This is a genomic window from Streptomyces sp. GQFP (assembly GCF_021545335.1).
Classification (GTDB): domain Bacteria; phylum Actinomycetota; class Actinomycetes; order Streptomycetales; family Streptomycetaceae; genus Streptomyces.
This window is the reverse complement of sequence record NZ_CP089312.1, coordinates 5949516-6064858: the sequence shown is the minus strand read 5'-3', so window position 1 is coordinate 6064858 and position 115343 is coordinate 5949516. Positions and strand designations below refer to the sequence as shown.

Annotated in this window: 93 protein-coding genes, 1 tRNA gene and 3 pseudogenes (1 of these 97 only partly in view); 42 read left to right on the top strand and 55 right to left on the bottom strand. The window is 68.0% G+C overall.

The window, feature by feature from the left end:
* From LUX31_RS27170 to mscL, 5 genes are all read left to right on the top strand, one after another.
* Window positions 1-848 carry the 3' portion of an MFS transporter gene (locus LUX31_RS27170; RefSeq protein ID WP_235477911.1) on the top strand. The gene continues 430 nt to the left of window position 1, outside the view, so only the last 848 of its 1278 coding nucleotides appear in the window; the start codon falls outside the window, past its left edge; the stop codon is at window positions 846-848.
* A gap of 69 nt (window positions 849-917) precedes the next feature.
* Window positions 918-1253, top strand: a complete 336-nt coding sequence (locus LUX31_RS27165; RefSeq protein ID WP_235477910.1) for an FmdB family zinc ribbon protein — start codon at window positions 918-920, stop codon at window positions 1251-1253.
* 87 nt (window positions 1254-1340) lie between these two features.
* Window positions 1341-2201: an S-methyl-5'-thioadenosine phosphorylase gene (locus LUX31_RS27160; RefSeq protein WP_235477908.1), complete on the top strand. Its 861-nt coding sequence runs from the start codon at window positions 1341-1343 to the stop codon at window positions 2199-2201.
* 142 nt (window positions 2202-2343) lie between these two features.
* Window positions 2344-2910, top strand: a complete 567-nt coding sequence (locus LUX31_RS27155; RefSeq protein WP_235477906.1) for a hypothetical protein — start codon at window positions 2344-2346, stop codon at window positions 2908-2910.
* Between the two features lie 138 nt (window positions 2911-3048).
* A complete protein-coding gene (mscL, locus tag LUX31_RS27150) occupies window positions 3049-3519 on the top strand; it encodes a large conductance mechanosensitive channel protein MscL (protein ID WP_235477904.1) in 471 nt (156 codons plus the stop codon).
* 40 nt (window positions 3520-3559) lie between these two features.
* Here the strand turns inward: mscL and LUX31_RS27145 are convergent, their stop codons facing one another.
* Both LUX31_RS27145 and LUX31_RS27140 read right to left on the bottom strand, forming a co-directional pair.
* Window positions 3560-3745 (bottom strand): hypothetical protein, encoded by a 186-nt coding sequence (locus tag LUX31_RS27145; protein ID WP_235477903.1) that lies wholly within the window; start codon window positions 3743-3745, stop codon window positions 3560-3562.
* Window positions 3746-3910: 165 nt separating this feature from the next.
* Entirely contained in the window at window positions 3911-5614 is a 1704-nt protein-coding gene (locus LUX31_RS27140) for a recombinase family protein (RefSeq protein WP_235477902.1), read from the bottom strand.
* A 180-nt stretch (window positions 5615-5794) separates the two neighbouring features.
* Between LUX31_RS27140 and LUX31_RS27135 the strand changes: the two genes are divergently transcribed.
* Complete coding sequence (locus tag LUX31_RS27135; RefSeq protein WP_235477900.1) at window positions 5795-6883, top strand: P1 family peptidase; 1089 nt, start codon at window positions 5795-5797, stop codon at window positions 6881-6883.
* Between the two features lie 151 nt (window positions 6884-7034).
* On the opposite strand, the gene LUX31_RS27130 is transcribed toward LUX31_RS27135, so the two are convergent.
* Complete coding sequence (locus tag LUX31_RS27130) at window positions 7035-7904, bottom strand: AraC family transcriptional regulator (RefSeq protein ID WP_235477898.1); 870 nt, start codon at window positions 7902-7904, stop codon at window positions 7035-7037.
* A 545-nt stretch (window positions 7905-8449) separates the two neighbouring features.
* On the opposite strand from LUX31_RS27130, the gene LUX31_RS27125 reads away from it, so the two are divergent.
* Window positions 8450-9196 (top strand): DUF6227 family protein, encoded by a 747-nt coding sequence (locus LUX31_RS27125; protein WP_235477896.1) that lies wholly within the window; start codon window positions 8450-8452, stop codon window positions 9194-9196.
* A gap of 144 nt (window positions 9197-9340) precedes the next feature.
* On the opposite strand, the gene LUX31_RS27120 is transcribed toward LUX31_RS27125, so the two are convergent.
* The 5 genes from LUX31_RS27120 to LUX31_RS27100 form a co-directional block, all read right to left on the bottom strand.
* On the bottom strand, window positions 9341-11371 hold the full coding sequence (locus LUX31_RS27120) for a PTS fructose transporter subunit IIABC (protein WP_235477894.1): 2031 nt from the start codon (window positions 11369-11371) through the stop codon (window positions 9341-9343).
* Window positions 11368-11928, bottom strand: a complete 561-nt coding sequence (locus LUX31_RS27115) for a hypothetical protein (protein ID WP_235477893.1) — start codon at window positions 11926-11928, stop codon at window positions 11368-11370. Before LUX31_RS27115 ends, LUX31_RS27120 begins: the two co-directional genes overlap by 4 nt.
* Window positions 11925-12872, bottom strand: coding sequence for a 1-phosphofructokinase (gene pfkB / locus LUX31_RS27110; RefSeq protein WP_235477892.1), 948 nt, complete (start codon window positions 12870-12872; stop codon window positions 11925-11927). Before pfkB ends, LUX31_RS27115 begins: the two co-directional genes overlap by 4 nt.
* Window positions 12869-13630, bottom strand: coding sequence for a DeoR/GlpR family DNA-binding transcription regulator (locus tag LUX31_RS27105; protein ID WP_235477891.1), 762 nt, complete (start codon window positions 13628-13630; stop codon window positions 12869-12871). The genes pfkB and LUX31_RS27105 overlap by 4 nt, the downstream gene beginning before the upstream one ends.
* Before the next feature lie 228 nt (window positions 13631-13858).
* Window positions 13859-15379, bottom strand: a complete 1521-nt coding sequence (locus LUX31_RS27100; protein ID WP_235477889.1) for an MFS transporter — start codon at window positions 15377-15379, stop codon at window positions 13859-13861.
* A gap of 62 nt (window positions 15380-15441) precedes the next feature.
* On the opposite strand from LUX31_RS27100, the gene LUX31_RS27095 reads away from it, so the two are divergent.
* The gene (locus LUX31_RS27095; RefSeq protein ID WP_235477888.1) at window positions 15442-16407 is read left to right on the top strand and encodes a helix-turn-helix transcriptional regulator; all 966 of its coding nucleotides are present in this window, start codon (window positions 15442-15444) and stop codon (window positions 16405-16407) included.
* 615 nt (window positions 16408-17022) lie between these two features.
* On the opposite strand, the gene LUX31_RS27090 is transcribed toward LUX31_RS27095, so the two are convergent.
* Both LUX31_RS27090 and LUX31_RS27085 read right to left on the bottom strand, forming a co-directional pair.
* A complete protein-coding gene (locus tag LUX31_RS27090; protein ID WP_443046004.1) occupies window positions 17023-17688 on the bottom strand; it encodes a TetR/AcrR family transcriptional regulator in 666 nt (221 codons plus the stop codon).
* A gap of 472 nt (window positions 17689-18160) precedes the next feature.
* The gene (locus LUX31_RS27085) at window positions 18161-19186 is read right to left on the bottom strand and encodes a sigma-70 family RNA polymerase sigma factor (protein WP_235477887.1); all 1026 of its coding nucleotides are present in this window, start codon (window positions 19184-19186) and stop codon (window positions 18161-18163) included.
* A 189-nt stretch (window positions 19187-19375) separates the two neighbouring features.
* On the opposite strand from LUX31_RS27085, the gene LUX31_RS27080 reads away from it, so the two are divergent.
* Window positions 19376-19894 carry a GNAT family N-acetyltransferase gene (locus LUX31_RS27080; protein ID WP_235477886.1) on the top strand — a complete coding sequence of 173 codons (519 nt, stop codon included), beginning with the start codon at window positions 19376-19378 and terminating at the stop codon, window positions 19892-19894.
* A gap of 67 nt (window positions 19895-19961) precedes the next feature.
* Here LUX31_RS27080 and LUX31_RS27075 read toward each other — a convergent pair whose 3' ends face one another.
* Window positions 19962-20753: a dioxygenase family protein gene (locus tag LUX31_RS27075; RefSeq protein WP_235477884.1), complete on the bottom strand. Its 792-nt coding sequence runs from the start codon at window positions 20751-20753 to the stop codon at window positions 19962-19964.
* 133 nt (window positions 20754-20886) lie between these two features.
* Between LUX31_RS27075 and LUX31_RS27070 the strand changes: the two genes are divergently transcribed.
* Window positions 20887-21396 carry a MarR family winged helix-turn-helix transcriptional regulator gene (locus LUX31_RS27070; RefSeq protein WP_235477881.1) on the top strand — a complete coding sequence of 170 codons (510 nt, stop codon included), beginning with the start codon at window positions 20887-20889 and terminating at the stop codon, window positions 21394-21396.
* A 102-nt stretch (window positions 21397-21498) separates the two neighbouring features.
* On the opposite strand, the gene LUX31_RS27065 is transcribed toward LUX31_RS27070, so the two are convergent.
* The gene (locus tag LUX31_RS27065) at window positions 21499-23031 is read right to left on the bottom strand and encodes an MFS transporter (protein ID WP_235477879.1); all 1533 of its coding nucleotides are present in this window, start codon (window positions 23029-23031) and stop codon (window positions 21499-21501) included.
* Window positions 23032-23147: 116 nt separating this feature from the next.
* Window positions 23148-23789: a TetR/AcrR family transcriptional regulator gene (locus tag LUX31_RS27060; protein WP_235480069.1), complete on the bottom strand. Its 642-nt coding sequence runs from the start codon at window positions 23787-23789 to the stop codon at window positions 23148-23150.
* Window positions 23790-24083: 294 nt separating this feature from the next.
* On the opposite strand from LUX31_RS27060, the gene LUX31_RS27055 reads away from it, so the two are divergent.
* The 4 genes from LUX31_RS27055 (at window position 24084) to LUX31_RS27040 (ending at window position 29578) form a co-directional block, all read left to right on the top strand.
* A complete protein-coding gene (locus LUX31_RS27055) occupies window positions 24084-25385 on the top strand; it encodes a M6 family metalloprotease domain-containing protein (RefSeq protein WP_235477878.1) in 1302 nt (433 codons plus the stop codon).
* A 114-nt stretch (window positions 25386-25499) separates the two neighbouring features.
* A complete protein-coding gene (locus tag LUX31_RS27050; protein WP_235477877.1) occupies window positions 25500-27134 on the top strand; it encodes an IclR family transcriptional regulator domain-containing protein in 1635 nt (544 codons plus the stop codon).
* Between the two features lie 260 nt (window positions 27135-27394).
* Window positions 27395-28666, top strand: a complete 1272-nt coding sequence (locus LUX31_RS27045) for an enolase C-terminal domain-like protein (RefSeq protein ID WP_235480068.1) — start codon at window positions 27395-27397, stop codon at window positions 28664-28666.
* A gap of 117 nt (window positions 28667-28783) precedes the next feature.
* The gene (locus LUX31_RS27040) at window positions 28784-29578 is read left to right on the top strand and encodes an SGNH/GDSL hydrolase family protein (protein WP_235477876.1); all 795 of its coding nucleotides are present in this window, start codon (window positions 28784-28786) and stop codon (window positions 29576-29578) included.
* A gap of 10 nt (window positions 29579-29588) precedes the next feature.
* Here LUX31_RS27040 and LUX31_RS27035 read toward each other — a convergent pair whose 3' ends face one another.
* Window positions 29589-29981: a nuclear transport factor 2 family protein gene (locus tag LUX31_RS27035; RefSeq protein WP_235477875.1), complete on the bottom strand. Its 393-nt coding sequence runs from the start codon at window positions 29979-29981 to the stop codon at window positions 29589-29591.
* A 90-nt stretch (window positions 29982-30071) separates the two neighbouring features.
* Between LUX31_RS27035 and LUX31_RS27030 the strand changes: the two genes are divergently transcribed.
* Window positions 30072-30644, top strand: a complete 573-nt coding sequence (locus LUX31_RS27030; RefSeq protein ID WP_235477873.1) for a PadR family transcriptional regulator — start codon at window positions 30072-30074, stop codon at window positions 30642-30644.
* Window positions 30645-30677: 33 nt separating this feature from the next.
* Here LUX31_RS27030 and LUX31_RS27025 read toward each other — a convergent pair whose 3' ends face one another.
* On the bottom strand, window positions 30678-31496 hold the full coding sequence (locus LUX31_RS27025; RefSeq protein WP_235477872.1) for a hypothetical protein: 819 nt from the start codon (window positions 31494-31496) through the stop codon (window positions 30678-30680).
* Window positions 31497-31504: 8 nt separating this feature from the next.
* A complete protein-coding gene (locus tag LUX31_RS27020) occupies window positions 31505-31843 on the bottom strand; it encodes a cupin domain-containing protein (protein ID WP_235477871.1) in 339 nt (112 codons plus the stop codon).
* A gap of 499 nt (window positions 31844-32342) precedes the next feature.
* On the opposite strand from LUX31_RS27020, the gene LUX31_RS27015 reads away from it, so the two are divergent.
* Window positions 32343-32418: transfer RNA gene (locus tag LUX31_RS27015), tRNA-Arg, on the top strand.
* Window positions 32419-33109: 691 nt separating this feature from the next.
* Here LUX31_RS27015 and LUX31_RS37980 read toward each other — a convergent pair.
* The 11 genes and pseudogenes from LUX31_RS37980 to LUX31_RS26960 form a co-directional block, all read right to left on the bottom strand.
* A pseudogene (locus LUX31_RS37980) lies at window positions 33110-34096 on the bottom strand (recombinase family protein); the annotation flags it as partial.
* Between the two features lie 597 nt (window positions 34097-34693).
* Window positions 34694-35092: a helix-turn-helix domain-containing protein gene (locus LUX31_RS27005; protein ID WP_235477869.1), complete on the bottom strand. Its 399-nt coding sequence runs from the start codon at window positions 35090-35092 to the stop codon at window positions 34694-34696.
* Between the two features lie 198 nt (window positions 35093-35290).
* On the bottom strand, window positions 35291-36118 hold the full coding sequence (locus LUX31_RS27000; RefSeq protein ID WP_235477867.1) for a replication-relaxation family protein: 828 nt from the start codon (window positions 36116-36118) through the stop codon (window positions 35291-35293).
* A 175-nt stretch (window positions 36119-36293) separates the two neighbouring features.
* Complete coding sequence (locus tag LUX31_RS26995) at window positions 36294-38483, bottom strand: type IV secretory system conjugative DNA transfer family protein (protein WP_235480067.1); 2190 nt, start codon at window positions 38481-38483, stop codon at window positions 36294-36296.
* 365 nt (window positions 38484-38848) lie between these two features.
* Window positions 38849-39061: a hypothetical protein gene (locus tag LUX31_RS26990; RefSeq protein WP_235477866.1), complete on the bottom strand. Its 213-nt coding sequence runs from the start codon at window positions 39059-39061 to the stop codon at window positions 38849-38851.
* On the bottom strand, window positions 39058-39657 hold the full coding sequence (locus tag LUX31_RS26985) for an MT-A70 family methyltransferase (RefSeq protein ID WP_235477864.1): 600 nt from the start codon (window positions 39655-39657) through the stop codon (window positions 39058-39060). The genes LUX31_RS26990 and LUX31_RS26985 overlap by 4 nt, the downstream gene beginning before the upstream one ends.
* 217 nt (window positions 39658-39874) lie before the next feature.
* The gene (locus LUX31_RS26980) at window positions 39875-40582 is read right to left on the bottom strand and encodes a hypothetical protein (RefSeq protein ID WP_235477862.1); all 708 of its coding nucleotides are present in this window, start codon (window positions 40580-40582) and stop codon (window positions 39875-39877) included.
* On the bottom strand, window positions 40579-41655 hold the full coding sequence (locus tag LUX31_RS26975; protein ID WP_235477861.1) for a hypothetical protein: 1077 nt from the start codon (window positions 41653-41655) through the stop codon (window positions 40579-40581). The genes LUX31_RS26980 and LUX31_RS26975 overlap by 4 nt, the downstream gene beginning before the upstream one ends.
* A gap of 5 nt (window positions 41656-41660) precedes the next feature.
* The gene (locus LUX31_RS26970) at window positions 41661-42497 is read right to left on the bottom strand and encodes a hypothetical protein (RefSeq protein WP_235477860.1); all 837 of its coding nucleotides are present in this window, start codon (window positions 42495-42497) and stop codon (window positions 41661-41663) included.
* A 94-nt stretch (window positions 42498-42591) separates the two neighbouring features.
* A complete protein-coding gene (locus LUX31_RS26965; protein ID WP_235477858.1) occupies window positions 42592-42813 on the bottom strand; it encodes a hypothetical protein in 222 nt (73 codons plus the stop codon).
* A 512-nt stretch (window positions 42814-43325) separates the two neighbouring features.
* Window positions 43326-43733, bottom strand: a complete 408-nt coding sequence (locus tag LUX31_RS26960) for a hypothetical protein (protein ID WP_235477857.1) — start codon at window positions 43731-43733, stop codon at window positions 43326-43328.
* Between the two features lie 93 nt (window positions 43734-43826).
* Here LUX31_RS26960 and LUX31_RS26955 point away from each other — a divergent pair, with 93 nt between their 5' ends.
* Both LUX31_RS26955 and LUX31_RS26950 read left to right on the top strand, forming a co-directional pair.
* On the top strand, window positions 43827-45467 hold the full coding sequence (locus tag LUX31_RS26955; RefSeq protein WP_235477856.1) for a hypothetical protein: 1641 nt from the start codon (window positions 43827-43829) through the stop codon (window positions 45465-45467).
* 406 nt (window positions 45468-45873) lie between these two features.
* Window positions 45874-46173 (top strand): hypothetical protein, encoded by a 300-nt coding sequence (locus tag LUX31_RS26950; protein WP_235477855.1) that lies wholly within the window; start codon window positions 45874-45876, stop codon window positions 46171-46173.
* 136 nt (window positions 46174-46309) lie between these two features.
* Here LUX31_RS26950 and LUX31_RS26945 read toward each other — a convergent pair whose 3' ends face one another.
* Window positions 46310-46651 (bottom strand): ribbon-helix-helix domain-containing protein, encoded by a 342-nt coding sequence (locus LUX31_RS26945; RefSeq protein ID WP_235477854.1) that lies wholly within the window; start codon window positions 46649-46651, stop codon window positions 46310-46312.
* A gap of 495 nt (window positions 46652-47146) precedes the next feature.
* Between LUX31_RS26945 and LUX31_RS26940 the strand changes: the two genes are divergently transcribed.
* On the top strand, window positions 47147-48037 hold the full coding sequence (locus LUX31_RS26940; RefSeq protein WP_235477853.1) for a hypothetical protein: 891 nt from the start codon (window positions 47147-47149) through the stop codon (window positions 48035-48037).
* Between the two features lie 75 nt (window positions 48038-48112).
* Complete coding sequence (locus LUX31_RS26935) at window positions 48113-48412, top strand: hypothetical protein (protein ID WP_235477852.1); 300 nt, start codon at window positions 48113-48115, stop codon at window positions 48410-48412.
* A 271-nt stretch (window positions 48413-48683) separates the two neighbouring features.
* Here LUX31_RS26935 and LUX31_RS26930 read toward each other — a convergent pair whose 3' ends face one another.
* The 3 genes from LUX31_RS26930 to LUX31_RS26920 are packed head-to-tail and all read right to left on the bottom strand — an operon-like array spanning window position 48684 to window position 49935.
* The gene (locus tag LUX31_RS26930) at window positions 48684-49292 is read right to left on the bottom strand and encodes an ATP-binding protein (protein ID WP_235477850.1); all 609 of its coding nucleotides are present in this window, start codon (window positions 49290-49292) and stop codon (window positions 48684-48686) included.
* Complete coding sequence (locus LUX31_RS26925) at window positions 49289-49615, bottom strand: recombinase family protein (RefSeq protein ID WP_235477849.1); 327 nt, start codon at window positions 49613-49615, stop codon at window positions 49289-49291. Before LUX31_RS26925 ends, LUX31_RS26930 begins: the two co-directional genes overlap by 4 nt.
* On the bottom strand, window positions 49612-49935 hold the full coding sequence (locus tag LUX31_RS26920; protein ID WP_235477847.1) for a recombinase family protein: 324 nt from the start codon (window positions 49933-49935) through the stop codon (window positions 49612-49614). The genes LUX31_RS26925 and LUX31_RS26920 overlap by 4 nt, the downstream gene beginning before the upstream one ends.
* A gap of 220 nt (window positions 49936-50155) precedes the next feature.
* Here LUX31_RS26920 and LUX31_RS26915 point away from each other — a divergent pair, with 220 nt between their 5' ends.
* The 4 genes from LUX31_RS26915 (at window position 50156) to LUX31_RS26900 (ending at window position 57095) form a co-directional block, all read left to right on the top strand.
* Window positions 50156-51322, top strand: a complete 1167-nt coding sequence (locus tag LUX31_RS26915; protein ID WP_235477846.1) for a helix-turn-helix domain-containing protein — start codon at window positions 50156-50158, stop codon at window positions 51320-51322.
* 18 nt (window positions 51323-51340) lie between these two features.
* Complete coding sequence (locus tag LUX31_RS26910) at window positions 51341-52069, top strand: 5-formyltetrahydrofolate cyclo-ligase (RefSeq protein ID WP_235477845.1); 729 nt, start codon at window positions 51341-51343, stop codon at window positions 52067-52069.
* 194 nt (window positions 52070-52263) lie between these two features.
* Window positions 52264-54165, top strand: a complete 1902-nt coding sequence (locus LUX31_RS26905; RefSeq protein ID WP_235477843.1) for a DNA methyltransferase — start codon at window positions 52264-52266, stop codon at window positions 54163-54165.
* Window positions 54162-57095, top strand: coding sequence for a DEAD/DEAH box helicase family protein (locus LUX31_RS26900; RefSeq protein ID WP_235477840.1), 2934 nt, complete (start codon window positions 54162-54164; stop codon window positions 57093-57095). Before LUX31_RS26905 ends, LUX31_RS26900 begins: the two co-directional genes overlap by 4 nt.
* Before the next feature lie 152 nt (window positions 57096-57247).
* On the opposite strand, the gene LUX31_RS26895 is transcribed toward LUX31_RS26900, so the two are convergent.
* The 7 genes and pseudogenes from LUX31_RS26895 to LUX31_RS26865 all read right to left on the bottom strand — a co-directional run bounded on the left by LUX31_RS26895 (window position 57248) and on the right by LUX31_RS26865 (window position 64643).
* The gene (locus tag LUX31_RS26895) at window positions 57248-57694 is read right to left on the bottom strand and encodes a helix-turn-helix domain-containing protein (protein WP_235477837.1); all 447 of its coding nucleotides are present in this window, start codon (window positions 57692-57694) and stop codon (window positions 57248-57250) included.
* A gap of 83 nt (window positions 57695-57777) precedes the next feature.
* Complete coding sequence (locus LUX31_RS26890; RefSeq protein WP_235477836.1) at window positions 57778-59385, bottom strand: oxidoreductase; 1608 nt, start codon at window positions 59383-59385, stop codon at window positions 57778-57780.
* A 44-nt stretch (window positions 59386-59429) separates the two neighbouring features.
* Entirely contained in the window at window positions 59430-60674 is a 1245-nt protein-coding gene (locus LUX31_RS26885) for a Clp protease N-terminal domain-containing protein (protein ID WP_235477834.1), read from the bottom strand.
* Between the two features lie 110 nt (window positions 60675-60784).
* On the bottom strand, window positions 60785-62446 hold the full coding sequence (locus LUX31_RS26880; protein ID WP_235477833.1) for a cellulase family glycosylhydrolase: 1662 nt from the start codon (window positions 62444-62446) through the stop codon (window positions 60785-60787).
* Window positions 62447-62548: 102 nt separating this feature from the next.
* Window positions 62549-62680: pseudogene (locus tag LUX31_RS26875) on the bottom strand (AraC family transcriptional regulator); the annotation flags it as partial.
* 61 nt (window positions 62681-62741) lie between these two features.
* A pseudogene (locus LUX31_RS26870) lies at window positions 62742-64165 on the bottom strand (ATP-binding protein).
* Window positions 64166-64268: 103 nt separating this feature from the next.
* On the bottom strand, window positions 64269-64643 hold the full coding sequence (locus LUX31_RS26865; protein WP_235477831.1) for a cupin domain-containing protein: 375 nt from the start codon (window positions 64641-64643) through the stop codon (window positions 64269-64271).
* Window positions 64644-64722: 79 nt separating this feature from the next.
* Here LUX31_RS26865 and LUX31_RS26860 point away from each other — a divergent pair, with 79 nt between their 5' ends.
* The gene (locus LUX31_RS26860) at window positions 64723-65163 is read left to right on the top strand and encodes a MarR family winged helix-turn-helix transcriptional regulator (RefSeq protein WP_235477830.1); all 441 of its coding nucleotides are present in this window, start codon (window positions 64723-64725) and stop codon (window positions 65161-65163) included.
* A gap of 124 nt (window positions 65164-65287) precedes the next feature.
* Here the strand turns inward: LUX31_RS26860 and LUX31_RS26855 are convergent, their stop codons facing one another.
* The 4 genes from LUX31_RS26855 to LUX31_RS26840 form a co-directional block, all read right to left on the bottom strand.
* Complete coding sequence (locus LUX31_RS26855; protein WP_235477828.1) at window positions 65288-65605, bottom strand: VOC family protein; 318 nt, start codon at window positions 65603-65605, stop codon at window positions 65288-65290.
* Window positions 65606-65818: 213 nt separating this feature from the next.
* Window positions 65819-66244: a TIGR03668 family PPOX class F420-dependent oxidoreductase gene (locus LUX31_RS26850; RefSeq protein WP_235477827.1), complete on the bottom strand. Its 426-nt coding sequence runs from the start codon at window positions 66242-66244 to the stop codon at window positions 65819-65821.
* A 92-nt stretch (window positions 66245-66336) separates the two neighbouring features.
* Entirely contained in the window at window positions 66337-66486 is a 150-nt protein-coding gene (locus LUX31_RS26845) for a hypothetical protein (protein WP_235477825.1), read from the bottom strand.
* Window positions 66487-66664: 178 nt separating this feature from the next.
* Complete coding sequence (locus tag LUX31_RS26840) at window positions 66665-66928, bottom strand: hypothetical protein (RefSeq protein WP_235477824.1); 264 nt, start codon at window positions 66926-66928, stop codon at window positions 66665-66667.
* 63 nt (window positions 66929-66991) lie between these two features.
* Here LUX31_RS26840 and LUX31_RS26835 point away from each other — a divergent pair, with 63 nt between their 5' ends.
* The 5 genes from LUX31_RS26835 to LUX31_RS37720 all read left to right on the top strand — a co-directional run bounded on the left by LUX31_RS26835 (window position 66992) and on the right by LUX31_RS37720 (window position 70950).
* A complete protein-coding gene (locus LUX31_RS26835) occupies window positions 66992-67444 on the top strand; it encodes a DNA-processing protein DprA (RefSeq protein ID WP_235477822.1) in 453 nt (150 codons plus the stop codon).
* 25 nt (window positions 67445-67469) lie between these two features.
* Window positions 67470-68855: a hypothetical protein gene (locus tag LUX31_RS26830; protein ID WP_235477820.1), complete on the top strand. Its 1386-nt coding sequence runs from the start codon at window positions 67470-67472 to the stop codon at window positions 68853-68855.
* 142 nt (window positions 68856-68997) lie between these two features.
* The gene (locus tag LUX31_RS26825; protein ID WP_235477819.1) at window positions 68998-69579 is read left to right on the top strand and encodes an HD domain-containing protein; all 582 of its coding nucleotides are present in this window, start codon (window positions 68998-69000) and stop codon (window positions 69577-69579) included.
* 375 nt (window positions 69580-69954) lie between these two features.
* Window positions 69955-70302 (top strand): hypothetical protein, encoded by a 348-nt coding sequence (locus LUX31_RS37725; RefSeq protein WP_328285697.1) that lies wholly within the window; start codon window positions 69955-69957, stop codon window positions 70300-70302.
* A 69-nt stretch (window positions 70303-70371) separates the two neighbouring features.
* Window positions 70372-70950 carry a hypothetical protein gene (locus LUX31_RS37720; protein ID WP_328285696.1) on the top strand — a complete coding sequence of 193 codons (579 nt, stop codon included), beginning with the start codon at window positions 70372-70374 and terminating at the stop codon, window positions 70948-70950.
* Between the two features lie 33 nt (window positions 70951-70983).
* Here the strand turns inward: LUX31_RS37720 and LUX31_RS26815 are convergent, their stop codons facing one another.
* On the bottom strand, window positions 70984-71391 hold the full coding sequence (locus LUX31_RS26815) for an SMI1/KNR4 family protein (protein WP_235477817.1): 408 nt from the start codon (window positions 71389-71391) through the stop codon (window positions 70984-70986).
* Complete coding sequence (locus LUX31_RS26810) at window positions 71388-79526, bottom strand: ricin-type beta-trefoil lectin domain protein (RefSeq protein ID WP_235477816.1); 8139 nt, start codon at window positions 79524-79526, stop codon at window positions 71388-71390. Before LUX31_RS26810 ends, LUX31_RS26815 begins: the two co-directional genes overlap by 4 nt.
* A gap of 466 nt (window positions 79527-79992) precedes the next feature.
* On the opposite strand from LUX31_RS26810, the gene LUX31_RS26805 reads away from it, so the two are divergent.
* Window positions 79993-83574 (top strand): FG-GAP-like repeat-containing protein, encoded by a 3582-nt coding sequence (locus LUX31_RS26805; protein WP_235477814.1) that lies wholly within the window; start codon window positions 79993-79995, stop codon window positions 83572-83574.
* 69 nt (window positions 83575-83643) lie between these two features.
* Here the strand turns inward: LUX31_RS26805 and LUX31_RS26800 are convergent, their stop codons facing one another.
* From LUX31_RS26800 to LUX31_RS26790, 3 genes are all read right to left on the bottom strand, one after another.
* A complete protein-coding gene (locus LUX31_RS26800) occupies window positions 83644-85113 on the bottom strand; it encodes a hypothetical protein (RefSeq protein ID WP_235477813.1) in 1470 nt (489 codons plus the stop codon).
* Between the two features lie 169 nt (window positions 85114-85282).
* Window positions 85283-87157: an ABC transporter ATP-binding protein gene (locus LUX31_RS26795; RefSeq protein ID WP_235480066.1), complete on the bottom strand. Its 1875-nt coding sequence runs from the start codon at window positions 87155-87157 to the stop codon at window positions 85283-85285.
* 133 nt (window positions 87158-87290) lie between these two features.
* Window positions 87291-88580: an MFS transporter gene (locus tag LUX31_RS26790; protein WP_235477812.1), complete on the bottom strand. Its 1290-nt coding sequence runs from the start codon at window positions 88578-88580 to the stop codon at window positions 87291-87293.
* Window positions 88581-88661: 81 nt separating this feature from the next.
* Here LUX31_RS26790 and LUX31_RS26785 point away from each other — a divergent pair, with 81 nt between their 5' ends.
* From LUX31_RS26785 to LUX31_RS26775, 3 genes are all read left to right on the top strand, one after another.
* Window positions 88662-89660 carry an ArsR/SmtB family transcription factor gene (locus LUX31_RS26785; protein ID WP_235477811.1) on the top strand — a complete coding sequence of 333 codons (999 nt, stop codon included), beginning with the start codon at window positions 88662-88664 and terminating at the stop codon, window positions 89658-89660.
* Between the two features lie 9 nt (window positions 89661-89669).
* Window positions 89670-90173 (top strand): glutathione peroxidase, encoded by a 504-nt coding sequence (locus tag LUX31_RS26780; protein ID WP_235477810.1) that lies wholly within the window; start codon window positions 89670-89672, stop codon window positions 90171-90173.
* Between the two features lie 415 nt (window positions 90174-90588).
* Complete coding sequence (locus LUX31_RS26775; RefSeq protein WP_443046075.1) at window positions 90589-92391, top strand: hypothetical protein; 1803 nt, start codon at window positions 90589-90591, stop codon at window positions 92389-92391.
* A gap of 279 nt (window positions 92392-92670) precedes the next feature.
* On the opposite strand, the gene LUX31_RS26770 is transcribed toward LUX31_RS26775, so the two are convergent.
* Complete coding sequence (locus LUX31_RS26770) at window positions 92671-95652, bottom strand: D-alanyl-D-alanine carboxypeptidase (protein ID WP_235477809.1); 2982 nt, start codon at window positions 95650-95652, stop codon at window positions 92671-92673.
* Window positions 95653-95873: 221 nt separating this feature from the next.
* Between LUX31_RS26770 and LUX31_RS26765 the strand changes: the two genes are divergently transcribed.
* From LUX31_RS26765 to LUX31_RS26755, 3 genes are all read left to right on the top strand, one after another.
* On the top strand, window positions 95874-96635 hold the full coding sequence (locus LUX31_RS26765; protein ID WP_235477808.1) for a GOLPH3/VPS74 family protein: 762 nt from the start codon (window positions 95874-95876) through the stop codon (window positions 96633-96635).
* Between the two features lie 508 nt (window positions 96636-97143).
* Window positions 97144-98001: a helix-turn-helix domain-containing protein gene (locus tag LUX31_RS26760; RefSeq protein WP_235477805.1), complete on the top strand. Its 858-nt coding sequence runs from the start codon at window positions 97144-97146 to the stop codon at window positions 97999-98001.
* 225 nt (window positions 98002-98226) lie between these two features.
* Window positions 98227-98415, top strand: a complete 189-nt coding sequence (locus LUX31_RS26755) for a DUF397 domain-containing protein (protein WP_235477802.1) — start codon at window positions 98227-98229, stop codon at window positions 98413-98415.
* A 173-nt stretch (window positions 98416-98588) separates the two neighbouring features.
* Here the strand turns inward: LUX31_RS26755 and LUX31_RS26750 are convergent, their stop codons facing one another.
* On the bottom strand, window positions 98589-99461 hold the full coding sequence (locus tag LUX31_RS26750) for a hypothetical protein (RefSeq protein ID WP_235477800.1): 873 nt from the start codon (window positions 99459-99461) through the stop codon (window positions 98589-98591).
* Between the two features lie 100 nt (window positions 99462-99561).
* On the opposite strand from LUX31_RS26750, the gene LUX31_RS26745 reads away from it, so the two are divergent.
* Together LUX31_RS26745 and LUX31_RS26740 are read left to right on the top strand one after the other, a co-directional pair.
* Window positions 99562-100347: an SDR family oxidoreductase gene (locus tag LUX31_RS26745; RefSeq protein ID WP_235477798.1), complete on the top strand. Its 786-nt coding sequence runs from the start codon at window positions 99562-99564 to the stop codon at window positions 100345-100347.
* A 185-nt stretch (window positions 100348-100532) separates the two neighbouring features.
* Complete coding sequence (locus LUX31_RS26740; protein WP_235477796.1) at window positions 100533-102116, top strand: sodium:solute symporter family protein; 1584 nt, start codon at window positions 100533-100535, stop codon at window positions 102114-102116.
* 399 nt (window positions 102117-102515) lie between these two features.
* Here LUX31_RS26740 and LUX31_RS26735 read toward each other — a convergent pair whose 3' ends face one another.
* Window positions 102516-103499 carry a helix-turn-helix domain-containing protein gene (locus tag LUX31_RS26735; protein WP_235477795.1) on the bottom strand — a complete coding sequence of 328 codons (984 nt, stop codon included), beginning with the start codon at window positions 103497-103499 and terminating at the stop codon, window positions 102516-102518.
* A 201-nt stretch (window positions 103500-103700) separates the two neighbouring features.
* Window positions 103701-104684 carry a trimeric intracellular cation channel family protein gene (locus LUX31_RS26730; protein ID WP_235477785.1) on the bottom strand — a complete coding sequence of 328 codons (984 nt, stop codon included), beginning with the start codon at window positions 104682-104684 and terminating at the stop codon, window positions 103701-103703.
* Window positions 104685-105297: 613 nt separating this feature from the next.
* On the opposite strand from LUX31_RS26730, the gene LUX31_RS26725 reads away from it, so the two are divergent.
* Complete coding sequence (locus LUX31_RS26725) at window positions 105298-106224, top strand: FG-GAP repeat domain-containing protein (protein ID WP_235477784.1); 927 nt, start codon at window positions 105298-105300, stop codon at window positions 106222-106224.
* Between the two features lie 267 nt (window positions 106225-106491).
* Here LUX31_RS26725 and LUX31_RS26720 read toward each other — a convergent pair whose 3' ends face one another.
* Both LUX31_RS26720 and LUX31_RS26715 read right to left on the bottom strand, forming a co-directional pair.
* Window positions 106492-107625, bottom strand: a complete 1134-nt coding sequence (locus LUX31_RS26720; protein WP_235477783.1) for an ADP-ribosylglycohydrolase family protein — start codon at window positions 107623-107625, stop codon at window positions 106492-106494.
* A gap of 183 nt (window positions 107626-107808) precedes the next feature.
* Complete coding sequence (locus LUX31_RS26715; RefSeq protein ID WP_235477782.1) at window positions 107809-111285, bottom strand: tetratricopeptide repeat protein; 3477 nt, start codon at window positions 111283-111285, stop codon at window positions 107809-107811.
* Between the two features lie 160 nt (window positions 111286-111445).
* On the opposite strand from LUX31_RS26715, the gene LUX31_RS26710 reads away from it, so the two are divergent.
* On the top strand, window positions 111446-112000 hold the full coding sequence (locus LUX31_RS26710) for a DUF2165 domain-containing protein (protein WP_235477781.1): 555 nt from the start codon (window positions 111446-111448) through the stop codon (window positions 111998-112000).
* A 13-nt stretch (window positions 112001-112013) separates the two neighbouring features.
* On the opposite strand, the gene LUX31_RS26705 is transcribed toward LUX31_RS26710, so the two are convergent.
* Both LUX31_RS26705 and LUX31_RS26700 read right to left on the bottom strand, forming a co-directional pair.
* Window positions 112014-112583 (bottom strand): hypothetical protein, encoded by a 570-nt coding sequence (locus tag LUX31_RS26705; RefSeq protein ID WP_235477778.1) that lies wholly within the window; start codon window positions 112581-112583, stop codon window positions 112014-112016.
* 140 nt (window positions 112584-112723) lie between these two features.
* A complete protein-coding gene (locus LUX31_RS26700; protein ID WP_235477776.1) occupies window positions 112724-113566 on the bottom strand; it encodes a calcium-binding protein in 843 nt (280 codons plus the stop codon).
* A 264-nt stretch (window positions 113567-113830) separates the two neighbouring features.
* Between LUX31_RS26700 and LUX31_RS26695 the strand changes: the two genes are divergently transcribed.
* Complete coding sequence (locus LUX31_RS26695) at window positions 113831-115219, top strand: glycoside hydrolase family 43 protein (protein ID WP_235477774.1); 1389 nt, start codon at window positions 113831-113833, stop codon at window positions 115217-115219.
* The last annotated feature ends 124 nt before the right edge of the window (window positions 115220-115343 follow it).

Here is a 115343-nt window from a genome sequence, read left to right as displayed (position 1 = left end):
CGGCGGCCTTCGAGTCCGTCACCGACGAGCTGACCTTCGTCTTCGGCCCGCTGCTCGCGACCGCCCTGTGCACCGCAGTCGACCCGGCGGCCGGCCTGGTCACCGAGGCCGCGCTGACCCTCCTCGGCGGCCTGCTGTTCGCGGCGCAGAAGAGCACGCAGCCGTCGGTGACGACGGCCGGTTCACTGAATGGGCGGCACGCGCGCGTGGAGCGCGTTTCCGCACTGAGCGTCCCCGGGGTACGCGTTTTGATCGTCGCGTTCCTCGGCATCGGCGCCGTCTTCGGCGGCATGCAGGTCTCGCTCGCCGCGTTCAGCGAGTCCACCGGCAACCCCGGCCTGAACGGCGTCCTGTACGGGGTCTTCGCCGCCGGCAACATGCTCTCCGGCCTGGTCTGCGGAGCCGTCGCCTGGCGCATGGCCCCGCAGCGGCGCCTGGTCGCCGGGTACGCGGCCCTCGCGGTCACCGCCTCCGGCCTATGGGCGGCCGACTCCGTCCTGACCCTCGCCGGGCTGGGCCTCCTGGTCGGCATGTGCATCGCGCCCGCGCTGATCACCGGCTACACCCTGGTCGACGCTCTGGTCCCGGCCGGCGCCCGCACCGAGGCGTTCACCTGGCTGACCGGCGCGGTCGCCCTCGGCCAGGCGGCGGCCGTCACCGCCGCGGGCCAGCTGGAGGACCGCCTCTGGGCCGGCGCCGGGTTCCTCGTGCCGATGGGCGGCACGCTGCTGGCCCTGGCGACCCTGGTGGCCCTGCGTTCACGGCTCGCACCACGGGTGACGATCCGCCCGGCGAGCCTGACCGTCGCACGTGGCGTCGGTCACCGCACGCCGGTGACAGTGGACTGATCGGCGGGAATACGTCACTATGGACGATCGTTAGCACTCATCGAGTGAGAGTGCCAGGAGGAAGACACAGTGCCGACCTACCAGTACCAGTGCACCGAGTGCGGCGAGGGCCTTGAAGCGGTGCAGAAGTTCACCGACGACGCCCTGACCGAGTGCCCCAGCTGCAACGGCCGCCTCAAGAAGGTGTTCTCCGCGGTCGGCATCGTCTTCAAGGGCTCCGGCTTCTACCGCAACGACAGCCGCGGCTCCTCGTCGAGCAGCGCGCCCGCGTCGAAGCCGTCGACGGCCGCTTCTTCGTCGTCGTCCTCGGACTCGTCGTCGAGTTCGTCGGGCTCCTCGTCGTCCGGCTCGTCCTCGTCGTCGAACTCGTCCAGCTCCTCGTCGAGCACCAGCTCGGCCGCGTAAAGCACCACCTCTTGGCCCACGGGACCCTGTCGCCGCCTTACGGCGACGGGGTCTTCGGTGTTTCCGCGCGCGGCTAGGGTGCGGGGCATGGTGAATCAGGCGAATCCCGGGAGCGCCACGAGCGCCGAGATCGGCGTGATCGGTGGCTCCGGCTTCTACTCCTTCCTCGACGACGTGACCGAGATACATGTGGACACGCCGTACGGATCCCCCAGTGACTCCCTGTTCCTCGGCGAGCTCGCCGGCCGCCGGGTCGCCTTCCTGCCCCGGCACGGGCGCGGGCACCATCTGCCACCGCACCGCATCAACTACCGCGCCAACCTTTGGGCGTTGCGCTCGGTCGGCGTGCGCCAGGTGCTCGCGCCGTGCGCGGTGGGCGGCCTGCGGCCCGAGTACGGTCCGGGCACACTGCTCGTACCGGACCAGCTGGTCGACCGTACGAAGTCCCGGGTGGGGACCTTCTTCGACGGCCTGCCGCTGCCCGGCGGGGCCGTTCCCAACGTCGTGCACGTGTCCCTCGCCGACCCCTACTGCCCGGTCGGCCGCAAAGTGGCCTTGGAGGCGGCGCGTGGGCGCGACTGGGAGCCGGTGGACGGCGGCACGCTGACCGTGATCGAGGGACCGCGGTTCTCCACGCGTGCCGAATCGCTCTGGTACCGGGCGCAGGGCTGGTCGGTGGTGGGCATGACGGGCCATCCCGAGGCGGGGCTCGCCCGTGAACTGGAGCTGTGCTACACGTCGTTGACCCTCGTCACCGACCTCGACGCGGGCGCGGAGACCGGTGAGGGCGTCTCGCACGAGGAGGTGCTCCAGGTGTTCGCGGCGAACGTGGACCGGATGCGGGGCGTGCTGTCCGACGCGGTGGCGGCGCTGCCGGCGGGTGAGACACGGGACTGCCTGTGCACGAAGGCGCTGGGCGGGATGGATCCGGGGTTCGAGCTGCCGTAACGGGGTCGGCGGGAGCGGAACTTCCCATTCGGGTGAGCGAGTTGTCCACAACCGGTGAGTAACACACAGGCCTGAGCGGGGTTCGCGGAAAAGCCTCATCGTGGGGGCGCAAGCAGCTCCCTCGTCACAGGTGGTGGTCCCCATGTCATCCGTACGTCCCATGTCTCCCGTACGTCCCGTGCACTCCGTTCCGCTTGTCCCCCCGCCCTGCGAGGTGCCGCACTTCGCCCCCGTGCGGGTGCGCGGCGGGCGGGGTCGACTGCGGCGCCTGGTACGGAATCGGAGGCGGGCGCTGGCCCTCGGGCTCGCCGTCACGGCCGCCGCGATCGTGGCGGCGGGTCCACGTGGGGCGTCGGGGCCGGCGCCCGATGTCGGACGGGTCCGGGGTCATCCCGTGGCGGATCCCGTACGGGAGCGGCGCGTGGTCGAGATGGTGACGGCGCCGGTGCGGATCGCCGACGCGGCAACGGTCCGGCTGCTGCGGCCCGGTGACCGGGTCGACGTCATCGCGGCCGAGGAGTTGCCGACGGGCACCGACGCCCGGGTGGTCGCGCACCGGGCCCGCGTGACGAAGGTGCCGCCGGCCATGACACCCGAGGACAGCGTGGCCGAGGGCGGGGCCCTGGTCGTGCTCTCGGTGCCGCGCACCACGGCGTCCCGGCTGGCCGGCGCGGGTGCGACGGCACGGTTGGCGGTGACGGTGTGGTGAACGGTTGGGTGATCGTCTCGAACCGTCTGGCGTCAAGTCCCTCGTTGGAGTCGGCCAATTGGACATGGCCGCCACAGGTTGACGTAGGTTGCGGAACTGTTTGTTCCCCCATTTGCGTGTACGAGGAGAGGCCCCGCGGTGAGCGAGAAGAAGCAACCGAGCGTCTGGGACGGCTTCAAAGCCTTCCTGACGCGCGGCAACGTCGTCGATCTGGCGGTCGCGGTAGTCATCGGCACCGCGTTCACCAACATCGTGAACTCGGTGGTGAAGGGCGTCATCAACCCGATGGTGGGGGCGTTCGGGACGAAGAACCTCGACAACTACAGCTCCTGCATCAAGGACCCCTGCACCGGCACCGGCGACACCGCGACCGGCGTCAAGATCATGTGGGGCTCGGTCCTGGGCGCCACGCTCACCTTCGTGATCACCGCGGCCGTCGTCTACTTCCTGATGGTCCTGCCGATGTCGAAGTACCTGGCCCGGGTGGCCGCGCGCCAGAAGGCGAAGGAGGGCGCGCAGGAGGTCGTCGAGCTGAGCGAGCTGGAGGTCCTCAAGGAGATCCGCGACGCCCTCGTGGCCCAGCGGGGCTCCGGGCACGACGAGCGGTAGGCAGCGCGCTCGGCCTCGTTCGGAGGTCGCTCGGCCCGGTTCAGATGTGGTGGGGCGGCTTCTCGTCGAGGAAGCGCTTCAGGTCGGCCGCGCTGTCGCCGCCGCCGTCAGCCGGGCGCTCGCCCCACCCACGGTCCGTGTCGTCCGACGACTGCTGGTCCAGCGGGTCGTCGAAGATCAGCGCGGGCTTCGGGGCGCGCGGTTCGGGGGCGGCGGGGCTGCTCATGAGTCCAGGGTACGTCCCGGGGACAGCCGTCGCCCTGTCGTCCCGCGGGCTCACACTGCCTTCAGGTTGTGGGCCACCAAGCTGGTTCCGGCCAGGGCCGTCTGCTCTGTGTCGGGCAGGGCGTGTCGTGCAGTACGAAGGGCCCCGGCCACAGTGCGGCGGGACTTACGCGGCTGCCTCGGGCACACGCCCCGTCCTGCTGGGCTCCACCGCCTCAAACTCCTCGCCCAGACGCAGCGCGTCGGTCTTCTTGTCTCGCCAGTCAGGCACAAGACGGTCCAGGATCGGTGTTTTGTCTCCCCGTCCCTTGGGGGGCTTCACGGTGACGCTCTTCAGTGCCGCCTGGACGAGGGCCCGGCGCCCAACAATTCCACTGCCCTCCCAGACGGCGGCCATTGCTTCGGGGGCCACAAGAGCCGACAGGTCAGCATCCCTCGAGAGTTCCGCAAGTTCGGCCTTGAGGCTTGCGATCTGAGTCTCCAACTCCTCTCGGAGAGCATCGAACTGTTCCTCATCCATTCCCCCGCCGATGAAGAATTCCTTGTTCAGTTTCATCACCCGGCCTACCGCATTGTCGAGCGCTGCCCCTACGGAGCGCTTGCGTGCCTCCTTCTCAGGATCCTGGTAGGACAGCCAACGTCGGGCGATCTCATGGATCGCGAATGAGTCCGGAGAAAGATTCAAGATGCGGTTCATCCAAAGTTCCTCCATCGCCTCGTCCACCCGCTCACGCATGGTCGCGATCCCCTGGCAGACGGACTTTCCCTGATTCACACGGGCAAGGCAGCGATAGTTACGCCCGCCGTTCCCCATGGGACCGTTGCAGTGTGGACAGCGCAGGACGCCTGTCATGATGGTGGCTGCCTTGCGGACGCCGCGCGTTCTGTCGCCAATCGTCGTACCGGGGCGTGAACGGCCCGAGATAATGGCCCTGATCTTCTCCCACTCCTCGAAGGTGACGACTCCCTTACCGGCACGGACAGGGTGACCGTCTGCCCCCAGGAGGGGATCTCCACCTCGGTGCCACTTGTCGAGGGGCATCCCGAACTCGTCGGTCTGCCGATCACGGTTCGGGATGAGACCGGCCCAACTCGGCGACTGTGCAAGATTGATGACTGTCTGAGCCCGCCATTTCTTGCCATGACGCGTGGGAACGCCCCGCTCGTTGAGATCATTGGCGATCTCGGCCGGTGTCACCATGTCCAAAAGCCGCTCAGCGATCAGCGTGCGCGCGTATCTGTACTCCGCCGGGTTGTGTTCAAGCTTCCCCGATCCCTTGGGACAGCAGAGCCCGTACGGCGTCACACCTCCCGGCCAACGCCCCTCCGCCTTGTGCGCGTCTCCTCCGGTCTTCGTCCGTAGCGAAATGTCTTTGACCTCTTCGCGGGCTCGCTCCGAGAGAACTCCGAAGACAGTCCGTCCGTCCCTCGAAGAGTCCAGCCCTTCAATGACGCTCACCAAACGCGCGGCGCGATTGCCGAAGCCATCGAGCAGCAAGCCGACTTGGCCCATGCCCCGACGTGAAAGACGGTCGGTCTTCCATACGTACAGCGTCTTCGAGTGACCGTCCAAGACTGCCTGGTTCGCATTCTCGAACTCCTCACGCCGGACATGCGCCTTGCTCGCGCTCCGCTGCTCGAACCACACATGCCGGATCGCCTTCCCCTCGATGGCTGCGAGGCGGCACACGTCCCGCACATGAGCCCGGACTGTCGTCAGGGTGTCCCGCTTCTTCGAGCGCCTGATGTATGCCTCCGCCAGGTCTTCCGGGGCTCCAGTCGGCACGTCCCACAGACCGAGTTGCCGAAGCTCGTCATCCTCGAAGCCCAGTGCGCGCAGGGTCGACAGGTCGTCACGTTCCATGGTCATCCGTTCGTCCACCGGGACCGCTTCACGCTGCCCCCATAGGAAATTGAACTCCCATAGTTGGTTTCGGCGCAGGTGAATAGCGGTGTTGCTCCGTTACTCCGCAGTGAACCTGGATGAACTTCACCTGGTTCGCCTCGGCGTACGACAACGAAGTGGCTGCGTGAAGCAAGACTGGGCGTCATGACAGTTGACGCTCTGACAGATGTGGCCGGCCTGCGAGTGGGGCACGCGACGCGTATCGGCGACGGATGGCTCACCGGCACGACGGTCGTGCTCGCACCGGAGGGTGGAGCCGTGGCGGCCGTGGACGTACGGGGCGGCGGACCCGGCACCAAGGAGACCGACGCCCTGGACCCGCGCAACGTCGTACGCACTGTCGAGGCGGTGGTGCTGACGGGCGGCAGCGCGTACGGGCTGGACTCGGCGTCGGGAGTGATGGCCTGGCTGGAGGAGCGGGAGCGCGGGGTACGGGTCGGGCCCGATGCCGGGCACGTGGTGCCGGTGGTGCCGGCCGCCTGCGTCTTCGACCTGGGCCGGGGTGGCGACTTCCGGGCCCGGCCGGACGCGGCCACCGGTCGGGCAGCCGTCGAGGCGGCCGCCGCGAGCGAGCTGGGCGCGCCCGTGCCGGAGGGGTGCGTGGGCGCCGGTACGGGGGCGGTGGTCGGGCATCTCAAGGGCGGTGTCGGCACCGCGAGCACCGTACTCGGGTCGGGGATCACGGTGGCGGCACTGGTGGTGGCCAACGCGGCGGGGTACTCGGTGGATCCGGAAACGGGGGTGCTGTACGGGGAGTTGTTCGAGGGGCGGCGGGTCGAGTATCCGTCGGCCGACGTGCACGAGGCGGCGCGGCGGCGACTGGCCGAAGCCGCGGCCCAGTCCCCCCTCCCTCCGCTGAACACCACCCTCGCGGTGGTCGCGACCGACGCGGCGCTGTCAAAGGCCCAGGCCCAGAAGGTGGCCGGCACGGCACACGACGGCATCGCACGTGCCGTACGTCCGGTGCATCTGCTCACCGACGGGGACACGGTGTTCACGTTGGCGACAGGGGCCCGCCCACTGTCCGAGGACAACCCCCTCGCACTGAACGAGATCCTGGAGGCGAGCGCGGACCTGGTGACCCGGGCGATCGTACGGGCGGTACGGGCGGCGGAGCCGGTGACGGGGGCGGGCGGGGCTTGGCCGTCGTATGGGGAGTTGTACGGGGGTCACGGGGGTCACGGGGGTCACGGGGGTCACGGGGGTCACGGGGGTCACGGGGGTCACGGATAACGGGAGGGCCATGGGGGGAGGGTGGTTGTCCCGTTTCTGCCACTGGCCGATTGTGACTGAGCGCTTGAGTTGGCGGATTCCGTCAGCTCAAGCGCTCAACCGCGTTCGATGGTCGATGGTCGATGGTCGATGGTCGATGGTCGATGGTGCGTCACGCTGGTTCGACGGGAAGCCACAGCTCGCAGGTCGCGGTGCTGAAATCGTCCGCGCGCTCGAGGACCGCGACGACCGAGGGCCCCGACCGCAGCCGCCACGGGTTGGAGGGGAACCACTCGGTCGCGGTCGCCGCCCAGGTCGTCTGCAGGGCCTGCGGATGCGGTCCGCCGGTACGGAAGACTGCCCACATTCCAGGTGGTACCTCGATGGCGTCGAGCCCGTCCGGGACCGGCGTGTCCCGGCTGAGGGCGACTCCGTGCAGGTAGGTCAGTTCACTGCCCTCACTGCCGTCGGGATCGAGGTCATCGGTGACCTGCAGCAGACCCTTCGGTTCGGTGTCGCTGAGGGCCTTCAGCCGCAGATGCTCCTCCAGCGGTAGCGCAGCGATGTGCTCCTGGATGTGCGGGTTGACGCCCTGATGAATAAGCGGAACCCGGGTTGCGTGTCCGGCCAGCCGGAATGCAGGGCGGTCGACGAGGCGGGTGTCCATGGGGATACTCCCTTCAACAGTCAGGCGGAACCTGAGCTGCGGTTGTGTGCGCAAGGGGCCTCCATTACGGCGCACGTCACTGGGGCTGGCACCGTGGACCGCCCGGAACGCGCGTCCGAACGCCTCGCTGGAGCCGTATCCGTGCCGGACGGCGATACACAGCAGATCCCCCTTGCCCCGGACGACGTCGGCGGCGGCAACTGTCATGCGGCGCCGCCGCACGTACTCCGACAGCGGCATACCGGCCAACGACGAGAACATCCGACGCAGGTGGTACTCGGTGGTGCCGAGCGCCCCGGCGAACCTGTCGACGTCGAGTTCCTCGACGAGGTGCTCCTCGACAAGATCGACAAGTTGGTTGAGTGCCGAGATCATTAGGAAGCCTCCCTTTCGACTCCAACCCTGGCAGCAGGCACCCCGGCAACACCCGACCGCTGCGATCCGATCCGGTCAGGCGCCTGGACTGACGCGGTTCGCCGCTTCCGACCTGGCGATCTCGGGCTCAGGCTCAACCTGGGCCGTTACCGGCGCCGGCAGGCCCGCTCGGCCACCCGTCGTCTCGCCCGGCCAACGCGTACGACATCCCGGATGTGCCGCACGCGATGCGGTTGGCGACGTCGGGGACGTCGTCATCGTGAAGAACTCCGCCGACAAGCAGGTCGCGCCGGACAACGGTCTCAGCGGCTGGGATCTGCCGTGGAGCGAGTGGACGGCTGGGGCTGCTTCCTGACAGTGCCTGAAGTACCGCCCGATCAGGGCGTGTTGATGGACCATTGACGGTTTTCGGGGCCGCGCGGGAACTTTTCGTGCGGTCCGGGCGTCTCCTAGGCGTATGTTTTCTCGGTTCCCGGACATGATGTCCGACCGAGGGGCTACGGTATGCACCCACAAGGTGACATGCAGCAACGCCGGGAGAAGCCTTGAGCGTTCCGTACGAGACGGCAGCGTACGAACCACCCGAGTCGCCCGAGTCTCCGGAGGAGCACCTCGAGCGGCTCCTCGGTCGTGCCCTGAACTCCTTCGAGCTGCCCGACGAGGCGATACGGCGGCTCGACTGCGCGCTGGCGCACGACAGTTCGCTGCACTCGGCGCACCACAGCGCGGGGCTGCACCGCGAGACGTACCGTCACACCTGGCTGCTCGCCGACGGTTCGGCGCTCACCCTCTGGGAGCTGGTGCACAACACGGCGCCGGGGGCGGGTCCGCAGCACGAGGTGTATGTGGACGAGGAGGAACTGCGCGCCGCCACGGCCCGGCTCCCGCTGCCCGCCGACGGCCCGGATTTCGAGCTGCCGGTGACGGTTCAGCTCACACCGGTCGTCCAGCCTCGGCATGTGTACGTTCCCGACGACTCGGCGGACCACGCGCGCCGTTTACTGCGCCGGGCGGAGAACACGGACCGACCGGGAACAGAGACGGCCGAGTTGCTGCGTACGGCGTTCGCGCACCAGATCACCCAGGCGTTCGGGCGCCCGTGCCGCGCGGGCCGGTCCGGGATCGGCTTCTCGCTCTACGAGCACGCCTTCCTGCTGCCGGGCGGTGAGGAGATCTCCCTGTGGGAGGTCGAGCACACGGCGACGCCCGACGGCCGGCACATGTGCGAGGTGTATCCGACGGAGGACGGGGCGCGGGACGCGATGGAGCGGCGGGCGGCCCGGGCGTCGTAAACCGCCGTAACCCCGCACGCCATTCCTGATTCCTACTGACGGCAGAGCAGACGCCACGGTCCCGGACAGGGAACTCCTGTCCGGGACCGTGGCGTTTCCGGTGGTACTCGCGGGTGCGCCCAGCACGCCCGCCCATCGTTCTGCCTACGCCGCCACCGGCTCCTTCTTCGCCTGCGTCGCCGCCGCCGTGCCTTCCGGCGACTCGGCCGCCGTGGCGCCCGCTGCCGGCTTGCGCATGCTCTTGAGGACGATGACCAGGGCCGTCGTGACGCAGGTGCCGGCCGCGATGGCGATCAGGTAGAGGAACGGGCTGCCGATCAGCGGGACCACGAAGATGCCGCCGTGCGGGGCGCGGAGCGTGGCGCCGAAGGCCATCGACAGGGCGCCGGTGACCGCGCCGCCCGCCATCGAGGCCGGGATGACGCGCAGCGGGTCGGCCGCCGCGAACGGGATGGCGCCCTCGGAGATGAAGGAGGCGCCCAGGACCCAGGCGGCCTTGCCGTTCTCCTGCTCGGCCGGGGTGAAGAGCTTCTTGCGGACGACGGTGGCCAGCGCCATGCCCAGCGGCGGGACCATGCCGGCGGCCATCACCGCGGCCATGACCTTCATCGCGGAGTCGCTGGGGTCCGCGACGGCGATGCCGGCCGTGGCGAAGGCGTACGCGACCTTGTTGACCGGGCCGCCGAGGTCGAAGCACATCATCAGGCCGAGCAGTACGCCGAGCAGGATGGCGTTGGTGCCGGAGAGGCCGGCCAGCCAGTCCGTCATGCCCTTCTGGGCCTCGGCGATGGGCTTGCCGACGACGACGAACATCAGGAAGCCGACGACCAGCGAGGAGATCAGCGGGATCACCACGACGGGCATGATGCCGCGCAGCACCGGTGGGATCTTGATCTTCTGGATCGCGAGGACGATGCCACCGGCCAGCAGACCGGCGACCAGACCGCCGAGGAAGCCGGCCGCGATGTTCGAGGCGATCATGCCGCCGACGAAGCCGGGGACGAGACCTGGGCGGTCGGCCATGCCGTAGGCGATGTAACCGGCCAGGACGGGGATCAGGAACCCGAAGGCCACCCCGCCGATCTGGAACAGCAGGGCGCCCCAGCTGTCGACCTGGGTCCAGGAGAAGTGCTCCATGACCGAGGGCGCCTTGTTGATCTCCCAGCCGCCGATCGCGAAGCCGAGGGCGAGCAGCAGACCGCCCGCGGCGACGAACGGGACCATGTAACTGACGCCGGTCATCAGCCACTTGCGCAGCTTGGTGCCGTAGTTGTCGCCGGACTCGCCGGCCCGCTCGACGGGCGTACCGCTGGTGGCGGGTGCGCTGCTCTCGCCGCGCTCGGCCTTGCCGCGTACGTCGGCGATGAGCTGGGCGGGCTTGTTGATGCCGGCCTTGACGCCGACGTCGACGGTGGGCTTCCCGGCGAAGCGTTCCTTCTCCCGTACGGGCACGTCGTGGGCGAAGATCACGCCGTCCGCGGCGGCGATGACGGCGGGGTCGAGCCGGGTGAACCCGGCCGAGCCCTGCGGCTCGACGACGAGTTCGACGCCTGCCTCGCGGCCCGCGTTCTCCAGCGCCTCGGCGGCCATGTACGTGTGGGCGATACCGGTCGGACAGGAGGTGACGGCGACGATCCGGAACGGACGCGCGCCCCCGTCGCCGTCGGTGGTGCCCGCGGCGGCTTCGGCGGAGGCCGCCGCCGAAGCCGCCGCGGAGTCATCGGTGGCCGGAGCCTCGTCGCCACGGATCAGCGCGGCGGCCGTCTCCGCGTCGCCGACCGCCCGCAGCGCCGCCGTGAACTCGTCGTTCATCAGCTGGCGGGCGAGCGACGACAGGATCGTCAGATGGGCGTCGTCGGCGCCGGCCGGGGCCGCGATCAGGAAGATCAGGTCGGCGGGGCCGTCGGCCGCGCCGAAGTCGATCCCGGCGGCGCTGCGCCCGAAGGCGAGCGTCGGCTCGGTCACGTGTTCGCTGCGGCAGTGCGGGATGCCGATGCCGCCGTCGAGGCCGGTCGGCATCTGCGCCTCACGGGCGGCCACGTCGGCGAGGAAACCGTCAAGGTCGGTCACCCGCCCCTTCGCCACCATGCGCTCGGCGAGGGCACGGGCCGCCGCATCCTTGGTCTGGGCGGACAGGTCGAGGTCGACCAGGTCCGCGGTGATCATCTCGCTCATCGCGGGCTCCTTCGCACGCGTATCGCCCGGGAAGTGGAGTGGGCGGGGCTGGGGACGGGGTTCATACGGGTACTGCGGTGGGGGCTCATGGGGAGGGGGGTGGCTGCGGCGGGGCCGGGGAAACCCCGCCGCGTCAGGGCCGGTTCAGGGGGACGGGCGCAGCGGGCGGGCGCCGTCACGAGACGGGCTCCCCCGGTACGAGGGTCCAGGGACACCTCGCCCGTCATCGCCACGGCGGACGGGTCGAGGTCGGCGGCGGACGACTGCGGCAGGGCCGGCGGGCCAAGGCGGGCGCTCATGACACCGGCCCCCAGGCCGAGGTCAGCAGGCGTCGGCATCCCGCTGCCCGGCAACCGCACGGCAGCAGCACCGTGCGCGGCGGCGGACGGCCACGGCAGGGACGGGCCAAGGCGGGCGCTAATGACACCGGCCCCCAGGCCAAGGTCGGCAGGCATCGGCATCCCGCTGCCCAGCAACCGCACGGCAGCAGCACCGTGCGCGACGGCGGACGGCCGCGGCAGGGCCGGGCCAAGGCGGGCGCTCAGGTGGGTGTTCATGACACCGGCTCCCTCAGCGCCCGGTCCACCGGTATCTCGCTCGTCACCGTCACCGCGGACGGGTCGAGGTCGGACGGAGTCGGCATCACGCTGCCGGGGAGTTGGACTGCGGCGGCGCCGTGGGCTACGGCGGAGGCCAGGGCCTCGGGGCCGCTGCCGCCGGCGATCAGGAAGCCGGCCAAGGAGGAGTCGCCGGCGCCTACGTTGCTGCGTACGGTGTCCACCCGGGCGGTGGCGAACCAGATGCCCGAGCCGTTGACCAGCAACTGGCCGTCGGCGCCGAGGCTGGCCAGGACTGCGCCCGCGCCCAGTTCGCGCAGTTCCTCCGCCGCCTTCACCGCGTCGCCGATCGTGGCCAACGGGCGGCCTACCGCCTCCGCGAGCTCCTCCGCGTTCGGCTTGACCACGTCCGGGCGTTCGCGCAGGGCCGCCAGGAGGGCCGGGCCCGAGGTGTCCAGGGCGATTCGGGCGCCTGCGGCGTGCGTACGGGCGACTATGTCGGCGTACCAGGACGGGGCCAGGCCGCGCGGGAGGCTGCCGCAGCAGGCTATCCAGTCGGCGTCGGCCGACTGCACGCGTACCGTCTCCAGGAGCAACTCCTGTTCGGCGGCGGAGAGTTCGGGGCCGGGTGCGTTGATCTTCGTCAGGACGCCGTCCGATTCGGCGAGGGCGATGTTCGAGCGGGTCGCCCCCGCGATCGGTACCGGTGCCACCTCTATGCCCTGGGCGTCCAAGAGGTCTGCTACCAGCGCTCCGGGTGCGCCGCCCAGTGGCAGCACCGCCACCGTGCGCCGGCCTGCGGCGGCCACCGCACGCGAGACGTTGACGCCCTTGCCGCCCGGGTCCATGCGTTCGCCGGTGGCGCGGATGACCTCGCCGCGGTCGAGGGACGGGACCTCGTACGTACGGTCGAGGGACGGGTTGGGAGTGACGGTGAGGATCATGCGCGCACTACCTCCGTGCCGCCGCGCTCGATCGCGGTGGCGTCCTCGGGGTCAAGGCCGCTGTCCGTGATCAGCAGGTCCACGTCGCCCAGGACCCCGAAGCGGGCGAAGTGCTCCTCGCCATGCTTCGTCGAGTCGGCGAGCAGCACCACTCGGCGGGCGGCTTCCACAGCGGCCCGCTTCACGGCGGCCTCGGCGAGGTCGGGCGTGGTCAGCCCGTGCTCGGCGGAGAACCCGTTGGCGGCCACGAACAGGACGTCGGCGCGGATCTCGCCGTACGCCCGCAGCGCCCAGGCGTCGACGGCAGCGCGCGTACGGTGCCGGACGCGTCCCCCGACGAGGTGCAGCTGGATGCCGGGGTGGTCGGCGAGGCGGGCCGCGATCGGGAGGCTGTGGGTGACGACGGTGAGCGTCGCCTCCAGCGGGATGGCGGCGGCGAGGCGTGCGACGGTCGAGCCGGCGTCGAGGATCAGGGTGCCCTCGGTGGGCAGCTCGGCGAGGGCGGCCTTGGCGATGCGGTCCTTCTCGTCGGCGTAGGTCGACTCGCGCTCGGTGAGGTCGGGCTCGAAGTCGAGGCGACCGGCCGGTATGGCGCCACCGTGCACACGCCGTACGAGGCCCGCGCGGTCCAGCGCCTTCAGGTCCCGGCGGATGGTCTCCGCGGTGACCTGGAACTGCTCGGCGAGGGACAGCACGTCCACCCGCCCGCCGTCACGGGCGAGCCGCAGGATCTCCTGCTGCCGCTCCGGTGCGTACATGTCCGTTCGCCTCCGACTCATGCCCGAACTTGTTGTTTCGGCTGCTTTCATCCCGGAGGCTACGCCCGGATTTCCGGAAAGTAAACAAGTTCGGGCGCGATACGGACACAATCAGGCTTCTGTATGGATGCGGCACGGATACGCGCACGGGAAAGGGCCCGACACCTGAGGCCCGACACCTGAGGCCTGATGCCTGAGGTGCCGGGCCCTGCTCCACCGCGCCCCTGCTCAGCGGACGAGGACCTTCTCCTGCTCGTCCTCCACCGCCTCTTCCGGCCCGCCGGCCACCGCGGCCGCCCGCCCCGGCAGCGCGAACATCACCACGAAGATCAGGCCCATCAACGCGGCCACCCACCCCAGCGCGTGCTGGAACGCGTCCACGAACGCCGGACCCACCTCGGCCGGCGCCAGCCGGTCCCCCATCGCGCCGAAGAACACCACCGACACCAGCCCGAGTCCCAGCGCGTTGCCCATCTGCTGCACGGTGTTGATCAGCCCGGACGCCGACCCGGCGTGCTCCCTCGGCACCTCCGACAGCACCGCGTCCGTCAGCGGGGCGACGATCAGGCCCATGCCGGCGCCCATGACCACCAGGGGCAACGCCATCTGCCAGGAGGCGATCGCCATGCCGTACCTGCCCGACTCCCAGATGTAGAGCAGCACACCCAGGCCCATCACCAGCGCGCCCGCCTGGAGCACCTTGCGGCCGAAGCGCGGGGTCAGTTTCTGGACGGACATGCCGGCCGCAACCGACACCGCGATCGAGAAGGGCACGCCGGTCAGCCCGGCCTTCAGCGGGCTCCAGCCCAGCCCCGACTGCATGTACAGCGTCCAGACCAGGAAGAAGATGCCGAGCCCGACACCGAAGACGGTCTGTACGGCGATGCCCGCGGCGAAGCTCTTCACCTTGAACAGGGACAGCTCGACCAGCGGGGAGCCGTCGATCCGGGTCTTCCGCTTCTCGTACGCCACCAGCGCGCCGAACACGACGAGCGCGCCCGCCATCGACACGTACCCCCACAGCGGCCAGCCCAGCTCGCGCCCGCGGGTCAGCGGGTAGAGCAGCATCAGCAGGCCCAGGGTCACCAGGGCGACGCCGACCAGGTCCAGCTTGAGGGCGCGCGGGGCCTTGGACTCGGTGATGTAGCAGTGGCCGAGGATCAGGCCCGCGATGCCCACCGGCAGGTTGATCAGGAAGATGGGGCGCCATTCGAGGCCGAACAGGTTCCACTCGGTCAGCAGCGCGCCCAGCAGCGGGCCGGACACCGCGCCCAGGCCGACGATCGCGCCGAAGAGGCCGAAAACCTTGCCGCGTTCGTGCGCCGGGAAGGTCGCGTGGACGATCGACAGGACCTGCGGCACCATCAGCGCGGCCATCGCGCCCTGGAGGATGCGGGAGGCGACCAGCATCTCGGGGTTGGCGGCGAAGCCGCAGAGGGCGGAGGCCAGGGTGAAGCCGCCGATGCCGACGAGGAACAGCCGCTTGCGGCCGTGGATGTCGCCCAGGCGTCCGCCGGTGACGAGGCCCGCGGCGAAGGCGAGCGCGTATCCGGCCGTTATCCACTGGATCTGGCTGAAGGAGGCGCCGGCCTCGCGCTGGATCGACGGGATCGCGATGTTGACGATCGTGACGTCGACGAGGTCCATGAAGGCCGCGGTCATCACGATGGCGAGGGCGAACCAGCGCCGCCGGTCGGGCACGACAGCGGGCTCAGCCGTTGATGCCCCGGATATCTCGGTGGAGTTCATGACTGCACGCTAGGACCCCACTAGGTCAGATCCTGTCCTAGTGGTACGGCATCCTCGTACCCATGACGACGGACACCCCGGCCCGGCTCCTTCAGCTCCTCTCGCTCCTCCAGACGCCCCGCGAGTGGCCCGGCGGCGAGCTGGCCGACCGGCTCGGGGTGTCCCGGCGCACCGTGCGGCGGGACATCGACCGGCTGCGGGAACTCGGCTATCCCGTGCAGGCGAGCAAGGGGGCCGACGGCGGGTACCGGCTGGTCGCGGGCAAGGCGCTGCCGCCGCTGGTGCTCGACGACGAGGAGGCGGTGGCCATCGCGGTCGGGCTGCGGGCGGGCGCCGGGCACGCGGTCGAGGGGCTGGACGAGGCCTCCGTACGGGCGCTGGCCAAGCTGGAGCAGGTCCTGCCGTCCCGGCTGCGCCGCCGCGTGTCCACCCTCCAGGCCGCGACCACCCCGCTGACCAGCGGGGACGGTGCGGTCATCGCGCCCGAGACGCTGACCGTGATGGCCTCGGCGGTGGCGGGGCAGGAGCGGCTGCGGTTCGCCTATCGCGCCAAAGACGGTACGGCGACGAAGCGGCTGACCGAGCCGTACCGGCTGGTGTCGACCGGCCGCCGCTGGTATCTCGTCGCCTACGACCTCGACCGCGCCGACTGGCGCACCTTCCGTGTCGACCGGGTCTCCGACCCCTTCGCCACGGGCGCCCGTTTCACCCCGCGCGAGCTGCCGACGGGCGACGCGGCGGAGTATCTGCGCCGGTCGATCCACGTCCGACGGGAGGAGTACGAGTTCGAGGCGACGTTCGCCGCCCCGGCCGCGTTTGTCGCCGCCCGCGTCCCGGGCTGGCTCGGCACCCCCGAGCCCCTCGACGAGCACAACTGCCGCATCCGCTCCTCGACCGGCGACGCGGTGGAGTGGCTGGCGGTACGGCTCGCGTCGGTCGACTGCGCCTTCACGGTCCAGGAACCGCCCGAACTGGTCGAGCGGGTACGGGAGTTGGGGGCCCGCCTGACTCAGGCGGCGGGGAGCTGACTCCGGCAGCCCGCCGGGGCCGACACCGGCACCTCAGGAACCCGCACCTCAGAAGCCGCCGCCACTCCACGGACGCGAACCCGAACTGGTCGACCGCGCATGGGAGTCCAGGCACCCCCGACCCGGGCGGCGGCGGGCACGACCGCCCGCGCCTCAGAAACCGACCCCGCTCCACGAACCGGACCGGCCGACAGACACGGAAGCCGAGCCGCGCCCAACCTGGGTGGCCGGGGATGCCCCGACCGCCGGCCCGCCAAGACCCGCGCCTCAGAAACCGACCCCGCTCCACGAACCCGAACCGGCCGACAGACACGGAAGCCGAGCCGCGCCCAACCTGGGCGGCCGGGGATGCCCCGACCGCCGGCCCGCCAAGACCCGCGCCACAGAAACCGACCCCGCTCCACGAACCCGAACCGGCCGACAGACACGGAAGCCGAGCCGCGCCCAACCTGCGTGGCCGGGGACGCCCCGACCGCCGGCCCGCCAAGACCCGCGCCACAGAAGCCAGCGCCGCTCCACGAACCCGAACCGCCCGACCAGACACGGGAGTCGAGGCACGCCCGACCCGAGACCCGACCGGCGGCTCTCAAAATCCCGCCCCTCAAGGCCCGCGCCTCAGGAACTCGCGCCGCTCCACGGGAAGTCCCGCAGCGTCCCCAAGTTCCGCACCGCCAGTGCCGCCGGGCCGGTCGGGCCGTCGGGTGGGGTGTCCCCGGCCGCCCAGGTCTCGAAGGCGACGCGTACGGCCGCGCTGGCGACGGCCGCCGTGAAGCGGGCCTCGGGTGAGTCGGCCGGGCCCGCGCCCCGGGAGGCCAGCGCCTCCGCGAGTGCACGCTCCGAGGTCCGGCACCGCTCCGCCCACACCCGCAGCAGGGCGGGGCTCTCCTCCGCCAGCCGGAGCAGGGTGCGGGCCCAGTCCAGGGCGCCCGGCGGGACCCCGGCGCCCGGTGTCAGCACATGCCGGGCCGCGTGTTCCAGGGCCTGTGGGACGGACAGTGCGGCCGGTGCCTCGCGCACCGAGTCCGCCCAGTGCTCAGCGCCCGCGCCGAACAGAGGCCCGACGGCCTCTTCCTTGGTGGCGAAGTACCGGTAGAACGTGCGCGGCGCGACCCCGGCCGCCTGGGCGATGTCCTCGGCGCGGGTGGCCCGCAGCCCGTCGGTCACGAAGAGCTTCGCCGCCACTCGGGCGATCTCCATCCGCGTCGCGTACTTGCGCCGCTCGGTGAGCGAACCGGAGAAGCCGGAGGAACCGGAGGAACCGGAGAAATCGGGGTGGGACACGGACGCCAGGTTATGCCGCTGTGGCACAATCTGCCATCCGGCGGGCCACCCCGGGGTTCAGGTACGGGGTGCCCCGCCCTTAAGCGAGGCGGGCGAACAGACGAGCCTGCGAGCGGAAGCAGAAGTGAGCCGGGCTCCGGTACCTGGGGGGGTTAGGTACCGGAGCCCGGCTTGGGATGGTCCCGACGCGGGGGGGGGTTGCGTCGGAACCTAGCTCAGGGGGTCCAGGGGCGTTGCCGCCCGGACCCGGAAGTCCTGGGCCCTGAGGTCTTGTGCCCCGGACCCGCTGGTTTGAAGCAGCGTGACACCGCTATCTTTGCGCGGCCCCCCGCCACCCCGCGCACGCGACCCCCAACAGTCGTACGCCGAGGGCGCGCGCCGCACCCAAGTGCGCCCCTTGCGGGGCGCCCCGCTAGGGGCGCGGGGAACTGCGCGACCAGCCCCCACCGGCCCGCAGCCGAACGAACCGCACTTACGCCGCCGCGTCGAACCCGGTGTCCCGAGCCAACTTCTTCAGCTCCAGCAACGCATGCTTCTCGATCTGCCGAATCCGCTCACGGGTCAACCCGTGCTCCTTGCCGACCTCCGTCAGCGTCCGCTCGCGCCCGTCGTCGATGCCGTACCGCATCTTGATGATGGACGCCGTGCGCTGGTCGAGGCGGCCGATCAGGTCGTCCAGTTCCTCGCTGCGCAGCAGCGTCAGCACGGACTGCTCCGGCGACACCGCCGACGTGTCCTCCAGGAGGTCGCCGAACTGTGTCTCGCCCTCGTCGTCCACGGACATGTTCAGCGAGACCGGGTCGCGCGCCCAGTCCAGGACATCGATCACGCGCTCCGGCGTCGAGTCCAGTTCGGCGGCGATCTCCGCCGGCTCCGGGTCCCGCCCGTTCTTGCGGTTGAACTCGCGCTGCACGCGGCGGATCCGGCCCAGCTCCTCGACCAGATGGACGGGGAGGCGGATCGTGCGCGACTGGTCGGCTATGGAGCGGGTGATGGCCTGACGGATCCACCAGGTGGCGTACGTCGAGAACTTGAAGCCCTTGCGGTAGTCGAACTTCTCGACCGCGCGCACCAGGCCGGCGTTGCCCTCCTGGATCAGGTCGAGAAGGGGCAGGCCGCTGCGGGGGTAGCGGCGCGCCACGGCGACGACCAGCCGGAGGTTGGACCGGATGAAGACGTCCTTGGCCCGCTCGGCCTCGGCGACCAGCGCCTCCAGCTCCTCGACGGTGGGGTCCGCCTTGGCCGACCCGCCCGCGGACGCGGAAAATGTCTCAGCGCCGTCGAGGATCTGGCGTGCGAACACACCGGCCTCGATGGTCTGCGACAGTTCGACCTCTTTCGCGGCGTCGAGCAGCGGGGTCCGCGCTATCTCGTCCAAGTACATGCCGACCAGGTCGCGGTCGGCGATCTCGCCGCCATGGGCGCGAACACTGCGTGCGCCGCCGACGGATCCGCCGGTGGCGGACGACGTACGACGGGCGACGGCACGGGTTGCCATGCGTGCTCCCTTGCGATGGTAGGTCAGCGGGTGGTCCTGGATGTTCCTGTTTGTCTCTGAACGCTCAGCACACTCCTCGCGTGCCCGGCATCCGAAGGAAACAACGACTGGAATCAGGACAGAATTCCCACCGCGCCCTCCTATTTTTCTGATCTTGCAGTACCCTGTGCCGCGCGCAAAGGAGGCGTGATGTCGTCGGAACATGCAGAGGTGCAGGTCAGGCCGGGAGTCGAGGCTGATCTCGCAGCTCTCACCGACCTCTACAACCACTACGTGCGCGAGACACCCACCACGTTCGACACCAAGGTCTTCACACCGGAAGAGCGCCGCCCTTGGCTGCTCTCCTACCCTGAAGACGGCCCGCATCGCCTGATGGTTGCCACCGAGGTGGACTCACAGCGGATTCTGGGGTATGCCACATCCGGCCCTTACCGGGCGAAGCCGGCGTACGGCACCACTGTGGAGGTCACCGTCTATCTCGCACCGGACGCGGGCGGGCGCGGTGTGGGCACCCTGCTCTACAAGGCCCTCTTCGCGGCCCTCGCCGGAGAGGACGTGCACCGCGCGCTGGCCGGGATCGTGCCGCCGAACGAGGCGTCCGTGCGGCTGCACGAGCGCTTCGGGTTCCGGTACGTCGGGACGTACCGCGAGGTGGGCCGCAAGTTCGGCCGGTACTGGGACGTGGCCTGGTACGAGAAGGAACTCTGAGGTCGGGGGCATGGTCCTTCCGGCCCCCGGGCACCTGCCCGAAGGGGCCGAATACCGGCCTACGAGGTCAGCCGAACTGCACCGACCGCTTGGCCATCCCCATCCAGAAGCCGTCGATGACCGACTTCTGGGAGTCCAGCTCGCCGGCCACGTCGGCCGCGCCCATCGTCACGAAGAGCGGGGCGAAGTGCTCGGTGCGCGGGTGGGCGTACTTGCCGGCGGGAGCCTTGTTCAGGAAGTCCAGCAGGCCGTCCACGTCCCGCGCTTCCAGCGCCCGGCGGCCCCAGTCGTCGAACTCGCTCGACCAGGTCGGCACGCCGGGCCCCGTGTGCCGCAGGGCGGCCAGGTTGTGGGTGAAGAAGCCGGAGCCGACGATCAGCACGCCCTCGTCGCGCAGCGGCGCGAGCTTGCGGCCGATGTCCATCAGCTTCACCGGGTCGAGCGTAGGCATGGAGATCTGGAGGACAGGGATGTCCGCCTCGGGGAACATCTCCACCAGGGGGACGTACGCGCCGTGGTCGAGACCACGGTCCGGGACGTCCTGGACGGGGATGCCGGGGGCCCGCAGCAGCTTCCGTACGGACTCGGCGAGTTCGGGGGCGCCCGGGGCGGCGTACTCGACCTGGTAGTAGTGCTCCGGGAAGCCCCAGAAGTCGTAGACGAGGGGGATCGTTTCGATGGCGCCGATGGCGAGCGGGGCCTCTTCCCAGTGGGCGGAGACCATCAGGATCGCCCTGGGGCGCGGCAGGTCGGCCGACCAGGCGGCGAGCTGGCCGGGCCAGATCGCGTCGTCCGCCAACGGGGGCGCGCCGTGACTGAGGTAGAGCGCGGGCATGCGCTCCTGGATGGCGGCGGACATGACTGCTGCTCCCTTCGGTTACCCGAGACAGGCTCTCCTTCAAGTCTGCATCTTGAAGTCTCAAGCTTCTCGCATACTGAACATACATCACTTTGGTTTAAAATTCAAGGACGGGGAACGTAGAGTGGAGTACATGAACACGGCATCTACATCCGACGAGGAGCCCCGCTGGCTCACGGACGAGGAACAGCGCACCTGGCGCGCGTACATGCACGCCGTCACGCTGCTGGAGGACCACCTCGACCGTCAGCTCCAGCGCGACGCGGGTATGCCGCACGTCTACTACGGTCTGCTCGTCGGTCTCGGCGAGGCCGCTGACGGGCGGCTGCGCATGACCGAGCTGGCCATGAAGGCCAAGATCACCCGCTCCCGGCTCTCGCACGCCATCGCCCGGCTGGAGAAGAACGGCTGGGTGCGGCGCGAGGACTGCCCCTCGGACAAGCGCGGCCAGTTCGCGGTCCTGACCGACCAGGGCCAGGAGGTGCTCCGGCGCACCGCGCCGGGCCATGTGACCGCCGTACGCCAGGCACTGTTCGACCGGATCAGCGACGAGCAGCGCAAGACGCTCCACGAGGTCATGGAGATCGTCGCCCAGGGCCTTCAGCCGAAGGACGCGGGCGCGGATCTGCCCTGGCTCCGCTGAGCGGAACCAGGGCAGATCCTGGAGTCGTACGTCACGAGGCGTCCCCACCCCGCGTGACGTACGGAGCGGCCCGAAGGGGTACGAGGGGGACGGCCGCCGGGGTCAGTGGGCGACCACCGGGACCTTCAGCTCCTCCTCCGCGCCCTCGCCGCTGACCGAACCCATGTCCGGGCGGCCGGCGTTGATGAAGGTGAAGGCGATACCCGCGGCGGCGACCAGGATGCCGACGGCGAACCAGATGGCGCTGGTGTAGCCCTCGACCATGCCCTTCAGCTGGACCAGCTGCTGCTGGGAGCGGGAGGACGCGCCGCCGATGTGGTCGGCGACGTACGTCGTCGTCGCCGAGGCGGCGATGGTGTTCAGCAGGGCCGTACCGATGGCGCCGCCAACCTGCTGCGAGGTGTTGACCATCGCGGAGGCGACACCGGAGTCACGCGGCTCGACGCCCAGCGTGGCCAGGGACATGGCCGGCATGAACGCCGTACCCATACCGAGGCCGAGCAGGAGCATGGCCGGCAGGAGCAGGGCCGCGTACGAGGAGCCGATCTCCATCTGGGTCAGGAACAGCATGCCCAGTGCGGCGACCAGGAAGCCCGGGCCCATCAGCAGGCGCGGGGCGACCCGGGTCATCAGGCGGGCGCCGATCTGGGTGGAGCCCGTGATCATGCCGACGATCATCGGCAGGAAGGCGAAGCCGGTCTTGACCGGCGAGTAGCCCTTCACGACCTGCAGGTAGTAGGTCAGGAAGAGGAACAGGCCGAACATCGCGATGATCGCGAGGCCGAGGGAGAGGTAGACACCGCCGCGGTTGCGCTCGGTGATGACGCGCAGGGGCAGCAGCGGGGCCTTGACCCTGGCCTCGACGAACACGAAGGCCGCCAGCAGCACCGCCGAGGCGACGAACATGCCGATCGTCAGGGAGTCGCTCCAGCCCTCGGACTCGGCCCGCGTGAAGCCGTAGACGAGAGAGACCAGACCGAGGGTGGACAGGACGACACCCGGGATGTCGAGCGGCGAGCGGTTGCGGCTGCCGGACGGCTCACGGATGACGAAGTACGCGCCGAGGGCGGCGACGATCGCGAACGGGATGTTGACGAAGAACGTCCAGCGCCAGTCGAGGTACTCGGTGAGGAAGCCGCCGAGGATCAGACCGACGGCGCCACCGCCACCGGCGATCGCACCGTAGATGCCGAACGCCTTGGCGCGCTCCTTGGCGTCGGTGAACATCACCGCGAGCAGGGAGAGCGCGGCGGGCGCGAGCAGTGCGCCGAAGGCACCCTGGAGGGCGCGGGAGCCGAGGAGCATCGCCTCGTTCGTCGCGGCGCCGCCCAGCGCGGAGGCCGCGGCGAAGCCGATCAGACCGGTGACGAAGGTGTTCTTGCGGCCCCAGATGTCGGCGATCCGGCCGCCGAAGAGCAGCAGTCCGCCGAAGGCGAGGGCGTAGGCCGTGATGACCCACTGCCGGTTGCCGTCCGAGATCCCCAGGTCCTGCTGGGCGGAGGGCAGGGCGATGTTCACGATGGTCGCGTCGAGCACGACCATCAGCTGGGCGATCGCTATGAAGGTCAGCGCCTTCCAGCGGTTGGCGTCGGGTGCCGGCGCCTTGGCGGCGACAGCCTGGGCTGTTTCAGACATGGGGGTACCCACTTCGGGACTTCGTGACGGAAAAAGGACGTGAAGGAACGCGAAAAGGACGTGACGGGGACGAGAAAAGGGGAGCGGAGAGGTGTGGAGAGAGGGTCAGGTCGCCGTCAGGGCTGGCGCAGGTCCTCCATCGTCGCGGCCGTGCCGGGGAGCACGGAGGGGGCCGGGGCCCGCAGACCGTCCAGGAACAGTTGCAGGTGCCGGTGCACGAAGCGGTCGATGCTCATGCAGCCGGTGCCGGCCGGAGGACGGCTGAGCTGGGCCACGACGACCATCAGGTCGCCGACGCCCACGTCGGTGCGGAGCTGACCGGCCGCCTTCGCCCGGTCCATGACGTTCTCGGTGAGCTGTTCGACCCGCTCCCGCGCCGCCTCCAGGTCGGGGTGACGCTTGTCGAAGGTGCTGGTCATCATCGGGCAGAGCGCGCTGAGGCGTTCGTCGGCGGTGACGTGCACAAAGCGCTCCAGCGCCGCGAAGGCGTCGCCGGTCTCCGCGAGGGCGACTTCGGCCGCCTCGGACATGCGGTCCATGACCGAGCAGACGACCTCGCGGGCGAGGGCCTCCCGGTCCGGGAAGTTGCGGTACACCGTGGCATTGCCGACGCCGGCCCGGCGGGCGATCTCGTCGATCGGCACCTCGGCGCCGAACTCGACGAACATCTCGCGGGCGGCGGTGACGATCCGCTCCCGGTTGCGCAGGGCGTCGGCGCGGGGCCGGGTCGCCTTCTGCACGGGGGTCGCGGTCTGCACGGCGTACTCCTTCATGGATTTCACGGACTTCACGGACTTCATGGACTTCATGAACGGTGTGTTTCGATCCGGGGAGGCAGTCCCCGTTTCGCTCGGACACATGGCTAAACGGGGAAGTGGTCCCCGGTTATTTCCCGCATCCGAAGAGATTCCATGTGACCTGGGTCACATGGAATCGGGGCGGGATACCCACGATCGGTCTCCTCCAGCGCGCGCTCCCGCCGACCTCGACACAGGGTGATCGGAAGGGTGCAGTCCGAGACCGGCGGCTGCCGTGGCGCGAAGGGTCCGTGCATGCAGCAGCCGACCAGCCGTCGTCGGATACGCCCGCCGGGCACCCCGCGTCCCCGCCGGGTGGCCGCCCTGGTGTCCGTGGCCGCGCTGACCCTCGCGGTCAGCACCTCGGCCGGGACCGGACAGCTCACCAGGGGTTCCACGACGGCCGCGGGCTCGGTCCCGCTGGCCCGCTCCTCCCAGCTCAGCCCCTGTGTGATCAGGGGCGGCCTCGGCGTCCAGATGTCCGAGGGCCTGCCCACCCCGGCCGGCTACTCCCGCTCCACCGGCACCGTCCGCGCACTGAACCTGATGGTCGACTTCTCCGACGCCCCCGGCCAGGGCAGCGCCCTCGACCGGCTCGCGGAGTTCTTCCCGCAGACCCGCGACTGGTTCACCACCAGCTCCTACGGCCGCCTCGACTACCGCCCCGAGGCCCCCGTCGACACCTGGCTGCGGATGCCCCGCGCCTTCCGCTCGTACGGCATACAGCGCGGCGCCCCCTTCGACCCCGGCTACCGCAGGCTCGTCCAGGACATCGTGGCCGCGGCCGACCCGAAGGTCGACTTCCGCTCGTACGACCTGCTGAACGTGCTGGTCACCCCGAACGCGGGCCCCTCCGCCCTGGACACCGTCCTGTCCGTCACCTTCGCCGGCAACAGGGAGGCGCCGGTCGCGGACGGGGTGCCCGTCGCCAACGCGTCCTTCGTCTACTCCCGGCAGGACGACGGCTCGGGGTCGTACGACACCACGGGCTACCGCGTCCTCCCGCACGAGAACGGCCATGTGTTCGGGCTGCCCGACCTCTACACGCAGCACGGCGGGGGCGCGGTCGGCCACTGGGACATCATGAGCGAGGACTGGGGGGCCAACAACGACCTGCTCGGCTGGCACAAGTGGAAGCTCGGCTGGCTGGACCCCGCGCAGGTCGGGTGCGCGGTGGCGGCCGGGACGAGCGAGTACACCCTCACCCCGCTGGCCCGTCCCGGCGGCGCGAAACTGGTCTTCGTGCCCATCAACTCCCGTACGGGGTACGCCGTCGAGCTGCGGACGCGCGAGGGCAACGACGAGACGGTGTGCCGGCCGGGTGTGCTGATCTACAAGGTCGACGCGAACGTCGACACGGGCCGTGGTCCGATCACGGTGTACGACTCCCGCCGGGACAGCGGCGGCTGCACGCGCAGCCCGAACGTCCACGCGGAACTCTCCGACGCGCCCTTCGCCCCCGGCGAGTCCTTCACGGACCCGAGGCGGAGCATCCGCATCACCGTGGCGAGCGCGGACCTCGACGGGAACCACCGGGTGGCGATCACCCGCCGGTAAGGGTTCCCGTAGTGGTGGGTGCCGGTAGGAGTGGGTGCCGGTAGGAGTGGGTGGCGGTAAGAGTGGGTGCCGGGCGCACGGTCGGCGGTTCCCTACGGGCATTACGGTGAGCCCATGATTGACCCCGTCCACCCCGTCCCCGGCCAGGTTTCCGCCCCCGCTCCCGTGCCCGCCGAGGCCGTCGCCCCGCTGATGCGCGGGATCGCCGTACTGCGGCAACTGACGGAGGCGGGCGGGACGTTGAGCCTGAGCGGTCTTGAGCGGGCGACCGGCCTGGCGCGTTCCACCGTCGACCGGATCACGGCGACCCTCGCCCGCATGGGGTACGTCCGTCTCGACGGCCGGGACGCGGTTCTCACCCCTCGGCTGATGGAACTCGGCAACGCCTATCTGGCCGCCCTCCGGCTGCCCGCCCTGCTCGACGCGCACGCGGACGCCCTCGCCGACGAGCTGGACGAGTCGGTGTCGCTGGCGGTCGGCGACCGGGACGGCATCCGCTTCATCCACCAGGCAACCCGCCGCCGCGCGATGTCCCTCAGCTTCCGCATCGGCGACCTCCTCCCCGCCGAACGCACCGCCCCCGGCCCGCTGTTCGCCACGGAATGGACGCCCGCGGACTGGCACCGCTGGCACGAACGCCGGACGGCGGACCCGACCGACCTGGGCTTCCCGGCGGTCCCGCCACGCACCTCGGACGCCTCGGGCGCCTCGGACGCCTCGGACGCCGACTTCGAGGCGTACGTCGAGCGGGCCCGCGCCGACGGCTGGGCACTGGACGACCAGCTGATCGAGCCGGGGCTGGTCGCGGTCTCCGTACCCGTACGGGACCCCCGTACGGGCCGGGTGGCCTGTGTGGCGAGCGTGGTCAGCCACACGAGCCGCCGCACGGCGACCGACCTGCGCGAGGAACTGCTGCCGCGACTGCGGTCGACGGTGGCGGCGATGGAGGCCGAACTAAGGGAGCGGCCAGCCTCCAAGCCACCGGCACGCCCCTCGGACCTGGCGGCCTGGACGGGGGCCTCGAAGCAGGAACTGGGCCGGGAGTTCATCGAGTCCCTGGCCAGGGGCCTGACCGTCCTGACAGCCTTCGGCGAGTCCCGCGCCGAGCTGACCCTGACGGAGGTCGCCCGGGCAACGGGCCTGGCAAGGGCGACCGCACGCCGGGCCCTGATCACGTACGAGCACCTGGGATACGTGGAGTCGCAGGGCCGGACCTTCACCCTCACCCCCCGAGTCCTGTCCCTCGGCTTCCCGCCCCTCTCCCGCACCTCCCTGCCCGAGATCGCCTCCCCCCACCTGGCCGAACTCGCGGGCCGGGTACAGGAGTCGGCGTCCCTGGCGGTACTGATGGATACGGAGATCCAGTACACGGCGAGGGTGGCGACGAGGCGCATCATGAGCGCCAACATCACGGTCGGGACGCGCCTCCCGGCGTACCCCACCTCGATGGGCCGAGTCCTCCTGGCCGACACACCGGACGAAGCCGTCACAGGGGTACTGGCGGAGGTACGGAAGCAGGGCTACGCCCTGGTCAACGAGGAGCTGGAGGAGGGCCTGCGCTCGATCGCGGTCCCGGTCCGCGACCGCACGGGCCGGGTGGTCGCGGCGGTAAGCGTGGAGATGCACACAACCCGGCGTACGGCGGAGCAGTGCGTGGAGGAGATCCTGCCGGAGCTGCACGGGACGGCGTCCCGGATCGAGGGGGAGCTGAGGACGGCGGGGCGGTTCACGAGGGTGCCGCTGGCGTAGGGGGCACGGGTTCTGTCGTACGAGTTCGCGGGCGCGGGCTGGATCGGGCGCGCGCAGCGCCCCGATAGGGGCGCGGGGAACTGCGCGACAAGCCCCCACCGGCCCGCGGACGAACGAACCACACACATCCGTTCACCCACCTAACCTTCGTCCCCATACGTGGATACCATCCGCATGGACAGACAAGGAGTACGCGTGTGAACACGAGCCAGCCGACCGTCACCACCTTCGCCGTCTACCCCGTCGCCGGCCACGACAGCATGGAGCTGAACCTCTCCGGCGCCCACGGCCCCTACTTCACCCGCAACATCGTGATCCTCACCGACTCCGAGGGCCGTACGGGACTCGGCGAGGTCCCGGGCGGCGAGAAGATCACGCGGACACTGCGCGACGCGGAGTCGCTGGTCGTCGGGGCGAAGGTGGGCGACTACAAGCGCGTCCTGCGGGAGATCGGCGCCCGCTTCGCCGACCGTGACTCGGGCGGACGCGGCGCCCAGACCTTCGACCTGCGGACCACCGTCCACGCGGTGACGGCCGTCGAGTCGGCCCTGCTCGACCTCCTCGGCCAGCACCTGGACGTACCGGTCGCGGCCCTGCTCGGCGACGGCCAACAACGGGATTCCGTACGGGTGTTGGGCTACCTCTTCTACGTCGGCGACCCGGACCGGACGGACCTGGACTACGTCCGCGAGCCGGACTCCCCCGTCGACTGGTACCGCGTACGGCACGAGGAGGCCCTGACCCCGGAGGCGATCGTCCGCCAGGCAGAGGCCACCCACGCCCTGTACGGCTTCCGGGACTTCAAGCTCAAGGGCGGGGTCCTGGAAGGCGCGGAGGAGGTCAAGGCCGTACGGGCGCTGAAGGACCGTTTCCCGGAGGCCCGGATCACCCTCGACCCGAACGGCGCGTGGTCGCTGCGCGAGGCGATCGAGCTGTGCGCGCCCCTGACCGGCACGCTGGCCTACGCCGAGGACCCGTGCGGCGCGGAGGACGGTTTCTCGGGGCGCGAGATCCTGGCCGAGTTCCGCCGGGCGACGGGTCTGCCGACGGCGACCAACATGATCGCCACGGACTGGCGTCAGCTGACCCACGCCCTCGCCCTCCAGTCGGTCTCCATCCCGCTGGCCGACCCGCACTTCTGGACCATGCAGGGCTCCGTGCGCGTGGCCCAGCTGTGCAACGCGATGGGCCTGACCTGGGGCTGCCACTCCAACAACCACTTCGACATCTCGCTGGCCATGGTGACCCACTGCGGGGCGGCGGCCCCGGGCGAGTACAACGCCCTCGACACCCACTGGATCTGGCAGGAGGGCCTGGAACGCCTCACGGTCGCCCCGCCCCGGATCGTCGACGGCGAGATCGCGGTGCCGGACGCGCCGGGGCTCGGCGTCCAGGTGGACATGGAGCGGGTGCTCGCGGCGCACGAGCTGTACCGGGAGCGGGCGCTCGGGGCGCGGGACGACGCGGTCACCATGCAATACCTGGTCCCTGGCTGGGAGTTCGACGGGAAGCGGCCCTGTCTGGTGCGGTAGGGACACGGGCCGGTCCCGTACTTCACTTCGACCTTCACTTCGACCTTCACTTCGACCTTCACTTCGACCTTCACTTCGCCGGGCCGCTGATAGGCAACTCGCGCTATAGTCAACAATGTGAATAGGTCACCAGTTGGCTACCCCTATCTCCGCTATGTCGCCCTGGGCGACAGCCAGACCGAGGGCGTCGGTGACGGCGACGACGGATCGGGGCTGCGGGGATGGGCGGACCGGCTCGCCGAGCAGATCGCGCGGCACAGCCCGGGCGCGCGGTACGCCAATCTCGCCGTACGCGGCCGGCTCGCCGGGCAGGTGCGCGCCGAGCAGCTCGCGCCCGCGCTGGCGCTGCGTCCCGACCTGGTGACGGTCGTGGCCGGCGTCAACGATCTGCTGCGTCCCCGTTTCGACGCGGACGAGGTGGCGGGTCACCTGGAGGCCATGTTCGCCGCGCTCACCGGCCAGGGGGCCCGCGTCGCGACGCTCACCTTCCCCGACATCACCCTGATCACACCGCTGGCCCGCCCGGCCGGTCACCGGGTCGTCGCCCTCAACGACCGCATCCGGGAAGCGGCCCGGCGGCACGGTGTCGTCGTCGCCGAGACCACCCACCACCAGGTGGTCACCGACCCGCGATTATGGAGCACCGACCGGCTGCACGCGGGCCCGCTCGGTCACGCCCGGATCGCCGCCGCGGTCGCGCACGCGCTGGAGCTACCCGGCAGCGACGACAGCTGGACGCGGCCGCTCCCGACTCCGCCCGCCTCCTCCACGGGCCTTCGAGCGGTCGGCACCGAACTGCGCTGGGCCGGTTCTTTCCTAGGGCCGTGGCTGGTTAGGCGACTGCGCGGCCGCTCGTCCGGTGACGGCCGCGAGGCCAAGCGCCCGGCCCTGCTTCCGGTGACGCCTCTCTGACATCCCGTACTCAGGGCGTGCCCGCCGCGCGTGCGATCTCGTCGAACTTCGCGCCCATGGCCTCGGCCAGCGCGTTCGCGGCCGAGAGGGGGCGGACCATCACCATGAAGTCGTCGATCTTCCCCTCCTCGTCGAAGTGGAGGAAGTCGCAGCCGGTGAGCTGCCTGCCGTTCACGGTGGCGGTGAAGACGAGGGCGTGATCGCGACCGTCCGGGTCCGCTATCTCCCGGATGTAGGCGAAGTCCTCGAAGACCTCCGACACGGCGTTCAGGATCGCGGCGGTGATCGCCTTGCCGGCGTACGGCTTGAAGACGACGGGGCTGGTGAAGACGACGTTCTCGGCCAGCAGGGCGGCGACGGAATCCATGTCGCCTGCTTCGACGGCCGCGCGGAAGGGATGCACAGGATCACCTCACATGGTCAACGAGTATTCAGCGGACATGCGCAATTATTCAATAAGTTGAATAGGTGCATCACAGACTAGGGTGGTGGCATGGCTCTGCGCAACGCGGTGATGGCCGCCCTTCTGGAGGGCGAGGCGTCCGGGTACGACCTCGCGAAGGGGTTCGACGCCTCCGTCGCCAACTTCTGGATGGCCACCCCCCAGCAGCTCTACCGGGAGCTGGAGCGCATGGAGGGCGACGGGCTCATCACGGCCCGCGTCGTGCAGCAGGAACGCCGCCCCAACAAGCGGCTGTTCTCCCTCACCGAGGCCGGACTGGAGGCGGTGCGCGCCTACACCGCCGAGTCCCCGTCCAGGCCGACGGCCATCAGGGACGAGCTGATGGTCAAGGTCCAGTGCGTCGACACGGGCGACACCGACGCCGTACGGGCCTCGATCGCCGAACGCATGGAGTGGTCCACCGCCAAGCTGGCCCGCTACGAGCGCCTCCGGAACCGCCTGCTGGACGGACGTACCGAGGACGAGTTCTTCGCGACGGCCGAGCGGATCGGCCCCTACCTCACCCTGCTGCGGGGGATCGCCCTGGAACAGGAGAACCTCCGGTGGGGCACGCTGGCCCTGACGCGGCTGGAACAGCGGGCCTCGGCCGCGACAGGGACCTGACCTGCTCCTCCTGCCCGACGACTGAGGGTGCGGTCAGAGGCCGAAGCCGCGCACACGGCGGCCTTGGATCGTCGGGGTGTCGATGATCGGGCCGCGGACCTCGTCTCGCCGGTCCGCATCGTCCAGGGGAGGCATCACCGCTTGGAACGCTTCGGAATCGATCAGGGGCCCGGGATCCTGATCGATGTTCCGGGAGACCTGCTTGGCCGTGAGGTCGGGCGGTTCGGCGGCGCCCGCGTGGTGGCGCAGCAACTGGGCCAGCTCGCGCAGACGGTCGACATTTATGTTGTGCACGGCTTCGCCGATGACGCGGGTCGTGTCGTCGGCGAGGGCCAGGAAGGTGGGGTGCAGGACGTACTTGCCCAACTTGACCGCGCCCTCCAGCTTTTGGTCACCGCGGACCACATCGGTGACGAGGGCGGCGGTCCAGCCCGCGCTCGATGCGTTCGGGAGCAGGAGCCGCCCGAAGACGTCGAAGGTGTCGGCCGACCAGAGTTCCCCGGCGTGCGGGACGTCGTCCCGGCCCGGTGCGCCGACCGCGCCGAGGTCGGCCTTCGCCCAGCTGTGCGCCCGTACATGCACGGCGAGAGCGAGAGCCGTACGGACGAATCCCTCCTGCGCCTCGGCCCCGACCGGCGGGTGGTCCGGCAGCAGGCCGGGCGCCAGCATCTCCTGCGTCCGCCTCGCCAGGAGCCCGAGGGCCGACGCCCGCCGATCCGGGTCCGGAGGGTCCTGACGCAGCTCCCGGAACGCGTCGACGGCGGCCCTCAGCACCCCGCGGGCCAGCCGGTCGAGGTGCTCGGGCGAGGTGGTGGACCACAGGGGCGGCCCCGTACGGTCGTCGGAGTTCATGTCGCTCCCTACTGTCGGTAGCGGACCTCCAGCATCACGCAGCCGTCGGTTGTCCGGTAAGGGCCGTGTTCCATGCCTGGGGGACGGGAGGCGAAGTCTCCTGCGCGGAAGGTCCGGTCCAGGGACAGGTCGTGCAGGTCGCCTTCGAGGAGGTAGACCTCCTCGACCCACTCGTGCCGGATCACCCCGGAAGGCGAGGTGTCGAGGCCTGGCTCCCAGCGCACCAGCCGGGTCAGCACGTCCGGGTCGGCCTCGTCCCTGCTCAGAATCCGCTCGGCGGTCCCGGGCTGCGGTCCGGTGCGCCATGGCATGGCGTCCGGTGAGAAGAATTCCCGCTCGTTCTTCAAGGTCTCTCCCTGATGCCTGGTCCCTGGTCCCTGTTTGGCGGGTGGGGGGTTGTGGCACAGCCCGACCTGCCAACTGCCGAGCCAGGCTCCTAGCTTGGCATCGGGCCGAGCGGCCACCGGACGGTGGCCGCTTCGAGGGCACGGCCGCAAGAAGAAGAGAATGCGATGAACCACAGAGGAACCCCTGCCCGCGCTGCGCGAGGCGGCGCTGCCGCCGGAGGCCCTCACGACGACGGGCGTCGAAGCACCGCCCCGCCGCTGAGCTCGACCAAACAACCGAACAGAACAAGACGGGACACTCAACGTGCCGCCGCCCTGGCCCCGCCCCGATCCCGCGCCCGTGCCGGCAGCCGGGCCGGGGCGGCAGCAGCCCGCACCCCTCACCCGCTACACTTGCGCAGGTGCGTGGCCTCGGCCGTGCGCGGTACAACCCACCGGAATCACGTGTCTGGAATCGCAGGGTTCAACCCGATTTCCGACCCGTGTTCCTACAGACCCCGCCTTCGTAGCTCAGGGGATAGAGCACGGCTCTCCTAAAGCCGGTGTCGCAGGTTCGAATCCTGCCGAGGGCACCAAAGTAGTTTTATTCGAACCTTCGACACCCCGAACGGGGGTCGGAAGGTGAGCAGAGAGACCCCCAGCCAGCGTGCGGGGGGTCTTCTTGTTGGCGGACGATGCGGGCCGTTCCAGGACTTCACGCAGCCTGGCCTGCCCCTCTGCGCGATCAGTCCGGGTCGTTTGCCCCGCCCCCAGGACGTCTCCGTCAAGCAGCGTGTCGAACGGTTCGGCGTACTCGCTGTGGACACCGTCCTCGTCGATCATGAGGTGGGTGAAGAACGCCTGGTTGAACAGCCTGCGTAGCTGAGGATCAGCTGCCAGGTAAGCGGCGTGGCAGTCGCGGGCAAGGTCGAGTGCGCGTGTGAGGTTGGTCTCGATGGCGTCGAAGGTGGCCGTGGCCGCGCCGAGCCTGGCCTCGATAGCCGTGAGCTGGTCGGTGATGCGCTGCTGTTCGCTGGCGATGAGGTCCATCGGCACCGCACCGCTGTAGATCGCTTCGAGAAGCTTCTGACGTTGCGCGGTGAGCTTCGCTTTCTCAGCCACGAGCTGCTTGTGCTCGTCTTCGGCTTCCTTGCGGTGGGCGGCAAGTTCGCTTCGGAGCCCCTCCTCGATGGCGTCGCGGAGTTCAGGGGCGAGCCGGACGGTGCTCCAGTGGTCCTCGACCATCTTCTCGATCTTGGTGATGAGCAGCGCCTTGCGCGTGCAGCCGGTGGTCTTCTGGTGCCGTCCCAGACAGACGAAGTACGGGTAGATCACGCCGTGGCGGTTCTTGGCGTTGGTGATGATCAGGCGGCTACCACAGTCGCCGCAGAAGACGCTGGACTTGAGGTAGTGCGGGTGGTCGCGCTGTCGCTCACCGACGAGGTTGGCAGCAAGGACATCCTGGACCTTCTGCCAGGTGACCAGGTTGGTGAGCGGCGTGTGGCGGCCGGGGTAGATGACACCCTGATACACGACCTCGCCCCTGTAGTAGGGATTGGTCAGGATGCTGTGCAGGACGTTGGGCCGGATCGGGCGCGACGGCAGCTTGGGGGTCCGCTTCGTGGTGAGGCCCCTGGTTTCCAACTCGTCGGCCAGCGACCGCAACGTCCACGTGCCGCTCGCGAAGGCTTCGAATGCCCAGCTGATCAGCTCGGCGCGCTCGGGGTCCACCTCTACCGTGCGCTCCTCGCGCCCTTCGGGTGTGCGCAGTACGACGTTCAGGTAGCCGAGTGGGGCCTTGCCAGGGGTGCCGCCGGTCTTGGCCTTCTGGCTCATCCCCTTATGCACCTCGGTGGCGAGGTTGCGGGAGTAGAACTCAGCGATGGACGACATGATGCCGTGGAGCAGCATCCCGGAGGGGGTCTCGTCGATGTTTTCCGTCGCGGAGACCAGAGTCGCGCCGGCCTTTTTGATGGCCAGAGTGATCTCGACGTCGTCCACGCGGTTCCTTGCCAGGCGATCCACCTTGTGGACAAACACGTAGTCGACGGTGTTTTCTGCCAGGTAGCGCAACATCCTCTGGAGGTCGGGACGGTCTGCCGACTTTGCCGATTCCCCCGCGTCGATGAACTCGGCGACGATCACGACGCCGAGGCTTTCCGCCTTGCGGTGGTTAGCCTCACGCTGCGCGGGGATGGAGAACCCCTCCGCCTGACCACCTTTCTCGGCCTGTTCTTTCGTCGAGACTCGCAAGTAGGAGATCCCTGCCTTCATGGCATCAGATACGGTCATTGCGCACCTCCCTTTTCTTCGGTTCCGTGTACGCGGCGGACGGATTCACCTGCACCGTTGTTCGCGCTGAGATTTTCGTTCACAAGCTTCCCTCCTTCCTTGTTACGCCGAGGCCGCTGTCAGTTCGCGGGCCAGCGCGACACCAGCGAAGTACTTCGCCAGGGCGTCCCAGTCTGCGTCGCTAAATGCGGCCGTCGCTCGGCGGATCGGGTGATCAATAATGTGTTTCAGTTGGTGGAGCACCGTAAATGCCCGCTCGTCGACTGAGTCGTCTTCGCGCACATGGATGTGCCAGTGGCGATTCGCCCAGTAGGTAATTCCGGCAACAGGTAGGCGGGCAACCGACTCCACAGCGATGCTCGGGATGAGGCTCGTGAGGTGGGTGGAAACTTGGCGTGCAGGGCCAGGGAGAAGCTCCCGGAGCAGCCCCGCCTGGTGGGCAGCGATGCGGCGCATGGCTTCCATGGAGCTGGCTGGTTCACGGCCAAGGTCACGTAGCGCGGCGAGTGCTCCAGGACTGACGGTGGGGGTGGTGTCTCTTGCAGTGTTCATAGTGATCCTCCTCTCCCCATCCAATACTTATTTCTTTGACGGATTCTCTGACTCGTCTTCGAACGGAGCTGGACCGTTAGGGTCGAGGCCGCGTTCGTTGATGAGGCGCTGGATATATTCGTCAACCGAGGCGATCGTGTCTTCTGGCAGGCTGTAGCGCGTACGCAGATAGGTGCTCATGCTGGGTAGGTCGGATGGAGTGACGTATCCAGCCATAGCGAACAGATCGGAAAATGGGACTTCGAGTGCTGCACCTAAGGATCTAAGCGTTTCTGGCTGCGGCGATCTTTTTCCTTGCTCCAGTCGAGTGAGTCCGCCAGCGTCTAGGTGCGCCTTCCTGGCAAGCTCACGAACGCCGAGTTTTCGTTCCTGACGCAAGCGCTGAAGGTATTCCCCAAATTGTAGTGTTGCGTCGCGCTTCATCATCTCGGCGTCTCCTTTATTTATATTCCCATTTTACCTCGCCCGTTGCCCGAAATCAGCAATTGTTGACAATTCCGCAACGTAATTCCCAGATTACTTTCCGGAGTTCCGGGGGAAGCTTGACGCATTTCTCTATCATGCGACCTTTTCTTGAAAGAGCGCTGAGTTCTTGGCCGCCTTTGGCTTTGCCTCGGGATCAGCTCATGGCGGACCGGTTCCTTCTATGGGTGGGTCTGACTGGTCGCCGGTGACGAGCTGCTCGAACTCGTCGACGGTGACAACGCGGAAGAGCTCCGGCTGTACCCCCGTTTCGGCCGACAGGGCGGCCTCCAGGGCGCCACGTCGGGCCATGTCCGGGACTACCCAGGTAACGGCGGGAAACAGGCCGTGTCGGGCCTGGTGGGCGCCTGTGGCCGCGTAGCGCTGGTAGGTCTTGGCCTTGCGGACGACGACCGTGGGATGCTCGGTGGCACGGTCGGCCTCAAGGAACCAGTGGTCCTCGTAGTCGCCGCTGGCAGTGACCGCGTAGAGGTCGGGCTTGAGCCATTCGAGCGTGCCGTGCGGGTTGACGAACGAGCGCCAACACGACGGTTCCGTCTCGACGTTGAGCAGCTCGATAGCTCCTTGGCCGGCGTACTCGTGAAGCTGGACGGCAAGTTCGGCGACGGCCAACGTGTGCGCCGTAAACGCCAGGGACGGCTCGACGTAGCGGCGACGCTTCTTCTCCCCGTGCACCGTGCGCAGCAGCCGCTCACCGGTGGAAGCGAGTTGCCACACGATCCCCGACGATCCGCTGCGCACCCCGCCGATGCGCCGGGTGAGCCGCGCCACCAAGCCGTGCGATTCGAGCCGGACGAGGACACGCATGGTGGCTCCCGATGCCGCTGTGACGGTGGCGTGGCCCTCTGCGAAGTGCAGTCGGCGAATCTGGGCGGTGCCGAGGAGGCGGTGGGCGCGGAGCGATTCCAAGACGGCCAGGTCACGTTCGGAGAGCCGTAGCAGCAGACTGGCGACATCGTTCGGGCTCATAGGGCACCTCCCGTCCGGAGCCGAAGCGGGTGGCAGCCGCCAGGCCCGCCGCCGTGACCCCCAAGCAGGGGGTCAGTCCCATCCCACAAGGCAGTGTGTAGGCCGTGTGAGCTGCGGAAATGGCCAGATGACAGGGTCGCGAACAGACGGGCGAAGACAGGGGCGAAGAGAGGCATCATCGCTGCCTCCGTTTCCGACCAATCTGGTCGACGGCTGTGGGCGAGGCAGTCGCTTCGGGCTCCTGTGGCTCGTCGCTGTCGCCTGTGTTCGTGCCGGTCGTCGGCGTGATCGGATCCGGGGCGTAGTTGGCACGAGCTGTCGCCCGTACGACCTCGGGGTCAGTGGTGACGGGCGGAGGTGGCAACGTCTCCACCAGCGCCCAGCCGGACGGCAGTCCATCGGCGACGAGGTTGGCGTAGGCGTGGAAGCGCGGAAGTGCCTGGAAGTCCTCGGCGGTGAGGGACCGGGTGAGCTTGGCCATGTCCCGCGCGTCCTCGTACTCGGTGGCGAACGAGATCTTGGATCGGGCATTCATGTCTACCGCCGTGCGCAGCGCGGGCGGGAACTGGCCACGGAACTGAGCGGCCAGGAACCAGCCGACCGATAGTGACCGTGATACGGCCAGGGCATCGGCCAGCGAGACAGGCAGGTTGAGAAACCTCGGAGCCTCGTCGATGTAGACGACACCCGGACGCTTCTCGGCGCCCGGCTCGTTAGCGCGTTCCTGGGTGGCTTGCCACAGGTCGGCGATGATGAGGCTGCCGAGTAGTGACGCCGTCCCCGGCCCGATGAGTCCCTCATTCAAGGGGACGAGCACGATCTTGTTCTCGCGGAAGATGTCGCGCAACCGGAACTTGCCGGTGCGCTGGTCGAGCATGTGAATCAAGGCCGGGCGGAGCAGGAACTGCCGCAGCTTGTTCAGCGGTGGCGCGATGGCGGCAGCCTGCGCCTGCGGCGACTGTGCCTCGTACCAGGACCAGAATCCGGCCAGGCCAACGTCACCATGCACTCGTCCGACCTGCTGGCGTCGGAACCTGGGATCGGTGAGCAGCCGTGGCAGATCGACCAGGGTGGCCGGCCGCCTCGGCGTGCTGGCTCGCGCCAAGGTACGGAGGCTGGCCGAGAAGATATCCGCCGAGCGCGGTCCCCAACCGTCAGCAAAGACGGCTTCGAAGACCGCCAGGACGCCGTCGACCACGACGTCGGGGTCGCGGCCGGTAATGTCCAGTGGATTGAACCCCACCGGATTTTCGTCGCTGGCGTTGAGCTCAACCACATCGCCTGCGCGGCGCTCCGGAATGCGCGCGAGGATGTCGTCGATGAGCTGGCGCTTGGGATCGAGCACAGCGACGGGACGTCCGGCTTCGATATCGGCAAGGATCAACCGAAGTGCAACATTTGTCTTTCCGGAACCACTGGGACCGTAGGCCACGGCGTGGTAGGTCTGGTCTTTTGGCCCGATGCCGAGCAGACGGTCATCGCCAGGTACGGCGCTCCTCGCAAAGACGCGCGGTCCGGTGTGGACGCTGGCCCCGGCGCGGAGGAGCCTCGGGTGTGCGGGCGGGAGGCCCGGAAAATCGCCCTCACCCAGAGGGAAGCCGAGCAGCCCGACGACTTCGGACACCCCGAGCGACAGCGGCCAACGCCACGGCGAACGAGCGTCGTTGAGGTGCTTGGGATGCTCGCGCACCAGATCGATGTGCAGCCCGGGGCTCTGAGCAGTAGAGATCGCGCTGAGCAGACTCCCGATGAATCGGCGGCGCCGGCCGGAATCTGGGCTCGACGCACCAAGCCGGATGGTGGTCGCGAACCCCGGCTGTGAGGCACGCTCCTTGAGGCGTGCCCGCGTCTCGGCGCTGGCCGGACGCTCGCCCTGGGTAAGGAGCTGGAGCAGGGTGGTGCTGGGATCGGGAACGCTCGGCGGAACGGCCCGCGGAGCGCGCCGTGGTCCGAACAGCACCTGCACGACGATTTGTTCGCCCTGCCGGAGTGGCGTTGCAATGCTGGAGAGCAACGCCCGGGTGGTGGCCTCGTGATCGTCGCTCCGCAGCGGCAGTCCGAATGGACGGAGATGCAACCGCCCTGCCTCTTCCACGCGTGAACGAGATTCAGTTGTGCCGGTGCCCGGTGTACTCAGCAGGCTGCCTGGGATCAGGTCACCGAGCATCCGGCGGAGCGCTTGGACGTCGGTGGCGTGGCAACCGAGCAGGTGTCGGATGCCGCCAGGGTCGGCCCGGACTTCGAGGACGACGCGTGGTGCATCGCGGTCGGAGGCCAGACGGGTCAGGAATCCGGCGACGGCTGCGGGGGCCAGAGGGCGGGGCAAGTGAAGGCCGGAGAACACCAGCTCGGTGTGGCTACGCATCCAGCTCACCCCTGCCTCACCTCCGTGTCGGCAGCGGTGGCCTCCGCTTCAGGCTGACGAGCGGCCTGTTGGGCCCGAGCCTCGCGTTCGGCCTCCGCCATTGCCATCGCCAAGCCGAGCAGCGCCTTCGAGAGCTTGCGGATATCTGGTGGGTCGCGGCGAATTCCACGGACTGTAAAGCGGCGTTCCTCGCGCCCTCTGCGTTCCTTGTTGTTCCCCCTTCGTTTTGAAGTCATAAGGTCACCTCCTTTCCTTCCGGGTGTTGACTGAAATCAACACCCCGCATATCCAGTTATCGCTGATCTTGGTCAACGCGTCAATGGAGTTTGTCGATTCCACAACGCGCGACCTCTCTACGGTGGTTGTTACCACCTCGAACGTCTCCACCGCACGACGGCGATTGCGATCCACGCGCATGCACCCACCGCGAACCCGGCAACAATCCAGGTCAGCACGGGGCGCAGGAACGCGACGGCAAGATTGATGGCGATGGCTGCGCCGAGACACAGCAGGCTGGCGCGCAGGAACCACACGAACGGATTTCCCATTGGAGATTCGCCTTTCTTCTCGCCGCTCATATAGCCCGCTCGTCGCGGCGACGGTCGCTGGGCACCGGGTAGCCCGGGAGCGACACGTCGGCGTCGATCTGGTTGCCCCACACGAACCACGGCGAGTTGCTCGGCGGCCGACGCCTGGCGAACAGCTCCAAGTACGGGCCGGGCGACAGGCGCTCGATGAGCGGGTACTGCTCCTCGGGCTTGTGCGAGTGGTCTTGCACCGGAGCGGTGATCCACGTCGGCTGTGCACGGAACTGGACTGGCGCCTTGCCACGAGTGGCGAAGAGCAGGTGCTCGGTCGCATTGCGCAGGTAGACACCAAGCCCGAGCCGGAACTTGATCCACGTGAGCGGCGACCGGACGGTGAAACCCCAGGCTTCGGCAACGTCATAGCCCTCTCTCAAGGTGGCGTTTGTGACCCACAGCCAAAGATGGGCGTCGTCCTCGGCCAGCTCGCCAACAGGCATGGCCTTGATGCGCTCCAGGCTCAAGAGCGGGTAGTGGCGCTCTGCGCCTCGTCCGCCCCGTTGCTGGATGTCCCATGGAGGGTCCGCCAGGATGGTGCGGAACCTACGCGGTACGTTTGCCCCGGTGGATTCGTTGATGGTGTTCGTCATGTCGTTTTCTCCTTTCCGTCTCCGGCGATCTTGAATGTGACTTGCCGGAATCTGCTTCTAGTTATGAAGCTGGACTGCGAGTTGGGAAATCGTCGGATCGGTCGAATGCTCGCCCGAAGATTCGGCCTGCTGAACGGACATTCCTCGGTTCCTGGCAGACGCACGGGTAACGAGAAATGTGTTGTGGAATCGGCGACGGCCCCAGCCGGAGAGCACGTCACATCGGCGCGTGGACGTGACTGCCGGGGCGTCGGGCGACCAGACTTGAGAACAAGGCCCGCGCAACCGCGCCGGGCGGATCGTCTCGGTCGATATGTGTCACGGTGATGTGCTCGTCGAGCGCTCGTGAGCCCAGGCGGCTGCCGAGGACAACGGCGTGGACGTCGCCGGGGAATCCCGCCAACTCAGAAAGCACGCTGGACGGTTCGGGGTCCAGCAACCAGAAGTCCGAGAGCAAAACGAGCGTTGCCGCGTGGTCCGGGTGGGCATCGGCAATCTCGATCGCTCGGCGGAGGCTGGGGCCCAGCTCGCTCGTACCGGCACCGTCCGGCGGGACGTGGAGGCCGGAGTGCAACCTCGTGATTCCGCGCCTGGTGATCGGGGTGGGGCGGACGTCGCCGCGCGACGGACTGTCGAAGTGCAGCACAGCCCCCAGCTCGTGGCGCGCACCACGGCGAGCGACGACCGAGAAGGCGTGGGCTACTTCGGCAAACCGGTTCGAGAGGGGGTCGGTTCCGGCTGGGCTGGTGACCGAGCCGGAGTTGTCGAAGTTGGCGATGAGCAGCGTCGGCACGGTGGCCGGGCGGCCAGCACTGCCGAGCATGTAGTCCGTACGGGCTCGCCTGGCCGGCGTACCCGGCGTCGGGCATCCAAGTAGGCGACTGCCGAGGAGCGTGCTCGGACGCAGCGAGCCGACGCGATTCACGCGGCACCACCTCGACGTGTACGCCTGCCGATAACTCCGCCCTGCTCACCGGCCGGAAAGCCGTGTCCGAGCACCTGCGGATTACGGCGCTGCACCCTCCAGGACAGTGACTCCACCCGCTTGCCGGCGGCCTGTCCGCGCAGCTGGTACTCGTCCCGGATGGAACGCGCTGCCTCCTCGGCCTGCGCCTTGTCCCTGAACGCCGATGACTTGACCAGCTTGAGGTATCGCTGTTCGGCCTTCTGAGCGCGCTTGGCCATTGCCGCAAGCAGGTCTGCCACCTCGTCGGCGGCCGAGTAGCCGAGCAACCCCGACCCGATCGCCGTCGCCGCAGCCAGCAACCCGAACGTCAGCCCCGAGGCACTGCCCTCAATGCTGGCCCGCAGATTGAAGATGCCGACGGCGAGCAGCGCTACGACGACGAGGGAGAAGAAGCTGATGAGCGTCACGATGCTGCCGCCGTTGTCGGTGTCCGCGAACAGTCGCGCATACCGCGCCTCGTCCTCGGTCAGCGACTCGGGATCGCGCTGTCGGGCCTTGGCCATACGGATGTACTTCAGCTCGGCCCCGACCAGTCCGGCGCAGGCGGCGGCCAGGCCGGAGGCGAGTGACTGCCCGAACGCGATTGAGGGAACGTCGCCGTTGGTGACCGCCGCCGACCAGACGCCTGCGGTGTCACCGAACCAAAGCACCGGCCAGCAGATCCAGTAACGCAGCTTCGCTCCGGGCTCCCGCCGTGTATGTGGGGTCAGGACCCACGCCGCGTGCTGGTAGTCGGCCCGTGCTTGGCGAACCTCGTGCTCCTGCTCCGACAGCAGGAACTCCGTCCCCGCGGCCACGCGGTCCAGGCTGTGTGCCCGTTCCTGGAACGGCCGGGCCGCGCGCTCGCCCTCGGCCGGCCAGATCAGTTCCTGCTCGTCGGCCAGTGCGTGATACTCCTGCTCGGCATAGGTCACGCCGACACCGGACGGGCGGGCGTGACCGCCGACCTCGTCCAACCGGGGCAGCGAAACCGCGTCGGCTTCCTGCGTCCATGCGTCCAGGGGTGCGGTCGTTTGACGGAGAAGCTTCACGGCAGTCACCGGCCCTCGGAGGTGTAGTCGGTGACGGAGACACACTTCGCCGCGCCGGTCTTCTTGCACAGGGCGTCATAGAAGTTGACCAAGCCCTCGACGATGTCTGAACGAGGCGGCGAACCGGCTACGCGACCGAGACCAGCGACGGTCACCGAAGCGCCAGGGAGCTTCGGCACGTCCGTCTTGTTCGCCAACTCCGCAGCTTCCTTCTTGCTGGTGGCCCGCTTGCTGAGATCCATGCCGACGTTCTGAAAGCCGTCCGTCAGGACGAGCAAGTGCAGGCGGAAGTTACCGCCCACCTGGTTGATCCACTCACCAGCCAGCCGGTACTGCGCCGTGATGTCGCTGCCCTTGCCCTGGAGGCCGGCGACCGCAGGCCCGTATGCGTCCCGAATCTCGGTCATGGCGTCGTCGACTACCGGCGCGACGCGCTTGAGGCGAGCGTTGTCGGTGGCGCCGTGCAGCGGGAGCAGCCCGTCGAACAGCGTCGCCGTGGCGGCGCTCGATCCGGCGAAGACGCTCACCCGCACGCGTCCAGAACAGATCGCGGTGGTGCGGACGATCTGCTCGATGGCGGCCATCCGCTCCTCGGTGATGGTCTTCGAGTTACTCGACCCCGTGCCGTCGAGCTGTATGTCCGACGCGGGCGGCGCGGCCGCATCGCACGAGGCGAGGATCCGCTTGTCCCGGGCGAGTTTGCCGTGCGGGGACGAGCCGACGGAGCAGGCCGTCATGGTCGCGACTGCCAGCGCTACGGCTGCGGTGAGCCGGAAGCAACGAGGCGACGGAATCGGGGCGACGCGGGGGCTGTCGGTCGTGGTGCGAGTGGTGAGACGCATAGCGAGACCTCCTTCTGGTGATGCCGTTCGTGTCTGGGGGCGTTCCGGGGGTGGGGCTCCAGAAGCCAGAGCCCCACCCCCGGAAGCGTTTTAACTACGCCTTGTTCGCGCCGCGAAAGCGCTCCGGCTTGTGCCGCCGCTGCTGTTCGCGACGGATGCGACGACGTTCCTTGCCGTCGCCGGCGACCTGGACCGAGGAGATGTCCGTGTCCTTACGACCGAGGCTCCTTGCGAACCTGGTCAGTTCCTCCTCCTGCTGTGCGATCTGGGTGCGCTCGGCGTCGTTGATTTGGGCGATGTAGCGGTTTCGAGGCATGGAAAAGCTCCTTTGCGGTTGATGTGGTGTGAGGAATGGCGAACTGAGTTGCTAGGGACCCAAAAATGTCTGGAGAGGGCGGCGAGGGACCTAATGGCGGTCCCCACGCCGTTCTCTGCGCGCGACTACTCTTTGTCGTTCTTGTCGAGGCCCAAGACCGACCGCGCATCACGCACAAACTGATGAATTCGGCCTACGAAATAGGCAGTCAAAACGAGACCGATAACCACCAGAGTCGACACAGACGTCTCCTCTCTTGAGTTCTCAAGGGGGTGTGACCCAACTGCCGCCAGGAAGCGGTTTTCGGTGGGCACATCTCTACGAGACCAGGCGATGAGAGCTCGTGGGGGAAATGACCCAACAGTGACCCAGGGATGACCCGCTGAGTGCAGAAAACCGCAGGTCATTGCCTCACGGGTCAGCCCTAGGTCACTCTCGGGTCAAGCATCGGGACATGGAAAAGCCCGCTCCACGGTGGAGCGGGCGAGTGGGGTCGGCCAGCCGAAAGTGCTTCAGAATCCAGAAGGCGGGTCTCCGTCTTTCCTGCCATGCAGCTCATAGAAGGTCTGCATGGCGAAGAAATCCGGATCGAGCACAGGGTGATGCATGCCCTTCTTTCCGAAGATGCTGTTGACCCGACGCGGAATGATCTCCGACGACTCTTCGGGGTCAGGGTTTTCCTTGACATAGTCCAGGAAGGTTGCTTCGGTGAGCCATTCGTCGATGATTACGGCAAGCGCTATCATGAACGTCTGAAAGTCTCCGCAACAGACTCGCACACCACGACCGCAGCGCACCCAGGCTTCCACATAGTCAGCCAGGCACGCCGGGTCACCGAATCTGATCTCCTCTGTCGAGGTTGTCGCGGTGAAATCTCCGAAATCGTAATTTACACGTCTCGCAATAGATGCAGCGGACATGTCAGCCTCCTTTTATATTGAAGGCCGACCCCGCATATATTTATAACATAAATTAAATATATTTGCAATAGCAAACTTCTTTTAGCGTGACTCATGGTCGACGAAACAAACAGTGGGATCGATCTTCGCGTCCCGTGGCGCAACAGGAAGGTCGTGATCTTCGTAGTCGGCGACCGCTCCCCTGTACCCCGCCCAACAGATCTCGCGAAGGTGATTCTGCTCGTGAAGCCTCCCGAACCCCGACCCAACTCCCCTATGCTGACGATCCACTTCGCAGAGAGGGCGTATCAGTTGGACACGGGCAGGACGGACGAGACACCGCCGGTCGAGCGAACCGCGCTGGACGACTTAAAACGTCTCGCAGACGTTGGCGTAACTGATGCGTCACTCGAAGGCTGCTTAGGTCTTGAGCAGGTACTACTCACGGGAGTGGCAGTAGATGGCGCACTCGCCGAGGGCGGCCGCATCACCGTACTCGACACCGTCCTGCGTCGCGTTTCCGTTGATGCGATGCGGCAGTCGCTTGCAAGAAGGAATGAAAAACCCCTGGTAGATCAGCTTGGGGAGTCAACTTTCCAAGTCGCAGCGGCAGCTGAGCTGCTGGGGATAAGCGACGAAGCTGCCTTTAGCCTCAAACGTCAATCATGGAGACCAAACGATGCCGAATGGAGAATAGAGGAAAAGAAGGAAGAAAACCGTGGATCGCGAGGACAGCGCCAGCTTCGCGCGGGAGTCTGGGTAGAGAAAAGTTCCTCGACTATCAAGAGGCGGAAAGGCGAGCTGCTTGCAGCGTTTGAGTCACGCTTCAAGGTATACGTCGCGAGCCATCAAGATGAGCTTCGCGAGCTCATGAACAGCCACCTGGCTGCGACGATCCCTCCACAATCGGCGCAGCAACCTGGTTCACCGAACCCAGCGCCTCCCTCTCCGCCGGCCGCCAAGCGGAAGAAGCAACGGATTCTGCTGTCTCTGAGTACAGCGTTCGTCGTTACCGTGGGCGCCGCTCTAGGCCTGTGGTGGAAATGGTCGGCAGGAGAAGGAGAAGCAGAAGCAGCCCCGCTCAACGTCAATACGACGTGGCCTACTTTCCGCGGCTGTGACGGAGCCACTATGGTTGCCATGCAACCGGGTGGCTCCAGTATCCAGTCTTTCCCCTTGACGACAAAAGAGGACTCCCGAATTAAGATTGCCGCTGCGTCAGGTGGTGGGTCCTGGCAGTCGGGGCAGTTGGTTATCGACCTCTCGGGAAATACAGATGAGCCCGTAGAGATTAGAAACATCCACCACAAGAAACTGCGGGAGCTGCCTGCACCCAAGTGGGTTTACGAGCCCCGCGGCGGATGTGGCGATATGTACCACAGGGAGTTCGTACTTGATCTGGACGGGGGTAGGCTATTCGATAAGGGAGTCGTAGGCGAAGCGAGCATGCTGGTGGACGGCGAGGCACCCCCGCCGACTGAACTAATTGGGCCTGCATTCACCGTCAGTCGTAGTGACCCAGCGCAGGTTACCGTAAACACCTTGAGCTGCAAGGGAAACTACGAGTGGATGCTTTTCATTGATTACGTCCAGGGCAGCACGAAGGGGACCGTAACGCGTGGCCCGTATCGCTCGATGGGTGTCGCGAAGGACACGGAGCATTACTTCACCGAGGATTGGAAGCGCTACGAGAGCGAGGGGAAGTTTTCAGGGTCTGATCCAAAACGATGCGAGCAGATCCTGGCACTTCCTTGAAACGGCTTGGCCTTTCTAGACTAACGAGGGGTTCGTAGTGGCATCGACGAGGAAAACGAGGCTACTGCTTGCTGCGGGCATGTGGATTATCCTCGTAGGCACATCTGCTTGCAGCGCGGAGCCTTCGTCCGAGAAGTCACCATCTTCAACGGAGGTAGTGACGATTGCGCCGCTGGACGAGTCCGGAGAGCCTCGGTCTGACTACGAAATCATCCATGAGATGAGAGAGGTAGATTGTCACTCTCCATCTCCCTCCGCAGTGGATCCCGATATTGTCTGGTGCGGCACTACCGCAGATTCAGCGAACGTATGCTGGGTGAAGCCGGATCGGACTTCACTCCTCTGCGGTGTGTCGCCATGGGACAAGCAACTCCGAGAGCTCTACACGACTGAAAAAGTCCAGAAAATGAAGACGGAAGCCGACCCATTGCCCTGGGCAATGGAACTCAGCGGCGGCGAAAAATGTCAGGCACGAATCGGCGGCGCCGGCGATGCACTGCCTTTCGAGCTGCTTCCCGCCTACTACTGCAAGGAATCGGGTCGCACTATCGTGAGAGGGCCTGATGTAAAGCTGCTTGATAAGTCATCGGAAAAGTGGACCGTACAAGCCGTAGACGGGTCGAAGGCTGGGAAGGATGGAGAGAGCTACCAACTTCCGCCTCGGGTATCAGTTGCCAAGGTTTACTTTGCGGGTCAATCTTCTTGATGGGGTGTGCAAGCCAGAGTTCGGCCGGTATATGAAAAGTGGCGGGAGCGCCACCCAGACAGCGACATCAGTCGCGTCCAGGTGGGCTCCCGCCTTGTGCCTCCCCTGAGCTCACGCTCGAAGGTGAAGCGGTGCGCTACTCGTCCGAGCTCTTGCCTCGGCGAGTAGCCGGACGGCCGGCGGGGGCTGACTCTTCAGTCTTCTCCTCCGCGGTGTCCTCGGCACCGAAGATTGCCGAAATAGCGTTACGGCGTGTCTGCGCCTCACGCTCGATGTCGGCACGGATTGCCGCTGCCTTCTGAAGGATGGCCGGGTCAGACTTGGTCTTCTCGACCCAGTGCTCCAGGGCGACCCGAATCTCCTCGGTGGTGCTGCGACCGGTGATCTGGGCGACGACGTCCAGCTGTGCTCGCAGGTCTTCGGTAATCCGAACTGCCAGCGTGCGGAGCTGGCCGGTTCCTGTTGGCTGCTCGCTCATAGCGAGCCACCTCCTCGGTGAATTGCGGCCGACGAACCCAGTTGGTTCATCTCGTGAAGCCGCAGGACACCGACGAGGGATTTCCGTGTTGATTTCAGTCCACACTTCTATTTATGAACCAAGTGTTGCGCAAAGTCAACACTTATTCGGTGGCGTTGTGAATTCCACTGCTCTGCAAGACGACCGGAGTGTGGCATTAATAGACTAAGTGACGGCGCCCGCGCCGCATCTAAGCTCCGCCTCCCGCTGCCTTCTCCCAGTGGTTGATGGCGGAAACCCCCACCCTGGCAAATCCATGTCCAGGGTGGGGGCCTTCTTTTTTATATCGATAATGCTTGTAATTACTTAACTAATGCTTCATAATCCACCATCGACGAGAGCGGATATGAAATCCATTTATATTCCGTAATGCCACGTTGCCCTGGTCAGATACCGGGACGGCTTGCTGGCGTGAATCTCGCACATTCACATCCCTGCACTACTGGAGAAGACCCAATGCGCCGTACGCGCTTCATCCGCAAGGTCGCCATGGTGACGGCCTCTGCGGTAATGACCGCAGCCGCCTTGATGGCGGCACCGACCATGGCATCCGCCGACGACAGTGACACCGTCACCTCGTCGGAGGTTGCCGCCGCACTCAGCACCACCGAAGCCGGAAACGGCAACCTCGTTGCCGAGCCGGTCAAGTCCCTCGCGGACACCGACTCGGCGGCCGTCGTCACCAAGAACGGCTCGATCACCGATGTCCCCAAGGACCCGGAGGACGGCGTGTCCCTCGGAATCGAGGGTGCGTCACCGATCACGATCGGGCTTCCGAACGCCGACGAGGCCGGGAACGCCAAGCGGCTGCCTGACGGCACCGTCGTGTACCCCGGTACCGACGGCTCCGCGCAGGCGGTCATTCCGACCGCCACCGGCGCGCAGATGCTGACGACCATCGCCAATGCCGACGCCCCGACGCGATTCACGTACAACGTGGACGTGCCGGACGGCGGCAAGGTGGTGCTCACCGAGGACGGCGGAGCTGTCGTTCTCGGCAGCGATGACGTTCCGGCCCTGGTCATCCCGACCGCGTGGGCCAAGGACGCCAACGGTGCTGCCGTTCCGACTCACTTCGAGACGGACGGCAGCAGCTTGACCCAGGTGGTCGACCACACCACCGGGAACTACGCGTACCCGGTGGCGGCGGACCCCAACTTCTGGGCGTATGTCGGCTGTATCGCTGGCACGGGCATTCCGATCGGAGCCGCAATTGCCATGGCGATGGTCCCGCAGACATGGCCCATTTTGATCGCGACAGCAGCGCGCCTTGGTGCGGCGCCCGCCACTGCGACGAACTGGGCCGCGAGGGTCATCGGCTGGTGTGGGGCTGCCCTCCGCAGGTAGGAGGGTAACAAGGTGGTGGTGCGCCCGTGCGGCGCACCACCACCCGCACAACTTCAATAGCTAAAAGGGAACGATATGCCTCAAGAACTTATACTCAACATACTCATAGCCATCAACTTCAGTGCGGTCGCCTTCACTCTTCGTTACAAACTCAGAAGCAAGGGTGCTCGCAGCATTGTTACCGCCCTGTTCGCTATCTCTTCGGCTACCTATTTAATTCTTGCAATATCCAGCGCAATGAGCGGAAATGTCATCGGTGTAATAATTCTGACTCTAGCTTCCGCGTTCTTTGCTCTAGAGGCTTATGCCGCAAACAACTGGAGACTTGGTGAGGTGTATCCACAGCCGAAAGACTGGTTCAAGCATGGAAAATAGTGCAGAGGAAATCGTTGGGTCGCTCTTCGTCATATTTCTCATGGCAACGATGCTTCTTTCGGTCTTCTTTGGCCCGATAGTCGATTGGTACTATCGCCGCAAGAGGGAAAAGAGTCATGGCGCAGAAAGCAAAGAACACACAGAAACTCATAGGTGACAACATGAACGCCCCGCGTACCCGTACAGGGAGGCGGGGCGTTTTCATGTCTGCGGGGTTGTGTGAGCTGGATCCGCTCGACCACCGTGGCCGGCGCGAGGTAGATCGCCACCTTCAGGCAGGCCGAGGTTCGTCCCATTGGTACAGAGCATCAAGGAAGCGTTGCAACAACGCCTCCTCCGCCATCGTGTTGGTCGGCCCCTTGGGTGGCTTGGTGGCTCCGGGGATGCGTACCGGCATCGTGGTGAGTGGCGGCGGTTTCGCCGCCCTGTCCAGTTCGAGTTCTGCCCACACGATTTTCCCTCCGGCGTGCGGGCAGAAAACATCCCACTGCTTGGCCATCGCCCCAATGAGCAGCAAACCCCGCCCACCTTCGGCGTCTTCGCCGGGGTTACTCGTCACGGGAGCGTCAGAGCTGCTGTCCCAGACATCCAGAACCAGGCTCGTACCGACGGCGCGGAGCTGCACCCCGATGACATGCTCCGCCGTGATTTCCCACGACTTCGGTTCCGGGCCGGTCAGTCCCGTCGCCTGCACAGCGTTGGTGACGAGTTCCGACATGACCAGTTCAGCCGTCTCGACGTAGTCGGCCAAATTCCAACGCGTCAGCGTCAGTCGGACGAGCATGCGCGAGCAGCTGGCAGCCGACGGTACGGCGGCCAGCTGCAAACTGCTGGTGTAGACCCAGTCGCGATTCGGCGGGACCTCTTGTTCTTCGGTCACGAGGAGATCACCTCGAAGACCTCAGCGCCTGCATCCAGTTCCAGCTTGGTGAGCAGGTGAATCTGCAACAGCGGATGAAGCGCGAGGTGATCCATGGTCGGTACGACCACATGGTGGCCACCGGCGCGCTTGAGTTCCGCGATCAGCGACTTGAACTCCCGGTTGCAGCCGGGTGTGAACTCTTGAAAGGTCGTGGCGTAGCGGTAGCCCTCGGAGGCGGCGAAGAGTCGAAGGCCGTCCTCAAGGGCAAGTAGCTCCTCGTCGGTCTGGCTTCGCTGGACGCGCATGTACCCGTAGATCAGGGGACGTTCCTGGTCGGTCACGCGCGCCGCCCCTGAACTACCCAGATACGAGCACCAGTTTCCTGCTCGATGTGTTGGCGCATGGCGTCCTGGAGGCCAGGCAGTCGGGCGAAGTGCCAAAGCGACGGAACGATGATGTCCTTGACCTCATGGTGCTTCAAAGCGTCGAGCATCGCGGAGAACCCTGATTCCGAACACCTGATGTTCTCGGTGAACACCTGGTCGAGCGCGAAGCCTTCGCGCTGGGCGTAGGCGGTCAACTCTCGCTTCACGCGCTCGGATTCATCGTCCGCTTCCTCGATGCCCACGACGCGCATGTAGCCGTAAATTGCAGGTCGCATGAAGTCCCCTTTCGCCTTTGGAAGCCGGTCCAATGGCGGGCTTGGGGCCAGGCGCCGCTGGACCGGCGTAACGGCCAGAAAAGCCCCTTGACCTGCGGAAACCCAGAGCGAAGGAGGGGCAAGAACGATGCAAAAATGAGGCAAGGACGGCCTTGACCTGCGTAAACGGCCCCCGGGTGGCTATGGTGGGTACGCCCCCGAGCCCCGGGAGGGAAGTGCAATGGCGGCCAAGCGCATGCGGCTCGCTCAGCGTCGCAAATCTGCGGGCTACAGCCAAGACAAGCTCGCCGAACGACTGGGCATCGAGCGCTCGACGGTCGTGCGCTGGGAAACGGCCGAGAGTGAACCTCAGCCCTGGGTACGTCCCAAGCTCGCCGCCGCGCTCAACGTGACACTCGACGAGTTGGAGTCCCTACTCGACGACGTGACGGTCATCCAGACGAAGCCCAGCGAGCGCATGAGCTACGTCCTGGAACACCCTTCGTCAGTAGACCTGGTGGCAGTCGCCTACTTACACGAGCGGATTCGCCAACTCGACGAGCGGTACGACAGAGCACCCTCGACGGCCCTGCTCGGACCCGCCGGCCAGGTCCACGGGCAGGTGAAGTTCCTTCGAGAGAACGCGACCAACCCCCGCGTGCGCAAAGCCCTCTTCGAAGTCGAGGCTGAGTCGGCCACGTTCATGGGACAGCTCGTCTGGGACGTGAGCCAGCGGCGCGACCACGACGCACCGGTCGCCTATCTGGACGAGGCGGTGGCCGCGGCCCGCCAGGTACGAGATCCGTACGCCGAGGCATACGCGACGCTACGCAAGAGCTTCGTGGCGCTCTACGGCGAGAAAGACCCCCTCAAGGGCGCAACGCTCGCGGGACAGGCGGCGGAGGTCGCACGATCCGCCAGTCCTTCCCTCACCGGGCTGAGTTTGCTTCACGTGGCCGAGGGCTACGCCATGAGCGGCGACCTCAAGTCATGCGAGGAGGCACTGACGCAAGCGGAGGCGCAGCTCGACCGGGTCGGTGCCGACGACGTAGCGGCCGAGTACTACACGATCAACGAGTTCAGCCGCTTGTCGGGCTCGTGCTATCTCTTCTTGAACCTACCCGAGCGCGCCGAGCCCATCCTGCGTATGACCGCCAGGGCGCTCGCCGCGAAGCAGAAGAGCCAGGCCATCGCGCTCGGCAACCTCACCTTGTCACTGATCCGCCAGCGTAAGCTCGACGACGCGGCAGCCACCATGCACCGGACGATCGACGCCGTGGAGCTGACACGCGGTGGCGGCGGTCTTAACCTGGCATTCGCCGCTGGTCGAGAGCTTCGAGAGTGGCGGCACGAGCCGTGGGTGCAGGACGTCAATGATCGTCTTCTGGCCCTCATGGCGGCGATCTGACGGGACCGGTAGGGGCACATGAGGAACATCGACCAGGCCAAGGAAGCCGTCCGCGACCAGGTGTGGCACCTGCTCGAACGCGAAGGCGCAGTGCCAGAAGGCTCGTACGGCAAGATCCCCGGGTTCTACGGGGCGGAGGCGACGGTCGACCGCCTAGCCGAGCTGGACGTATGGAAGCGCGCCCGGACGGTCAAAGCGAATCCCGACTGGGCCCAACTGCCGGTCCGTATCCGCGCTCTCGAGGACGGCAAGCTGCTCTATATGGCCGTCCCAAGGATGGCGAGCCTCCAGCCGTTCTACTTGCTGGACCCCGAGACGCTTGAACTACCTGTCGAGCAGGCCGCCGAGAAGAAGGGCGCCGCACAGGTGGCTCGCAGGGTCGGCGTCGAGGACATGCGCCCGATCGACGTCGTGATCTGCGGCAGCGTCGCGGTCAACCGTTCCGGCGCACGCATCGGCAAGGGCGCGGGGTACTCCGACCTGGAGGTGGCGCTCCTGATAGAGGCGGGCCTCGTGACGGACGAGACGGTCATCGTCGCGCCTGTCCACCAGCTCCAGGTGGTCGACGAGGAGATCCCCGAGACCGAGCACGACTTCAGTGTCGACCTCATCGTCACGCCAGACGAGGTGATGAGGTGCCCGGGGCGTCGCCGGCCACGGGGGCTTGTCTGGAGCGACCTCACGCCGGAGAAGATCGCGGCGATTCCGGTGCTGGCTGCGCAGGCGAATTCACGTCAAGAGAACTGAAGTGCGGTACTCACCCAAGAGCCTGTAACTCAGCCCACCCATCGCTACTCTCTGTAGTCTTTGGTCTCGTGTGTGGCGGGTTGAACCCAAGCGAGCCACCGACACCAAACCAGCCCGTAAAGTTCGCTCTCAGAGGTCCAGCCGACGCCACCCAAGACAGGCTGGATGCATGACGCCCGAAGGATGGACAGCATATGAGGAAGTCGCTGCTGGAGCAGCTCCCGGGCATCGTCGCCGCGGGCAAGCGACAGGCCGCCCAAGTCCTAGAGCAGCTCGAGGGGCGAAACAAGGTAAGCCTCCAAACTCGTGAGCTTGTCATCCCCTCCAAGGACACTGCCGCGGAAGACCTATTTCACGCAGGTCGCACGAGCGAGGTAAGCGACTTCCCTAACCGCCTTATTTACGGGGACAACCTTCTCGCCATGGCGGCATTGCTCGCAGGCGACGAGGAGACACCAAGCCTCCTGGGCAAGCTGGATCTGATCTATATCGACCCGCCATTCGACTCAAAAGCCGATTACCGATCCAAAATAACCCTACCGGGTACAACGATCGACCAAAAGCCCACGGTCCTTGAGCAGTTCGCCTACTCCGACACATGGTCGGACGGCACGGCTTCCTATCTCGCCATGATCACTCCACGCCTCTATCTCATGCGGGAGCTCCTCAGCGACTCAGGGTCCATTTTTGTCCACCTCGATTGGCACGTAGGACACTACGTGAAGATCATCCTTGATGAGATCTTCGGCAGTGATCGTTTCGTCAACGACATCATTTGGTGGTACTACAACAAAATGCAGGGGAATATTAACACTTTCCCCAGAAATCACGACATGATCCTGTACTACCGAAAGTCGACAGATTTCACATTCAATCCCCAGAAGGAGCGACGAGAAAAACCAATCAACCAGATTAAACGAGTCTGGTCAAAGGAAAAGGGCGCCATCGTCAACGCTAAAGACGAGAACGGAAAGGTTATCTACGTAGAATCAACTCATCGAACAATCGACGACGTGTGGCGAATTTCCATGCTACAACCTGCCGACAAAACGCAGAATCTGCGATTTAACACGCAAAAACCTGAAGCAATTCTTGAGCGCATCATCCAATCAACTACCGATGAAGGTGCGCTTGTCGCAGACTTCTTCATGGGGTCTGGAACCACGCCAGCCGTAGCCGAACGGCTTGGTCGGCGATGGATTGCAACGGATCTTGGCAAACCAGCAGCCATGATCACTCGGAAAAGACTGATCGATCAAAACGCGAAGCCTTTCCTCTACCAGGCGATTGGCGACTACCAGATCGAACAGGCTCGGACGACTCTAGGTCGCAACTTCCGTGTTGGCGATCTCGCCAAGGTCGTACTTGATCTCTATGGGGCGCTACCTCTGCCAGCTCAGGAGAATGTCAACGGCAGCCTTGGCCGCCTCCCCGGATCCCGCACCCTCGTCTTCGCAGACAGCCCATCGCGATTGACAACTGTCAGCACTTTGCGCCGCGCGCAAGGCTACCGCGATAGTAAGCTCGGTGGGTTCGACAAGGTCATCGTGCTGGGCTGGAACTTCTCAGCAGGGATTGGGCATGACATCAGTGACCTAAACGACCCTAACCTCGAGGTGCTGGTCATCCCGCCGGACCTATTGGACCGGTTGAAAAAGAAGGGTGCGGACAAGCTTGCGAGTGAAGTTCGCTTCTCCAGTCTCCAGTATCTCCAGGCCACTATTTCTGGACGCCTCCAGATGGGAGGTGAAGAAGAGTTGCGTGTCGACCTCAAAAACTACGTTCTCCTCTCGCCTGAGGCCATCAACCTCGATGAAAAGAATCGAGCGGAGCTTTGGCGAGTAATGAACGCCGAACCCCTTGCCCTCATCGAGTATTGGGCAGTCGATCCGGACTACGACGGAGAAGTTTTCCGTTCGGTTTGGCAGGACTACCGAGGTAATACTGAGAACAATAACGACGAACTACGGGTTGTCACCAAGGCAATTCTACAGTTGCCCGCTTTCGAAGGCCCACGACGCGTTTGCATCCGGGCAGTCGATGTCTTCGGATTCGAATCCGAGGTAATCCTCGAAGGTGTGGAGGTGACGGCATGAGCGCGCCACGCGACCTTTTCCCTCTAGCCACGGGCTTGTCACGACTTGTTGACGGACAGGTTAATGCCCTGGTAGCCGGGACACATACAGACCTGCTAGACCAGGTGACCCCAACAACGGCGGAGTTGCTCAAATTCTGGTTTCAGCGCGACTACTGCGAACTGCGTCGCATGAACTTCCACGAAGGGCAACGGTCGGCCATCCTTCACATTGTCTACGCGCACGAGGTCATCGGGGCACGTAGCTTGCAGGAGCTCTATGAGGCCGTTGCAGGCGAAGCCATGCTTGGCGGTGGCTTGCTCGGGGAAGTCACTCGAGACCGCCATAAGCATCCCAAGTATGCGGCCAAAATGGCCACAGGGACGGGAAAAACTTGGGTGCTCAATGCCCTGTTGGCTTGGCAGTACCTCAATAAACAGGCCTCGCCAAGCGATGAGCGCTTCACTAGCAACTTTCTAGTCGTGGCCCCAGGACTGATCGTCTATGACCGGTTGCTCGACTCATTCCAGGGGAAGCTGAAGGACGGTGAGCGGGACTTCACTACCAGCGACATTTACAGTCAAGGTGATCTATTCGTCCCCGAGAATTACCGCGCCCAGCTCTTCGGCTTTTTGCAGTCATCAGTAGTAACCAAAGCTGACATCGGCCATAAGGTCACTGGCTCTGGCATGCTAGCCCTCACAAACTGGCATCTACTCGCGGGCAAGGAAGATCCGGATTTCCTCGCAGAGGATAGCAAAGACATCGAGGCACCCGGCCACGAAATCGACGCAAAGGCGGCAGTAGAAAGCTTCTTTCCTCTGACACCGGGAACGGCTACTGGCAATGCCCTCAACGTCCTGAATCGGCGCCATCTACGTGGGGGACCACTCGAGTCTCTCAAGGAGCTGCCGGATCTGCTGGTCTTCAATGACGAGGCGCATCACATCCATGAGGTTCGCCGCTCGGATGAAGTGACGGACGTTGAGTGGCAGAGAAGTCTCCTGGACATCGCCGCTACTAAGGGGCCCCGCTTCATCCAGATCGATTTCTCGGCCACCCCATACAACGAGGTCGGTTCGGGAAAGAATAAGGCCAAGGAGTATTTTCCGCACATCGTGGTTGATTTTGACCTCAAGTCGGCCATGCGAGCCGGTCTGGTCAAATCCTTGGCGTTGGACAAACGGAAGGATGTAGCCTCTCTACCGCTCGATTTCAAAGCCGAACGCGACGAGAAAAACCGTGTCACGGGCCTATCAAATGGGCAGCGGGTTATGCTCCGCGCCGGCCTCAAGAAACTTCAGATTCTAGAGGGACAGTTCTCCTCCACTGACCCGAATCAGCATCCTAAGATGCTGGTGATCTGCGAAGACACGAATGTCGCTCCGCACGTTGTTGAATTTCTACAGACCAGCGGATTGTCCCAGGATGAAATTCTGCGCGTCGATTCTGGCCGTAAGGCTGAACTAGCCGCTAAGGACTGGGAGCCGATCCGAGAACGGCTATTTGACGTCGACCGCCATGCGGAGCCGAAAGTCATCGTCAGCGTGCTTATGCTGCGAGAAGGCTTCGACGTCAATAACATCTGCGTAGTCGTACCGCTTCGCTCGTCTGAAGCCTCAATTCTGCTTGAACAGACCATTGGGCGTGGCCTGCGACTCATGTGGCGCGGGAATGAAGCGATCGACGAGCTGAAGCAAGAGACCCGTAACCGGATCCGGCAACGTCTCGAGCCAACCAACTATTTCGATGTGCTATTTATCGTCGAACATCCAAGGTTCTCCGACTTTTACGACGAGCTGCTCAGCGATGGGCTCGCAACCGAAGTCAGTGAGGCTGAAGACGACATAAATGCGACTGGCGATCTGCAACATGTCGACCTGCGCGTTGGCTACCAGGCTTACGACTTCGAGGTGCCGGTCATCATCCGTGACGCCGACGAGGAACTCAAGCGGCCTAGCATTGACCCCGCACGTCTGTCCACAAGCAAATACCAGCTTGAATGGCTTCTGCGGCAGATCGGCACCGGCGACCGTTTCGTCTCTCAGGATGCCCAGACTGGCACTCAATACGGCGACTATCGGGTGGATGGCGGCATCCTAACCGCCACGGGATACAACGACTACCTGTCACGCATGACAACGCGTATCACTGAGGCGCTCGGGCGTGGCATCACCAGTAGCGCCGGCAAGTACAAGTCGATGAGCCAGTATCCAATCCTGCAAGCATACAAGCCGTTGCTGGCAGGCTGGCTCGACTCCTATATCAGGAACCGTCTTTTTAACCAGAAATTCGACCCCTTGGAAGACGAGAACTGGCGGGTGCTACTGCTGGACGATGTGGCCCATGAAATCGCGGGCACCTTTGCGACTAAACTAACTGAGGTCCAAGCTAATCAGCCAGTGCTCGAGGCGGAAGTTCAGTACCGAAGAACTTCTGAGGTGCAAACAATCCCGGTGCGCGCAAGCGCGAGTGTCGATGTTCACAAATGCATCTATCCCAAGCTTCCAGTTCCATCAAAGAGCGGTGGTTTGGAACGTCTCTTCATCGAGTGGGCTGATCAGGACAGTCGAGTCGAGGCCATCATCAAGGTTCACGAGTACCGGCACGATTTCCTGCGTCGGCCATACCTTAAAACCGATGGCATGCCAGCCCACTACTCTCCAGACTTCCTGGTACGAACCAGCAGCGACATTTACGTTGTAGAGACAAAGGCTCAATCTGCCCTCAGTGATGAAAACGTCAGACGCAAACAGCGTGCCGCTCTGGCATGGTGCGAGCAACTCAACCATTTGCCGATCGAACAAAGAGATGGATTCGAATGGCACTATGTACTCATCGGTGAATCCATAGTGCGTGAGTGGCACCGCAAGAACGTCCGCGCCAGCGAACTACTCGACTATGCTCGGCTAAGTCATTCCGAGGGCCCAGAGCAGGGCACATTGATTTGATCCTGAGCGGGTGGGCAGCGGAGCATACGCCTCGCTGCCCATCCTGATCAACGCTGTTGCAGTTTAAGATCCATGCCCTCGAAACTTGCGCGTACCTGAGGCGCAGAGTTGAAAGCAGAAGCGCACTACGGTCGGGCGCTTGCGTTCTTCTATCACGCTACGGGTGGCCGCATCTTTAGTCCCGCGCGCTTGAGTGCCTTCCATACCGTGCTTCCGCTGACGTGCAGCTCTCGCCCGATTTGGTTCGTGCTCCAGCCCTGCTCGTAGAGTTCCTTCGCCCTGGCCAACCGCGTAGCTGTCATCTTGACCATCGGCCGCTTCGCGACGCCCGCGCGCTCCAGGTGCCGATCTACCGTGTGGCGATGGACGCCGTACTGACGAGACAGCTCGCTCATCTCGGCTCCGTGTCGGTATGCCTCGACCAGCTCCACCACCTCGTCCGGCGACAGCATCCGGCACTCACGGATCTCTGTCGCTACTGCTGGATCGGACGATTCTGGCTCTACCTGCGGCAACGCCGTTCCACCAGCCTGTTCTAGCGCCTTGAACAGCCGCGCAAGGGGTTTACTCGGGTTCGAAAGCGAGTCACGGAGGCGCACAGGGAAAATCGCAGGTCAAGGGCCCTTCCGTCCGGCAGACGGGAGGGCCCTTGGGCTGTCGGGGGCCTGGGGGTGCAGGCCTGTCACTGGCGGCTGATCGCGCGGGAGATTCCTGCCGTGACCGTCGTGGCCAGGATCCAGCCCGACGCGATCAGTGTGTAGGCCAGCCATTGGCCGGTGTCCCGGGGAGCGAAGGCGGATTCCTGGCCGAAGGTGATGATCGGGACCAGTAGGTCGAGGGTGTAGAAGACCGCGTTGAACTGTGGTGCCTTGCCCGCTTCGAGCGGTGCAGGGGGATGCGGGCCGAAGTAAAGCGCGCCGCAGACGAGCAGGGCCAGCAGCCAGAGGCCGGCGCGGAGGGGGCGGTAGCCGTAGCCGACGGCGGCGTCCTGGACGTACCCCCAGACGCGGACGTGCGGGGCGAGGGTCGTGCGGCGGTGGCGCTGTCTGGCGAGCAGTACCGTGCGCGCTTCGTCCTCGTGCCCCAGTTTCCGGTAGGCCGCGGCCAGTTGCTCGTACGGCTGGGGCAGGTAGCCGTCGCCGGTGCGTCTGATCCAGCGGACTCTCTCGGCTGCCGGGAGGGGGTTCGCGAGGGCGTCGTACCTCGTCTCGGCCAGGCGGAGGTCGGCGGGCCAGGTGTCCGGGGCGTCGTACAGCGTGCCCAGGTGGGCGTTGCGTGCGTCGACCGTGCCGTCGATGGGCAGGCGGGTGCGCAGGTCGGTCTCCCGGGCCTGGGTCGCGCGCAGGGACAGGGCGGTGCCCTCGGGGTGGGTGAGGGTGAGGGTGAGTGTGGCGTCGCGGAAGCTGAGTTCCGTGCCGATGCGGGTGCCGTCTAGTTTGATGCCGCCCTCGACCGTGAGGCCACGGCCGAGGTCGATGTTGCGGCTGACCGTGACATCGATCGCCTCCAGGGCGATGTCACCGGCATTGCTCAGCCGGGCGCCGCAGAAGCCGAGGCCCGCTCCGACCGTGGCGCCGGAGAGGATGATCCGCCCTTCCGCGCTGAACCCCGGATGGAAGGTGAAGTCCTCGGTGATCCGGACGTGGTAGGCGTCGAGGGCGTGACCGCCGGGGTTTCGCAGCGCGGCGCCGTCGAGGGCGAACTCGCCGTCTATGGACGCCCCGGAGAGGCGGAAGCCTCCGTCGACGGTCAGGTTGGTGCACAGCGCGTCGCCGCCCACCGTGGCGTGGACGGCGGATATCGCCTCGCCGCCGGGAGCGGTGATCGTCGTGTCGCTCAGGTCCAGGTCGCCGTTGATCTGGGCGCGGGTGAGGACGAGAGGCCCCGTCAGCTGGCAGCGGGAGAGCACCAGTCGGGCGTCGATCTGGGCCGTGTCGGCGATCAGGCCCGGCAGGTCGCAGCCGGTGATCACCAGCTCGCGGGTCCGGGCGCCCCGCAGCTGCGGGGCCTCGTCGAAGCGGCAGTCGGTCAGGACGACGGGTACGGCGATCTCGGCGAACCGGAGATCCAGGCGGCCGGTGATCCGCGCGCCGGTCAGACGCAGCGCGGGGCGGTCGCCCGGGCCGGGTTCGGGGCCGGCGCCCAGCAGCAGCGCGGCGACGACTTCGGCCCGGACCACCGCGCCTTCCGTCGGAGTCGACGCCGGAACGTCCCGGACGTCGACGGTGCGTCCTTGTGGGAAAGAGTCCCACAACTGCCGTTCGGGAGCGTTGAGTTCGTCGAGGCGCATGATCGACGATCATCCTGGCAGGGCGACGCGCCGGACAAGTCCTTTCAGGCGTCCCGCACAGTCAGCGCGTCGACCAGCTGCCGGGCGCGTGTCTCCTCGCTCAGGAGGAGCTCGACCAGCGGGCCCGTGCCCGGGTCGACCGGCGATTCGCCGCCGGAGTCGGCCGTACTCACCCCGCTCGGGCTCGCGGCTTCTTCGAGGTACTGCTCGACAGGGCGGGCGTCGGCCGTCAGATGGACGCGATCGCCGGTCAGCGCACTGTGCACCGAGGCGTAGTCGATGCCCAGGCCGGCCAGCCGCTCGCCGCCCGCGTACCGGGTGTCGGGAGCGGGAGCGTTCTCCCCCGCCAGATGCGGGTACCGGAGCGCGACCTCGTGGGTGGCGAGGATCGCCAGCAGGACGTGCTCGGTGCCGACCGTCCTGTCGCCGAGGCGACGCGCCTGCTCGTAGGTCTCCATCCCGGTCCACCAGGCGGGCTTGGACGCCAGGTTGATCCCGGCGCTGTTGACCAGCCAGCGCTTCCAGAAGGGCAGATGACGGTACTGGTCACGGCCGAGAAGTACGTCGCGGGTGGCGTGCAGATGGGGTGCGAGGCCGTCCGCCTCACCGACCGTGCCACCGGTGCCTCCGTCGAGGCGGTCCCGTACGGCTTGCGGTGAAACCCCGCAGACGCCCAGCAACTCCACCGCGCGGCTGTCCTCCGCGCGGTTGCCCTCCGCCCGGCGGTCCTCCGTACGGCTGTCCTCCGTACGGCTGTCCTCTGTACGACTGTCCTCCGTACGGCCGTCCTCCGTACGACTGTCCTCCTCCAGCAACGCCCGCAGCAGATGGACCGCGCCGAACTTCGACGCGCCTTCTCCTCGTGCCTGCCCCATCGCCGCCCTCAGCGCCCCGGCCGCGGCGCCCGTGAAGCGGTCGCGCCCGCCCCCGTCCTCCCCCAGCACGTCCTGCGCGGCGACGCTTTCCTCGGCGTCGTCGGCACCGCGCCACGCGTCGTCCCGGACCATCCGGTTCCGTATCACCGCCAACAGCGCGGTCTGGGTGGCCCCTTCGGCGGCGAGTGCTTCGCGCGCGGGCCCTTTGGTCGTGGTGATGGCGGCGAGGAGGTGCTCGGTGCCGATGGCCGCGCCGTCGGTCGCGAGCGCGCCGCCCCGGGCGGCCCCCAGGATGCCCACGGTCTTCCAGTCGGGCTCGATGATCGATTCCACGATCGCTTCCATGCTGTCTTCCCGCTTCTTGCCGGTCATGGCGTCCAGCCTCCCCGACGGCGGGTGGTATTCGCGTCGCACCAGGGGTGGATCTCCTTCTCCATCTGTGGATAGGGAACGGGCTCGGGTGACGGAGTGCGGGGGCGGCGTCCCGAAACCACGGAACGCCGCCCCCGTGTCGCTGACGCGGATCAACTGGTCGTGCAGGCAGTGCCGTTGACGGTGAAGGCGGTCGGCGCCGCGTTGGTCGCCCCCTTCACCCCGATGAAGCCGACGGTGACCGAGCCCGCCGCCGGGATCGTGGCTGTGTAGGAGGCGGGTACGACGCTCACGGCGGCGCCCGTCTGGGTGGGTGTGCCGCCCCACATGTTGCTGATGGTCTGGCCGTTGGCGAAGGAGAAGCCCAGGGTCCAGTTGGTGAGGGCGGTGGTGCCCGTGTTGCGGAGGGTGATGTCGCCCTGGAAGCCGCCCTGCCACTCGCCGACCACTCGGTAGGCGACCGAGCAGCTGACTCCGGGGGTGCCGCCGCCCTGGGACGTGGTGACGTTCACCGTCGCCGAGCGGGACGAACGGTTGCCGGCCGCGTCACGGGCGTACACGGCGAAGGTGTACGCCGTGGTCGCGGTGAGGCCGGTGACCGTGACGGTGCTGGTGGTGGAGGCGGCGACCGTGGTCTCCGTACCGCCGCTGGCCACTCGTACGACGTCGTAGCCGGCGACGCCGACGTTGTCCGTGGAGGCGGTCCAGGTCAGGTTGGTCGAGGTGGCGGTGGTCGCGGAGGCGGCCGGGGTGCCGGGGGTGGTCGGGGCCTGGGTGTCGGTGCCGGTACCAGCGTAGATCGTGGCCTCTTCGGATGTCTGGGCGATGCCGTTGGCGCCGTTGAAGATGCGTTGGCCCCAGGAGCTGAGCTGCGTCGGGTCGAAGCCGATCGACAGGTCGAGGATCGGGTCCGTGTTGCCGCTCCAGGACCAGGCCAGGTAGCCGAGGTCGAGTTGCTCGGCCGTGGCCATCATGGTGTCCTCGTCCGGGTCGCCCCACTGGTCGGCGGGACCGCCGAACTCGCCTATGAGAATGGGGAGTTCGGCCGCTACGAAGGCGTTGAGGTAGTCGGTGATCTCTGCCGCCGTGTCGAAGACGCTGTACATGTGGATCGAGAAGATCAGGTTGCCGGTGGTGTCCGCGTTGTACACGGACTGGGCGTTGGCACGCATGACGCCCTGCCAGTCCTGGCCCCAGTTGGGCGCGTCCACCATGATCGTGTGCTCGAAGCCGGCGGCGCGGAGTTTCTGTACGGCGGCGATGGTGGGGGCGGTCCAGCCCGCCGGATCGGTGTTGCCCCAGGGCTCGTTGCCGATGTTGATGACGACGTAGTTCTCCTGGCCCGCGAGCACGCTCTTGAGGCCGATCCAGTAGTCGGCCGCCTGGTCGAGCGTGCCGGCGGCGGCGTCCTCGCCGTAGCCGGTGGTGTCGTGCACCTCCAGTACGCAGATCAGCCGGTTGGCCTTGCACTGGGCGACGACGGCGGCCACGTCGGCGGCGGTGTTCGCGGTCCAGCGGTGGCCGTCGGCGAGGACGACGCGGACGGTGTTGGCGCCCAACGCCTTGACGTCCCTGAGGGATTGGGTCTGGTTCGGGTACCAGGTGTGGGCGTGGTTGACGCCCCGCATCACGAAATCGTTGCCGTTGCCTTCGAGGAGACGGCCGTTCGAGATGTGGATGCCGGTGGCTTGGGTGGTGGGTTCGGCCCCTTGTGCGGCGGTCGGGGCGAGCGCCAGGAGACCGAGGAGCATGATCAGTGCGGTCAGCAGGACGGTTAAGGGGCTCTTTCGCGGTGTGCTTCTCGTAGTTCTCACTGCGACTCCAGAAAGTGAGCGCCAAGAAACTTCAGCATCAGCGGAAACGTGGGAGCGCTCCCATGAACCCACCGCGACAGGGGCACGTCAAGATGTTGGGCATCATCCGGCAGCGGATCGCGAGCTGCGGAACGTACGGCGATACGTGCCCGGGGGCACGCCGATCGTGCGGTTGAAGTGGCGGCGCAGGGTGGTGGCGGTGCCCATGCCGACGACCTCCGCGATGGCGTCGACGCGAATTCCCTGGGCGCATTGTCCGCGCACATCTCGGTCGATTTGTTCAGGCAGGTGCCCGTCAGGCCCTGCGCCAGGCGCCAAGCAGTTCGTCGGGACCGTACGCCGCCTGGAGCCCGGTACAACTGACCCCGTTGCGGGAGACCGCGACGAGCGGTACCGGCTCGTCGGCGACCACCGCGCGATGCTTCTGCAGTGCTGCCAGGTCGTGGCTGTCGAACGCGGAGTTCTCCAGCCACTTGACCGAGCCGAGGAAGAGCAACTGCCGGGCCACCGGCTGCCGGTCGGCGCCTACGAGGTCGATCTCGACGTCGTTGCTGCGGGTCCAGTACCCACCGATCGCCGGTACGGCGGGCAGAGCGCCGTCTGGCAGAAGGCGCGCGAGGGACTCCCGGACCAGGGGCTCGACCGCGCGGCCCCGCCAGCTCGTCCACCGTTCCCTGATCCGGCCCAGCGCGAGGTCCCCCCGCCCACGTTCGATCTCCGCCATGTGCGGATCCAGGAACGCGAGCCAGAACCGCAGGTAGGGGTCGGCCACCCGATAGCGGCGTTCCTTCGACGGCCGTAGGGAGAGGGGCAGTTCGGCTGCCACGATCCCTTTCCCGGTCAGGAGATCGGTGGCACGGGTGAGAGTGGTGTGGGAGATGCCGCCGGCGGCGGCGCGCGCGATGTTGGTGAAGGTCCGCTCGCCGGTGCCGATGACCCGTAGGACTTCCCCGCTCATCGCCTGAGGGGAAAATTCGGCGGCCAGTGAGCGCTCGGCGGAGACCAGCAGTGCCGAGATGGGATTGTCGAGCGAGTCACGGAGGAACTCCCACACATCCGCCCCGGGCCGCCACTCCGCGCAGATCAGTGGGAGGCCGCCCGTGATCAGGGCGGTATCGAAGGCGGCTGCCGGTTCCAGGTCGAGCATCTCGCCGATGTCGGCGGGGTTGAGCGGGCCCACGACCATCTCCCGCCCGCGCTGGTGGAAGGGGCGGTCGTAGCTGTTCAGCGCCTCCATCATCGACAGGTCGGAGCCGACCAGGAGGAGCAGGACCGGCTTGCGGCTGAGCAGGCGGTCCACGCCCGCTGCAACATGCCCTCGAAGGCGTCGATGCGGTCCATGAGATACGGGACCTCGTCGATGACGACCACGCTCGGTGTGTCGTCGGGCAGGATCTCTGCGAGGAGTCTGAGGGCCGCGTTCCACTGCGTGGGGGTCTCCTCCGAGAACAGTTCCCGGTCGGGGAGCGTGGACCGGGTGACGGCGTCGAGCAGCTCCGTCAGCTCGTCCTCCGCCGTACCGCCGGCCGCGGTGAAGAAGAGGTACGGGGTCTCGGTGCGCCGGAGGAACTCCTCGACGAGACTGGACTTGCCTACTCGGCGCCTGCCTCGCATGAGGATGCATTGGCCTGGTTTGGGTGTCCCGGCGGCATCGCCGACCGCTTGGAGGGCGTTGCGGAGGACGGTCAGCTCGCGGTCCCTGCCGATGAAGCGGCGCATGAGGAGACTCCCGTGGGCAATGGTATCGGTAGCGATACTATCGCTGCCGATACCATCTTGCCCGAGGGCGTGCTCGGCTTGTTCCCCGCCGTTCGGGGCGGCCCTAATGAGTCCATGGCGGTGCGATGGTGCTGCCATCGGCCAGTTTGGCACTGAGCCCGACACTCGTGGTGACCCACATGTGGGCGGGCTGGTCGGTGGTGTTGGCAACCGCCAGCTCGGAGCCCGCCGGAGCCACCGCCGCGTCACCCGCGCCGAGTTCGGCGGTCTCGCCGCCGATGGTGAGCCGAAGGCGACCCGAGAGGACGTAGAACACCTCCTCGTGACTGATCGTGTGGGCCGGGCCCACCATTCCGGCCGGGATCTCTCCACGCCAGGCGGCGAGGTCCCGACTGCCCGTGTCCGGACGGACATAGGAGACGAAGCGGCCACCGTGGATCTCGTGCACGACGGCCTCGCCGCTGCGGATGAAAGGCATGCCGGCCCCCTATGGATAAGCATCATGGACAAGTAACTTGTCCATAAAGACAAGCAGCTTGCCAAGATACAGTCAAGCCATGGACGACGCTCTGGCCTTCTCCGCACTGGTGCTGGCACTTTCCGGACAGTTGGTGCAGGAGATCCACACTCGCGTGTCCGAGCAGGGATTCGAGGACCTACGGCCCGCACACGGCTTCGCCTTCGCCCGTATCTCCCTGGGCGGTGCCACTACGGCCGCCCTGGCCGAGCACCTGGGGGTGACCAAGCAGGCCGCCGCCCAGCTGGTCGAAGAGCTGGTCCGCAAGGGGTACGTGGTGCGGCATCCACACCCCCACGATGCCCGCGCCCGACTCCTGGAGCTGACCGAGGCCGGCTGGGCCGCCACTCGCGCCGCCGACCAGGCAGCCCGGGCCGCCGTCGCACCATGGCGAGAGTCGCTGGGCGAGGCACGCTTCAGTGAACTTGTCGCCGACCTGACCCGCCTCACTCCATCGGGGCCGATCCGCCCCGCCTGGTGAGCCGACAAGCCACCGGTCACCGCTCCGCCGGTCACCGATCAGCCGGTCAGCGGGTCAGCGGGTCAGCCGGTCAGCCGGTCAGCCGGTCACCGATTAGCCGGTCAGCCGGTCAGCCGGTCACCGATTAGCCGAGGCCGGAAACCCGGCCCGGGAAGAAGTCGGCGCTTTGGACGTACTCCATCGCCTTGGTGAACTCCGGGTCGCCGAGGCGGCGTTCCATCTCCTGCGGGCTCAAGTCCTCCACGCGGGTCTGGATCCAGTACAGGTTGCCCAGCGGATCGCGCACCCGCCCGACCCGGTCTCCGAAGAACAGGTGGGTGACCTCGGTGACCGAGGTGCCGCCGGCCGCGACTGCCTGACGATGCACGGCGTCGGTGTCCTCGACGTAGAGGCGGAGAAAGCCGGGGGTCGGCGGCCACTCCGGCCGCGCGTCGAACATCATCACAACAACCGCGTCCAGTGGCTCGGGGACGGAAGCTGACAGCCCGCTCAGGCGATCGGCAAGTGGACCGTCTTCACCTGGCCGAACCACTCCGGCGGGGTCCGCATAAACAAGGTCAGGATCCTCTGAAGCACCGGCTGACCAGCTGTACGGGACGGCGGTCCTGGCGATCGCCGTCTCCGGCCGACATGGCCACGGCAGGCCGCGGCAGGGCTATGAGAAAGCCCAGCCGCTCCACTGCCCGACCCGAACGGCGACCACGGGGCCCTGGGGAGGGGAGTCCTCGTACTGCCCGTACCGGTCGTACTTGCCGCACAGCAAATCCACCGCGTGCAGCCGCTCCTCGCCGTCCTCCAGGACTTCCCCTCGCCCGTCGGCACGCGCCCACCACAGCCGTGACCAGTCCTCGTCATAGTGGTCGACCAGCACCGTCACCGACGGGTTCTCCCTGATGTTGCGCAACCTCCGCAGGTCCCACGTGGCTTTGGGCTTGTGGTCGACGGCGAAGTACAGGCTGTCGTCCAGGACGACGAAGGTCACGGGTACCGCGTGGGGTACCCCGTGGGGGTCTGCCGTCGCCAGCCGGGCGACGGGCGACGCGATGAAACGTTCGCGGGCAACTGGTGGCGAGAGTTTCATGCGTCCCACGGTAGTCACGCGGATCCCCATTGCTCCTGCCGTCTTCCGCCATGAAAAGGGGACGGGAGGAGGAACTTTGGCGCCGGCAGTTCTCACCCTCGCGCCAACAGGCGGGGCTTCGGCGGGCACTCGACATGCAGGTGCACCGTGTCGCCGCCCGCTGAAGCGGAGAACTTGTCGTACGAGGTGTACTTCTCGTCGTTCAGGATCGGCTGGCCGCACTTGCCGCAGAGCCTCTTCATGAGGTCTTCCCCCTACGCGCCTTCGACCACTCGTGACGCAATCGATCGGCTTCCGGACACGCTCGGGACGTGTCGGCCCGGCACGGGACGCACGACGAGCAGTGCTCCATCAGTGACAGATACCTGTGGGCCACTGGGTCGGTCACAGCCGCGCTCGTCCGGCGCGCGCCGCCGCCGCTCACGGCGTGTTCTCCGAAACCGTAGGAACGCCCACCGCGAGCATGCGCGCAATGCGGTCGGCGCACTCCCTTTCAGCGCCCCGCTCACCGATCTCGTAGTCGAATCCGGTGACGTACCGGTCGGCGACAGCGACAATCTCCTCGGTGAGACGGCTGTTGCGGGGGTTCGTGACGTGCAGCCGCAGTTCGGCTTCGTTCACGACCACCTGGAAGCAGTGTTCTTCCAGGTGGGAGGCGAGTTGTCGCAGGTCGTCAATGTCCACGGACCGACGATCGCAGCCGGTCGGCGGCTCGGGGACACGACAACCTATGACACGGAGTGGATCATGCGAACGGTGACGATCACAGGCACCCGCAACACAGGACACCGGACGCCTGAGGAGTACGCCCGGATCTTCGAGGCCTACGTGGGGCCGTTCGCGAACCACGACGCGCACTTCTGCATCGGCGGCGCCGTCGGCGTCGACTCCTTGGCCTTGGTCTGGCTGGCCGAGAACACCGCAGCGGACCTCACGGTCGTCGTGCCGGGCACTGTCGGGCAACAGCCCCCCGAGGCCCGGCAGGCGATCGCCCGTACCCGGGACCGGATCAAGGAGATCGTGGAACTCCGGGCCGCAGAGCTGGAGTCGGCCGCGTATCACGCACGGAACCGGTGGATGGTCGACCGTTCGTCGATGACGATCGGCTTCCCGCACCGCGACGAGTCCGGCTCCGGGACGTGGCAGACCATCAACTACACATCCGATCAGGGGAAGCCCCGCCTGATCGTGCCCGTGTAGACGCCAACTGCCGCACTCTGGACGGATGGACGGCGTGGACGGCGTGGACGGCATGGACGGCATGGACGGTGGCACAGACAGGGCTGCGGGGGCGGCCGTGTTGAAGGCGATGCGGCACCGGCGTGGTCTGTCGCTCGCCGGGCTCGCCCGCGCCCTGATCGGCATCGCCGACGACCTGCACCAACCCCGACTCCCGTGCATGGTCAACGTCCAGCGCTCAGCGGCCCGTTGGGAATCCACGAAGGCGCCGATGCCGGACGAGCGGTACCAGCTCCTCCTGGCGCATCTCTACGCCCGAACCCCCGGGGGCGGTCTCTCCCTGGGTGCGGGCTCCGACTTCGCCGAGTACCTGTACGCGCTCGGCCTCTTCGGGGAGAGCGAGCGCCGGATCGGTGAACTGCGCAGCCTCGTTGTCCGCACCGCGACCGACGACGGTGGCGGCATGCTCGCGCTTCTCGCCCCGGGTCTGCGAACCGGTCTCGCCACCGCGCTGGCAGACCCCGCGCAGGCGGACGACCGGACGGTCGCCGGGCTCGCGTCCGTCGTGTCCGACGTCAACGCCGAAGTGGGCTCGCTGCCGATGGTGCGTCTCCAACTCCTGCTCGCCCCCGCAGTGGAGGCGGCCCGCCGTCTTGTCGCCGGACCTACCCCCGAACCACTCCTCCCCCACCTGCGGGAAGTCATGGTGGCCGCGACAACTCTCGCCGGGCGGCTGGCCTTCGAGACCCGCGACGACACGGCGGCCCACGCCCTGTACGCGGAGGCCACCCGCGAGGCGAATCTGCTCGGCCAGCCGTGGCGACAGGCCGGCGTCCAGCTGAGCCACGCCCTGGTCACCCTCTACTCCGCGCGGGGCCTCGAAGGCGCGCGCCAACTCGTCGACGACGCGGTACGGGTGGCGGGGTCGGGCGACTCGGTCCTCGTACGGGCACGAGCACACGCCCTGCAAGCGGAGATCGCGGCCAGGGCCGGACAGGACCGTCAGGCACAGGGGGCGCTGGCACTGGCGTGGCACGACATCGAGGCCGACCACGCCGACGACCCCGCGCCGGCCTCGTTCACGGCCGCATACCTCCGTGGCTTCGAAGGCGTCTGCGAGTTGTACGTCGGTGATGCGGCGGTTGCACAGGATCGGTTCGCGCGCTCGGCGGCAGCACTTTCCGCGCCGCGCGAGCAGGTGCAGCGCGCGATCGTCCGGACCGACCAGGCGCTCGCCCGCATCCGCCTCGGGGAACCGAGGGCCGCCGCCGATCTGCTGCACGAGTGCGTGAGCGGGGCGACGGCGACGGCGACGGGCGGCCGGGTGCCCGCGATCCGGCTTGGGCGAGCGCGGCGGGAGCTACGGCCGTGGCGGCGGGAGGAGTGGGTGACCGACCTTGACGACCACCTCATGGACGTACTCGGGGCCTGACGGGATCCCGTGCCGGGCGGCGGCAGTTCAGGTGGCGTCGACGACAACTGTCGGCGGGGCGCTCGTGATGTTGGATGGCCCGAAGTTGAAGAGCATCCAGTCGACAATCTGCCTCGCCGAGGCATGAGAGAGGAGTCCGACGGTGGCTGAGGACCTGTCCGCGGTGGCGCGGTTCCTGTACGAGGCGGGCACGCTGAAGCAGACCAAGCGCACCGGGTGGTGGATGGCCGGCGTACGCGACCCCGAGTCGGTGGCCGAGCACTCCTGGCGTACCGCGCTGCTGGCGACGATCATCGCGAAGCTCGAAGGCGCCGACCCTGCGCAGGCGGCGCTTCTGGCGGTGTGGCACGACTCGCAGGAGACCCGTACCGGCGACGTGAACCACCTCGGCAAGAAGTACTCCTCGGACGCGGACCCACAGGCCGTCACCGCCGACCAAGTCGCGGGCATGCCCGAGGTGTTGGCCTCGGCGGTGCGGGAGATCGTCGCGGAGTACGAGGCCAAGGAGTCCCCGGAGGCGATCTGCGCCCGGGACGCCGACAAGCTGGAGTGCATGATCCAGGGGGTCGAGTACAAGGCCCAGGGGTACGAGAACGCGCAGCGGTGGATCGACAACAGCCGGGGGCGGCTCGTCACGAAGTCGGCCAATGAACTCGCCGACGCGGTGTTGGCGACGGGGTCTCTGGACTGGTTGCGGGCGGCGCTTGGGGAGAAGCGAAGCTGACGGGAGAAGCCCTCGGGGCTCGGAGTTCAGGGCCCGGGTTCCCGTGCCCGAGGTCGAGGCCCGCGCCATCCCCCTCCCCCCTCGCACCCGCAACTCAGCGAAGCCTGAGCCCCAAGCTCCAGGCGCCGAGATCCGAGCCCCTTTTGTATTAAATGGGCGGGAAGTTGAACCCACCCTCCCACCCTCCCCCGGTCTTGGCGCGGGCCGCGCCCGCGCCTCAACTGCCGCCCATACCAGCGGATGTGACTCTTCGTGACCGGCTTGCGACTTGCCGTGGTGACCGTCTAGCGTTCGCGGGAGCAAACAATCCCGGTCGGGTGCTACCAACACCCGCCGGGGTCTGACCGACAAGATCCCATGACATGGAGTGATCTCGTGGCTTACGACGACTTTATCGCTGCCCCGCCCGACCCCGCAGCCCATCCCCTGGCCAAACCCGGCTACGGCAAGCGCTCCGCGCCGGACCAGTCGCCGCCCCGGAAGGGCGACTTCGCCCATCTCCCGGCCCGCGCCGCCTACCTCGCGAGCCTGTTCGACCGGCTCTGCGAGAACGCGGCCATGGACGCCAAGACCATCGCCAAGGCACAGCCCCTCTACGGCCAGGCGGCCGTGCGCACCACCCTCAACGAACTCGGCGCGGCCGGGCATCTGCGTCGGGTGCGCAGCAAGGTCCCGTCCGGTGAGGGGGCGAGCGGCACCCGGTGGGTCTTCCACACCTACTGATCGCGTACCGCACGTGACAACGAATGGTGGGCCGACTTCCTGAAAGGTGACGCGGTCCCCGGGACGGCCATGGCGACCCCGGAGAAGACAGACGTTCAGAAGCCCCCGGCCGCAGACGAAGACCCGGAAGCCTCCGGCCACCTACCACCCCGGGACACCAACTCGCCGCGCCCCGACAGGGGTTCGGGCCCTTCCGCCGCGTACGACACCCTCGCCCGGCTCGGCCTCCAGGAGCCCCGTCTCGTTCTGTCCGCCGTTGACTGCGCGGCTCTGGAACAGCTGGCCGCCGACTGGATGACCCGGGGCGCGTCCCCCGAGCACCTCACCCACGCTCTCCTCGCCGGGCTTCCGGACCGCGTCCACTCGCCCCGGGCGTTCGTTCAGCGGCGGCTGCTCGACAAGATGCCGCCCGAGCGGGCTGTCGTACCGCCGACTCCCGGGCCCCGGCGCTCCCTGCTGATGGAGTGCACCGACTGTGGGGTGCCGGGGCGGCCGGAGGCGCTGCCCGGTGGGCTCTGCCGGGGGTGCCGTGGCCGGGACGGGAGCGAGACTGGAGGGATCGGGCAGTCGGCGCACCGACCCGATCCCACTGTGAGGGCCCGTGCGGCCCAGGTGCGTGCCGGGATCCGAACGCTTCAGCGTGCCTGAACCAACCGCCGACCATGTGCGACTGTTTGGCTCCTACGCGCCAAGTTCTGCCAGCAAGGCTTCAACGTTCGGAGCCACTTCGACCCAACCTGAGGGACCCAGATAGATCACTCGTGGGCTTCCTGGGCTGCCGCGATAGTCCAGCGCGATGGGCATGTCGGCACCGAGGTCGCCTACGAGAACCGCCTTAGCCGGAAGTACTCCGACGCTGGACTCCGAGACCTCTCCATAGACCTCGCCGGGAGAGGATGCCTGGAAGGTCACGTTCTGCCGGAGCATCGACGGCAGGTCGTAGAACATCGGCCCGTCCGGCTCGTCACCAAAGACTCGCCGGAGGGTCTCGACGTTCTTCGGACGGGTCCACCCGCCCTCGCGCACGGCATGCACGAGGGCTTCCGGCAGAACCAGTCCGCCTACCTCGACCGAGCTCTTCTCACTCATGTCCTTACCGACAGTCCAGTGATCCGCGCGACCTCATCCATGATCGCCTGACGGTGCTCCATGGGTGCGGGCCGATCACCGAAGTTCCTCACGTTCACACTCACAGAGTTCCACTTCATCAGGATTCCACCGTCCTCTTGCAGGATGGCAACGAATCCGACCGACCTTCTCGATCCGTTGAAGGCATTGTCATTGATCATGCCGTGCCCGCCGAAGCGGTCCACCAGAGCGTTCGGCCCTCCGCTGAGCGCCATGGCCACGCGACCGCTGTCCGGGTCGTAGACCCCGCTGAAACCGTCCCGGCCGTTGATGTTCATGGCCGCGCGATTGTGTTCCAACTGCTGGCCGGTCCGGATGACGTCGAGATCACAGTTGTGTACGAGGACCGGCATGGCACCTGCGAGCACGTAGTACGTGTGCAGGTCACTGACGCTGAGGTTGTGGACCGTGGCATCCAACGCGGTCCAGCGCTGGACCGCGGTGACCTGGACACGCGTACCGGCGCTGGTCCGGAGCCACTGGCCGGATTCAAGGTCGGTCGCGTTGGCCCACACACCGAGTTCGGCGACCCAGAAGGGGTGGCGGTCGGTCGCGGTGACCTCGGCCGTCTTCGAGCCATTCTTGCCGTCGATGTCGATGGTGACGGTCACCAGATGCTTGACGCCCTGGCCCTTGATCTCGGCGGTAACCGTCTCGACCCGCGTCTCTCCGGTCTCCGGGTCGGTCGCCAGCACCTTGTCGCCGGCCTCGACGTCCTTGATCGCCTTGGTGGAACCGTCGGCCATCAGAACCCGGGTGTCCGGTGTGAAGCTGTTCCTCAGGCAGCCTTCCTCCGTGTTACCACCAGAGCCTTCGCCCGAGCCGCCGTCGGAGTCCGACTTTCCGTCGGACCCGCCACCCGAGTCGTCCCGGCCCGAATCGCCTCGCTTCCCACCGGACTTGGACTCCGCGCGCCCTCCGCCGGACGACCCCTTCTGCTGGGCCGTCTTGCGGGCCTGGACCTGCGGCGCATTACCCCGCGCGCCCTTCGACCCGGTATGAGACTTCTTCTTCGCAGCCTCAGCCGCAGCCTTCGCTGCCGCTCTCGCCTTGCGTTTGGCTTCGGCCGCAGCCGCCTCTGCCGCCTTCTTCGCCTTGATCAGCGCGGCCTTGGCCGCCTTGGCCGCCTTCAGGCCGATTTCCGCGGCGGCCTTGGCCGCCTTCCACGCCTTCACCGCACTCAACGTGGCGTTGAAGGCCCGCCACATCTTCTTGCCCTTGGAGAAGACGCTCGTCCACGGAATCGCGTCCATCAGGAGACTGCCGCAGGCCCACAGGTCGCCCTGGGAGAAGCAGCCGACCACGTCGTTCCAGCCGATGAACTCCTTGAACACCGCCCAGCCGACCGACAGGATCACGTCGCCGATCGAGACCGACAGGGTGCGCTGGTACTCGGCGATCTGGCTCTCCAGCGCCGCGATCGACGCGTCGAAGCTCGATGCCGACGACGTCAGACCGGACGGGTCGGAGTGCGTGACTGGGTTGTTGTTCGCGTAGGAGTAGCCGTTCGCCTGGAGCGGGTCGCTCTCGTCCAGGACCGGGTCCGCCGAGATGAAGCGGCCGGTCGCCGGGTCGTACTCCCGCGCTCCGAGGTGAACCAGGCCCGCGGCCTTATCGTCGTCACCCGTCGCGAACGTCGTGCGTGAGCGCGCCGGGGTATACCCCTTGCGTTCCTCGCCCCACGGGTCCTTCTTGGTGATGCGCACCGCCTGGCCGCCGTCCAACCGGACCTCGGCCAGCGGGGTGCCGTTGTGGTCGACCGCCTGGGCGAACAGCTGCTCGCTGGATCCGGTCGCGGAGGACGCCTCGCGGTAGCGCGTCACCGTCGGGGCGCCGCCGTGGCCGTAGACGCGCTCGGCCGAGCGGAGCTTGCCCGAGACCGTCAGGGAGACAGTCGTGTCGGGCAGGTGCAGAACCGCACCGGAGGTCGAACGCTCCAGCACGCGGTTACCGAGGGCGTCGTACACGTACGTCGTCTTCGAGGCCGGCTTGAACACCTGACCGGTCGCGGACGCCGAGCAGGTCGCCAGGACCAGGTCGGTGCTGTTCGCGGTGGACGGGGCGTTCATGCACAGGGTGGTGCCCACGAGCTTGAGCAGACCCGTGTCCAGGGCCTGCCAGTGCTGTGTTGCCACTGTCTTGTCGCAGGGCTGGACCTGGACCGCCGCTCCCGCCGCCGCACTCGTCGGCTGGGCACAGGCGCCCGCGACGACGAACTGCCCGATGGTCTTGTCCTCGACCGTGCCGTTGTTGTCGGCGTCCAGCGCCTCAAGGCGGAAGTTCTGCGCCTTGGACGCGTTGCACACGTAGATCTGGATGATGCCGCCGGCTACGGGGTTGCCGCCCGCGAGGTCCATGCACATGTCGGACGTGCCCAGCCAAGGCCCGGAGCCATCCGGACCGAAGCCCGTCACCGACTCGATCTGCCCGTCCCACGTCCAGGTCAGGCCCTGCTCGGTGTCGCCGCCCGTGGTGCGGTTCGTCAGGTTGCCCGCCGCGTCGTACGTCTGCGTCGAGCGGGTCTTGACCTCGGCCCCGGCCGCCGTCTTGTACGTGGTGTCGTACGACGTCAGGGTGTGCGGCTGGTCGTTCTTGACCGTCGTGTCGTCGCTCTTGCCGTAGTTGTAGTCGGTGACCACGTCGTTCTTGGTGTCGACCACCCCGGACGTGACCGTCGGGTCCGCCTTGTGGACCGTCTTCGACTTCCGGTTGCCCAACACGTCGTACGTGTACGACTGCCAGTAACCGTCGTAGTTCGACGAGACATTGATGGTGCCGTCCGAATACACCGGCTCGGCCGTCGACTTGCCGGAGGCGGTGCAGGCTTTGCCGCTCGGAGTCGTCCATGCCGTCTTCAGCTGACCGAGCGTGTCGTACGTGAAGCACTGCTGGTCGGTGGTGGCCGTGGTGCCCGAGCCGAGCTTGTCCGCGACCGACAGGATATTGCCCGACGGGTCGTAGGAATAGGCGCGCGTGCTCACCGTGTGATCGGGGACGACGCCCGTGTCACCGATGTTTTCCCGGACGAGCTTGCTCGTGAGCAGTTCGCCGGTGGACTCGTCGAAAGAGTTGTCCTGCCAGACCCGGTGGCCGACCTCGCCCACCGTGGAGCGCATCACCTGGCCGTAGGGCGAGTAGGACGTCTCGGCGACGTACCAGTCCTGCCCGGAGACCGTGGTCGGCAGGCCGGCCTCGTTGTAGCGCGTGATGACGGACTCGGCGCTGAGGCCGCCCACCTCCGGGGAGGTGTACTTCTCCAGCTGACCGTCGTCGTTGTACGTGTAGTCGTACGTGTAGTTGGTCTTGAAGCCGTCCGCAGTCGTACCCGAGGTCGTGCCGTCGGGCAACGTCAGTGTCATCGACGTCGGCTGGTAGTCCGCCGTGTAGCCGGCGATCGACGTCTTGTACGCCTTGCCGCCGTCGTTGTAACGGGTGGCCGACGCCAGCTGGCCCTTGCCGCCGGGCGCCGAGTCGTACACGTACGACTGGACCGTCGTACCCGAAGTGGAGCCCGCCGGGGTCGACTTGATCTCCGACACCCGGTGGAAGCGCTCGTAGCTGTAGGTGACTGTCTGGCCGCGGCCGTCCTTCGCGGTGTCCACTCGGCCGTACGCGTCGTACGTCGTGTGCGTGGCTCCGGTGTCCGGGTCGGTACTGTCGGTTACCCGGCCAAGGGCGTCGTACGTCCAGGTGCGGAAGTGACCTGCCTCGTCCGTGGACTTGGTCATGTCGCCGCGCTGGTCGTACTCGTACGTCGTGCTGATCGCACCGGCCTCGGTCAGCGCCGTGTCGCTGTACGTGTCCTGCTGGACCGTGCGGCCCAACGTGTCCGTCCACACCCGGGAGCCGGGAGTGCCCTCAGGCTGGCGGACGATCGTGTAGTCGAGGCCGTACTGGTAGCGGGTGCGGCGGTCCGTGGTCTTCACCTTGGCGGTGCCGTCCTCGTACTCCAGGCCCGTCTGCGGGAAGGAGTGGTGGACGGGCGTGACGGTGAGGACGCGGCCCAGGCCGTCGTACGTGTAGGTGGTCGCGTTGGGGACGACCGACTCGGAGACGGGGACGATCAGGTCGGCGCCGGGGGCGCCCGCCATGTAGTAGGCGTTGCGGGTGAAGCTGACCTGGCCGGCCGCGTTGTGGAACGTGTCGGTGATCAGCTTGCCGCCGCCCACCGCCGGGGTCTGGGACTGCCGTTCACGGCCCAGACCGTCGTAGATCGCGGTGGAGGTGGTGTAGGTCGCGTCACCGGACGCGCTGCTGGGGTTGTCCTTCAGCGCCTCGGTGACCACTGATACCGGCTTGCCCTCGACCGTGTTGTACGTGTATCGCGCGTCGGGGTCGTCCGTGGCCGACTGGGTCGGGCCCCAGGCGGCCGTGGTGCGGCCCAGCGGGTCGTACGCGTACGACGTGACGCGGCTGTTGGGGTCCGTCGAAGTCAGCGTCGCGCCGCGGCCGGGCTCCACCTTGGTGGTGGTGATGAGGCCGGTTTCCGCACCACTGCTGTCAGCCTTGGTGCCATTGACCGTCTTGATCTCGTAGACCTGACCTGAGCCCGGCGTGTAGGCCGTGGTGTTCGTCAGCCCGGTCGGGTCGACGACCTTGGTCACCCGGCCGAACTCGTCGTACGTCGTACGCGACTCGGGGTTGGTGGTGTCCCAGCCCGTCCCCGGCCCCGTAGGCACCTCGGTCCGTGTCACCTGACCCTTGGTCGGCGTCGCGCCCAGGTCGGTGGAACCGTCGTAGTAGACACGCGAGCCGGTGACCATCGTCGAGGCCGTCGACGCCGACAGGTCCGTCGAGCAAGTGGTCGTACCGGTCGTCGTGACCGTCCTGTTGACCAGGCCGATCAGGAAGATGCCGTCCACGGCAGTCGAGTTGTTGTGCACGTACGACGTGCGCGTGCACGAGTCGTCCGTCGTCTTCGACGCCGCGTTGTCCCCGAACTCCCGAACCTCGGTCGGCAGACCGTACGTCGCGTCGTAGTCCGTCTCCGTCAGCACCGTCCGCAGCGTCGCCGAGTCGCCCGGCCGAGTGCCCGACGACTTGGTCACCGTCTTGACGGCACCCAGCGTCACGCGCTCCGACACCACATCCGGACCGTCCGTCCGATCCCGCGTAGCCAACCGCACCGGCGCATCCGGATAGTTGACCGTCCGCGACAACCAGTCCGCCGACGTCGACGCCCCCGAATCCGGATACGTCAGCGACTCCGCGACCATCCCCGCATACGCCTTGCGGTCATCCGCGATGTCCGCACCCGTGACGTCCTGGACCTTGAACGACCGCTTGACGTCGTCGCTCGAGTCCTTCGGTGTGCTGTCGTCCAGGACGTCATCGCTCATGCCCCGGAAGTAGCGCGTCACCGACTTCGACGCCACGCTCCCATCCGGTGCCGACGGGACGCCCGAGATCGTCGTGATCACCGGGTAGCCGCGCCAGTCGTCCCACGTGCGGGTCTTCGGGCGGGAGAACTCCGCCTGGTTCTTGGCCCAGAGGGCGCCTACCGTCTTGTTGGACGTGTCGGTGTCGTACTCGTACGTCGTCGTGACGTCCGTCGCGTCCGCCAGCTGCGGGTACTCCGTGATCGACTCGACCACGTACTTGTGGAACCACGAGATGCGGTTGTCGGTCAGTTCGCCGTCCGCGTGCCAGTAGGCCGGGTAGCAGCGCAGGGTGTTCTTGTCGACCGCCGGGAAGTCCGTGCCCGTGGCGCAGGCGCCCTCCGGTGCCTTGTACGTGACGTGGGTGCGGCCTCCGTACTCCGAGACCACGTCCTGGATGCGCAGGCGGCCGAAGAGGGGGTCGGTGTCGCCCGTTGCCTTCTTTACGCGGTTGGGCAGCACCAGTTTGTTGCGGCCGAAGATCACCGGGTTCAGGCGTTCCGTCGAACCGTCCACCGCGTAGCCGGTGCGGGTGATCGACTCGAGCCAGAGTGCGGTGTATTCACCGGTCAGGCCCCAGGGGAACGACTGGGCCAGGCTCCAGGAGTCCACCTTCGAGAGGGCTGTCGTGCCGTACGTCGAGTCGTCGATGCCGCAGGCGTTGCGGGAGCCCGTGTCGTCCGCCGAGTTGTACTCGGTGAGCTTCACGCCCTGCTCGCGCTGGGCGCACGCCGTCACCGTCGCCAGGCGCTTACGCGACCAGAACGTGGGGGCGTACGTCGAGCACTTCGTGTTCGTCTTGCAGGCGAGGTCCGCCGGGGTGTCGAACCACGGGCGGGTCAGGTACGACTGCTTGGAGTCGAAGCTCGTGTTGGAGCAGTCCCAGGTGTTGTCGCCGTCCTTCTCGAAGCAGCGCTCCTGGGCGGTGAACTTCATGCGGCCCAGCGGCTCGGCGGAGAAGAGGGCGTCCGCGCGCTGGCCGTAGTCGATGCGGGAGAGGTAGCCGGCGCGGTCGTACTCGACCGCCTTGGCTTCCTTGTTGTTCTTGGCGTAGGCGTTGGTCTCCTTGTGCCACCACAACGACATCGCGTTGTCGTTGAGGTCTACGACGTAGTCGAGCTGGAAGCGCCAGCCCTGGTCGCAGAAGGAGTCCTCGAACTTGGTGGCGTAGCACGGGTCGCTGCTGTGGTTACCCGCCACCGGCACGTTCAGGACCGACTTGGTCTCCTCCTTGCCGGAGGTCCAGCCCGGCAGGCGGTTCATGCCGAAGTAGTACTGGGTGCCGTCGCTGGTGGTGACCCGCCAGAACTCCCCGTTGTTGTCACCGTTGTTGGAGCTGGCGTCGGGGTCCTTGACGATGCGCTTGTAGTCCGCCGCGTCGAGGAGTTCCACTCGCGTGTTGTCGCCCCGGGAGGTCTTCCACACCTCGTCGTCATCGTCGTACACCAGCTCGGTCGTGGTGCCGTTCAGCGTCAGCACCGCGTTGTTGGAGCCCCAGCACTGGTCGCCGGTGAAGTGCTTGTCGTTGTTCGCGTCGGCCGTGTCCGCCGCGCAGCCCACGAACGTGCGAGTGATCGCGCCGGGGTTGTAGTCCCAGCCTTCGCCGATCCACGAGACCTGGTTGTTCGTTCCCGACGTACGGCCGTCCGAGGACTGGGAGTTGTAGCTCAGGGTTACGTTCGGGGACGGGCCGGACGGGACCTGCGGGCCCGCCATCGTGTACGCGTACGTGAAGGCGCCGGACGAGCCGCCCTGTGACCAGGTGCCCGCCGAGGACAGCGGGGTCGCGGCGAAGTCGCCGCCCGAGCCCGCGCCGTAGGAGGTGCCGACCAGCAGGCCGCCCGCCGAGTCGGCCACCTGCTGAACGCCGGTCGCGCTCTCACCGCGCCATACCGCCGAGTTGGCCGAGCCTTCGTCCGTGCTCGCGGCCGTGGAGGCGCTCGTCGACGTGGCCGTGGACACCGAGGCCAGGGCGGCGGTGTCGACGGTCAGGTTGAGCAGGGTCTCCTGGATGTCCTTGGTGGTGTCGGTGGAGTCGGACGTCTCGTCGGTCGCGGTGTCCTCGCCGGGGTCCGCCTCCGAGCCGGAGTCGTCGCCGCCCGCGTCGACCGAGACGGTCACCTCGTCGGTGGTGCGCTCGACCTCGGTGGTCACCGGGACGCCCGTGGAGCACTCCTCCAGTTCCGGCGTCGTCGCGTAGCAGGCCGGCATCAGGGCGAAGGACAGGCGGTCCAGCCACTGCGCGCTGTACGTCTCGGCGAAGCGGGTCGCGTCGATCTGGATGACCGCGTCACCGGTGGCGGTGTCGGGGGCGTCGATCTGGAGCATGACGCCCTGCGTACCGGCGGCCACCGCGTCGGCCTCGGGCTCGACCGTGACGTTCCAGGCGCCCTCGAGGGAGTCGGCCTGGGCCTGCGTCGCGCCGTCGGGTGCGGTGACACCGACGGTCAGCGTGCCGTCGGTGGAGGCGGCGACCGGCTTGGGCGTGCCGCCCGCGGTCACGTCGGCGACCGGGGCGGTCACGTCGACGGCCTCGGGGACCTGGACCACGGCCGCCGGGGCGTAGTCGGTCAGCTTCTCCAGCGCGGGCGCTTCGAGCTGCTCCAGCTTGTCGGTCTTGGTCTCGTCGACCGGGACGGCGTCCGTCGCCTGGAGCTCGTCCAGCTCGACCGTCGTACGGGCGTCGTTGTCGGGGCCGAACGCCACGGCGCCCTGCAACGAGGCGACGTTGAGGGCGAGGAAAACGGCGGCGACGACTCCTAGTCGCGCTCTTCGGCGGAACAGCCGATCACGTGAAGTTCTCTCCGTCAGCCAACCTTTGCCGCACCACGACAAGCCCCCACGCATGGCGGACCGACCTCTCCCCGTTTCCCCGTATCACCGTGCCGCACGCCATCCGAAAAACGTTCGGAGTGATGGCACACGGTGATCAATGACGGGATGAAATTGACCCCTCGTGAAGATCTGCGTCAAGGTCAGATAAGTTTGTGTTAGCTATGTCACGCCCCAAAAAGCGACAAAGAACAGCAAAGAATCTCCATACCCCACAGCCACTTACGCCTCTCCTACTTCTCGGCTTCACAGGGGTGTTGATCTCGCCGGGGTGGCTTGCACATACTCCACACGTCCAAAACGGGGGGTCGTGCGTTCAAGCCTGACCCAAGGACAGTGGGAGAAGGGTCCCTTGAGCGACCACGACAGTCATGACACTGCATCAGCACCCTCTGGCAGACGGGGAGTTCGACGCGGCGTCGCCGCCGCGATCGCCCTCGCGCTGCTCGCCGGCGGCGCCACCGTCCTGGCCCTGAGCGACGACGGGCCGGCCACGGAGAGGTCGCCCGCCGCGGGCGCGAAGGCCAAGGCGGCGAAGAGCGAGGTCAGCGCCGAGGACACGGCTCAGCAGAAGGCCCGTAAGACCGGCAAGAAGGTCGAAGTGGCCGCGCTGACCGACGAGTTCTCGCAGACCTTCGCCAATCCCGACGGCTCCTTCACCTACACGGCCTCCGTGGCGCCGGTGCGGGCGAAGAACGCCAAGGGCAAGTGGGCGCCGGTCGATGTCTCGCTGCGGGAGGGAAAGGCCGGCTGGACCACCGTCAACAGCCCCTATCCCGTGACTTTCGCGTCGGGGGACTCGAACTACAGCCTCGCCGCAGGTAAATCGAAGGTGAACGGCGCAGGCTTCTCTGGTAAAGCCGCAATCAATCGCGCGATCTTCACAACCTCCGCCCGAGAGAACGTCTCGCATTCCTCAGGTGAATTGCAGGTTAACGGCACGCATTCCGCCGACACCGTCGCCGATGACGCCGAGAACGCCTGGACCCCGCTCCTGACGATGTCCGCCGAGGGCCACGAGATCCAGGTCGAGTGGCCCGGCGGGCTCCCCGAGCCGGTCGTCGAGGACAACAGGGCGCTGTACGAGAACGTACTGCCCGACGTGGACCTGATGCTGACCGCGCGGGACACCGGGTACACCCATGTCCTGGTCATCCACACCCCCGAGGCCGCCGCCGCGCTGGCCGCCGACCCGCCCCGCTACCGCTTCACCTCGCCCACCCTCGCCTTCTCGCTCGACCCGTCCACCGACGTCGTGCACGGCAAGGACAAGGACGGCAACGAGGTCTCCGTCTCGCCCACCCCGTTCCTCTGGGACTCGGCGGGCACGCACGACACGGACACCCCGGCCGCCGACACGGACGCCGCCGCCGGCAGCAACGAGGACGCCGAGGACGTCGAGGGCTGGACCTCGGAGGTGGACGAGTCCGCCGAGGCCAACCCCGAGGAGAGCGCCGGGAGTTCGTCGGACGACTCCGCCTCCCAGCTCACCGGCGCGGACATCGACCCCGCCGCCTACGCCCTCCCGGCCGCCACCGCGAACGAGACCCTCGCGCTGCCCGCCGTGAACGGGCCCGGCGAGGGCGCGCACGCCACCACCGCGGGGGCCTCCCTGAACCAGGTCAGCCGCGTCCTGACCATCGACCCGCCGAGCGAGTACCTCGACCGGACCGGCGCCAAGGCCCCCGTGTACCCGCTGTTCCTGGACCCGTCCACCACCGCGACCCGGTCCAACTGGACCACCGTCTACAAGAAGTACCCCAGCTCCAGCTTCTACGACGGCGCCAACTACAACCAGGACACCAAGGAAGCCCGCGTCGGCTTCGAGCGGGACACCTGGGGCACCGCCCGGTCCCTCTTCAAGCTCAAGCTCCAGAAGGCCATCAAGGGCGCCGACGTCTCCAGCGCCACCCTGAAGATCCTGGAGACCCACTCCTGGTCGTGCAGCAAGCGCACGATGCAGGTGTGGCGCACCGGCACCTTCTCCAGCTCCACCACCTGGAACAAGCAGCCCAGTTGGAGCCGGAAGATCACCTCGAAGTCGTTCGCGTACGGCTGGAAGTCCAACAGCTCCTGCCCCGACACGAACGTCAACTTCACCGTGACCTCGCTGGCCCAGGAGGCCGCGGACAACGGCTGGACCTCCTTCAACATCGGTCTGGTGGCCTCGACTTCGTCCTCCGCGCCGACCGGTTCGGCGTCGAGCCTGGAGACGGACACGTACTCCTGGAAGAAGTTCAAGGCCGAGGGCGAGGGCTCGCCGTCGGTGGCCATCACCTACAACCGCAAGCCGGGCCTGCCGACCTCGGTCACCATGAGCCCCGGCGGCTGCGACACCAGCGACCGGCCCTTCATCAGCCTGGGCAAGACCGTTCCGACCATCCAGGCCAAGGCCACCGACCCCGACAGCGACCTGGCGAAGCTGGAGTTCGAGGTCTGGCGCGAGGGGTCGTACGACACCACCCACAAGTACTTCTCCGACGCGGTGGACGACGGTGAGACCGCCTCGGTCAAGCTCGACTCCACCAAGTTCACGCTGTCCAACGGCTACAACTACGTGTGGCGGGTGCGGTCCTGGGACGCGAAGGTCAGCAGCGCCTGGTCGCCCACGAGCGGCGCCGGGCTGTGCCGCTTCGCCTACGACAGCGACCTGCCCGACTCACCCACCAACGTCACCTCGACGCAGTTCCCCGCCGACAACAACAACGACAGCAACGGCGAGGTCTGGTCCACCGTCAAGTTCGGCACCGCCGGTGACTTCACCTTCACCAAGGGCGCCGACAGCGACATCGTGAAGTTCATCTTCTCCGTCAACAACACCACCTACAACTACTACGCCTGCGCGGGCACCAAGCAGGGCACGGGCGCGGCCACCTGCACCACCGCCATCACCTCGACGGAGAACTACACCGGGTTCCAGCCCCCCGCGGCCGGCCCCAACACCCTCTACGTCAAGGCCGTCGACTCGGCGGGCAACATCTCGCCGAACCCGTACAAGCACAGCTTCTACGTCACCCCGCGCCCGACCGCCGACGCCCCCGGCGACCTCAACGGCGACGGTGCCCCCGACTACGCCCACCTCACCGCCGCCGGAAACCTCTGGATCAACACCACTGACCAGAACGGCGCGTGGATCGTCAGCTCCTGGGGCCAGCACGACGACGGAGAGCTGCTCCGGGACGACGGCACCGCCCCGCACCTGTGGAACGGCGACAGCACGAACCCCGTGTACTCGCTGGTGACCCACAACGGCGACTTCGCACCCGGCGACGGCGTCACCGACTGGGTCGTGCGCACCCCCGACAACCGGGTGTTCATCTATGCCGGTGACGGCTACGGCGCCGTCAACGTCAACGAGCGCGTCGAGGTACGGCTGCCCGCCAACATGCCGGCCCCGTCCACCTGGTCCGAGATCAAGTCGGCGGGCGACCTCACCGGCGACGGCCAGCCCGAGCTGTTCGTCGCGGGTGGCGTGGGCGGCGGCGAGCTGTGGATCCTCTCCGGCTACACGGGCGGCGCCTTCACCACCGCCACCCAGCACACCACCACCTCCTGGGAGGGCCGCGACTTCGTGGCCATCGCCGACTACAACGGTGACAAGGCGATGGACATGACGTACCGGACCGCGGCGGGCAACATCGTGCTGCGCAAGGGCATCCTCGGCAGCGACGGGGTGAGCACGGTCCTCACCAGCCTGGGTACGTCGGGCGGCAGCCTGGACGGCGACGACGTCTACGGCGCCACCACGTACACGGTCGCCAACTACCCGCTGGTGTACGGCACTCCGGACATCTCCGGCGACGGCATCCCCGACATGCTGGCGACCAACACCGCCGGCGCCCTGCTCATGTACACGGGCTCCGCCACCGCCATCAACGCGACGCCGACGACGCTGAAGTCCAGCGGATACGACACGGTGAGGCAACTGGGCTGACCCCAGGGGCACATGACAGAGGGGCCCTTCCTGCCCGGTACCGGGCAGGAAGGGCCCCTCTGTCATGTGTCAGGCAGCCGGTGTCGCCGACGCGTTCGAGGCCGTCGCCTCGCCCTTCGCCAACGGCCACTCCTCGTGCAACTCCCCCAGGGGAATCCGGTGCTGGAAGATCGGCGTACCGAAGATGGTCAGCTGGATCTGGAGGGCGCCGGAGAGATCCACGCCCCCGAACAGCGCCCAGGAACCGCTCGCCGACCCCGTCCCGTCGCTCGACCCCTCGGCCACCGCGTCCGCCTCCACGCGGAGATACGGGGCGAGGTCGGCGCTGACACCGACGGTGCCGTACAGACCGATCGACGCCTCGGCGCCCAACGACGCCTTGACGTCACCGGTCGCCGTGACGCTCACGTCCAGCGGCGTCCCGGTCATCGCGGACTCGCTGACCGGCGTCCAGCCCTTGCTCCAGGAGAAGCTGCCGCCGACGCGGAAGTCGCCCTTGAGGTCCTGCTCGACGTCGACGGTCACCGTGCCGTCGGCCGCGACCTGGAAGTAGCAGACCAGGTCGAGGTTGACGACGATCGGGACCGGGCCCGCCTGGATGACGGGGTCGGCGTGCAGCTGCGCGAAGGGGATGCGCAGCGGCTTGCCGTCGGTCGTGGTGGTCCCGGCCGCGCGGCCCTTCAGCGACCACTGCGAGGCCCAGTCACCGGTCAGCCCGAGGAACGCGCCGCCGGGCGCGGAGCCGGTCCCGCTGCCGGAACCGTCGTACGAGAAGGCGACCTCGGGCGCGAGCTGGACGAAGCCCTCCACGGAGGCCGCCGCCGAGGCGGGAGCGCCCTCGGCGGTGGCGATCGCGGCACCCACGTCGATACGCAGGCTGCCCAGCGGCAGCTTGGCGCCCTCGGGGCCGAAGGTGAGGTCGCCGGTCTTCGCCCAGGAGACCTTCACACCCTCGACGAGCGGCTCGACCTCGATGGCGGCCGGGTCGACCGGAACCTCACCCTCGGCCTTCGACTCACCGAGTACGGAGCTGAGTTCGGCGGCCTTGGTGACGACCTCCGTACCACCGCTCGCGTCCTCGCCGACGACTTTCGTGACCTCGGCCAGCAGACCGTCGGGCGCACCGGGGGCGGGCGCACTGGCGATGACGTCGCCGACGGCGACGGGCGCGGGCGTCTCCGACGTGGGAGACGAGGACGGGGTGGCGGTGCCGTCGGCCGGGGCGGTCACCGACTTGGCGGTGATGACCGCCCGCCCGCTCTTCTTGTTGTACGAAGCGACCTTGAGCGACGACTTCTGCGCCGAGCCGCCTGTTTCGGTGGTGTCCTGGGTGGCCAGGGCGGTCGGTGCGGACTTGCCCAACGGGGCCTGTACGACGGCGAGTTGGTCCGGCCTGGAGGTGGCGGCGGGGGTCTCGGCCGCAGCCGCAGCCGCTCCCGCGTTGCCGGTCTCCGTCGACGAGCTTGCGGAGCAACCGGTGGCGAGCAGGGCGGCGACGGTGACGGACGCCAGTAAGGCATGTCTGGTGAGCTTGTGCACGCGTGGGGGTCCTCGGGATCGAGTTGATCGAACTGGGGGACGGGGCACGGGGGTTGAGGTGGAACATGAATAGTTACCCCTCAGTAGCCACGCATGAGCATGCCAGCACCGCGCACCCCGCGAGGCACGCTTCCTTCACTTTCTTCACATCACACGCTCGTGATGTGGATCACTCCCCGGCTCGCTGTTCTCCGTCGAGGCGGTACTGCTCCGACTGCACCAGATACATCCGCCGGAACAGCCCCGGCCCCTTCCCTTCGGCCCTCATCAGGTCGTCGAACGTGCCGTGTTCGGCGACCCGGCCCCGTTCCAGGACGTAGATCTCGTCCGCGTGCCGGACGCTGTGCAGCCGGTGGGTGATCAGGATGATCGTCTGGCCCGCCGCGGCGAGGCTGCGGATCTGGTCGAAGACGCGCTGCTCGGTCTCCGCGTCCAGGGCGCTGGTCGGTTCGTCGACGACGAGGATGCGGGCGTCGCGGTGCCGGGCGCGGGCGATGCCGAGGCGCTGCCACTGGCCGCCGGAGATCTGGTGCCCGCCCTTGTAGCCACGGGCGAGGAGGGTGTCCCAGCCCCGGGGCAGCGCGGCGATGGTCTCGTCGGCGCCCGCGTACTCGGCGGCGGCGTGCAGGAGTTCGTCCTCGTGCGGGGCGTCGGGGCGGCCGATGGCGATGTTGACGCGGGCCGTGAAGGGCCAGCGGTAGAAGTCCTGGGCGACGACCGCGATCCGGTCGAAGAGGTCGGTGCGGTCCAGCTCGGTGGAGTCGAGCCCGTCCCAGAGGATGCGGCCGGTGTCGGGCGCGTACAGCCCGCACAGCAGCTTGGCCAGCGTCGACTTCCCGCTGCCGTTGTTGCCGACCAGCGCGACGATCCGGCCGGTCGGGATGGTGACGTTCACGGCGTCGAGGGCGGGTTCGGTGGCCGTGCCCGGGTAGGTGAAGGAAACGTTCTCGAAGCGGATGGCGTCGACGTGGGCGGGCAATGGCCGACCCGTCTCGGGGATGAGCCGGCGGTCCGCCTCCTGGCACAACCGCTCCAGATCAGCCACGAACAGGCTTTCCTCGTAGAGGTAGTTGAGCTGGACGACGAGCGCCTCCAGGTTGGCGGACCCGGTCCGGATGGCGATGACGGCCGTACCGGCGACGGCCAGATCCATGGCCCCGGTCCACAGCAGCAGCCCGAGCACGCCGTACGCACCGGCGGTCGCGATACCCGTCCACCCGGAGGCGATCAGCCCGGTACGGGCGGCCAGCGAGGCGAGCCGGGTCTGTTCCCGCTCCCCCGTCTCGGCCATGGTCCGGAAGTGCCGCAGCAGAAACGGCCCGATGTTGTGCACCCGCACCTCGGGCGCGGCCTGCGTGTCGATCAGCAGCCGCCCCAACAGCTGCCCCGCGCGGGCGTGTTGGACCCAGGTGTGAAAGGAGACGTACCGCCGACGGGCGATGGTGAGCGCGCTCCACGCACTGGGCAGGGTCATCAGCGCGAGGAGGGGCAGCAGGGCCGGATGCAGCACGGTGAGCACACCGGCGGCGGCGATCAGCGCGATGGTCGCGGTCATGACGGACGTACAGAACCGGATCATGCGCCGCGCGGACTCGGCCCCCCACTGAGCGGAGTCGAGCAGTTTATGAAACTCCTCGTCCTCGACGGCGGCCAGCTCCACCCGGGCCACCCGCTCCAGATACTCCTCGGTCGCCACCCGGAACACCTTGGGCTCAAGGCGCCCGGTCCCGGCGGTGGACGCGGACCGCAACAGCGCCCCGACGAGCGCGGCGACCGCGACGACGACCAGCGCCGGTACGGCGTCCCGCAGCCGGTCGGTGGTGGCGCCGCCGCCGAGCAGCTGGGCGAGCACCCGGTTGACGGCCACGAGCCCGACGGCCTGCGCCACTCCCCCGCCCAACTCGGCGACGGCGACCGTACGCAGAGCGCGCGGGTCGGCGCGGTGGGCGAGCCGGACGGTGGCGCCGATCAGCCGGGGCATCCGCCCGACCATGGTCCGCAGCCCCAGCTCCAGAAAGGACCCCTGGTGCTGGTTGAACCCCATGTCATACCGCAACGGCCCCCCGAACAAGAGCCGTTCGGACTCGGAGACACCGTCGTCGGTGCCGGATTCCCCCTCGGTCGCCTGCTCCGCCTGCTCCGCCTGCTCCGCCTGCTCCGACTTCTTCGTACGTTCGTCACGCGTCGTCATCCGGGTGGGTCCCCCTTGGCGAGCCGGTCGAGTCGCGCCCACGCGGCCCAGGCGCGTAGGTCACGCCCATCCCTTCCCGCGCCGCGGGCGTGGCGCACTCGTTCTCGGCCCTGCCGTGCTCCGCGCGCCGTCCCGCCACCACCAGCCCCACCGTCACGCACACCGACCCCGCCGCCATCACCGTCATCGCCGCGCCTGGGGAGGTGAGTTGGGCGATCGTGCCCGCCAGGGCCGCGCTCACGCCCTGCATCGTGAGCATGCCGGCGGAGTGCAACCCGAGGGCGTGGCCGGAGAGTTCGGGCGGGGTGAGGGACATGAGGCGTTCCTGCTGGACGAGGCTGGCGCCGTAGCCGACCGAGGCCACGCAGACCGTCAGCGCGGCCACCCACACCCCGGGGCCGAAGGCGAAGAGCAGGTTCGGCACGGCCAGCAACAGGAGGAGGGGCACGGCCAGTTGACGCCGCAACCGGGGTGGCACGAACCGGCCGATCGTCACGTCCCCGATCAGCATGCCGAGGGCCGCGCAGGCGAAGAGGGTGCCCGCGGATTCGGGGTCGTAGGAGACGTACAGGGACTCGACGCCGACGACCAGGCCGTTGGGGATCCAGAGGCCGAGGTAGGTGAGGCGGCGGGGGCGTACCGACCACAACTGGGCGTTCGTACGCCAGGTTTGGGCGATGGACGGGCGGCCGGAGAGACGGGGCGGGCGGCGGGTCAGGCCCAGGCGGGTCACCAGGGCGCCTGCCAGGTAGAGGGCCGCGGAGGTGAGGAGTGTGGTGCGCGGAGAGAGGGTCGCCACCAGGACGCCGCCCGTCGCGAAACCCGCGATCTGCATCAGCCCGTTGGACATGTTGAAGACCGAACGCCCCAGCAGATAGCCCTCCTTGGCCAGGATCTCGTTCAGCAGGCCCCAGCCGACACCCGCCCCCAGCGACGCGATCAGCCCCATGACGAACAGCAGGGCGAAGAGCGCGCCGATCGGCAGGCCCGGGGTCGCCATCGCCGCCGTACCGAGGGCGAAGGCCAGCGCGATGCCCGTCAGCGTCGCGCGCGGGGGCAGGCGGTCGGAGGCCGAGAGGAGGGTCGTCGCGCCCACCACCTGGGCGAGTTGGGGGCCGAACATGCTCAGCGCGGAGAGCAGGGGCGAGCCGGTGGCGCGGTAGGTGAGGGTGGCGAGGGCCAGGCCGCCGATCGTCGAGGCGGCCGTCCTGAGGGCCGTGGAGAGGAAGAGCGGCGTGAACTCGGGGGTGCGGAACAGGGCGGAGTAGCTGCGCATGCGGGGAGTCTGCGAGGGTCGCCCGGTCCTCGTTATTCTTTCGCGCACACGCGAAACATCGATCCGGGGGCGGGCGCGGACATGGGCTGGTGGCAGGTCGACGCCGACACCCTGGCCCGCAGCCGGTTCGTCATCTCGCCCCTCGCCGAGACCTTCGCGAGCCTCCGGCTGCTGCAGGCCGGGACGGCCTCGCACCCCGGCGAGCGCACCTGGCTGACCGCCCACCTCCCCGCGTACCGCCACCGGCTCGCGCACGACCCCACCACCGCCCTCCTCGTCCGCGCCGGCCTCGGCCACACCTGGACCGCCGACTTCCTCACCCCGACTCCCCGGTACGGCGAGACGTTCGAGGAGGCCGTCACCCGTATCCGTACGGTCGCCCCCTCCCTCGCCCGTGACCACCTCACCCGCTCCCACCCCGGCCCGCTCCCCGCCGCCCTCGCCGACCGCGACGACCTCCCGGAACGCGCGGCGGCTCTCCTCACCCACATATGGGAGGACGCCGTACGCCCGTACTGGGACCGAAGACGCCGGATCCTCGAAGCCGACGTGGTCGCGCGGACCGCTCGGGTCGGTCAGGTCGGCTGGGCAGCCGTACTGGACGCGCTGCGGCCCGGTACGCGCTGGCTCGGCGGCGACCGGCTGCAGATCAACCTGTACGCGAACCCGCCCCGCGAGATCGCCGGCGCCGAGCTGGTCTTCGTACCCGTGACTCCGAAGGCGGGGTGGGTGGCGTGGGAGGAGCCGGAGCGGTACGCCGTCATCTACCCCTGCGCGGGGGCGCTGGCCGAGCACCGCGGCGGGCGTACGGCGCCGCCCGCGGCCCTCGGGGCACTCCTCGGACCGGGCCGCGCCGCCGTGCTCGTCCTCCTCCACTCGCCCCACAGCACCACCCAGCTGACCGCCGTGACCGGACAGGCGCTCGGCTCAGTCGGGCGGCATCTGCGGGTGCTGCTCGACGCCGGGCTGGTGGAGCGGCGGCGGGCGGGGCGGTCGGTGCTGTACTCGCGTTCGGCGGCCGGTGAGGTCTTGGTCACGGCTTCGGGGGCGGGAGCCGCGACCGACAACTACCGGAGCTAGCATCCGCTTATGACCACAGATGCCAGTTCTTCCCCCCTCAACGTCGAGATCGGTGCCCTCACGGGCGGTTCCGCGGACCTCGCCCAGTACGCGGGCAAGGCCGTCCTCATCGTCAACGTCGCCTCCAAGTGCGGGCTGACCCCGCAGTACGCGGGCCTGGAGAAGCTCCAGGAGCGGTACGCCGCGCAGGGCTTCACCGTGCTCGGGGTGCCCTGCAACCAGTTCATGGGCCAGGAGCCCGGCAGCTCCGAGGAGATCGCCGAGTTCTGCTCGGCGACGTACGGCGTGACCTTCCCGATGACCGAGAAGGTCGAGGTCAACGGGGACGCCCGGCACACCCTCTACGACCGCCTGGTGGGCTTCGCCGACGGCGAGGGCCACACCGGCGACATCCGCTGGAACTTCGAGAAGTTCCTCGTCGGCCGCGACGGCCAGGTCGTCGCCCGCTTCTCCCCGCAGACCGAGCCGGAGACGGCGGAACTGGTGGGCGCCCTGGAGAAGGCCCTCGGCTGACCCGGTTCCGACCGGGCGGCTCGTGCACAAGGAGGGGGCGGGGCCGGACGACGCGGTGGGCGACATCGCGTTCGCCATCGGGTCCTGAGGTTCCTCTACTGATTGTCCTGAAGGGCGCGGCCGGAATTATCCGGTCGCGCCCTTCCTGGAACCGTCTCAAGCTGATGGGGCTCTATTCCGTCATGCCCCGGTCACCACCTGGTCACATGGGGCCGTGTCAGCCAACTCACGGGGGACGGTTAGCGTCTACCTCGGAAAGACCTCCACAGGACAGACACCCGCCAGTCACGTGCGCGCGCCCGAGCCGAACCGAAACGGAATTGCAGTGGCCTTTGCCGAGCTGACCCCACGCAGACCTGCCTTGCGCGCCGACAAGCCCACGCAGGCACGTGGGGTGTGGCACGAGCGGCACCGGGTGGCCCTGACGGTGACCGCCTGTGCGGTGCCGCTGTACTTCGTGTGGTGGGCGGTCTTCGCGACCGGCGGCGGCGATCTGGCCGCCCAGGTGGCGTGGGCCGAGTTCGCGAAGATGTACCCGGGCTCCGCATACAACCTGTTCTGGTACGGCGGTCTGCACGCGGCCAACTACAGCCTGATGTCCCCGTATCTGATGGCCGCCATAGGGGTCGTCGCGACCACCATGCTGTCCGGGGTCACGGCCACTGTCCTCGGCGCGGAACTCGTCGCGCGCACGGGCGTGCGCAAGCCGATGTGGCCGGCGATGGCGGTCGGCTTCTCGCTGTGGTGCCAGGTGATCTCGGGGCGCTCGACGTTCGTGCTGGGCACCGCCTTCGGCATGGCGGCCGTGCTCGCGGTGGTGAGCGGGCGCAGCGCCCGGCATCTCGGCGCCGCCGCGCTGTGCGCGACGCTGGCCACCACCGGCAGCCCGGTCGCCGGCCTGTTCGTCCTCGTCGTCGGCGCCGCCTACTTCCTGTCCCGCGACTGGGGCCGGGCCGCGGCCCTGCTGGTGCCCCCGGTGGCGGTCGTGGGCGTGACGACGCTGCTGTTCCCGTTCGAGGGCGAGCAGCCGATGCCGTTCGCCCGTATATGGCCGCCGGTCGTGCTGTGCGTGATCGTCGTGCTCACGGCCCCGCGCGTCTGGCGCACCCTGCGGCTCGGCGCCGCGGTGTACGCGCTCGGCGTGGTCCTCTGCTATCTGATCCCGACCCCGATCGGTACGAACGTCGAGCGGCTCTCGGAGCTGGCGGCCCCGGCGACCCTGCTCGCGATCATGATGTACCGCACGGAGAAGCGAGCGGGCGAGGAGCCCGTGGGGGAGCGGGACGGGCAGGCGGACGGGGGCGCCGTCCCGGCCGCCACCGACACTCCCCGGCCGACGCTCCTTCCCCGGTTCACGGCCCGGGTGCCGCTCCCCCTCCCCTGGTTCACGTCCCGGCGGCGCATGGTGGCGCTCGGGCTCGCCATGGCGGTCGCCGTGAGCTGGCTGTCCGGCAAGACGATCGCCGACATCGTCACCAACACCTCGGTGCCGGAGTGGGCCGTGAAGACGGACGGTGTCGTGAACGAGCTGAAGCGGCTGGGCGCCGAGGAGACGCGCGTCGAGGTCGTCCCGGCCCGCGACCACCGCGAGGCCGCCATCCTCGCGCCGTACATCAACATGGCCCGCGGCTGGAACCGGCAGGCGGACGTCGAGCGGGGCCGGCTCTTCTACGAGGGCCACGGCGGCACCGAGGAGCCCGAGGGCGGCTTCTCCGCCTCCGCCTACAAGGCCTGGCTCTCCCAGTGGGCGGTGGGCTTCGTCGTCCTCGTCAACGGCGAACCGGACGGCCCGGCGAAGCTGGAACACGCGCTGGTGTCCAGCGGGCCGAGCTATCTCCAGCCGGTCTGGGAGGACGCCAACTGGAAGATCTACCGGGTCAAGAACGCGACCCCGCTGGTCGACAAGCCCGCCTCCGTGGTCAGCGCCGACGGCGCCAACCTCGTCGTCCGGATGCCGAAGGCCGGCAAGGTGACCGTACGGATCGCGTACTCGCCCTGGCTGTGGGCGGAGAACGGCTGTCTGACGGACGAGGGCGAGTTCACCAGGCTGACCGTCGAGCGGCCCGGCGACATCCGGATCAGCTCCGCGTACGGCGGGCCGTCCCAGGACACGACGATGGAGTGCGAGGCCGTGGAGAAGGCCCACGAGAAGGAGAAGGAAGAGCAGGAAAGGAAGAAGAAGGAGCTGGAGGAGGAGCTGGAGGAGGAGAACAACTGAGGGAGCGGGACGGGAGCGGGGGAAAGGGGCGGGACGGGAGCGGGGGAAAGGGGCGAGGCGGGAGTAAGGGGCGGCGGCGCACATCGGCCTCGGCGGCCCGGTCTCCCGGGCGGACGGGGTCGTCGACCCGCCCCCGCCGGGGTCGTTCGGCGCGGCGAGCGGATCGGGGGAACGGAAGCCGGCCCTCTTCAACCGTGAGCCACCGCCTGCAACGACGGCGCCCGGTGCTTCCGTCCGCGTGGACGGAAACACCGGGCGTGGGCGCGTGCGTGGCAGGGGTCAGCCGACCCGCGTCAGCTTCTTGTCGTAGCCGGGCTCGACCAGGTCCGACTGGAGCTGCACCGGTACCTTCACCGCGCCGCCGCTGCCGTCGCCCACGGTGAGGGAGCCCACCGTGGTGCCCGCCTTCGCGGAGTGCGGCAGGTCCTCGGCGGCGGCGAACGACAGCTCGACCTTCATCCCGGCCCAGCCGACCGCCGTGACGTCCTTCGACAGCACGACCGGGGTGTGCCCGCCGAGTCCGTCGTCGACGTATCCGACGACGTCACCCTTCTTCAGGATCTTCGACGAGAGCAGCGCGTCCCGGGCGGCGATCATCGCCGTCTTGCTGACCGCGTTGACGGTGTCGATGATCGGCGCGGTGTGCTGGCCGAGGATCGCGCCGACGACGGTGACCGTCTCGCCGCCGACCTCCTTGGTGGCGGCGAAGAGCAGGTTGCCGCCGGCCGCGGTGGTGGTGCCGGTCTTGATGCCGATGGCGCCGTTGTAGGGGACGAGACGGTTGTAGTTGTCCCACTTCTTGCCGGTGTGGTCGTACCAGACCGGCAGCTTGGTGATGTCCGTGAAGGCCGGGATCCGCACCAGCTCGTTGCCCAGCTTCACCTGGTCCTCGGCGGTGGAGACGGTGGTCTCCTTGAGGCCGGAGGCGTCGGTGTAGTTGGTGTTCTTCATCCCGAGTTCCTTGGCGGTGTCGTTCATCTTCTTGATGAAGGCCGCCTCGGAGCCCGCGTCCCAACGCGCCAGCAGGCGGGCGATGTTGTTCGCCGACGGGATCATGATGGCCGAGATCGCCTGCTTCAGGGTGAGGGTGTCACCCTCCTTGGCAGTGGTGAGGGTGGACTCGCCTTCCTTCCAGTAGCCCGCCTCCTTCTCCGCGAGCGCGTCCACGGTGATCTTCGGACCGTCCTCGCCGGACTTCAGCGGGTGGTCCTTGAGGACGACGTAGGCGGTCATGGCCTTGGCGACGGACCCGATGCCGACGGCCTTCTGCTCGCCGAACTTCCCCATGGTCCCGATGCCGTTGACGTCCATCCAGCCCTGCCCCTCGGACGGCCACGGCAGCGCGGCTGCCGCCCCGTCGAAGGTGTAGGAGTCCTCGGCGGTCAGCGTCAGCTCGGGCGTCGGCAGCGGACGTACCGCCTGTACGACTGCAAAGATGATCGCCAGCAGAACGACCAGCGGCGTCCAGATCTTGATCCGGCGCGCGATCGTCCGCACCGCGGTGTTCGGCGGCGGCGGAGTGTTCGTCAGCTCCGCGAGCAGATCCAGCGGCGGCAACGGAGGCAACGGCTGCTGCGTCGTACGCTCCGGCCCGACCTGCGGGATCGCGGCGGTGGCGTCGGCGACGGGTGCCTTCGGCGACTGGGCGGCGGGCGCGTTGGCCGTCTCGGCGGCGGGCGGCGCCGCGCTCGGCGGCTTCCGGGTGGCCGGGTCGTCCAGCTGCCTCAGGGCTACGAATTTGCTGGTGCGCTCAGCAACGGACTCAGCGTTGGCATCCTTGGCGTCCGCCTCGGCCGTCTCACCCGCAGACTTCTCGGCCGCCTTGGCCTTTCCGGCCGCGACATCGCCCAACTTGAGCATCGTCGTCGGCTGGTCGACCGAGGGCGCGGCGGGCGGGCGTACGGCCTTGAAGATGGCGGTGGGCTGGTCGACGGGGGGCTTGGGGGCCGGGTCGGCGGCGTCAGAGGCAGGGGCAGGGGCAGGGGCAGCATCTCCATCGGCGTCACCGTCGACCTCGGCTTCGGTGTCGGCGGCTGCGTCCGGCTTCGACTCCGAGTCGACCGCGCCCTCGGGCTCTGCGTCCGGCTTCGACTTCGACTTCGGCTCGGCCGCATCCGCCTTGGCCTTCGAGTCAGCCGCGTCCTCGGTGCCCGGCTTCGACTTCGGCTCGGCCACATCCGGCTTGACGTTCGAGTCAGCCACGCCCTCGGGGTCCGACTTCTGCTCGGCCGCCGCCTCCGCGTCCGACTTCGACCCGGCCGTGCCCTCGGGCTCCGCACCCGACTTGGCCTTCGAGCCGGCCGCGCCCTCCGCCCCGGGCTTCGGCTCGGCCGGCACGTCCGCGTCCAGCTTCGGCTCGGCCGCGTCCCGGGGCTCCGAGTCCGACTTCGGCTCGGCCGCCACGCGCGGGTCCAGCTTCGACTTCGAGTCGGCCGCACCCTCCGCGTCGGGCTTCGGCTCGGCCGGCACGTCCGCGTCCAGCTTCGACTCGGCCGCGTCCCGGGGCTCCGTGTCCGAGTCCGACTTCGGCTCGGCCGCCGCATCCGCGGTCGGCTTCAGCCCGGCCGCACCCTCGGCCTCCGCGGCCGGCTTCGGCTCCGCATCGGCTTCGGGCCGGGGCTCCGGTTCGGTCCCGGGCGCCGATTTGCTCTCCTGTGCGCTCTTCGACTCAGCGGAGTCCTCGTCGGAATCCCCGGATGCCTCGTCCGCGCCCTCAGGGGCCTCGTCAGCGGCCTCGGAGGGCTCGTCGGGTCCGGCGTCGGCGGCGGCGTCCGCCGCGGGCTCCTCGTCGCCCTCAGGGGCGTCGGCCGTGGCGTCCGTATCCGGGTCCGGGTCGGCGTCCGTATCGGCGGCAGCCTCGGCGCCTTCGGACCCGTCCTTGCCCTCACCCTCGTCCGCGCTCGCGACCCACGCGGCCACCGCCGTACGCAGCCGGGTGCTGCCCGTACCGTCGGTGCCACCGTCGGCCGGGACGGCATCCTCGGGCTCGCTCCCGGCCTCCGGGGCCGCTCCCGGCGTACTCGCGTCGCCCTCGTCCGCCGGGAGCGGCGGGCGGGAGAACACCCGGGTCGCCGTGTCCACGCCGCCTCGTGCCGTGGATTCCCGGTCCCGGGCCACCGCGAGCCGTGGGTCGCGTGCCCCGGCGCCTGATTCACCCCTGGCCCCGGGAACCGGACCCGCGCTCCCCGACGTCGGTTCTTCCGACGACTCGCGCTGCTTCGACCTGTCGGGGAACTCGCCCGCCACCGATGCCTCCTCCATGCGTCGCACGCTTCACCGTGCGTGTACCGAACCGTTGACCCGTGAAAAAGCAGCCCGAACGACACTGTCCGAACCACCTACCAGTGTCCTGTGCGCAGCCTTGACTCCTGCGGTAGACGAGAACGACATACCTACTGGTTCCACTACGAACCGGTCACGCCCTCTCGACAGATGAATGTGAGAGGGGTCACCCTGTCATTCATCCACGCGGGGAGGCATGGATGGGCAGGAGCCGCAGATCAATTCCGGAAGAGCTTCTTCTGCTGGCGTTGGACCCGGCCACGGGCACCACCGCACAGCCGCAGTCGCTCGACCTCGGTCTGGCCGGAGCACAGCTAGTGGAGCTGGCGCTGGCCGGACGGATAGCCCCGGACGGGGATCGTATCGCCGTGGTCGTACCACGGCCGACTGGAGATCCAACACTGGACTGTGCGTTGGAACTGCTTCGCCGACGCGGAGCACCCGTACGCGCAGTGAACTGGATTGGCGGGCCCCGCCTGGGGCTGCGTCAGACCTACCTCTCGCATCTTGAGCGGTGCGGCATGGTGCATGCCGTGGCGGGACAGATGTGCGGGGTGCTTCCGACGACTCGCTATCAGGCGACGGACACGGAGATCAGCCGGGAGATCAGAGCCCGACTGGACACTGCCATCCGCACCGGCGTTCCGCCGGACCCGCGGACGGCGGCGCTCGCCGCGCTGGCCCATGCGGTCGGTCTCGGCAAGCACCTGTATCCGGGTAACGAGGGACGTTCGTCCCGCTCCCGGCTGCGGGATCTGATCCGGCACGACCCCATGGGCGGACTGGTGGCCCACGCTGTCATGGACGTGCAGAACGGCGTCGCGGCCCAGCCGCGTCGCAGCCCGGCACCGGCCGGCCGTCAGGCCGCCCCCGGAGCCAGGTCCGCACCGGAACCCGCTCGCGGCGTTCCGATGCAGCCGCACCAGCACCGCGGATCCATGGCGCGCGCCGTGGCTCACTGAGCCGCAGTCCCACGGCGAACGCCCGATCCGCGAGGCACCGCACAACCCCGCACGACGCAGGACGCAGGACGCAGGACCTCAACAGCGCCGCACCGCAGTCCCCAAGACCGGTTCGGGAGCCGCCGGCCCGCGCGGGGCGGTGAGGAACGCAAGGTTGTCCGAGAGGACAGCCGAAACGTTCCTCACCGCCCCGCGCGGCCGCATGTCCGGCGACGGCCGGGAGGAACTCCTCGGCACACGGCGGCACATGGCACGCACCTGGCGGGCACATGGCGGCACATGGCGGCACATGGCATCGGGCATATACGCGATGCCGCCGAAGCCGGGAAGTGGCCGGGGCACAAGCGGAATCCGCCGAACTGGCCTGTACCGGACGCATATCCACCGACTGGCCACCGCATATCCGCAGTTTTCCAGCGGTAGAACACACCTTGGTGGCAGTCTGCTCAACAGCAGATACGGAAAGTGGCAAGCCACGAACAGGCACGCAGCCGGAGGTGCACGTCCCATGGCGTCCAACGTCAATCCCACCGTCAGGCGACGCCGGCTGGGCCAGGAGTTGCGCAGGCTCCGCGAGGAAAAGAACATGACGGCCGAGCAGGTCGCCGAGCGGCTGCTGGTCTCCCAGTCGAAGATCAGCAGGCTCGAGAACGGCAGGCGCAGCATCAGTCAGCGTGACGTCCGCGACCTGTGCGGGGTGTACGAGGTCGAGGACAAGCGGATGGTCGACTCCCTGATGGAGATGGCCAAGGACTCGCGGCAGCAGGGCTGGTGGCACGCGTTCGGGGATGTCCCGTACAGCGTGTACATCGGGCTGGAGACGGACGCGGAGTCGCTGCGGGTCTACGAACCCCAGATCATCACGGGCCTGTTGCAGACGCGGCCGTACGCCGAGGCCATCATCCGGGGCGGGTCACCGGAGAGTTCGTCGGAGGAGACCGAGAAACGCGTCCAGGTCCGTCTGCGGCGGCAGGACCGCATCACCGCGGAGACGGACCCGCTGCGGCTGTGGGTGGTCCTGGACGAGGCGTCCCTGCGCCGGGCCGTCGGCGACAAGCGGGTGATGTGCGAGCAGTTGGAGCACGTCGCAGAGATGTCCCAACTCCCGCACGTCACCGTGCAGGTGCTGCCGTTCGGGGTCGGCGCGCATCCCGGCATCAACGGTCAGTACGCCATCCTGGAGTTCGCCGACGCCGCGGATTCGAGCGTGGTGTACATCGAGGGCGTCACCAGCGACCTGTACCTGGAGAAGCCCCATGAGGTGCAGAAATACACGGTGATGTACGAGCATCTGCGGGCCCAGGCGCTGAACGTGGACGACTCCCTCCACCTCATCCAGGATGTGGCGAAGGAGTACGCGCGCTGAGCCGACCCGGCACAAGCGGCCGGATCCTACACCGGGCTAAGGCCAGGTGGAAGGTTCTCCGGAATATGCCATCCGGTCGAGTGAACGACTGCTCCGAACGTGAGCGTCGACGAGTAGCGTCGATCACGCCAACGATCGCCAAAGGTTGGCGCAAACCGCACCGCGTTCCCCTATGGGGCAGTGGTGCGGCGACAGCAACTCGGCATCTGAACTACCGGAGCAGAAATGGCAATTCCTCAGGGCGCCACGGACACGTGGACGAAGTCTTCGTACTCCAACAACAACGGCGCGTGCGTCGAGGTCAAGTCGCCCACCGTCTCGGCGCTCGCCGTCCGCGACTCGAAGGTCACCGAGGGCCCGACCCTCTCGTTCCCCGCCAATGCGTGGAACTCGTTCGTGACATCGGTGAAGTAACACCGCTCACGACGATCACCACGCAGCAGAACAAGCAGCAGAACAAGCAGTAGAGCAAGCAGCAGAACCAGTAGTAGAACCAGCAGTAGAACCTGTAGAACAACTTCACAAGCACCACCGAAGAGCCCTCTCGACTGGCCCGCCGTCCTAGCCGAGGGGGCTCGGCATTTGCCTCAGGATCGCAACTTGTCGACGTACCGGTCCGTCCCCGGCACGGTGGGAACGAACGGCGCCACCAACTCCACCCGCCCCAGCCCCGATTCGCGGACCGCCTCCCCCAGCCCCGCGAAATGCGCCTCCCAGCAGTCCCGTGGATCCGCCTCCAGGAACCACAGCAGCGTCAGCCGTACGTCCACGCCCTCGACCTGCTTCACGTACGTCATACGGTCGCCGGGCAGCGGGGTCGGCCGGAAGACGGTGACCATCGCGGCGGGCGAGCCGGCGAGCCGCTTCGGCAGATGACGGGCATGCAGCCACTCCAGCAACTCCGCCCGGGCCGCCGGGCTTTCGGCGTCGATGACCTGCAACACCAGCCCCGCGTACGGGTGGTCCAGCGCGTGGAAGTCGCGGGGGCCGGCCGCGCCGTCCCGGTAGACCGTCGTCTCGTGGTCCTGGAACGCGGTGAAGACGTGCGTACGGTCGTGATAGACGCGGGCGTCGCGGTTGAGACGCTTGTTGATGCCCACGGTCCAGCGCATGTGGTCGGCGTAGCGGCCGTCCGTGATCCAGTAGGTCGAGAGATAGCACCCTGCCGTAACCGGCTGCGCTATCGCCGACTTCTCGGGGTAGCGCAGGAGTTGGAGATCCCGGGTCGCGACCCAACGGCGGCCGGAGAACATCCAGGGCATGGCCATCGCGCCAGAGATGAAATGATCGTCTTCGTACCAGCGGTTGTACGCGTACTCGTGGCCCGGGTGCGGTTCGACCATGGTGATGAGCGCATGGCCGGGGCGGACTCCGTACGGGCCCACGGCCGCGAGTTGGGCGTACACCTCGCTACGGGTGTCCTCGCTACGGGTGTCCTCACTGCGGGTCTCTTCGCTCATTGCCTTCCCCTCTCGCTCTCTTCTTTCTCTTCCTTCCTCCTTCGGACGCCCATACTCTGACGCTCCGTCAGATAATCCGCCAGTGTCGGGGAGGGCTTCGATGTCGCTGCTCACAGGGAAGACCGTGGTGGTCTCGGGGGTCGGTGCCGGGCTCGGGCGGCAGGTCGCGGCGGCCGTCGTGCGGGACGGGGGGAACGCCGTGCTGGGGGCGCGTACCGAGGCGCACCTCGTGAAGACCGCCGCCGAGCTGGATCCGGACGGGACGCGTACGGCGTACCGGGCGACCGACATCACCGACGAGGAGCAGTGCCGGGCGCTGGCCGGGCTGGCGTGCGAGCGGTTCGGGCGAATCGACGGGGTCGTCCATGTCGCCGCCTGGGACAGCTACTTCGGGGGGATCGAGGACGCGGACTTCGAGAGCTGGGCGCGGGTCGTGGAGGTGAACCTGCTGGGCACCCTGCGGATGACGCGAGCCTGTCTGCCGGCCCTCAAGGAGCGGGGCGGGAGTGTGGTGTTCATCGGTACGCAGTCCGCCGTGGCCGCTCCCTCGCAGGTGCGGCAGGCCGCGTACGCCGCCTCGAAGGGGGCGCTGACGAGCGCGATGTACTCACTGGCGCGGGAACTCGGGCCGCATCGGATACGGGTCAACACCGTGCTGCCGGGGTGGATGTGGGGGCCGCCGGTGGAAGCGTACGTGCGGTTCACGGCTCGGGGGGAAGGGGTGCCGGAGGAGGAGGTACGGGGGCGGCTCGTGGAGCGGATGGCGTTGCCCGAGCTGGCCACGGACGGGGATGTCGCGGACGCGGCGGTGTTTCTGGCGTCGGACCGGGCTCGGGCCATCACCGGGCAGTCGTTGCTGGTGAACGCGGGTGAGCTGATGCGGTAGCCGTAATTCCGCCATTCTTCACCGTTCGCGGATTCATTCACGGACATGAACAGAGGTCAGTTCCGCGAACTTTTTTACTCCCTCTTGACCCACCGGGCTGTTGTCGCTGCCATGTCAGCGAATCGACGATGAGCGGGCGCTCGACACCCCCGCTCGACTTGCTCGACGCCCCTGGGAGGGAGCACATGAACGGTCTCGACTGGACCGTACTCATCGCTTACTTCGGTGTGATGGTCGCGATCGGCGTCTGGTCCCACAAACGGGTGGACAACGTCAGTGACTTCTTCACCGCGGGCGGAAAGATGCCCTGGTGGCTGTCCGGCATCTCCCACCACATGTCCGGCTACAGCGCGGTGATGTTCACCGGCTACGCGGGCATCGCCTACACGTACGGCGTCACGTCCTTCGTCACCTGGTCCTTTCCCATCGCACTCGGCATCGCGATCGGCTCCAAGCTGTTCGCGCCACGCATCAACCGGTTGCGGTCGCGGCTCCATGTGTCGTCCCCGCTGGAGTACCTGAAGAACCGGTACGACCTCAAGACGCAGCAGGCACTGGCCTGGTCCGGGATGCTGCTGAAGATCGTGGACGTCGGTGCCAAGTGGGCCGCGATCGCGACCCTGTTGTCCGTCTTCACCGGCATCTCCCTCAACCAGGGCATCCTCATCACCGGTGCGATCACCGCCGTGTACTGCACGATCGGCGGGCTGTGGGCGGACGCGCTCACGGAGTTGGGGCAGTTCGTCATCCAGCTCCTGGCGGGCATAGCGATGTTCGTGGCCGTGGTGATGAAACTCGACGACCACGGAGGGTTCTTCGGGGTCTGGGACGAGCCCGCCCTGCAGGGGCACGGCAAACCGCTGGTGGGCCCCTACGGCACGGTGTTCCTGCTCGCGTTCCTCTTCATCAAGCTGTTCGAGTACAACGGCGGCATGCTCAACCAGGCGCAGCGGTACATGGCGACGTCCAGTCCGAGGGAAGCCGAGCGGTCGGCCCGTCTGTCGGCTGCCCTGTGGCTGGTCTGGCCGTTGGTGCTGTTCTTCCCGATGTGGATGTCTCCGCTGCTGGTGGAGTCGCAGAAGCCGGACGGTTCCGACTCCTACGCCCTGATGACCGAACAGCTGCTTCCGCACGGCCTGTTGGGGCTCGTCATCGTCGGGTTCTTCTCCCACACGATGGCCATGTGCTCGTCCGACGCGAACGCTATCGCCGCCGTCTTCACGCGGGACTGCGCGCCGGTGATCTGGAAGCGGGCGCGGGCGTGGACGGATTCGTCGGGGCTGGTGGCGGCGCGGGTGACCACGGTCGTCTTCCTCGGGCTATCCATGGCCGCGGCCACTCAGGTCAACTCCCCCGCGTTCAAGGACATCATCACCGTCGTCATCAAGTGGGTGGCCGGGCTGATGGGGCCGATGGCGATTCCGATGATGCTGGGGCTGCTGCGGCCGTTCCGGCGGTCGGGGCCAACGGCGGCGCTGGGCAGCTGGTCGATGGGGTTGCTGGCCTTCTGGCTGGTGAACTACCCGGTCAACTGGAACGTGGAGGGCGGGGTGCCGCTCCAGTACCAGGTGTCGATTCCGCTGGCTGTGTCGCTGGTGCTGTACATCCTGATCGGGTTCCTGCGGCCGGAGGACACGCCTGAGCGGTTGGCGGTCATCGAGTCCGTGAACACGGACGGGGACGGGAGCGGAAGCGGTAGTGCGGCGGCTCGGGTGCCTGTGCCGGAGCCGGCGGATGCGGCGCCGGGCGGGGAGTGGCGGAAGGAGTGAGGGGGTGGAGGCGGGGGCGGGAGGAGTTCGCCCCCGCCTCCCCTGCCCGTCCCGTCCCTGGGGCCGCCGCCCCAGACCCCGCTACGGCCCTGAACGGGCCGCGTCCTCAATCGCCGGACGGGCCAAAGGATGCCTACGCCGGGTGCGACGCATCCGGCGGCCTCGCCACCCCCGCAACCGTTCGCGGACGCGGGTCGCGTCCGTGTCCCCCAGTCGGTCCAGGAGTTCCAGCGCCCCCTGTCGGCAGGACGCCGCCTCCGCCAGGTCGCCGACGGCCACGTGAGCCTCGGCCAGGTGGTCCAGGGTTCGTTGGATGCGGCACCCTGCCGCCGGCTCGCCCTGGTCACGGCGTACCGCAGCCCTGCGGCGAATCTGGTCGCGATCACCGGGCTGCCGGAATCAGACCGGCCCATTCGTGCGTGCGTACTCGGTGGGTGTCTGTCCATAGTGCTTCTTGAAGGCCCGGCTGAAGTGGCTGGTGTCCGCGAACTGCCAGTGGACGGCGAGTTCCGAGATGCTCAGCCGACCGGACTGCGCGGTGAGAGCGCGCCGGGCCTCTTCCAGCCGCCGAAGGCGGATGTAGGCGGTCGGTGACTCTCCCGATGTGGCGAAGGCCCGCTGGAGGGTGCGGACGGAGACCTTGAGTTCGCGCGCCAGCATCGTGGGAGTGAGCTCGGGATCGGCGAGATGGCGGTCGGAGAGCTCTTTCGCTGCCTGGGCGAGTGCGGGAGCCAGCAAGGGCTCCGCGTCGTCGAAGCGCTGCCAGGCCACCGCTTTGGCCAGTTCGATCAGGGTGCTGTGGGCAGCGTGGACGCCGGCTGGGTTCAGGTCGGCCACGGTGGCGTGGACCATGTTCGCGTGGGCCGCCAGGAGGCGCACTTCAGCGGTGTCCGCCGACCCGGTGATGCTCCGGTTCCCGAGGAGCGGCGCGAGCGGCTCGGAGGGAAGGACGAGGAGCTCCGTCGTGGTGTGCAGCGCCGTCTCGAAGTGAAACGGTCGCCCGACGTGTCGTAAGAGGAACTGCCCGGCCGATACGGTCTGTTCGCTGCGATCGGGCAGCCCACCCAAAAACCATGCACCGCGCCGAACCACGTGCAGCCACACCTGATCATCATCACCGTCACCCAGCGGAGTCGCGGTCTGGAGGGAGGACGCGGTGTGGATATCGCTGATCGCCACGTCGTGCAGTCTGGCGACGCGGGTCCTGGCCCGGAGGCCGCCGGTCGTGGCCGGAGTGAAGCTGGGCAGCGGGAAGGCAGCGCCTACCTGGTTCTCCCACTCGTCACGGAAGGCGTCGTAACCTCGTGGTACGGCGCCGGGGACGGTCGAGTCCAGGGAGAACGCCCCACGCGAGCCGTCAGCCACCGCCGCAGCGCCGTTCATCACCTTACGGCCCGCTTCCGTGCGGCGTACGGACAGGATCCACTTCGACCAAGGCAGCACCGGCCTGGATCAGGTAGTCGACAGCCTCGGCACCACTCGACTGCCCTGCACTCGGCACTCATAAAGTACTCCAGTCGTACATCGCATCCTCGTCACTGACAGGCGGCCTGTCATTCGTGGATTCCGAATGCCTCACACCGTCTACTCACCCTGTGGGGGCTGGTCTCGTTCCCTCCGCTCTCCTCGCGCGGGCCGACGGAGGAGGAGCCGCGGGTCTCGGCCGGGGCGCGGGGGCTGAGCAGGGGGCAGGACACGATCGCCGCGGTCGACGAGCGGCCGCGCGTCGATGGGCGGCAAGCTGACTGTTTCGGTTGCTGAGGCGGGCAGTGTGCTTGTATCCGCTTCGGTGCTCGTATCCACCTCGGGGGAGCGCAGCATGATCGTATCTGCTTCTGTGGACGGTGACGGTGACGGTGACGGTGCGGAGCCTGCGGCCGGTTTCACCGTTGGCAACTGCTGCCGCAGGCCGGCGAACGGATTGCGCCAGAAGCGGGCACGCGGGGTTCGCCAGTTGTAGCGCAGGGCGAGGAGCCGTAGTCCGAAGGCGAACAGCGAGGTGCCGATGGCGGTGCCGACGTTCAGCAGTCCGGTGGAGTACAGCAGAGCGGCCGAGATCGCGCCTGCGAGGGCGGGCAGTGCGTACAGATCACGGTTCCAGCGGAGCAACATCGGCTGTTCGAGGGCGAGGAGATGAGCGAGCACGCCGCCGCCGACGGCGCTGGCGCTGCCGAGCGTGACCGCGGCGGGGATGTTGAGGCCGTGGGCGAGCGCCTTGATCGTGCCGGTGACGCTGAAGAGTCCGAGCGCCGCCGCGTCGGAGATGTCGAACAGCCTGCTCTGGTCCGCTTTGTCGTCGTGGCGCAGCCGGTGCCCGAAGTACACGATCGCCGCTGCGGCGCAGGGCGTGAAGAAGTAGCCGAGATCGGTGAAGGCGACGGGGGTGACCTGGAGCACCAGGTCGCGGAAGAGGCCGCCGCCGAGGCCCGCAGCCTCGCTGAGGATGACCGTCCCGAAGATGTCGAAGTCCTTGCGTACCGCGAGGAACGCCCCTGAGAGGGCGAAGGCGAAGATGCCTAAGAGATCCATCACGTACTGGACAGCGCCGCTCAGTTCCGCTATCGGCATCGGTCAGGGCCTCTCTGAAAGCTGGGAAAGCTGGTGAGGATGTGGGTTCTTGACGGCTGTCGGGCGTGCGAACGATGCCACTACGTTTCCGGGGTGTTGTCCGCATGGAGGTCGCGGGGTGCGGCGTCTTGTCCGTTGGGCTGTCGCCACATGCGCGGACGGGGTGCTTCTGCAGCCTGTCGGCTGCCGTGACATACCGCGCGCTACGGAGTCGGCGTCGCTGACATCGCCGCAGTCTAGTCATACGTTTTTCGGCCCCGGTCCGGTGCCGGACGAACGGGGTGTGCAGTGGTGTTCACCTGCACTTATTGCTCCGGTACTTTTCTGGTGGCGCTCATATTCCACACGGATGACGCTGTGGTTCAAGCGTGTGCCGCGCCCCCCTGCCTAGGCTGCGACGGGTGCGAGCGGCCCGGGTTGCCCCGGGTACGGCACGTACCAGGCCTGACCAGCCACCACCACGAGGACCACCTGATGAAGCACGTCTCTCCGCCACGATCCACAACTGTCCCTTCCCCGGCGAAACGGCGGTTCGTCTCCATGGCGGCGCCTGCTTCATTCACAGCTCGTCAGCCCGTCTCCTCTTCGAGGAATCCCCGGCCAGGGCCCGCAGATGGCCGCCGCGTTCGCCACCGCCCTCCTCATCGCGGATGACGACGGCTGGATCGAGGATCCCGGGAAACCCAGCGGGGATGTCTGTCCGGCCCCTGGCGGCAAGTGGATCTCCCGTGGCCAGATCGCGTCCGGCACCGGTGCGAACACCGGGTCCAAGGTCCGCTTCGCGGACATCGACGGCGACGGCAAGGACGACTACCTGGTGGTGAACGACGACGGCTCGGTCGACGCCTGGCGCAACACCGGCGGCGACCACGACGGCCAGGCCGGCTGGGTCGCGATGGGCCGCATCGCCGCGGACACGGGTTCGGGTCCGTCGGACGTCATCACCTTCGCCGACATCGACGGCGACGGCAGGGACGACTACCTGGTCATCGGATCCAACGGGCAGGTGAACGCCTGGCTGAACGACGGCGGCGACCAGGACGGCCGGGCCGGCTGGATCTCACGGGGGCAGATCGCCGCGGGCGTCGGCGACCAGGCCGAGGGCACCGTGGTCTTCGCCGACATCAACGGCGACGACCGCGACGACTACCTCGTGGTGGGACGCAACCACGAGGTGACGGAGTGGGAGAACGACGGCGGCGACCAGGACGGCCGGGCCGGGTGGATCCCGCGCGGCCAGATCGCCTCGGGCGTGGGCACGTCCAACGACACGGTGCTGTTCGCCGATGTCACCTGCGACAAGCAGGACGACTACCTCCTGCTGGGCACCTCCGGGGAACTCACCGCCTGGCGCAACCTCGGTGGTGACCAGGACGGCAAGGAAGGCTGGGTCGGCATCGGCCGGATCGCGTCGGGCACCCCTGCCGATGGCGCGGTGCAACTCGCCAACATCAACGGCGACGGCCTGGACGACTACCTGGTCGTCGACCAGAACGGGGCCGTCCAAGCCTGGACCAACAACGGCGGCGACCCCACGTAACGTCGTAGCGTCGTAACGCCCTTCGTACACCGTGGTGTCCGGCCGGAGTCCGGCCGGACACCACGGCTGGTCATTCCCCGCCGCGGGTCGGTGCAGCGAGCCTGCGTAGAGCTCAGCCCCAGCCGGTCGATGCTGCGCCGCCACCGCGAACCCGTGCTCGACCGGTGCCCGGACGGCCGCCAACGCCTTGTCGGACAGTTTCTGCCCCCCTCGCGAGAGCGGCGGCTCCGACGGTCGCTGCCGCTTCTGACCCGCGCCCTCACCGCCTCACGCCCGCGGATACCGCACGAGCCACCCCGGCGAAGACCCCGCAGGCCCGTGCAACGCCGGCCCCTGGGTCATCTCCATCGCGAAGTCGTCCGCGAGGACCAGCATCGTCGGGCGGCCCTCCAGCTCCGCCAGCCAGGCGGGCGGCAGGGCCGTCTCGCCGTGCAGGGCGCCCAGCAGGCCGCCGGTCAGGGCGCCCGTCACGGCCGACTGACCGCTGTGGTTGACCGCGAGGGCGAGGCCGTGGCGGACGTCCTCGCCGACGAGCGCGCAGTACACCGCCACGGACAGGAGGCCCTCCGCCGTGCCGGCGCCGGCCAGGTCGTCAACCCGCGCGGGGGTCGGGATGCCCTGGCGTACGGCGCCCAGGGCACGCTGGAGGGCCTCCGCCACCGGTTGGTGGCCTGGTCTGGCCGACAGCAGGGCCAGGGCCCGCTGGACCGCCGCGTCCATGCTCTCGCCGCGCGCCAGACCGTGCACGATCACGGCGTACGCGCCCGCCGCCAGGTAGCCGATCGGGTGGCCGTGGGTCTGCGCGGCGCACTCCACCGCGAGCTGCATGACGAGCTGCGGCTCCCAGCCGACCAGGAGCCCGAACGGGCCCGATCTGGCCGCCGCCTCCGCGCCCGCCTCGCCGGGGTTCTTGGGCGCGTCCAGGGTGCCCATCGTCTCGTCGCCGAGGCCGAGGAGGCAGGCGAGGGACGGGTCGCGGCGGGCGTACAGCCACTCCTCGTGGGCCAGCCAGCCGTCCTCCTTGCGGCGCTCGTCGGGGCCCCAGTCGCTCTGGGTGGCCGCCCAGCGGCGGTAGGCGCGGTGCAGGTCGGTCGGCGGGTGCCAGGCGCCGGTGTCGCGGCGCACCTGGGCGCGGATCAGGCCGTCCAGGGTGAAGAGCGTGAGCTGGGTGAGGTCGGTGATCGCGCCGCGTCTGCCGTACGTGAAGGCGAGATCGGTGAGGCCCTCCGCGCCGTACGCCTCGTGGATGGAGTCGAGGGTGAGCCCGTCGAGCGGGGTGCCCAGGGCGTCGCCGAGGGCCGCGCCGAGCAGGGTGCCGCGCACCCGGCTGCGGAAGTCCTGCTGTTCCGAGCGGCCCCAGATGGCGCCGGACGCGGCACCGGTCATGCCCCCGGATGTCATCACGCCCACCTCGGGCCTCCCTCACAGCACGTTCGTACGATCGACAGCTCAGCACTGTAATCGACCGGGAACGGTCTGTTCAGGGGCCTGATTGGTATGCGGAATGTGACATGAGTGGGCATGAGAGCGCACGAGTGATCCCCTACACGCCTTTTACGTCACCGGTGCTACGTACCTTTTGCGTCACCGCCGCGCCATGTACCGCCTCCTGATCCTCTCCCCCGCCCTACGGACCCGTTCCAGCCGTACGGCGATCCGCTCGCCGTCCGCCGCCGGTACGCCCGGTGCCGCCGCCAGCTCGTCCAGCAGGTCGGCCAGCCATGCCACGTCGGCCCACTCCCGCCTCCCCGCGAGCAGGCCGGCGAGGCGTTCGTCCAGGTCGGCCCAGTCGCCGAGGCCCGCCGCGATCACCGCGTGCAGGAAGTCGGAGGCGCCCTCGGTCAGGTCCCAGCCGGAGGCCAGCCGGTGTGCCTCGCGCCAGACCGGGCGGGCGGCCTCGGGGCCCCGCTCCCCGCCGACCGCGAGGGCCAGACAGAAGGCGCCGCCGGCCTCGTGCAGGTCGCGCATCCGGTCCGCCGTCTCCCGGGCCGCCGCCCACTCCCCCGCCTTGCGCTGGGTGCGGGCCAGCTCCTCAAGACCGGCCGGTTCCGCGAGCCCGTGCCGCGCGGCCTCCGCGAGCGCCGCCGCCGCGTCCTGCGGGCGCCCGTCCAGGAGGTGGATCTGCGCGAGGGTGTGGTGCGCCCAGGCCAGGTCGTCGCCGATCACCAGGAAGCGGGCGAGGTCGGTACGGGCGTCCTCGGGGCGGCCCACCGCCAGCAGGGTCATGATCCGGCGCATCAGATGCCAGGCCCCGTCCGGATCGAGCGCGACCGCCCGGTCCAGATCCGCCAACGCCTCGCCGTAGAGCCGCAGTTCGTGCAGTACGGCGCCCCGGCAGCCGATCGCCCACACGCTGTCCGGGGCGAGTGCGAGCGCCCGGTCCAGGTCGGCGCGCGCCTCCTCGAACCGGCCGAGACAGCGCAGCGCCTCGCCCCGGTTCCACAGCGCCCACGCGCTCGCCGGCTCCAACTCGACCGCCCTGTCGGCGTCTTCGTACGACGCCTCGTAGCCGTCGACCCGACGGTGCACCACCGACCGCTGCACGAGCGCCCACGCGTACGACGGATAGAGCTCCAGCGCCTTGTCCAGGTCCGCCAACGCCCCCTCGTTGAGGCCGAGTCGGCTGTGGGAGACGCCCCGGCTGGCGTACGCCGACGCGTAGGCGGGGTCGAGTTCGAGGGCGCGGTCGTAGTCGGCGAGGGCGTCGGCGTCGCGGTCGGCGACCCGGAGTGCGTCACCGCGCTCGCAGGCGACCCAGGCCAGCTCGGGGCCGAGGGCCACCGCCCGGTCCAGATCGGCGAGTTGGCCGTCCCGGTCCCCGCGCGAGCGGTGCACCCTGGCCCGCCGGACCAGCGCCCACACATGCTCGGGGTCCAGTTCGAGGGCCCGGTCGAGGTCGGCGAGGGCGTGCTCGGTGTCGCCGGTGCCGTGCCGGGCGACGCCTCGGGATGCCCAGGCGCCGGCCAGATCGGGGCCGAGCGCGACGGCCCGGTCCAGGTCTCGGACGGCTTTCTCGTGGTGGCCGAGGATGCGGTGGTAGTCGCCGCGTACGAAGAGGACGCGGGCGGTGTCGGGGGCGAGTTCGTCGGCCCGGTCGAGGTCGGCGATGGCGGCGGCGTAGTCGCGCTGTTCGGCGCGGGTGACGCCCCGGCCGTAGTAGGCGCGCTCCAACTCCGGGTCGAGGGCGACGGCTTGCTCGTACTCGCCGAGGGCCTTCTCGTACTCCCGGCCCATTCGCAGTTCGCGCCCGCGCAGCATGCGCGCGACGGCCTGGCCGGGGGCGTCGAGGCCGCCCCGGTTCAGGAGCAGCGCCAGTGCGCCGAGCACTCCGCCGTCGCCACCGTATCCGCCTCCGTCGGCTCCGTAGGCGCTCGCGCCGACCTGCCTGCGCGCGTTCCCTTCCCCGCCCGCCTCGTCGGAGTCGTCGGCCCCAGTGGAGTCGTCGGCCTCGTTCGCGGCGGGCACGGAGAGGGCGGCGAGCAGGTCGCGCCCCCAACGGCCCACCACCGGTGCCTCGTTGTCGTCGCCCGCCTCGACCAGCACGTGCGCCCAGCGCCGGGCGACCACCTCCCCGTGGTCGCAGGCGTCGACGACGTCCCGCAGGACGACGGGCAGCGCGGTGCGCGGGGACGCGCACAGCAGGTGGTACGACTCGGCGAGCCGTAGCTCCCGCCACTCCTCGGTCGCCCACAACTCGTCTGCGGGGAGCGGTACTTCGGCCTCGGCGCGCCAGCGGGCGAAGGTGTCGGCGAGACCGGTGTGCTGTTCGGCCCAGCGGCGCGGGGAGCGCCGGCGCTGGAGTCGGAGCATGGGCGCCCGGACGACGTCGTGGTACTGGATCCGGTCTCCCCGTTCGCTCACGAACGGCAGCGACCTCAACCACCCGAAGAGCAGGTCGAGTTCGGTCTCGTCGACCGGCTGCACAGGGGCCGGGAGGGCGGCCCGGAAGATGTCCGCGTCCAGGCGGCGGGGCAGCGCGCAGGCGAGGGCGGCGGCCTGGCGCACCGGGTCGGTCTCCCACTTCAGGAACCGCCCCACGGCGGTCGCACTGGGATCACCGACATCGTCCGGGTCTGCGGGGCGGGCCTCGGCGAGGGTCGACACCAGCACCGGCAGCCCGCCGGTGAGCCGCAGCACCTCCTCGACGACCGGCTCGGCCGTCACGCCCTTGTCGGCGAGCAGTCCGCGCGCCTCGGCCTCGGTGAACGGCCCGAGCGGCACCTCGGTGACGAAGTCGGCGAAGCCGCCCCAGCGTCCGGTGTCGAAGGGCCGCTGACCTGCGGTGACGAGGACGAGGTTGGAGGGGAAGGAGAGGTCGCCGTAGCGGTCGGTGGTCATGATGTCGTGCAGCCAGCCGTCGAGGAACGGCCCGGTGCGCTCGTACGTGTCGAGGAACAGGACGATCCACGGCACGGCCGCGCAGATGCCGTCCAGTTCGGCGAGCAGCACCGGGGTGAGGACGCGCTCGGGCGCGAGGACGAGCTGGACGTCGTCCTGGTTGCGCAGCCGGGCGGCGATCCCGGCGCGTACCCGGTCGGCGCCCTGGGCGATCCGGTCGGCGTCGAGGGCACCGGCGAACGGCCCGACGACGGGGATGAGTCCGGCGCCGACGAGCCCCATCCGGGCGGCCGTGAGACTCCCGGCGGAGGGCCCTTCGGGTTGCGGTTCAAGGCTTTCGAGGCTGGCGACGGCGGACTCGGCCTCGTGCCGCCGCTCCCGGTGGGCCGCGAGCAGCCGCTCCAGCTCCTTGAACCGCCGTCCCTGGGCAGCAAATTGACGGCACAGCACCGTCAGCGCCTCCGGCACACTGCCGACGCCCTCGTCGACGTACGCGGTGAGCGCGCCGCGTTCCTTGGCCTGCTGCTCCAACTCCCGTACGAGGAAGGTCTTTCCGACGCCGGCGTTGCCGTGCACATGGAAGCGGAAACGGTGCCGTTCGTCGTCCGGCGGCAGCTCGAAGTTGGCCCGGAACGCGGCCCGTTCGGCACCCCGGCCGACGAAACCGGCGCGTCTGCGCTGCTCGATCAGCTGCCGCATCGACGGGCGCGAGGCCTGAGCCATCCGTACCTCTCCTCGTGGCGGGGTGGGTCTGTTGGGGTGGGTCTGTTGGGGTGCCTCTTGGTGGCTGCACCAGTCTGGCCCAACTCCCGGACGGTGAACGGGAGGTCAACCGGGGAGGGAACGGGGAGACGGCGTGCGGGCCGATCCATAGAGTTGCCTCATGACCACAACAGGTACCCCCCACCCCACCCGTACCACCGCCTCCCCCCATACCGCGCTCACCCTCGCCTCGACCCTGCTCACGGCGACGGTCGCGCTCTACATAGCCCTGGTGGCGCTCGGGAACATCACCGACTTCGACTCGAACCAGCAGTTCGTGCGCCATGTCCTCGCGATGGACACCACGTTCAAGGACGACGACCTGATGTGGAGAGCGATCACGTCGAAGGGCCTCCAGGACACGGCGTACGTGGCGATCATCGCGTGGGAGACGGTCGCCGCGCTCGTCCTGATCGCCGGTACGTGGCTGTGGGTCCGCCGCGACCTCGAACGGGCGCGGCGCGTCTCGACGTACGGCCTGCTGATGCTGATGCTGCTGTTCGGCGCCGGATTCATCGCGATCGGCGGCGAGTGGTTCGCGATGTGGCAGTCGGACGACTGGAACGGGCTGGACGCGGCGACGCGGGTGTTCCTGCTGAGCGGGGTGGTGCTGCTGGTGATCCATCTGCCGGTGGGTACGCCCCGGACGGCTGACGAGGATTCGAAGGAGTCCTAGGGAGCGGCGCCGCTCACTTGACGACCGTCACCGCGGTCCCCGTGTCCCCGAAGGCCCACAGGGCGGTGCCGTCCGCCTTGGACATGCGGATGCCGCCCGTCTGGACGCCGGACACGGGCTGCGGTGAGGCGCCGTCGACGGCGTTGGAGAAGGCGATCGAGAGCCCGGAGCTGGTGGCGAAGAACATGACGTGCTCGATGGCGACGCCGTCGGAGCCGGTGCGGGCCTCGTCCCGCTGCCCCACCGAGTACGTCCCCGGCTCCGGGCTCACCGAGCCCGGCCACACCACGAACGTACGCCGGGTCTGCTCGCTCGCGTCGATCAGCCAGACCCGCTTCTGCCCGAGCGAGTAGACGACCCGCCGCCCGGTCCCCGACCCGTCCGGCACAGCCACCTCGGCGGCCTGGCTGGGCTTGGCGGAGGGCTGCGCCGAGGCGGACGCGCTGGGCCTGGCGGCGGCGGTGGCGTGGGGCTGCGGACCCTGCTCGGCCTTGACGGCCAGTACGGCGACGACAGCGACCGCGCCCACGGTCAGACCGGTGACCCAGACCGATGAGGGAACCCGTCGGGCAGCCACGGTCACGCATCTCCTCAGCTCCGGAACCCGCCGCCGGGTACTCCGCCGGGGGTCGGATCATCGTACTCCGATGCGGGGTCCGTCCCCGGCCGGAAGGGTGCCGGGGATGGGCGTGACGTGGGTGATGGGGGAGGCAATGGAGGGCGTCAGTCCTGGTGGACGACGTTGCGGCCGGGGCCGCCGCTGAGGGTGTCCTTGCCAGGGCCGCCGTACAGCTTGTCGTTGCCGCTGTTGCCCTGGATCGTGTCGTTGCCGCTGTTGCCGTACAGAATGTCGTTGCCCGGGCTGCCGTAGATCAGGTCGTTGCCGGTGCCACCGCGGACCGTGTCGTTGCCGGTGCCGCCGGTCAGGGTCTGCCGGCCAGCGCCTCCGTAGACGAGGTCGTTGCCGGTGCCCGCGTCGACGCGGCTTCCCTCGCCGTCGGCGTGGATCGTGTCCTTGCCGTCCTGGCCCCAGGCCCTCCCGTTGCCGTGCACGGTGATGTTGTCGTCGCCGGGGCCGCCGTAGACCAGGTTGCCGTCGATGCTGCCGGTCTGGGTCGACGTGTCCTTTCCGGCGCCCAGGTCGATCGCGGTGGGGTATCTCTCCAGAAGGGTGTGGTTGTTGAAGGCGACGGTGTCGTTGCCGTCGCCGAGTTTCATGGTCAGTGCCACGTGCCCCTGGGTGTCGTCCGGGATGATCTGCTCGCAGGCGATGTTGGTGCGGTCTGCGGGGTCGGGGTAGCCGCAGAGGTCCCCCGGGTCCTCGATCGGGACCACGTCGTCGATGAAGTGGATGAGGACGAGGGTCATACCGCCGTCGTTCCACTCCTCGACCCGCACCTTGTTGGTCTGGCCCGGCGCCGCCGTGTAAACGAAGGAGCCGTCAGGGCCACTCGTCACGGTGGCCACCGATTCCGCGGCGCCGGCGGTGGCGGTGGCGGGCAGGGCGACCAGGGCGGTCAGTCCGGTGGTGACGGCCAGGGTGAGGGCCGAGGCGGTGCGGAGCACTTTGCGGCTTGTGGAACGAGAGGGCATTGCACAACCTTCACGAGGAGCAGGCGAGTTGCAAGACGCCTAGGTGACTCGCGACGAGCACGGAGGGTTGTGCGCAAAGAATCCTCACAGCGTCGCCAGAGTGATTGACGAGCACGGTGGTGCGATCTACCTTCTGATCGACTTTCCGAACCAAGTTCGAAATCTCGGCCAATAGTCGGCGCCAATTAACCAGCCTGGCTACGTACTTCAAGTCCCCGCACCCGCTTGGAGACAAAGATGAGCGCAAGACCCCAGCCGTCCCGCCGCCTCTTCCTCGGCATGGCCGCCACGACTCCCCTGGCCATGTCCGGCGTACTGACCCTGGGAGCCGGCACGGCCCACGCGGCCGACTCGGCGTACGTGATGTGCTACTTCACCGAGTCGACGAGCCTCGGCCTGGGCACGGACTACGGCCTCCACCTGGCCGTCAGCACAGATTCACTGAACTGGACACCGCTGAACCAGAACGACCCCGTGGTCACCCCCACCGCGGGCGCGCTCGGCCTGCGGGACCCGTTCCTCATGCGGAAGCAGGACGGCACGTTCGTCGTCATCGCGACCGACCTCAAGGGCACGGACTGGTCGTACAACAGCCAGTACATCCACGTCTGGGACTCGGCCGACCTGCGCACCTTCACCGGCTACCGCCGCCTGAAACTCCACGACATGACGACCCACAGCTGGGCACCCGAGGCGTTCTGGGACGCGGGCCGGGGCCAGTACGCGGTGATCTACTCGTCGGTCAACTCCAGCGGCCACAACGTCATCATGGTGAACTACACGAGCGACTTCGTGACGGCGTCGGCACCGCAGGTGTTCTTCGACCCGGGCTACGACGTGATCGACGGCAACATGGCGGTAGGGGTCAACGGCTACAACTACCTGTTCTACAAGAAGAACCAGACGCTGGTATCGGCCCGCTCGACGTCCCTCGACCCGGGTAGCTTCACGGAGTACAGCGCGGGGGTGGCGCACGGCGGCACGGAGGCCCCAACAGTCTTCAAGTCACTGACGTCTGAGAACTGGTACCTCTGGGGAGACACGTACACGCCGAACGGCGTCTTCTACGCGTGGCAGTCGTCCGACCTGGCGTCGGGCACCTGGACGGCGCTGGACCAGAAGACGTACACCCAGCCGGTCAACTCCAAGCACTGCGGCATCGCGACGATCACGACGACGGAGTACAACAACCTGCTGACGAAGTGGGGCGCCCCGGCCTGGAACCGCCTCAAGTCGTACAACTACCCGGCGCGTTACGTCCGCCACGCCGGCTTCGTCGGCCGCATCGACGAGTACCCCTTCGACCTGTACACCGACTCGGAGTGGAAGCTGGTCCCGGGTCTGGCCGACAGCGCTGGTATCTCGTTCCAGTCGGTGAACTACCCGACCCGCTATCTCCGGCACTACAACTACGCCCTCCAACTCGACGTGAACGACGGCACGTCGACGTTCGCGGGGGACGCGACGTTCTATCGGACGGCGGGGTTGGCGGACAGCTCGTGGGCGTCGTTCCGGTCGTACAACAACCCGACGCGGTATATACGGCACGCGAATTACGTGCTGCGGATCGATCCGGTGTCTACGGCTACTGAGCGGCAGGACGCTACGTTTCGGGTGGGGTACTGACGGTCGGGGCCGTCTCCCACCCGCCTTGGGCGACCCCTCGGGACCAGCTACGTTGCCGGTGCCGGAGCGCTTCTCCGGCACCGGCAACTCCTGTATCCACGCCACTGCTGGGGGGATCCCCGCC

Bases quoted from the DNA above. Each gene is read 5' to 3' on its own strand.
- LUX31_RS27160 (WP_235477908.1), top strand. From the start codon at position 1,341: ATGGTGAATCAGGCGAATCCCGGGAGCGCCACGAGCGCCGAGATCGGC.
- LUX31_RS27155 (WP_235477906.1), top strand. From the start codon at position 2,344: ATGTCATCCGTACGTCCCATGTCTCCCGTACGTCCCGTGCACTCCGTT.
- LUX31_RS27145 (WP_235477903.1), bottom strand. From the start codon at position 3,745: ATGAGCAGCCCCGCCGCCCCCGAACCGCGCGCCCCGAAGCCCGCGCTG.
- LUX31_RS27140 (WP_235477902.1), bottom strand. From the start codon at position 5,614: ATGACCATGGAACGTGACGACCTGTCGACCCTGCGCGCACTGGGCTTC.
- LUX31_RS27135 (WP_235477900.1), top strand. From the start codon at position 5,795: ATGACAGTTGACGCTCTGACAGATGTGGCCGGCCTGCGAGTGGGGCAC.
- LUX31_RS27130 (WP_235477898.1), bottom strand. From the start codon at position 7,904: ATGATCTCGGCACTCAACCAACTTGTCGATCTTGTCGAGGAGCACCTC.
- LUX31_RS27120 (WP_235477894.1), bottom strand. From the start codon at position 11,371: ATGAGCGAGATGATCACCGCGGACCTGGTCGACCTCGACCTGTCCGCC.
- LUX31_RS27115 (WP_235477893.1), bottom strand. From the start codon at position 11,928: ATGAACACCCACCTGAGCGCCCGCCTTGGCCCGGCCCTGCCGCGGCCG.
- pfkB (WP_235477892.1), bottom strand. From the start codon at position 12,872: ATGATCCTCACCGTCACTCCCAACCCGTCCCTCGACCGTACGTACGAG.
- LUX31_RS27105 (WP_235477891.1), bottom strand. From the start codon at position 13,630: ATGTACGCACCGGAGCGGCAGCAGGAGATCCTGCGGCTCGCCCGTGAC.
- LUX31_RS27100 (WP_235477889.1), bottom strand. From the start codon at position 15,379: ATGAACTCCACCGAGATATCCGGGGCATCAACGGCTGAGCCCGCTGTC.
- LUX31_RS27095 (WP_235477888.1), top strand. From the start codon at position 15,442: ATGACGACGGACACCCCGGCCCGGCTCCTTCAGCTCCTCTCGCTCCTC.
- LUX31_RS27085 (WP_235477887.1), bottom strand. From the start codon at position 19,186: ATGGCAACCCGTGCCGTCGCCCGTCGTACGTCGTCCGCCACCGGCGGA.
- LUX31_RS27080 (WP_235477886.1), top strand. From the start codon at position 19,376: ATGTCGTCGGAACATGCAGAGGTGCAGGTCAGGCCGGGAGTCGAGGCT.
- LUX31_RS27075 (WP_235477884.1), bottom strand. From the start codon at position 20,753: ATGTCCGCCGCCATCCAGGAGCGCATGCCCGCGCTCTACCTCAGTCAC.
- LUX31_RS27070 (WP_235477881.1), top strand. From the start codon at position 20,887: ATGAACACGGCATCTACATCCGACGAGGAGCCCCGCTGGCTCACGGAC.
- LUX31_RS27065 (WP_235477879.1), bottom strand. From the start codon at position 23,031: ATGTCTGAAACAGCCCAGGCTGTCGCCGCCAAGGCGCCGGCACCCGAC.
- LUX31_RS27055 (WP_235477878.1), top strand. From the start codon at position 24,084: ATGCAGCAGCCGACCAGCCGTCGTCGGATACGCCCGCCGGGCACCCCG.
- LUX31_RS27050 (WP_235477877.1), top strand. From the start codon at position 25,500: ATGATTGACCCCGTCCACCCCGTCCCCGGCCAGGTTTCCGCCCCCGCT.
- LUX31_RS27045 (WP_235480068.1), top strand. From the start codon at position 27,395: ATGGAGCTGAACCTCTCCGGCGCCCACGGCCCCTACTTCACCCGCAAC.
- LUX31_RS27030 (WP_235477873.1), top strand. From the start codon at position 30,072: ATGGCTCTGCGCAACGCGGTGATGGCCGCCCTTCTGGAGGGCGAGGCG.
- LUX31_RS27025 (WP_235477872.1), bottom strand. From the start codon at position 31,496: ATGAACTCCGACGACCGTACGGGGCCGCCCCTGTGGTCCACCACCTCG.
- LUX31_RS27005 (WP_235477869.1), bottom strand. From the start codon at position 35,092: ATGATGAAGCGCGACGCAACACTACAATTTGGGGAATACCTTCAGCGC.
- LUX31_RS27000 (WP_235477867.1), bottom strand. From the start codon at position 36,118: ATGAGCCCGAACGATGTCGCCAGTCTGCTGCTACGGCTCTCCGAACGT.
- LUX31_RS26995 (WP_235480067.1), bottom strand. From the start codon at position 38,483: ATGCGTAGCCACACCGAGCTGGTGTTCTCCGGCCTTCACTTGCCCCGC.
- LUX31_RS26990 (WP_235477866.1), bottom strand. From the start codon at position 39,061: ATGAGCGGCGAGAAGAAAGGCGAATCTCCAATGGGAAATCCGTTCGTG.
- LUX31_RS26985 (WP_235477864.1), bottom strand. From the start codon at position 39,657: ATGACGAACACCATCAACGAATCCACCGGGGCAAACGTACCGCGTAGG.
- LUX31_RS26970 (WP_235477860.1), bottom strand. From the start codon at position 42,497: ATGCGTCTCACCACTCGCACCACGACCGACAGCCCCCGCGTCGCCCCG.
- LUX31_RS26965 (WP_235477858.1), bottom strand. From the start codon at position 42,813: ATGCCTCGAAACCGCTACATCGCCCAAATCAACGACGCCGAGCGCACC.
- LUX31_RS26960 (WP_235477857.1), bottom strand. From the start codon at position 43,733: ATGTCCGCTGCATCTATTGCGAGACGTGTAAATTACGATTTCGGAGAT.
- LUX31_RS26955 (WP_235477856.1), top strand. From the start codon at position 43,827: ATGGTCGACGAAACAAACAGTGGGATCGATCTTCGCGTCCCGTGGCGC.
- LUX31_RS26950 (WP_235477855.1), top strand. From the start codon at position 45,874: ATGAAGACGGAAGCCGACCCATTGCCCTGGGCAATGGAACTCAGCGGC.
- LUX31_RS26945 (WP_235477854.1), bottom strand. From the start codon at position 46,651: ATGAGCGAGCAGCCAACAGGAACCGGCCAGCTCCGCACGCTGGCAGTT.
- LUX31_RS26940 (WP_235477853.1), top strand. From the start codon at position 47,147: ATGCGCCGTACGCGCTTCATCCGCAAGGTCGCCATGGTGACGGCCTCT.
- LUX31_RS26935 (WP_235477852.1), top strand. From the start codon at position 48,113: ATGCCTCAAGAACTTATACTCAACATACTCATAGCCATCAACTTCAGT.
- LUX31_RS26920 (WP_235477847.1), bottom strand. From the start codon at position 49,935: ATGCGACCTGCAATTTACGGCTACATGCGCGTCGTGGGCATCGAGGAA.
- LUX31_RS26915 (WP_235477846.1), top strand. From the start codon at position 50,156: ATGGCGGCCAAGCGCATGCGGCTCGCTCAGCGTCGCAAATCTGCGGGC.
- LUX31_RS26910 (WP_235477845.1), top strand. From the start codon at position 51,341: ATGAGGAACATCGACCAGGCCAAGGAAGCCGTCCGCGACCAGGTGTGG.
- LUX31_RS26905 (WP_235477843.1), top strand. From the start codon at position 52,264: ATGAGGAAGTCGCTGCTGGAGCAGCTCCCGGGCATCGTCGCCGCGGGC.
- LUX31_RS26900 (WP_235477840.1), top strand. From the start codon at position 54,162: ATGAGCGCGCCACGCGACCTTTTCCCTCTAGCCACGGGCTTGTCACGA.
- LUX31_RS26890 (WP_235477836.1), bottom strand. From the start codon at position 59,385: ATGCGCCTCGACGAACTCAACGCTCCCGAACGGCAGTTGTGGGACTCT.
- LUX31_RS26865 (WP_235477831.1), bottom strand. From the start codon at position 64,643: ATGCCTTTCATCCGCAGCGGCGAGGCCGTCGTGCACGAGATCCACGGT.
- LUX31_RS26860 (WP_235477830.1), top strand. From the start codon at position 64,723: ATGGACGACGCTCTGGCCTTCTCCGCACTGGTGCTGGCACTTTCCGGA.
- LUX31_RS26855 (WP_235477828.1), bottom strand. From the start codon at position 65,605: ATGATGTTCGACGCGCGGCCGGAGTGGCCGCCGACCCCCGGCTTTCTC.
- LUX31_RS26850 (WP_235477827.1), bottom strand. From the start codon at position 66,244: ATGAAACTCTCGCCACCAGTTGCCCGCGAACGTTTCATCGCGTCGCCC.
- LUX31_RS26845 (WP_235477825.1), bottom strand. From the start codon at position 66,486: ATGAAGAGGCTCTGCGGCAAGTGCGGCCAGCCGATCCTGAACGACGAG.
- LUX31_RS26835 (WP_235477822.1), top strand. From the start codon at position 66,992: ATGCGAACGGTGACGATCACAGGCACCCGCAACACAGGACACCGGACG.
- LUX31_RS26830 (WP_235477820.1), top strand. From the start codon at position 67,470: ATGGACGGCGTGGACGGCGTGGACGGCATGGACGGCATGGACGGTGGC.
- LUX31_RS37720 (WP_328285696.1), top strand. From the start codon at position 70,372: ATGGCGACCCCGGAGAAGACAGACGTTCAGAAGCCCCCGGCCGCAGAC.
- LUX31_RS26815 (WP_235477817.1), bottom strand. From the start codon at position 71,391: ATGAGTGAGAAGAGCTCGGTCGAGGTAGGCGGACTGGTTCTGCCGGAA.
- LUX31_RS26795 (WP_235480066.1), bottom strand. From the start codon at position 87,157: ATGGGGTTCAACCAGCACCAGGGGTCCTTTCTGGAGCTGGGGCTGCGG.
- LUX31_RS26790 (WP_235477812.1), bottom strand. From the start codon at position 88,580: ATGCGCAGCTACTCCGCCCTGTTCCGCACCCCCGAGTTCACGCCGCTC.
- LUX31_RS26785 (WP_235477811.1), top strand. From the start codon at position 88,662: ATGGGCTGGTGGCAGGTCGACGCCGACACCCTGGCCCGCAGCCGGTTC.
- LUX31_RS26780 (WP_235477810.1), top strand. From the start codon at position 89,670: ATGACCACAGATGCCAGTTCTTCCCCCCTCAACGTCGAGATCGGTGCC.
- LUX31_RS26770 (WP_235477809.1), bottom strand. From the start codon at position 95,652: ATGGAGGAGGCATCGGTGGCGGGCGAGTTCCCCGACAGGTCGAAGCAG.
- LUX31_RS26765 (WP_235477808.1), top strand. From the start codon at position 95,874: ATGGGCAGGAGCCGCAGATCAATTCCGGAAGAGCTTCTTCTGCTGGCG.
- LUX31_RS26760 (WP_235477805.1), top strand. From the start codon at position 97,144: ATGGCGTCCAACGTCAATCCCACCGTCAGGCGACGCCGGCTGGGCCAG.
- LUX31_RS26755 (WP_235477802.1), top strand. From the start codon at position 98,227: ATGGCAATTCCTCAGGGCGCCACGGACACGTGGACGAAGTCTTCGTAC.
- LUX31_RS26750 (WP_235477800.1), bottom strand. From the start codon at position 99,461: ATGAGCGAAGAGACCCGCAGTGAGGACACCCGTAGCGAGGACACCCGT.
- LUX31_RS26745 (WP_235477798.1), top strand. From the start codon at position 99,562: ATGTCGCTGCTCACAGGGAAGACCGTGGTGGTCTCGGGGGTCGGTGCC.
- LUX31_RS26740 (WP_235477796.1), top strand. From the start codon at position 100,533: ATGAACGGTCTCGACTGGACCGTACTCATCGCTTACTTCGGTGTGATG.
- LUX31_RS26735 (WP_235477795.1), bottom strand. From the start codon at position 103,499: ATGAACGGCGCTGCGGCGGTGGCTGACGGCTCGCGTGGGGCGTTCTCC.
- LUX31_RS26730 (WP_235477785.1), bottom strand. From the start codon at position 104,684: ATGCCGATAGCGGAACTGAGCGGCGCTGTCCAGTACGTGATGGATCTC.
- LUX31_RS26725 (WP_235477784.1), top strand. From the start codon at position 105,298: ATGGCCGCCGCGTTCGCCACCGCCCTCCTCATCGCGGATGACGACGGC.
- LUX31_RS26720 (WP_235477783.1), bottom strand. From the start codon at position 107,625: ATGACATCCGGGGGCATGACCGGTGCCGCGTCCGGCGCCATCTGGGGC.
- LUX31_RS26715 (WP_235477782.1), bottom strand. From the start codon at position 111,285: ATGGCTCAGGCCTCGCGCCCGTCGATGCGGCAGCTGATCGAGCAGCGC.
- LUX31_RS26710 (WP_235477781.1), top strand. From the start codon at position 111,446: ATGACCACAACAGGTACCCCCCACCCCACCCGTACCACCGCCTCCCCC.
- LUX31_RS26695 (WP_235477774.1), top strand. From the start codon at position 113,831: ATGAGCGCAAGACCCCAGCCGTCCCGCCGCCTCTTCCTCGGCATGGCC.